This window comes from Alkalibacillus sp. S2W, from assembly GCF_046764385.1.
Lineage (GTDB): Bacteria > Bacillota > Bacilli > Bacillales > Alkalibacillaceae > Alkalibacillus > Alkalibacillus almallahensis.
On the sequence record NZ_CP177234.1, the window covers coordinates 2,479,476 to 2,594,818 of the forward strand.

The 115,343-nt window shown below is 40.4% G+C and carries 108 protein-coding genes and 1 riboswitch (2 of these 109 cut by a window edge); of the genes, 32 read left to right on the forward strand and 76 right to left on the reverse strand.

Annotation, left to right across the window (positions count from 1 at the left end; genetic code table 11):
- The 10 genes from ACKXGF_RS12855 to ACKXGF_RS12900 form a co-directional block, all read right to left on the reverse strand.
- On the reverse strand, positions 1 to 150 hold the 5' portion of the coding sequence (locus tag ACKXGF_RS12855) for an acyl-CoA dehydrogenase (protein WP_411954097.1). 990 nt of this gene lie to the left of the window's left edge; only the first 150 of its 1,140 coding nucleotides appear in the window; it begins with the start codon at positions 148 to 150; the stop codon falls past the left edge of the window.
- A gap of 21 nt (positions 151 to 171) precedes the next feature.
- Entirely contained in the window at positions 172 to 1,023 is an 852-nt protein-coding gene (locus ACKXGF_RS12860; protein WP_411954098.1) for a 3-hydroxybutyryl-CoA dehydrogenase, read from the reverse strand.
- A gap of 17 nt (positions 1,024 to 1,040) precedes the next feature.
- Positions 1,041 to 2,228 (reverse strand): acetyl-CoA C-acetyltransferase, encoded by a 1,188-nt coding sequence (locus ACKXGF_RS12865; RefSeq protein ID WP_411954099.1) that lies wholly within the window; start codon positions 2,226 to 2,228, stop codon positions 1,041 to 1,043.
- 421 nt (positions 2,229 to 2,649) lie between these two features.
- Positions 2,650 to 4,542 carry an oligopeptide ABC transporter substrate-binding protein gene (gene opp4A / locus ACKXGF_RS12870; protein WP_411954100.1) on the reverse strand — a complete coding sequence of 631 codons (1,893 nt, stop codon included), beginning with the start codon at positions 4,540 to 4,542 and terminating at the stop codon, positions 2,650 to 2,652.
- Positions 4,543 to 4,644: 102 nt separating this feature from the next.
- Positions 4,645 to 5,553, reverse strand: coding sequence for an ABC transporter permease (locus tag ACKXGF_RS12875; RefSeq protein WP_411954101.1), 909 nt, complete (start codon positions 5,551 to 5,553; stop codon positions 4,645 to 4,647).
- Between the two features lie 23 nt (positions 5,554 to 5,576).
- A complete protein-coding gene (opp4B, locus tag ACKXGF_RS12880; protein WP_411954102.1) occupies positions 5,577 to 6,539 on the reverse strand; it encodes an oligopeptide ABC transporter permease in 963 nt (320 codons plus the stop codon).
- Positions 6,540 to 6,545: 6 nt separating this feature from the next.
- Positions 6,546 to 7,478: an ABC transporter ATP-binding protein gene (locus ACKXGF_RS12885; protein WP_411954103.1), complete on the reverse strand. Its 933-nt coding sequence runs from the start codon at positions 7,476 to 7,478 to the stop codon at positions 6,546 to 6,548.
- On the reverse strand, positions 7,459 to 8,481 hold the full coding sequence (locus ACKXGF_RS12890) for an ABC transporter ATP-binding protein (RefSeq protein WP_411954104.1): 1,023 nt from the start codon (positions 8,479 to 8,481) through the stop codon (positions 7,459 to 7,461). Before ACKXGF_RS12890 ends, ACKXGF_RS12885 begins: the two co-directional genes overlap by 20 nt.
- A 383-nt stretch (positions 8,482 to 8,864) precedes the next feature.
- Complete coding sequence (locus ACKXGF_RS12895) at positions 8,865 to 9,935, reverse strand: IS30 family transposase (protein WP_411953264.1); 1,071 nt, start codon at positions 9,933 to 9,935, stop codon at positions 8,865 to 8,867.
- Between the two features lie 587 nt (positions 9,936 to 10,522).
- The gene (locus ACKXGF_RS12900) at positions 10,523 to 12,640 is read right to left on the reverse strand and encodes a 4Fe-4S dicluster domain-containing protein (protein ID WP_411954105.1); all 2,118 of its coding nucleotides are present in this window, start codon (positions 12,638 to 12,640) and stop codon (positions 10,523 to 10,525) included.
- Positions 12,641 to 12,821: 181 nt separating this feature from the next.
- Between ACKXGF_RS12900 and ACKXGF_RS12905 the strand changes: the two genes are divergently transcribed.
- On the forward strand, positions 12,822 to 13,991 hold the full coding sequence (locus ACKXGF_RS12905; protein ID WP_411954106.1) for a phospholipase D-like domain-containing protein: 1,170 nt from the start codon (positions 12,822 to 12,824) through the stop codon (positions 13,989 to 13,991).
- Positions 13,992 to 14,300: 309 nt separating this feature from the next.
- Here the strand turns inward: ACKXGF_RS12905 and argS are convergent, their stop codons facing one another.
- On the reverse strand, positions 14,301 to 15,968 hold the full coding sequence (gene argS, locus ACKXGF_RS12910; protein ID WP_411954107.1) for an arginine--tRNA ligase: 1,668 nt from the start codon (positions 15,966 to 15,968) through the stop codon (positions 14,301 to 14,303).
- A gap of 1 nt (position 15,969) precedes the next feature.
- Complete coding sequence (locus ACKXGF_RS12915) at positions 15,970 to 16,410, reverse strand: DUF1934 domain-containing protein (RefSeq protein WP_411954108.1); 441 nt, start codon at positions 16,408 to 16,410, stop codon at positions 15,970 to 15,972.
- 146 nt (positions 16,411 to 16,556) lie between these two features.
- Here ACKXGF_RS12915 and ACKXGF_RS12920 point away from each other — a divergent pair, with 146 nt between their 5' ends.
- Positions 16,557 to 18,506 (forward strand): transglycosylase domain-containing protein, encoded by a 1,950-nt coding sequence (locus tag ACKXGF_RS12920; protein WP_411954109.1) that lies wholly within the window; start codon positions 16,557 to 16,559, stop codon positions 18,504 to 18,506.
- Between the two features lie 187 nt (positions 18,507 to 18,693).
- On the opposite strand, the gene ACKXGF_RS12925 is transcribed toward ACKXGF_RS12920, so the two are convergent.
- From ACKXGF_RS12925 to ACKXGF_RS12950, 6 genes are all read right to left on the reverse strand, one after another.
- Positions 18,694 to 19,215, reverse strand: coding sequence for a YwhD family protein (locus ACKXGF_RS12925; protein WP_411954110.1), 522 nt, complete (start codon positions 19,213 to 19,215; stop codon positions 18,694 to 18,696).
- Positions 19,216 to 19,281: 66 nt separating this feature from the next.
- Positions 19,282 to 19,701, reverse strand: coding sequence for a hypothetical protein (locus tag ACKXGF_RS12930; RefSeq protein WP_411954111.1), 420 nt, complete (start codon positions 19,699 to 19,701; stop codon positions 19,282 to 19,284).
- A gap of 425 nt (positions 19,702 to 20,126) precedes the next feature.
- On the reverse strand, positions 20,127 to 20,498 hold the full coding sequence (locus ACKXGF_RS12935; protein ID WP_167262004.1) for a DUF423 domain-containing protein: 372 nt from the start codon (positions 20,496 to 20,498) through the stop codon (positions 20,127 to 20,129).
- Positions 20,499 to 20,512: 14 nt separating this feature from the next.
- A complete protein-coding gene (locus tag ACKXGF_RS12940; RefSeq protein WP_411954112.1) occupies positions 20,513 to 20,827 on the reverse strand; it encodes a YwdI family protein in 315 nt (104 codons plus the stop codon).
- Between the two features lie 32 nt (positions 20,828 to 20,859).
- On the reverse strand, positions 20,860 to 22,212 hold the full coding sequence (locus ACKXGF_RS12945; RefSeq protein WP_411954113.1) for a sodium-dependent transporter: 1,353 nt from the start codon (positions 22,210 to 22,212) through the stop codon (positions 20,860 to 20,862).
- A 179-nt stretch (positions 22,213 to 22,391) separates the two neighbouring features.
- A complete protein-coding gene (locus tag ACKXGF_RS12950; RefSeq protein ID WP_279588348.1) occupies positions 22,392 to 22,520 on the reverse strand; it encodes a hypothetical protein in 129 nt (42 codons plus the stop codon).
- A 239-nt stretch (positions 22,521 to 22,759) separates the two neighbouring features.
- On the opposite strand from ACKXGF_RS12950, the gene ACKXGF_RS12955 reads away from it, so the two are divergent.
- Entirely contained in the window at positions 22,760 to 24,115 is a 1,356-nt protein-coding gene (locus ACKXGF_RS12955) for a YjiH family protein (RefSeq protein ID WP_411954114.1), read from the forward strand.
- A 276-nt stretch (positions 24,116 to 24,391) separates the two neighbouring features.
- On the opposite strand, the gene ACKXGF_RS12960 is transcribed toward ACKXGF_RS12955, so the two are convergent.
- The 8 genes from ACKXGF_RS12960 to ACKXGF_RS12995 form a co-directional block, all read right to left on the reverse strand.
- The gene (locus tag ACKXGF_RS12960) at positions 24,392 to 25,627 is read right to left on the reverse strand and encodes a helix-turn-helix domain-containing protein (RefSeq protein ID WP_411954115.1); all 1,236 of its coding nucleotides are present in this window, start codon (positions 25,625 to 25,627) and stop codon (positions 24,392 to 24,394) included.
- A 9-nt stretch (positions 25,628 to 25,636) separates the two neighbouring features.
- Entirely contained in the window at positions 25,637 to 26,878 is a 1,242-nt protein-coding gene (locus tag ACKXGF_RS12965) for an aminopeptidase (RefSeq protein WP_411954116.1), read from the reverse strand.
- A gap of 86 nt (positions 26,879 to 26,964) precedes the next feature.
- The gene (locus ACKXGF_RS12970; RefSeq protein ID WP_411954117.1) at positions 26,965 to 28,059 is read right to left on the reverse strand and encodes a hypothetical protein; all 1,095 of its coding nucleotides are present in this window, start codon (positions 28,057 to 28,059) and stop codon (positions 26,965 to 26,967) included.
- 59 nt (positions 28,060 to 28,118) lie between these two features.
- Positions 28,119 to 28,925 carry a TerC family protein gene (locus ACKXGF_RS12975; RefSeq protein WP_411954118.1) on the reverse strand — a complete coding sequence of 269 codons (807 nt, stop codon included), beginning with the start codon at positions 28,923 to 28,925 and terminating at the stop codon, positions 28,119 to 28,121.
- A gap of 129 nt (positions 28,926 to 29,054) precedes the next feature.
- A complete protein-coding gene (locus tag ACKXGF_RS12980) occupies positions 29,055 to 30,197 on the reverse strand; it encodes a DctP family TRAP transporter solute-binding subunit (RefSeq protein WP_411954119.1) in 1,143 nt (380 codons plus the stop codon).
- 41 nt (positions 30,198 to 30,238) lie between these two features.
- Entirely contained in the window at positions 30,239 to 31,510 is a 1,272-nt protein-coding gene (locus ACKXGF_RS12985; RefSeq protein ID WP_411954120.1) for a TRAP transporter large permease, read from the reverse strand.
- 22 nt (positions 31,511 to 31,532) lie between these two features.
- The gene (locus tag ACKXGF_RS12990; RefSeq protein WP_411954121.1) at positions 31,533 to 32,138 is read right to left on the reverse strand and encodes a TRAP transporter small permease; all 606 of its coding nucleotides are present in this window, start codon (positions 32,136 to 32,138) and stop codon (positions 31,533 to 31,535) included.
- Positions 32,139 to 32,931: 793 nt separating this feature from the next.
- Complete coding sequence (locus ACKXGF_RS12995; RefSeq protein WP_411954122.1) at positions 32,932 to 34,731, reverse strand: cation:proton antiporter; 1,800 nt, start codon at positions 34,729 to 34,731, stop codon at positions 32,932 to 32,934.
- 396 nt (positions 34,732 to 35,127) lie between these two features.
- Here ACKXGF_RS12995 and ACKXGF_RS13000 point away from each other — a divergent pair, with 396 nt between their 5' ends.
- A complete protein-coding gene (locus ACKXGF_RS13000; protein ID WP_411954123.1) occupies positions 35,128 to 35,442 on the forward strand; it encodes a helix-turn-helix domain-containing protein in 315 nt (104 codons plus the stop codon).
- Between the two features lie 43 nt (positions 35,443 to 35,485).
- On the opposite strand, the gene ACKXGF_RS13005 is transcribed toward ACKXGF_RS13000, so the two are convergent.
- The 22 genes from ACKXGF_RS13005 to ACKXGF_RS13110 all read right to left on the reverse strand — a co-directional run bounded on the left by ACKXGF_RS13005 (position 35,486) and on the right by ACKXGF_RS13110 (position 58,196).
- Positions 35,486 to 36,064 (reverse strand): class D sortase, encoded by a 579-nt coding sequence (locus tag ACKXGF_RS13005; protein WP_411954124.1) that lies wholly within the window; start codon positions 36,062 to 36,064, stop codon positions 35,486 to 35,488.
- A complete protein-coding gene (locus ACKXGF_RS13010) occupies positions 36,061 to 36,702 on the reverse strand; it encodes an LPXTG cell wall anchor domain-containing protein (protein WP_411954125.1) in 642 nt (213 codons plus the stop codon). Before ACKXGF_RS13010 ends, ACKXGF_RS13005 begins: the two co-directional genes overlap by 4 nt.
- Positions 36,703 to 36,768: 66 nt before the next feature.
- The gene (locus tag ACKXGF_RS13015; RefSeq protein WP_411954126.1) at positions 36,769 to 37,614 is read right to left on the reverse strand and encodes a TasA family protein; all 846 of its coding nucleotides are present in this window, start codon (positions 37,612 to 37,614) and stop codon (positions 36,769 to 36,771) included.
- Positions 37,615 to 37,643: 29 nt separating this feature from the next.
- Entirely contained in the window at positions 37,644 to 38,291 is a 648-nt protein-coding gene (locus tag ACKXGF_RS13020; RefSeq protein WP_411954127.1) for a TasA family protein, read from the reverse strand.
- Between the two features lie 84 nt (positions 38,292 to 38,375).
- Positions 38,376 to 38,981: a signal peptidase I SipW gene (gene sipW / locus ACKXGF_RS13025; RefSeq protein WP_411954128.1), complete on the reverse strand. Its 606-nt coding sequence runs from the start codon at positions 38,979 to 38,981 to the stop codon at positions 38,376 to 38,378.
- Positions 38,968 to 40,026, reverse strand: a complete 1,059-nt coding sequence (gene tapA, locus ACKXGF_RS13030; RefSeq protein WP_411954129.1) for an amyloid fiber anchoring/assembly protein TapA — start codon at positions 40,024 to 40,026, stop codon at positions 38,968 to 38,970. The genes sipW and tapA overlap by 14 nt, the downstream gene beginning before the upstream one ends.
- Positions 40,027 to 40,334: 308 nt before the next feature.
- Positions 40,335 to 40,514: an SE1832 family protein gene (locus ACKXGF_RS13035; protein ID WP_411954130.1), complete on the reverse strand. Its 180-nt coding sequence runs from the start codon at positions 40,512 to 40,514 to the stop codon at positions 40,335 to 40,337.
- A gap of 147 nt (positions 40,515 to 40,661) precedes the next feature.
- Complete coding sequence (locus tag ACKXGF_RS13040; RefSeq protein WP_411954131.1) at positions 40,662 to 41,186, reverse strand: hypothetical protein; 525 nt, start codon at positions 41,184 to 41,186, stop codon at positions 40,662 to 40,664.
- 76 nt (positions 41,187 to 41,262) lie between these two features.
- On the reverse strand, positions 41,263 to 42,207 hold the full coding sequence (gene hutG / locus ACKXGF_RS13045) for a formimidoylglutamase (RefSeq protein WP_411954132.1): 945 nt from the start codon (positions 42,205 to 42,207) through the stop codon (positions 41,263 to 41,265).
- Complete coding sequence (gene hutI, locus ACKXGF_RS13050) at positions 42,200 to 43,453, reverse strand: imidazolonepropionase (RefSeq protein WP_411954133.1); 1,254 nt, start codon at positions 43,451 to 43,453, stop codon at positions 42,200 to 42,202. The genes hutG and hutI overlap by 8 nt, the downstream gene beginning before the upstream one ends.
- Positions 43,454 to 43,466: 13 nt before the next feature.
- On the reverse strand, positions 43,467 to 45,122 hold the full coding sequence (hutU, locus tag ACKXGF_RS13055; protein WP_411954134.1) for a urocanate hydratase: 1,656 nt from the start codon (positions 45,120 to 45,122) through the stop codon (positions 43,467 to 43,469).
- Positions 45,122 to 46,621: a histidine ammonia-lyase gene (gene hutH / locus ACKXGF_RS13060; protein WP_411954135.1), complete on the reverse strand. Its 1,500-nt coding sequence runs from the start codon at positions 46,619 to 46,621 to the stop codon at positions 45,122 to 45,124. Before hutH ends, hutU begins: the two co-directional genes overlap by 1 nt.
- A gap of 89 nt (positions 46,622 to 46,710) precedes the next feature.
- Positions 46,711 to 47,160 carry a hut operon transcriptional regulator HutP gene (hutP, locus tag ACKXGF_RS13065; protein WP_411954136.1) on the reverse strand — a complete coding sequence of 150 codons (450 nt, stop codon included), beginning with the start codon at positions 47,158 to 47,160 and terminating at the stop codon, positions 46,711 to 46,713.
- A gap of 126 nt (positions 47,161 to 47,286) precedes the next feature.
- A complete protein-coding gene (locus ACKXGF_RS13070) occupies positions 47,287 to 47,820 on the reverse strand; it encodes an acyl-CoA thioesterase (RefSeq protein WP_411954137.1) in 534 nt (177 codons plus the stop codon).
- A 386-nt stretch (positions 47,821 to 48,206) separates the two neighbouring features.
- The gene (locus ACKXGF_RS13075) at positions 48,207 to 49,769 is read right to left on the reverse strand and encodes a BCCT family transporter (protein WP_411954138.1); all 1,563 of its coding nucleotides are present in this window, start codon (positions 49,767 to 49,769) and stop codon (positions 48,207 to 48,209) included.
- Between the two features lie 298 nt (positions 49,770 to 50,067).
- Positions 50,068 to 51,021 (reverse strand): L-threonine 3-dehydrogenase, encoded by a 954-nt coding sequence (locus ACKXGF_RS13080; protein ID WP_411954139.1) that lies wholly within the window; start codon positions 51,019 to 51,021, stop codon positions 50,068 to 50,070.
- Between the two features lie 35 nt (positions 51,022 to 51,056).
- Positions 51,057 to 52,247 (reverse strand): glycine C-acetyltransferase, encoded by a 1,191-nt coding sequence (locus ACKXGF_RS13085; protein WP_411954140.1) that lies wholly within the window; start codon positions 52,245 to 52,247, stop codon positions 51,057 to 51,059.
- A gap of 233 nt (positions 52,248 to 52,480) precedes the next feature.
- Positions 52,481 to 53,842, reverse strand: a complete 1,362-nt coding sequence (gene ltrA / locus ACKXGF_RS13090; protein ID WP_411954141.1) for a group II intron reverse transcriptase/maturase — start codon at positions 53,840 to 53,842, stop codon at positions 52,481 to 52,483.
- A 453-nt stretch (positions 53,843 to 54,295) separates the two neighbouring features.
- Complete coding sequence (locus ACKXGF_RS13095) at positions 54,296 to 55,333, reverse strand: ABC transporter ATP-binding protein (protein ID WP_411954142.1); 1,038 nt, start codon at positions 55,331 to 55,333, stop codon at positions 54,296 to 54,298.
- The gene (locus ACKXGF_RS13100; protein ID WP_411954143.1) at positions 55,299 to 56,333 is read right to left on the reverse strand and encodes an ABC transporter ATP-binding protein; all 1,035 of its coding nucleotides are present in this window, start codon (positions 56,331 to 56,333) and stop codon (positions 55,299 to 55,301) included. The genes ACKXGF_RS13095 and ACKXGF_RS13100 overlap by 35 nt, the downstream gene beginning before the upstream one ends.
- Positions 56,334 to 56,357: 24 nt before the next feature.
- Complete coding sequence (locus tag ACKXGF_RS13105) at positions 56,358 to 57,281, reverse strand: ABC transporter permease (protein WP_411954144.1); 924 nt, start codon at positions 57,279 to 57,281, stop codon at positions 56,358 to 56,360.
- An 18-nt stretch (positions 57,282 to 57,299) separates the two neighbouring features.
- Positions 57,300 to 58,196: an ABC transporter permease gene (locus tag ACKXGF_RS13110; RefSeq protein WP_411954145.1), complete on the reverse strand. Its 897-nt coding sequence runs from the start codon at positions 58,194 to 58,196 to the stop codon at positions 57,300 to 57,302.
- A gap of 486 nt (positions 58,197 to 58,682) precedes the next feature.
- On the opposite strand from ACKXGF_RS13110, the gene ACKXGF_RS13115 reads away from it, so the two are divergent.
- Positions 58,683 to 60,428 (forward strand): glutathione ABC transporter substrate-binding protein, encoded by a 1,746-nt coding sequence (locus ACKXGF_RS13115; RefSeq protein WP_411954146.1) that lies wholly within the window; start codon positions 58,683 to 58,685, stop codon positions 60,426 to 60,428.
- 679 nt (positions 60,429 to 61,107) lie between these two features.
- Here ACKXGF_RS13115 and typA read toward each other — a convergent pair.
- From typA to ACKXGF_RS13130, 3 genes are all read right to left on the reverse strand, one after another.
- Positions 61,108 to 62,937, reverse strand: coding sequence for a translational GTPase TypA (gene typA / locus ACKXGF_RS13120; RefSeq protein ID WP_411954147.1), 1,830 nt, complete (start codon positions 62,935 to 62,937; stop codon positions 61,108 to 61,110).
- Between the two features lie 354 nt (positions 62,938 to 63,291).
- Positions 63,292 to 63,747, reverse strand: coding sequence for a hypothetical protein (locus ACKXGF_RS13125; protein ID WP_411954148.1), 456 nt, complete (start codon positions 63,745 to 63,747; stop codon positions 63,292 to 63,294).
- A gap of 15 nt (positions 63,748 to 63,762) precedes the next feature.
- Positions 63,763 to 64,053, reverse strand: a complete 291-nt coding sequence (locus ACKXGF_RS13130; protein WP_167261138.1) for a HesB/YadR/YfhF family protein — start codon at positions 64,051 to 64,053, stop codon at positions 63,763 to 63,765.
- A 151-nt stretch (positions 64,054 to 64,204) separates the two neighbouring features.
- Here ACKXGF_RS13130 and rarD point away from each other — a divergent pair, with 151 nt between their 5' ends.
- Positions 64,205 to 65,095, forward strand: coding sequence for an EamA family transporter RarD (gene rarD / locus ACKXGF_RS13135; protein WP_411954149.1), 891 nt, complete (start codon positions 64,205 to 64,207; stop codon positions 65,093 to 65,095).
- Positions 65,096 to 65,183: 88 nt separating this feature from the next.
- On the opposite strand, the gene ACKXGF_RS13140 is transcribed toward rarD, so the two are convergent.
- Positions 65,184 to 65,528 (reverse strand): four-helix bundle copper-binding protein, encoded by a 345-nt coding sequence (locus ACKXGF_RS13140; protein WP_411954150.1) that lies wholly within the window; start codon positions 65,526 to 65,528, stop codon positions 65,184 to 65,186.
- A 248-nt stretch (positions 65,529 to 65,776) separates the two neighbouring features.
- Here ACKXGF_RS13140 and megL point away from each other — a divergent pair, with 248 nt between their 5' ends.
- Complete coding sequence (megL, locus tag ACKXGF_RS13145; protein WP_411954151.1) at positions 65,777 to 66,952, forward strand: methionine gamma-lyase; 1,176 nt, start codon at positions 65,777 to 65,779, stop codon at positions 66,950 to 66,952.
- 297 nt (positions 66,953 to 67,249) lie between these two features.
- Here megL and ACKXGF_RS13150 read toward each other — a convergent pair whose 3' ends face one another.
- The 6 genes from ACKXGF_RS13150 to ACKXGF_RS13175 all read right to left on the reverse strand — a co-directional run bounded on the left by ACKXGF_RS13150 (position 67,250) and on the right by ACKXGF_RS13175 (position 72,402).
- Positions 67,250 to 67,483 (reverse strand): DUF3953 domain-containing protein, encoded by a 234-nt coding sequence (locus tag ACKXGF_RS13150; protein ID WP_411954152.1) that lies wholly within the window; start codon positions 67,481 to 67,483, stop codon positions 67,250 to 67,252.
- A 131-nt stretch (positions 67,484 to 67,614) separates the two neighbouring features.
- Entirely contained in the window at positions 67,615 to 67,965 is a 351-nt protein-coding gene (locus ACKXGF_RS13155; protein WP_411954153.1) for a hypothetical protein, read from the reverse strand.
- Between the two features lie 131 nt (positions 67,966 to 68,096).
- Positions 68,097 to 68,891, reverse strand: a complete 795-nt coding sequence (locus ACKXGF_RS13160; RefSeq protein WP_411954154.1) for a lytic transglycosylase domain-containing protein — start codon at positions 68,889 to 68,891, stop codon at positions 68,097 to 68,099.
- Positions 68,892 to 68,933: 42 nt separating this feature from the next.
- Positions 68,934 to 69,959, reverse strand: a complete 1,026-nt coding sequence (gene ltaE, locus ACKXGF_RS13165) for a low-specificity L-threonine aldolase (protein WP_167261147.1) — start codon at positions 69,957 to 69,959, stop codon at positions 68,934 to 68,936.
- A 12-nt stretch (positions 69,960 to 69,971) separates the two neighbouring features.
- Positions 69,972 to 71,711, reverse strand: coding sequence for an aminodeoxychorismate synthase component I (gene pabB / locus ACKXGF_RS13170; protein WP_411954155.1), 1,740 nt, complete (start codon positions 71,709 to 71,711; stop codon positions 69,972 to 69,974).
- Between the two features lie 124 nt (positions 71,712 to 71,835).
- Positions 71,836 to 72,402: a flavin reductase family protein gene (locus tag ACKXGF_RS13175; protein ID WP_411954156.1), complete on the reverse strand. Its 567-nt coding sequence runs from the start codon at positions 72,400 to 72,402 to the stop codon at positions 71,836 to 71,838.
- 95 nt (positions 72,403 to 72,497) lie between these two features.
- Here ACKXGF_RS13175 and kynU point away from each other — a divergent pair, with 95 nt between their 5' ends.
- Both kynU and kynB read left to right on the forward strand, forming a co-directional pair.
- On the forward strand, positions 72,498 to 73,772 hold the full coding sequence (kynU, locus tag ACKXGF_RS13180; RefSeq protein WP_411954157.1) for a kynureninase: 1,275 nt from the start codon (positions 72,498 to 72,500) through the stop codon (positions 73,770 to 73,772).
- Positions 73,773 to 73,787: 15 nt separating this feature from the next.
- Positions 73,788 to 74,402: an arylformamidase gene (gene kynB / locus ACKXGF_RS13185; RefSeq protein WP_411954158.1), complete on the forward strand. Its 615-nt coding sequence runs from the start codon at positions 73,788 to 73,790 to the stop codon at positions 74,400 to 74,402.
- Between the two features lie 215 nt (positions 74,403 to 74,617).
- Here the strand turns inward: kynB and ACKXGF_RS13190 are convergent, their stop codons facing one another.
- From ACKXGF_RS13190 to ACKXGF_RS13205, 4 genes are read right to left on the reverse strand one after another with little or no spacing between them, the layout of a single operon-like run.
- Positions 74,618 to 75,625 (reverse strand): FecCD family ABC transporter permease, encoded by a 1,008-nt coding sequence (locus tag ACKXGF_RS13190; RefSeq protein ID WP_411954159.1) that lies wholly within the window; start codon positions 75,623 to 75,625, stop codon positions 74,618 to 74,620.
- Complete coding sequence (locus tag ACKXGF_RS13195) at positions 75,622 to 76,614, reverse strand: FecCD family ABC transporter permease (protein ID WP_411954160.1); 993 nt, start codon at positions 76,612 to 76,614, stop codon at positions 75,622 to 75,624. Before ACKXGF_RS13195 ends, ACKXGF_RS13190 begins: the two co-directional genes overlap by 4 nt.
- A gap of 54 nt (positions 76,615 to 76,668) precedes the next feature.
- Complete coding sequence (locus ACKXGF_RS13200; protein WP_411955595.1) at positions 76,669 to 77,655, reverse strand: iron-hydroxamate ABC transporter substrate-binding protein; 987 nt, start codon at positions 77,653 to 77,655, stop codon at positions 76,669 to 76,671.
- Positions 77,606 to 78,454 carry an ABC transporter ATP-binding protein gene (locus ACKXGF_RS13205; protein WP_411954161.1) on the reverse strand — a complete coding sequence of 283 codons (849 nt, stop codon included), beginning with the start codon at positions 78,452 to 78,454 and terminating at the stop codon, positions 77,606 to 77,608. Before ACKXGF_RS13205 ends, ACKXGF_RS13200 begins: the two co-directional genes overlap by 50 nt.
- 233 nt (positions 78,455 to 78,687) lie before the next feature.
- Here ACKXGF_RS13205 and ACKXGF_RS13210 point away from each other — a divergent pair, with 233 nt between their 5' ends.
- Entirely contained in the window at positions 78,688 to 79,737 is a 1,050-nt protein-coding gene (locus ACKXGF_RS13210; RefSeq protein ID WP_411954162.1) for an NAD(P)/FAD-dependent oxidoreductase, read from the forward strand.
- Between the two features lie 237 nt (positions 79,738 to 79,974).
- On the opposite strand, the gene kynA is transcribed toward ACKXGF_RS13210, so the two are convergent.
- Positions 79,975 to 80,802, reverse strand: coding sequence for a tryptophan 2,3-dioxygenase (gene kynA / locus ACKXGF_RS13215; RefSeq protein WP_411954163.1), 828 nt, complete (start codon positions 80,800 to 80,802; stop codon positions 79,975 to 79,977).
- Between the two features lie 137 nt (positions 80,803 to 80,939).
- Here kynA and ACKXGF_RS13220 point away from each other — a divergent pair, with 137 nt between their 5' ends.
- The 10 genes from ACKXGF_RS13220 to ACKXGF_RS13265 all read left to right on the forward strand — a co-directional run bounded on the left by ACKXGF_RS13220 (position 80,940) and on the right by ACKXGF_RS13265 (position 91,949).
- Positions 80,940 to 82,928: a PAS domain S-box protein gene (locus ACKXGF_RS13220; RefSeq protein ID WP_411954164.1), complete on the forward strand. Its 1,989-nt coding sequence runs from the start codon at positions 80,940 to 80,942 to the stop codon at positions 82,926 to 82,928.
- Positions 82,929 to 83,010: 82 nt separating this feature from the next.
- Positions 83,011 to 83,952 carry a cysteine synthase A gene (cysK, locus tag ACKXGF_RS13225; protein WP_411954165.1) on the forward strand — a complete coding sequence of 314 codons (942 nt, stop codon included), beginning with the start codon at positions 83,011 to 83,013 and terminating at the stop codon, positions 83,950 to 83,952.
- Positions 83,953 to 84,139: 187 nt separating this feature from the next.
- A complete protein-coding gene (locus tag ACKXGF_RS13230; protein WP_411954166.1) occupies positions 84,140 to 85,270 on the forward strand; it encodes a Fe(3+) ABC transporter substrate-binding protein in 1,131 nt (376 codons plus the stop codon).
- Between the two features lie 124 nt (positions 85,271 to 85,394).
- Complete coding sequence (locus ACKXGF_RS13235) at positions 85,395 to 87,032, forward strand: ABC transporter permease (protein ID WP_411954167.1); 1,638 nt, start codon at positions 85,395 to 85,397, stop codon at positions 87,030 to 87,032.
- Between the two features lie 3 nt (positions 87,033 to 87,035).
- Positions 87,036 to 87,773: an ABC transporter ATP-binding protein gene (locus tag ACKXGF_RS13240; RefSeq protein ID WP_411954168.1), complete on the forward strand. Its 738-nt coding sequence runs from the start codon at positions 87,036 to 87,038 to the stop codon at positions 87,771 to 87,773.
- A gap of 204 nt (positions 87,774 to 87,977) precedes the next feature.
- The gene (locus ACKXGF_RS13245) at positions 87,978 to 89,186 is read left to right on the forward strand and encodes an MFS transporter (protein WP_411955596.1); all 1,209 of its coding nucleotides are present in this window, start codon (positions 87,978 to 87,980) and stop codon (positions 89,184 to 89,186) included.
- 70 nt (positions 89,187 to 89,256) lie between these two features.
- Positions 89,257 to 90,066: a bifunctional hydroxymethylpyrimidine kinase/phosphomethylpyrimidine kinase gene (gene thiD, locus ACKXGF_RS13250; protein ID WP_411954169.1), complete on the forward strand. Its 810-nt coding sequence runs from the start codon at positions 89,257 to 89,259 to the stop codon at positions 90,064 to 90,066.
- A 120-nt stretch (positions 90,067 to 90,186) separates the two neighbouring features.
- Positions 90,187 to 90,648, forward strand: a complete 462-nt coding sequence (locus tag ACKXGF_RS13255; RefSeq protein WP_411954170.1) for an S-ribosylhomocysteine lyase — start codon at positions 90,187 to 90,189, stop codon at positions 90,646 to 90,648.
- Positions 90,649 to 90,764: 116 nt separating this feature from the next.
- Complete coding sequence (locus ACKXGF_RS13260) at positions 90,765 to 91,247, forward strand: GNAT family N-acetyltransferase (protein WP_411954171.1); 483 nt, start codon at positions 90,765 to 90,767, stop codon at positions 91,245 to 91,247.
- 81 nt (positions 91,248 to 91,328) lie between these two features.
- Complete coding sequence (locus tag ACKXGF_RS13265) at positions 91,329 to 91,949, forward strand: spore coat protein (protein ID WP_411954172.1); 621 nt, start codon at positions 91,329 to 91,331, stop codon at positions 91,947 to 91,949.
- Between the two features lie 171 nt (positions 91,950 to 92,120).
- On the opposite strand, the gene ACKXGF_RS13270 is transcribed toward ACKXGF_RS13265, so the two are convergent.
- Complete coding sequence (locus ACKXGF_RS13270) at positions 92,121 to 92,924, reverse strand: ion transporter (RefSeq protein WP_411954173.1); 804 nt, start codon at positions 92,922 to 92,924, stop codon at positions 92,121 to 92,123.
- A 252-nt stretch (positions 92,925 to 93,176) separates the two neighbouring features.
- On the opposite strand from ACKXGF_RS13270, the gene ACKXGF_RS13275 reads away from it, so the two are divergent.
- From ACKXGF_RS13275 to ACKXGF_RS13285, 3 genes are all read left to right on the forward strand, one after another.
- Positions 93,177 to 94,504 (forward strand): IS3 family transposase gene (locus ACKXGF_RS13275; RefSeq protein ID WP_411954174.1). Its coding sequence is split into 2 segments (ribosomal slippage): positions 93,177 to 93,555 and positions 93,555 to 94,504, totalling 1,329 coding nucleotides; the frame shifts between segments, so codons are not numbered across the junction.
- Between the two features lie 106 nt (positions 94,505 to 94,610).
- Positions 94,611 to 94,717: riboswitch (guanidine-I (ykkC/yxkD leader) on the forward strand.
- Between the two features lie 68 nt (positions 94,718 to 94,785).
- Positions 94,786 to 95,115, forward strand: a complete 330-nt coding sequence (locus ACKXGF_RS13280; RefSeq protein ID WP_411954175.1) for a DMT family transporter — start codon at positions 94,786 to 94,788, stop codon at positions 95,113 to 95,115.
- Positions 95,115 to 95,429 (forward strand): DMT family transporter, encoded by a 315-nt coding sequence (locus ACKXGF_RS13285; protein ID WP_167261176.1) that lies wholly within the window; start codon positions 95,115 to 95,117, stop codon positions 95,427 to 95,429. Before ACKXGF_RS13280 ends, ACKXGF_RS13285 begins: the two co-directional genes overlap by 1 nt.
- A 473-nt stretch (positions 95,430 to 95,902) precedes the next feature.
- On the opposite strand, the gene ACKXGF_RS13290 is transcribed toward ACKXGF_RS13285, so the two are convergent.
- The 5 genes from ACKXGF_RS13290 to ACKXGF_RS13310 form a co-directional block, all read right to left on the reverse strand.
- Positions 95,903 to 96,550: a queuosine precursor transporter gene (locus ACKXGF_RS13290; RefSeq protein ID WP_411955597.1), complete on the reverse strand. Its 648-nt coding sequence runs from the start codon at positions 96,548 to 96,550 to the stop codon at positions 95,903 to 95,905.
- A complete protein-coding gene (gene queF, locus ACKXGF_RS13295) occupies positions 96,543 to 96,950 on the reverse strand; it encodes a preQ(1) synthase (protein WP_167261178.1) in 408 nt (135 codons plus the stop codon). Before queF ends, ACKXGF_RS13290 begins: the two co-directional genes overlap by 8 nt.
- A 402-nt stretch (positions 96,951 to 97,352) precedes the next feature.
- Positions 97,353 to 98,537, reverse strand: a complete 1,185-nt coding sequence (locus ACKXGF_RS13300; protein WP_411953968.1) for an IS256 family transposase — start codon at positions 98,535 to 98,537, stop codon at positions 97,353 to 97,355.
- Between the two features lie 131 nt (positions 98,538 to 98,668).
- A complete protein-coding gene (locus ACKXGF_RS13305) occupies positions 98,669 to 99,982 on the reverse strand; it encodes a M20 family metallo-hydrolase (RefSeq protein ID WP_411954176.1) in 1,314 nt (437 codons plus the stop codon).
- A 15-nt stretch (positions 99,983 to 99,997) separates the two neighbouring features.
- The gene (locus tag ACKXGF_RS13310) at positions 99,998 to 100,252 is read right to left on the reverse strand and encodes a hypothetical protein (RefSeq protein ID WP_411954177.1); all 255 of its coding nucleotides are present in this window, start codon (positions 100,250 to 100,252) and stop codon (positions 99,998 to 100,000) included.
- 149 nt (positions 100,253 to 100,401) lie between these two features.
- Between ACKXGF_RS13310 and ACKXGF_RS13315 the strand changes: the two genes are divergently transcribed.
- Complete coding sequence (locus ACKXGF_RS13315; protein ID WP_411954178.1) at positions 100,402 to 101,256, forward strand: putative RNA methyltransferase; 855 nt, start codon at positions 100,402 to 100,404, stop codon at positions 101,254 to 101,256.
- Between the two features lie 21 nt (positions 101,257 to 101,277).
- Here the strand turns inward: ACKXGF_RS13315 and ACKXGF_RS13320 are convergent, their stop codons facing one another.
- Complete coding sequence (locus ACKXGF_RS13320; protein WP_411954179.1) at positions 101,278 to 101,661, reverse strand: hypothetical protein; 384 nt, start codon at positions 101,659 to 101,661, stop codon at positions 101,278 to 101,280.
- A 98-nt stretch (positions 101,662 to 101,759) separates the two neighbouring features.
- Between ACKXGF_RS13320 and ACKXGF_RS13325 the strand changes: the two genes are divergently transcribed.
- The gene (locus ACKXGF_RS13325; protein ID WP_411954180.1) at positions 101,760 to 102,227 is read left to right on the forward strand and encodes an ASCH domain-containing protein; all 468 of its coding nucleotides are present in this window, start codon (positions 101,760 to 101,762) and stop codon (positions 102,225 to 102,227) included.
- 47 nt (positions 102,228 to 102,274) lie between these two features.
- Positions 102,275 to 103,627: a hypothetical protein gene (locus ACKXGF_RS13330; protein ID WP_411954181.1), complete on the forward strand. Its 1,353-nt coding sequence runs from the start codon at positions 102,275 to 102,277 to the stop codon at positions 103,625 to 103,627.
- Positions 103,628 to 103,992: 365 nt separating this feature from the next.
- Here ACKXGF_RS13330 and ACKXGF_RS13335 read toward each other — a convergent pair whose 3' ends face one another.
- The 4 genes from ACKXGF_RS13335 to ACKXGF_RS13350 form a co-directional block, all read right to left on the reverse strand.
- Positions 103,993 to 104,280: a 4a-hydroxytetrahydrobiopterin dehydratase gene (locus tag ACKXGF_RS13335; RefSeq protein ID WP_411954182.1), complete on the reverse strand. Its 288-nt coding sequence runs from the start codon at positions 104,278 to 104,280 to the stop codon at positions 103,993 to 103,995.
- 13 nt (positions 104,281 to 104,293) lie between these two features.
- On the reverse strand, positions 104,294 to 104,728 hold the full coding sequence (locus tag ACKXGF_RS13340) for an SRPBCC family protein (protein WP_411954183.1): 435 nt from the start codon (positions 104,726 to 104,728) through the stop codon (positions 104,294 to 104,296).
- Between the two features lie 25 nt (positions 104,729 to 104,753).
- Positions 104,754 to 106,148, reverse strand: a complete 1,395-nt coding sequence (locus tag ACKXGF_RS13345) for an EAL domain-containing protein (RefSeq protein ID WP_411954184.1) — start codon at positions 106,146 to 106,148, stop codon at positions 104,754 to 104,756.
- Positions 106,149 to 106,238: 90 nt separating this feature from the next.
- Positions 106,239 to 107,945, reverse strand: coding sequence for a PrpR N-terminal domain-containing protein (locus ACKXGF_RS13350; protein WP_411954185.1), 1,707 nt, complete (start codon positions 107,943 to 107,945; stop codon positions 106,239 to 106,241).
- Between the two features lie 245 nt (positions 107,946 to 108,190).
- Here ACKXGF_RS13350 and ACKXGF_RS13355 point away from each other — a divergent pair, with 245 nt between their 5' ends.
- The 3 genes from ACKXGF_RS13355 (at position 108,191) to ACKXGF_RS13365 (ending at position 110,456) form a co-directional block, all read left to right on the forward strand.
- The gene (locus ACKXGF_RS13355; RefSeq protein WP_411954186.1) at positions 108,191 to 108,751 is read left to right on the forward strand and encodes a GbsR/MarR family transcriptional regulator; all 561 of its coding nucleotides are present in this window, start codon (positions 108,191 to 108,193) and stop codon (positions 108,749 to 108,751) included.
- Positions 108,738 to 109,400: a cysteine hydrolase family protein gene (locus ACKXGF_RS13360; protein WP_411954187.1), complete on the forward strand. Its 663-nt coding sequence runs from the start codon at positions 108,738 to 108,740 to the stop codon at positions 109,398 to 109,400. Before ACKXGF_RS13355 ends, ACKXGF_RS13360 begins: the two co-directional genes overlap by 14 nt.
- A gap of 108 nt (positions 109,401 to 109,508) precedes the next feature.
- A complete protein-coding gene (locus tag ACKXGF_RS13365; RefSeq protein WP_411954188.1) occupies positions 109,509 to 110,456 on the forward strand; it encodes a glycine betaine ABC transporter substrate-binding protein in 948 nt (315 codons plus the stop codon).
- A 211-nt stretch (positions 110,457 to 110,667) separates the two neighbouring features.
- On the opposite strand, the gene ACKXGF_RS13370 is transcribed toward ACKXGF_RS13365, so the two are convergent.
- Both ACKXGF_RS13370 and ACKXGF_RS13375 read right to left on the reverse strand, forming a co-directional pair.
- Positions 110,668 to 111,525 (reverse strand): MurR/RpiR family transcriptional regulator, encoded by an 858-nt coding sequence (locus ACKXGF_RS13370; RefSeq protein WP_411954189.1) that lies wholly within the window; start codon positions 111,523 to 111,525, stop codon positions 110,668 to 110,670.
- A gap of 16 nt (positions 111,526 to 111,541) precedes the next feature.
- Positions 111,542 to 112,927: an aspartate aminotransferase family protein gene (locus tag ACKXGF_RS13375; protein ID WP_411954190.1), complete on the reverse strand. Its 1,386-nt coding sequence runs from the start codon at positions 112,925 to 112,927 to the stop codon at positions 111,542 to 111,544.
- Between the two features lie 341 nt (positions 112,928 to 113,268).
- On the opposite strand from ACKXGF_RS13375, the gene ACKXGF_RS13380 reads away from it, so the two are divergent.
- From ACKXGF_RS13380 to ACKXGF_RS13390, 3 genes are all read left to right on the forward strand, one after another.
- The gene (locus ACKXGF_RS13380) at positions 113,269 to 113,958 is read left to right on the forward strand and encodes a response regulator (protein WP_411954191.1); all 690 of its coding nucleotides are present in this window, start codon (positions 113,269 to 113,271) and stop codon (positions 113,956 to 113,958) included.
- A complete protein-coding gene (locus tag ACKXGF_RS13385) occupies positions 113,955 to 114,959 on the forward strand; it encodes a sensor histidine kinase (protein WP_411954192.1) in 1,005 nt (334 codons plus the stop codon). The genes ACKXGF_RS13380 and ACKXGF_RS13385 overlap by 4 nt, the downstream gene beginning before the upstream one ends.
- A 233-nt stretch (positions 114,960 to 115,192) precedes the next feature.
- Positions 115,193 to 115,343: the 5' portion of an ABC transporter ATP-binding protein gene (locus tag ACKXGF_RS13390; RefSeq protein ID WP_411954193.1), read on the forward strand. Its footprint extends 611 nt past the window's final position; only the first 151 of its 762 coding nucleotides appear in the window; its start codon is at positions 115,193 to 115,195; its stop codon lies off the right edge, out of view.

Here is a 115,343-nt window from a genome sequence, read left to right on the forward strand (position 1 = left end):
TAGACCAAGTTCGCTCATTTTTGCGATTAATTCTTCAGGAAAACGGTCTTCTTTTTCCATCTGTTCAACAGCTGGCACGACTTCTTGCTGAGCGAAATCCCGTACCATCTTACGCATCATCATTTGTTCTTCTGTAAATTGCAAATTCATGAGGGTTTCCTCCTGCTCACCTTAATCATAGACGTAAAAACCACGACCTGACTTCTTACCTAGCCAGCCAGCGCTCACATATTTCCGCAAGAGTGGGCACGGACGATACTTACTGTCACCAAAGCCTTCGTGTAAAATTTCCATAATGTAGAGACATGTATCTAAGCCAATGAAATCAGCAAGTTGAAGCGGTCCCATCGGATGATTCATACCAAGCTTCATCACACTATCAACATCTTCGGGTTTCGCAACGCCTTCAAAAACCGTATAAATCGCTTCATTAATCATGGGCATCAAGACACGATTAGAAATAAAGCCAGGATAGTCATTCACTTCAACTGGTGTTTTTCCGAGCTTTTCAGTCGCTTCTTGAATCGTTTGATAAGAGGCGTCACTAGTTTGAATCGCACGAATCACTTCAACGAGCTTCATGACTGGCACTGGATTCATAAAATGCATGCCGATCACTTGTTCAGGACGATTTGTTACCGCTGCGATATCCGTAATAGGTAGAGAGGACGTATTCGTCGCTAAAATCGCATGTTTCGGCGCGACTTCATCAAGTTTTTGGAAGACCTTCGTTTTAACGTCCATCGTCTCGACGACAGCTTCAATAATTAAATCCCGATCATCCGCAGCATTGATATCTGACGTTGTCTGGATTTGATTCAGCGTGTTCTTCTTATCATCAGCTGTAATGCGCTCTTTTTCGATTTGTCGATCAAGGCGTTTTTCGATGCCTTGATAGCCTTTTGTTAGTGATTCTTCTGAGATATCATTTAATTTCACGTCGAAGCCAGCTTGAGCAAAAACTTGAGCAATCCCTGCCCCCATTTGGCCAGCTCCAACGACCATAACGTTTTGTACAGCCATGCCGTTTCCTCCTCCGATTATTGCTTCGGTACTTCGATTAATAAGGCGTCACCTTGCCCGCCACCTGAGCAGATGGACGCAATACCTAAACCACCACCGCGACGTTTTAATTCATAGGCTAAAGTTAAAATAATACGCGCGCCACTTGCGCCGATCGGGTGACCTAAGGCAACTGCCCCACCGTTGACGTTAACTTTCTCTGGATCGAGTCCTGCGATCTCACGACTCGCAAGTGATACAGCTGCAAAGGCTTCGTTCACTTCAAATAAGTCGATATCGTCTTTAGAATAACCTGTTTTCTCAAGTAAGTTGTTGATGACGATGCCTGGCGTTTCAGGAAAACGATCAGCTTCAACTGCCACTTCTTCGTGACCTAAAATCGTTGCGAGTGGCGTTTGGCCGATTTGATTGGCTTTGTCTTCGGACATTAAGACCATTGAAGCGGCTCCATCGTTAACACCAGGTGCATTTCCTGCTGTGATCGTGCCATCTTTATCGAAAGCAGGTTTTAGTTTAGCTAAGCTCTCGGCTGTGGTATCTTCACGTGGTGCTTCATCTTCTGTCACTTGAATCGGGTCTTTTTTCCGTTGTGGAACTTCGACAGTTGCGATTTCATCAGCTAATTTACCGTCTTTTATTGCTTGAACTGCGCGCTCATGACTGCGCGCTGCCCATTCATCTTGTTGTTCACGTGAGAGATTGAATTTATTAGCTGTTCGATTACCGTAGCTTCCCATATGAACATTTTCAAAAGAACATGTCAGACCATCATGGACCATCATGTCTTTCACTTTCTGATCCCCCATTCGGAAGCCCCAGCGAGCATTCGGCATAAAATATGGTGCTTGGCTCATGCTTTCCATACCACCTGCGACAATGACATCTTCTTCACCGAGACGAATAAGCATGTCACCTAAAGCGACACTGCGCATGCCTGATGCACAAACTTTGTTAATCGTTTCCGTTTTCGTGCCCCACGGCAGACCAGCTTCACGTAGCGCTTGCCTTGATGGCAATTGTCCTTGACCCCCTTGTAGTACTGATCCCATGATGACTTCTTGAACATCCTCTGCTTCAACATTCGCTCGTTTCAACGACTCTTTAATCGCTATACCTCCGAGTTGAACTGCTGTTAAGGGTGCTAAGGCGCCACCGAATTTTCCGAACGGCGTACGTGCACCTGCAACAATGACTGTTTTTGTCATATTAAACCTCCTCATTCGTTATGTAACCGCTATCATGTATTATAACATATATTGATTGAGCGTTCGTTCAATTTTGCAGATTTTTTATAATTTTTGTTCAATATAGAGCGAAGCTGTATTTAAATTGAGCCAACTATTTAATAAATAAGCTTTGTTAAAGTCCGTTGTTGACATTGTGATACGCTTTCGGTGGACGCTTTCCGCGGGCACGGTTCGAGCCTCCTCGGCCGAAAAGCATGGCCTGTGGGGTCTCGAAACTCGTGCTATTCCCGCAGGAGTCGCCACCTTCGCTTCTCACAATTCAACAACTCTCTGCTACATCATTAAAAAATCAACACTAAACTTTAACAGAGCCATAAATAAAAATCTCCAACAAGAAAAACGCCGAGAGACTGAGTCTCTCGGCGTTTAATCAACTTAATTATTCAGCTGTAACAGGTTCTTCTTGTGTTACGCCTACATCTTGCCATTCAAGCTGATATCTTGTGATATCATAATTTGTTACACGCTCGTTAGCTGGATAAACTTCAGAACGATATAGTGTAGGGAATACTGGAATTTCCTCTACCATAAGTTCTTGCCAGTCACTGTAAACTTCTTTACGATACTCTTGATCAAATGCTTCTTCAGAAATACCCTCTTGTAGAAGTTCAGTATTTTCTTCGCTCTCATAACGAGGGAAGTTAAAGATTTGTGTAGGTCCATATAGACCAGTAGGGTCAACGTCTGAACCAACACTCCATGCACCTGCATAGATATCGATCGCAGGATCATCTTCACCAGTTTGACCAACGCGGTCATAGAATTGGTTGAATTCAAGTAAGCGGCCATCAACTAGTTGTACGTCTAGACCAACTTTTTCCCATTGTTGCATGTAGTAGTTTGCGATCGGTTCAGCTGATTCGCCACCTGACATAGAAGCGAAGTTAATAGTTAACTCATCGCCATTTGGCTTCTCACGTAAACCGTCACCATTCGTGTCTTCATAACCAGCTTCATCTAGAATAGCGTTAGCTTCTTCAGGATCATACGTTGGTGTTTCAATTGATTCATCATGGAAGTTTTCATGCCAAGGCGTAATTAGAGTTGTTGCATTCCAACGTAAGCCGTTGTAGAAGTTCTCACCAACACCTTGATTATCAACTGCGTACCACATTGCACGGCGCAGTTCAACGTCTCCCATCTTCATTTCGTCTGGCTTATAATTGACTCTATTTTCCTCAGCATTCCAGTCACCTAGTTTAAAGCCAATGTAACTGTAAGAACCAGCAACATCGCCTAACCATTCAACATTTTCCATGTTTGAATTTTCTGGATACTGGTCTGCAGGGAATGCGTCAACAACATCTACCCCACCAGTTTCAAGTTCTTGTGCAACAACGTTCGGGTTAACAACTTTAACAGTAACACCGTCTAAGTTCGGTTCACCGTCCCAATAATCTTCGTTCGCAGTTAGCTCAACTGATTCACCTGGTACGATTGAATCAACTTTAAATGGTCCCATGCCGATTGGGTTTTCGCGAACTGGATCACTTTCAGCCATATCAGCTACAGGAATATCTTCAAATACGTGTTTTGGCATTGCATACGTCCAAATACCACCTGATGTTAATGATGGTGTTAGACGCTCATAATTAATTGTAAATGATTTTTCATCATGAATCTCAATACCTGAAATCTCATCAGCTTCACCATTGTGATACTCTTCCATACCTTCAATCATAGTGAAACCAACTGTACCGTAACGAACACCTGTGTAATCAGGGTGTCCAATTACTTCATAAGAATAAACCCAGTCTTCAGCTGTAACCGGCTCACCATCGTGCCAGTTAACGCCGTCTTTGATTTCAAATGTAATTGAACCTTCTTCTTCATTTGCCTCAAATGTCGCTGGACCTTCATTGTTATACGTATGATCTGTGTCCATACCTAACATTGCTTCATCAATGAATTGCAGGATCTGAGAGTCAGGGTCACCTGAATAGAAGTTATATTGTAGTGTACCTTCAAACACTGTATCGGAAACAAGTCCGAAGTTTAAATGGCCACCATCAATCGGATCTTCTTCATTAGAAGTTTTGTTTGGAAAATTCTCGATGTCATAGATTTTATCTTCCGGATCTTCACTACTTTCTTCAGACCCTTCTTCTGAACCTTCGTCTCCACCTTCACTACCTTCTGATTCTTCTGAACCTTCTTCAGAGCCACCACCGGCTTCTTCATTTCCTTCGTCATCGCCGCCACATGCAGCCAGAACAAGGAACAGAGCGAGCATTAGGACAAAAAACAATTTGCCCGTCACAGATTTGCTCATGTAAATACCTCCCCTTTTTTCTTAAAGTAGTTTGTCAGATTAACTGACATAAAATATATACTAATCGCCATCTCAGTTATGAGACGAACGACTGTATCAAAATTAGGATGCACGGCGTTGTCTTGCATCTGCCGCACGTTTTAATGCTTCACCGACGTTACGAACGGATAACATTAAGACTAAGATTAAAATCGCAGCTGGTACCCAAATCCACCAGCGTTGCTCTAAAGTGGTTGGATTCGTCGCATAACTCAGTAGCGTTCCTAAACTCGGAGTATCTTGTGGGAACCCGAAACCTAAGAATGAGAGGCCCGATTCAATTCCGATATTTGCTGCTAAGTTAAGCGTCATCGTCACCACAATCAGTGACATAATATTCGGTAATACTTGTGTGAAAATGATTTTTGTATGCGAGGAACCTAATGTCCTGGATGCTTGGACATAATCAAGTTCTTTCTCCTGTAAAGCTCTCGACCTGATCAACCTCGCTATTCCCATCCATAAGAATGCTGACATCACAAGCGAGAAGGTCATAACACTATATTTCGGAACAATCGTAACAAATACGATAATAATCATAATGTTTGGTAGTACCATGAAAAAGTCAACAATACGCATCATCACGTTATCCACATGGCCACCGAAATAGCCGGAGACAACTCCAAAAACAATTCCAACAAAACCTGACATAATCGTAACTAAGATCCCGACTGATAACGAGTTACGAGTACCGATAATTAACTGACCAAAAATATCACGTCCACCTTGATCTGAACCTAAAATAAATTCTTCTGAAGGCGGTTCGTAAATCGCAAATGGATCAACTCGAACGATTTCATCCTGATTTAATAATATCGAGACTCCATAAACGACAAGTGAAATTAACACCAAAAAAACCAAGGACACTAATGCTAATTTATCTCTCATAACTTCCTTCCAGAATATCGATAAACCAGAAGGACTTTTTTCTACTTTTTGTTCAACGACTTTCTCTGTTTGTTGATTACTCACTCGTTTCACCCCCTGCAACTCTGTTATTTAATACGGATACGTGGATCAACAATACTTAAAATAATGTCGGATAATAATGCACCGAGTATGGCCGCGAGCCCAAACAGCAGAACGACTGCTGTTACAACTGGAAAGTCACGAATTAAGATTGACTCGATAAACAAGTTACCCATCCCTGGATAGCTGAAAATTTGCTCCACAAACACTGATCCAGTAATAAGCATCGTAATCTCATAACCGAAAAACGCTGCAATCGGTAAAACAGAGTTACGGAAGATATGACGGTTGTATACACGAGACTCTGGTGCACCCTTTGCTCTGGCTGTAACAATGAAATCTTTTTGCTTCGTGTCTATAATTTCACTACGGAGGTATTGCACTGTACCAACCACACCGATTAACGCAATCGATAAAGCTGGCAATAATAAGTGATGCAACTTACTAATAATGTATTCGAACGAACCTGGTTCTAGTCCTGAGGCGACAGATCCACCTGTCGGGAACCATCCTAATGTAAATCCGAAGAAAAACAGGACAACTAGCGCGAAAATAAAGATTGGTGTCGCAAACCCTAAGTATGTATAGCCTGTTATGATTTGATCGACTAAACGATCATTCCAACGTCCACTGATAATACCTAAAGGAATACCAATCGCATAAATGAAAATAACAGATAATAAGGATAACCAAATCGTATTGATCATTCGCTCCCAAATCAAATCAGTTACTGGTCGGTAATGCGCTGTTGATGTTCCGAAATCACCTTCAGCTACATTAGAAATCCATCTGCCATATTGCTGATACCATGGGTCATTTAGACCTAAACGCTCACGTTGTTCTTCAATCGCTTCTTGTGAAAGACTTGGATCAACTTGGCTAGTAAAGGCATCCCCTGGCATAAGCGAAGCCATGAAGAACACGAGTAAACTCATCAATAATAACTGTGGTAGTGTAATGATTAATCTTCGTACGATAAATTTCCACATAATCGATCAACCTCTTTCTGGTAAAGCTACTTTGTGTGTGTCTGTAATTTGCTTGAGGTTAAACGCCAAGCCTTCTTCATTAAAGTAGTCATAAAATGATTGCTGATATTCTTCTTTAATCTGCGCACGAAATTCTCGATGTTTTTCTCGATTTCGAGGGTCAACATCTGGAATAGCTGCGACTAAACGTTTCGTATAAATGTGTTGTGGGTTGTTGAAAATTTCTTCCGTCAATCCCTCTTCAACTAAACGACCTTGATACATAATGCCAATGCGGTCACACATATGTTTAATAACGCCTAAGTCGTGAGCAATGAAGAATAACGTTAGATCCATTTCTTTTTGGATATCTTGCAAAAAGTTCAGCACTTGAGCTTGAACAGACACGTCCAAGGCTGATACAGGCTCATCTGCAATAATAAGTTTCGGATTTAATGCAATTGCACGGGCAACACCTATACGTTGCCGTTGACCACCTGAGAATTCGTGTGGATACTTCATAATACTGTCTGAACTAATTCCAACGCGTTCAAGTAACTCTTGTACCCGCTTTTTCTCTTCATCCTTCGATAGTTTCTCATAATTTCGAATCGGTTCAGCAACGATATCAATCACACGTTTTCTTGGGTTCAAACTCGAATACGGGTCTTGGAAGATCATTTGAATATCATTACGGACATCAATTTTCTTACCTTTCTTAGCATTCAAATGACTATCTTCAAAGTAAATATCGCCATCCGTAATATTATTCAAGCCCATAACCGCTTTTCCTGTTGTCGTTTTTCCTGAACCTGATTCACCAACAAGCCCGTATGTTTCACCTTCTCGCACTTCAAATGAAACGCCATCGACGGCTTTAACTTCATCAATTTTTCTGTTTAATATTCCCCCATGAATAGGAAAGTGTATTTTAAGATCATCAACCTTCAGTAACGCCATTTGCTTGGTCCTCCTTGTTCTCATCTGGGAAGTAAAAATGCTGATAACACGTGCAACGCACAAAGTGGTCTTCACTCACTTCATGTAGGACTGGATGATCTTCATGGGCATCATCATCAATCCAAGGTATTCGTTCTTTAAACCTGCAACCAGTACGTGGTAAATGCTTAAGTGATGGCACAATGCCTTGAATCACATGTAAACGATCTTGTGCGTAATCTGTTGCTGGAATGGAACTGAGTAGTGAACGCGTATAAGGATGCTGTGGATTAACGAAAATCGACTCCACATCCGACTCTTCAACAATTTGGCCCGCGTACATAACAGCCACACGGTCAGCCATTTCAGCAACAACCCCTAAATCGTGAGTGATTAGAATAACCCCGGAATTTAAGTCATCTTTTAACTCTTGCATCAAGTCAAGAATCTGAGCTTGGATTGTCACATCTAATGCCGTTGTCGGCTCGTCTGCTATTAATAATTTAGGCTGATTAGCAATCGCAATCGCGATAATCACACGTTGTCTCATACCACCAGATAATTCATGTGGAAATTGGTCAATCACCCGTTCAGGTCTTGGGATTCCTACTCGACTCAGTAGTTCGATCGCATAATTTCGTCGTTCTGACTTAGACATGTTCTTATTATGTAATAATAAAACTTCTCCGATTTGTACACCGATTTCCATCAGTGGATTAAGAGCTGTCAAAGGATCTTGGAAAATCATAGACATATCTTTACCACGAATCTTATTCATCTCTGATGTTGATAACTTAGCAAGGTCTTGACCTTGGAGTAAGATTTCACCCTCGATTTTACCTCGATTATGTAAACCCATGATCGAGAAGGCTGTAGCACTTTTACCTGATCCTGATTCTCCTACAATCGCTAGCACTTCATTTTCTCGAACCGTTAATGAAACGTCATCAACAGCTGCGTAATATTCTTCGTCAATCTGAAACGACGTTGATAAATTGTTAATCTTTAATAGTTCCTGACTCAACACCATCACCCTTGATCATTATTTTCTTGCTGATTGTTATTGATTGTAAATTCTGAAAATTAAACTTAAAAAAACTTTAATATTGTCATTGTTCTGTTAATTAAATTTACAACTGTTATTGTAATGAATGAAATTTAGAAAAGCAAGATGTTTTTTAATTTTCTAAAAATATAGTTTATTGTCATTTGGCTTTATTTTCTGAATTCTTATTCGTTTATTTTATCATGGTTTATTAATTAATCAAGCCATTTTTTGTAGAAGATTTATTCCTAAATTTCAAGTACAAGTTAGCCACTGGGCCAGCCCCTGCTATGGGGAGATTGTGAATAGATGAAGAGAGTTGACGCTCTCCCCCCTAGGGGGGAGCGAAATGTCACAACTATCTAAGCTATTGCCTTGACCTCTGTCATGAGTGCTTCCTGTGGCGTGCGATAATTGAGCTGTTTCCGCGGATAGGTATTCATCCACGTTTGTACGCGTAAGGTTTGTTGCTGACTCACTTGACTGATGGGGTGACTTTTCGGTATAAACCGTCGAATCAATTTGTGCTGATTTTCGCTGGTGCCGCGTTCATAAGATGCATAGGGATGACTAAAATAGACTTGGGTCGTTTCTTTTAAATCCGTTTCTAACGTGCTGAACTCCGACCCGTTATCTGACGTGATGGTTTTAAACATGGCGCGCATGTCTGTGCCGGTTCGCTCGGCCAGTGACTGAACGGCTTTTGAAATCGATGATGCATCCTTTCGGTCGACTTTAATAACGCATTCAAACCGTGTTTTACGCTCGGCCAAGGTGAGTAATACCTCATCATCTTCACCTTTAACGCCCAGTACCGTATCAATTTCCCAGTGTCCGAACTCTGCTCTGTCTTCAATATGTTTCGGCCGCTCTTCAATGGAAGTACCTAACTTGCGCTTATTTTCTTTACCGTGCCGCCCGGTCTTTCTAGGTGCGCGACTGACTTTCTCAAGCAGGTCAATATTCTTCGTCCGCATAATGCCGATGTTGATCCAATGATAGAGTGTGGTAGTGCACGGTAGTAAGGCTTGGGCATACGGAAAATGGACTTTCAAATAACCGACGACAGCGTCTGGAGACCATCCGTCCTGAAGCATCTTGGTATCCGCCCATTCTATGAATGTAGGGATACCAACCCATTTCGGTATACGCCCGCAGTTTAACCGATTTTCTTCGTACTGACGTTGGCCGACATCTGGGAAATAAACGGGATGCGTATAGCGGTATGTTTTGCCATTTTGTTTCTGTTCTCTTGCTTGCGTCACCGAACCCCGTTTAATCTCATTATTGATTGTTTGCGGCGCACAGCCTAATACTTTGGCGATTTGACGGTGAGAATAGCCTTCCTGCTTTAACACTTGGATTTTTGACCGTTCATCCGCGCTTAAGTGTTTGCCCTTAGTGCGGGGCATGTTATCATTAAATGGCGTCATGTGATTTCATTCCTTTATTGAGTGTTGTGGTTAACTTCAATATAACATGAAATTCACATGGCGTTTTTTATGACTTAAGTGGCTAAGTTCATTATAAAATCCACCTAGAAGATTTATTAAATTAGTATAATAATTTACCGACAATTAATGACAAATGAATAATCATTCACACCAATGCATGAAAAACCCTATATGGCTATAACAAACCATATAGGGACTATTGAATTCACTATGTTTAAGTCCGTTGTTGATATTGTGATCCGCTACCGGTGGACGCTTTCCGCGGGCACGGCTCGAGCCAGGCGACAACATCGAATAAGCTACTTTGCAACTTGCACCGAGGAAGCCCGCTTCGAAGCATTACTAGAAGACGCAGGTGCATCCCTCGGCCCAATGGCGTGGCCTGCGGGGTCTCGAGGCTCGTGCTATTCCCGTGACGGCCCGGACGGCCTAATGTCGACGTTGGTCACAGTACGTGACCGCTTTTAGTCGACCAGGAGTCGCCACCTTCGCTTCTCACAATTCAACAACTATAATTTAAAACAATAATCGTTAAATCATCACTGACATTTAACATAGTGATTTAATTATGCTGGTTGTTCTACTTTTGCTTCTTCACCAAAGATTGAGCGTTCTAATACTTCTGCTACGTCTTGTGTGGTGACTTCTTCCTCGACTTCTTTGGCCTTTGTTCCGTCTGTTAACATCGTTAAGCAGAACGGGCAACCACTGGAAATCGTATTTGGATTAACTTCTAACGCTTGTTCTGTACGGGCCTCATTAATTCGGTTACCTGATGTTTCTTCCATCCACATCATACCGCCACCAGCACCACAACACATACCATTCTCTTTGTTTCGTTTCATTTCGACATATTCCACTCCTGGAATGGACTGTAGAATATCACGTGGTGGGTTATAAACTTCATTATAACGCCCTAAGTAACAAGAGTCGTGGAAGGTGATCTTCTCATTGACCGCTTCTTTCGGTTCAAGCCGACCTTCATTAATGAGCTCCGCTAACAGTTCTGTGTGGTGATAAACTTCAGCTTCAAACCCGAAATCTGGGTACTCATTTTTGAAAATATTATAAGCGTGCGGATCGATGGTTACGATCTTCTTAATATCATTCTTCTCGAATTCTTTGATATTCTTTTCAGCTAATTCTTGGAATAAGAATTCGTTACCCATACGACGTGGCGTATCACCAGAGTTACGTTCTTTGTTACCTAAAATCGCAAATTTAATGCCTGCTTTGTTCATCAAGCGAGCAAAGGCCATTGCAATTTTTTGGCTACGATTATCGTAAGAGCCCATTGAACTAACCCAGAATAGATATTCGAATTCTTCGCCTTCTTTTTCTAGTTCTTTAACTGTTGGAACGTTTAACGTTTCATCTTCTTCGCGCCAATTTTCACGGTCTTTCTTCGATAGGCCCCATGGATTACCTTGGCGTTCAATGTTTGTCATCGCTCGCTGCGCCTCAGGATCCATTTTACCTTCTGTCATCACCAAGTAACGGCGAAGGTCAATAATCGTGTCAACATGTTGATTCATAACTGGACAAGCGTCTTCACAGTTACGGCATGTCGTACAAGCCCAAAGCTCTTCTTCTGTCACAACATCACCAATTAATTCTTTACTTGTCACTTGACTAGATATTTCACTGTTTGGATCAACAACTTGGTTTCCTGTCGCATCAGAGAATGCATATGAAGGTACCCATGGTGTTTGACCTGTTACAGCAGCACCTTTCTCAGTTAAATGATCGCGAATTTTTACTAATACATCCATTGGCGATAACATTTTACCTGAAACAGATGATGGGCAAACATCCGTACAACGACCACATTCGACACAAGCGTATAAGTCGAGTAATTGTAAATCGCTTAAATCTTCAACTTTTCCTACACCAAATGAAGGTTCCTCATCTGATTCTTCCATTTCATCCATGTCAAAATTAATCGGCTCAAGCTTACCGTGGTTTTTATCGCGATTGAAGTAAACATTCGCTGGACCTGCGAGTAAATGAGCGTGTTTTGACTGTGGAACATAAACTAAAAAGGCAAGCAACGCCACTAAGTGAATCCACCACATAATATAGAATAAAACAGTCGCTACAGTTGGACTCACCCATGAAAAGGACATTGCTATAACGGATGCAACCGGCTCAGTCCATGCCGCTTCATGACCGTGCCAAATCATACCAAAACCATTACCAGCTAACACTGTAACCATCAGTGTACCGATAAAAATCAAGACTAATCCAGCTTTAAAACCGCGCTTTAAGCGAACGAGCTTTTCGATGTAACGACGGTAGAACGCCCATACAACAGCCACTAAAATCGTTAATGTGACAAGCTCTTGGAAAAAGACGAACCCTGGATAAAATATCCCGAACGGTAAATGTGATCCTGGGTTTAACCCTTTCCATATGTAATCAATCGCTCCAAATTGCACGAGTAGAAAACCGTAAAACATCATCACGTGAATCGCGCCTGACTTGGCGTCTTTTAACAGTTTCTTCTGCCCAAATACATAAACACCAATATCTTTTAACCGTTGTTTTACGTCATGGTCAAATTCTGTTTTTCGACCCAATTTAATGTAAGCAATTCGCGTACGCACCACTTTGACGAACAAGAATAATGCGTATACTGTAATCGCTAGAAATGCAACCCAATTCACCCATAACAACATTTCCATCTGTCTCCCCCCTAGTAGTATAACCTGTGACCGCTTTCATACTAAACATTCTAACATGAGAGCGTCAGAATTGAACAAGTTTTCTTATAATTTATTATACACTGAATGAGCATTCAGTCAATGCCTTTTTGCATAAATCACGAGCCTTTTCGAAAACTAGTCAAGAAGGAGGAAGCTGTTTATGTGGGTGTTAATCACGATTGCTATCATTATATTAGTCACACTTTGGCTTCAAACCAGCCAATCATCTAACTCTGAACCCACCTACCCCGTTCGACAAGGCAATATGACTTTTTTCGTCAATGGGCATCGCTTGTTCCAACATTATATAGAAGATATTCGCAACGCCAAGACTTGGATTTGTGTGCAATTCTTTATTATTAAAAACGATTTATTCGGCCATCACGTCTTAACAATTTTGCAGGAAAAAGCTGCTTCGGGTGTTACTGTATATTTACTCATTGATCAAATGGGTTCGCGAACATTAGCCAAAGATAAAATCGAAATGTTAAAACAAGCTGGTGTCCAAGTCGTTTATAGCAATCGGTTTTCGATTAAGCATCCTATTCAATCCATCAACCAGCGCAATCACCGAAAAATCACCGTCGTTGATGGACATATAGGCTATTTAGGAGGATTTAATGTAGGGAATCAATATATTAACCAAGGCGACCAATTTTCACGATGGCGCGATTATCATATGAAATTAACGGAAGAAATTGTTGAGGACTTATCAGAGCAATTCATATTTGATTGGCGAAATAACGCTTCAGAACCGATTTCCATACCAAGAAGTGAGCTAGAACGTGGAGATACTCGAATGCAACTCATTGGATCAAGTAGTGGAACGTTAGAATCTACATTTCTACAACTCATTAATTCCGCTCAGAAAACCATCCAAATCGGTAGCCCATATTTTATTCCAAGCAAACAGCTCAAAGCTTTATTAATTGAAAAGTTGAAAGAGGGTGTTCACATCGACATCCTCTACCCACACGATTCTGATCACCCCTTTGTCAAAGAAGCATCCGCTCCCTATCTTCATGAAATGGCCAAGTACGGAGCTAGTGTTTATTTATTTTATCGGGGATTTTATCATGCAAAGTCTTTAATTATTGACGGCAAAGTAGCCGATGTTGGTACAGCTAATTTCGACTTACGTAGCCTTTATTTAAATGAAGAAGTTAATATGTTGATTAAAGACGAAACCGCTGTTAAAACGATCCAAGGTTATTTTAACCGTGATCTTCGAGCTGCTATGCCTTTGTACGATGCTTGGTTGAAAACGCCTAATGCTTTTGTTTTCCGTATCAAAAAGTGTCTGGCTTGGGTATTGCGTCCATATTTATAAGCGCTGGTTCGGAGCGCGTTTTGCAGGTTGAATATGATTAATGAAGGAAGGAAATGCTCGCATTCCCATCATGTTGTGAGGTTTTATCAGCGAGCTCAAGGTGTTTCCATCGAGTCGAGGGGATTTTCCATCGCGATTTCGAATTTATCATCGAGTTGTGGAGGCTTTCCATCGAGTCGGGCTCACTTTCCATCGAGTCGGGCTCACTTTCCATCGAGTCGGGCTCGCTTTCCATCGAGTCGGGCTCGCTTTCCATCGAGTCGGGCTCATAGTAAAACCCGATGAGCGCCAAAGGCTCACCGGGTTTTATTACATTTTTTCAGGTGCGTGCACACCGATTAAGTTAAGGGCGTCTTCAATGACAATACGCGTTGCTTGCATGAGAGCAATCCGCGCTTGGGTTAACGCCATTTGATCTGTGTCGATCACTTTTTCTGCATTATAGAAACTGTGTAATTCAGACGCTAAATCAAAGACATATTGCGGAATACGGTGCGGCATCTTTCTTGTAGCCGCTTCTGAAACCACTTGCGGATAGTCACCTAGTCGCTTGAGTAAGTCAACTTCTTTCTCGGCTGTTAACAGCGCTAGATCAGGTATCGCATCAATATCTACGCCTTTTTCTTCAGCCTGACGTAACATACTACAAATACGAGCATGAGCGTATTGGACATAGTAGACTGGGTTATCGTTCGACTCTGAACGCGCTAAATCCATATCAAAGTCGAGATGAGCATCGTTAGAACGCATGATGAAGAAATAACGCACCGCATCAATGCCTACTTCATCAATCAATTCTTTCATTGTCACGGCTTTCCCAGTCCGCTTACTCATCTTCACTTTCTCACCATTTTCGAATAAGTTCACCATTTGCGTGATTTTAATATCGAGTAAATCGTCGTAACCTAGTGCTTGGATCGCCGATTTCATTCGAGTGACATAACCATGATGATCAGCGCCCCAAACATTGATCAGCTGGTCAAAGCCTCGACTGATTTTATCTTGATGGTAAGCAATGTCAGGTGTAAGATACGTATAATTTCCGTCGTTCTTAACTAATACACGATCTTTATCATCACCAAAGTAAGTTGAACGGAACCAAACAGCACCTTCAGATTCATAGACGTAACCACGCTCACGAAGCGCATCAACGGCGCCTACGACACGATTTTCATCATATAATGACTGCTCCGAGAACCAAGTATCAAACGGAACACGAAACGCTGCTAAGTCTTGTTTGATTTGCTCAAGTAAATGATTCAGCCCGTGTTCACGGAAAGCTGCTAGACGTTCAGATTCTTGCATATCTAAAAATTGACGACCATATTCTTCTGCTAATTGATTCGCTAAATCAATGATATCTTGACCGCGATAACCATTCTCGGGCATTTCCTTATCTTCTCCAAAGGCCTGAGCATAACGAACATCGATCGATAACGCCAATTGATCAATCTGATTACCCGCATCGTTAATATAGTACTCGCGTTCAACATCGTAACCAGCTTTCGTCATGACGTTAGCTAGAGTATCACCGTACGCAGCACCACGCGCATGACCTAGGTGAAGCGTGCCAGTCGGATTGGCTGATACAAACTCAATCTGTACCTGTTCTCCACCACCATCATTCGTTTCTCCGTAATGCTTGCCTTGTTCAAAGATTGTCCTTACTACATCTGTTAAATAAGACGTATCCATAAAAAAGTTAATAAATCCAGGGCCAGCAATTTCGATTGACTTAATGGACGCGCCCTCTTTATTAATTTGTTCGACGATCTCTTCGGCAATAGCACGTGGGGGTTTCTTTGCGATCCGCGCTAATTGCATCGCCATATTCGTCGCGTAATCACCGTGAGTTTTTTCCTTAGGTGTTTCTAAAATCACTTCTGGCATCTCGTCTTGATTAGCTAAATTAGCAGCTAATACGGCTTGTTCGATCGCTTGTTTTAACTGTTGTTCAACCTGTTCTACTACATTCAACTCAAGCATCCTCCTCTGCGAAGTTCAATTCGAATATGTGTTCACGTGGCTCGTCATCGTTTAAAGCAACATGATAATTCAAATAAATTTTCCCGCATCGATTTTCTGTTCCTTTTATATATTCCATTCGATTCGTCGTCGTTTCCATTCGAAAATGACCGTAGGGATGACGGTACACCGTTTCTGTACTTGTTCCGATTCGAAACACTTGATGCATTTTAATAGCACCTTCGCGTTTTAATGTAATTTTATCATCAGTAATAATCATCGACGTTTTAACTGTTCCAGCGCCATCCATGTTCTCATTATATTTTAGTAAATGGACACCACCGCGCTGAATATATGACCCTTTTTCTTCACGTTGAATCCATTCATCGGCTCCATTTGGGTCTTTAATTTCTGTATCGACCGTAATGTCTACGGTTAAAGCTTGATTTGTCACGCTATTTCGACCTTCTTTCACTTACAATCATAACACTTCCAAACATATATTATAACGAATTTTAACATAAAAGAGAAGTAAAGATTCATCACACGTTTAAGCACGCTTTTAAACGCCCATACTAAACGTTGAAGGGGTGTGGTGTGATGATTAAATGGATCAAACGTTTAATGCTCTTTTTTATTATAAGTGGTTCTTTTGCTATTGGTTGTATGAGCACGGTTCTGGTCTGGCTTTGGCTTCAAGGGGCACCGGCGATTCAATTAGATGAAAATACCGTCATTTACAGTGACGATCAGGCTATTTTAGCTGAGCAACACGGACTTAAAAGCCGTTATGCCGTCGATTTAGAAGCTATTTCACCCCATGTAACAGAAGCCGTCATAGCTGCAGAAGACCAACAATTTTATAATCATCTAGGATTTAATCCTAAACGTATTGCAGGCGCTGCTTATCAAAATATATTATCAGGTGACCTGAGCCAAGGGGCGAGCACCATCACCCAACAATTAGCACGAAACTTATTTCTAACGCATGATAAAACATGGCACCGGAAAATTGAGGAGTTATTAATTGCGATTCGCTTAGAAATGTTTTGGGACAAAGACGAGATTTTAACGAGTTACTTAAATACGATTTATTTCGGTCACGGGCAGTATGGCATTGAAGCGGCCAGTCAGTATTATTTTGATAAATCAGCAAGTGACTTATCCGTGACTGAAGGAGCGTTATTAGCAGCTATTCCAAAAGGTCCTTCGGTTTATTCCCCTATTGATCATAAGGAACGAGCAATGGAACGACAAGAATGGATTTTAAAACAAATGAATGATAGTGAGTTTATCGATGACGAGCAATTTGCCCAGGCGATAGATGAACCTGTTCGCTTAACACAGCCTGTAACGAGTAAATCGGAGCAAGGGCAATATGCAGTGGATTACGCCATTCAACAAGCGGCTGCTACATTAGATATCACACCCGAACAACTCACGACCTCAGGTTATAAAGTTTATACGACAGTAAAGGAACGAGCTCAAACTAAATTAGAAGAAACGTCTGATCAACACTTACCAGATGATAAGGAGTTTCAAATCGGAGCGATGACACTTGATCATGAAACAGGCGCGATTATCGCCATGCAAGGTGGACGCGATTTCGATCAATCGACTTATAACCGATCAGTCCAATCTAAAAGAATGACAGGATCAACGTTTAAAGCATTTCTGTATTATGCTGCTTTAGTTTATGGCTTTACACCCTCGACGACTCTCGAAAGTACTGAAACTAGTTTTGCTTTAAATAATGAAGAACCTTATCAACCCTCAAATGTGAGTGATGTTTATGCTGACAGACCTGTTACGTTAGCCCAAGCTTTAGCGGTTTCAGATAATATTTATGCCGTCAAAACAAATCAATTTATTAAACCTGAGAATTTAGTAGAAGCAGCTTCATTATTTGGTATCGAATCAGATGAAGAGCCTGGTCTGGCAATGGCGTTAGGTACTGAATCAGCATCAGTATATGAGATGGCGCGTGCTTATAGTTTATTAGCTAACCAAGGTAAAAGCGTGGAACCTTATATGATTGAGAAAATTGAAGATCGTCACGGAGAGGTCGTTTATGAACACGAAGCACCTGAAGAAGAAGCCGTGTTAGATGAGCGTTACGCTTTTGTATTAACCCATTTGTTAACGGGGATGTTTGATAATCGCTTAAGTGGTTATTTATCCGTAACTGGATCGCCGATTAGCCATCAACTTAATCAAGCTTATGCTGGGAAATCAGGTACGACGGACTATGACGCATGGATGATCGGGTACAGTCCCCATTATACGACTGCGATCTGGACAGGCTATGACGAAAGTCAACCACTTGAAAGACGTTCGGAAACACAAGCAGCGAAACAGATTTGGGGCCAATACATGAACCAGCTTCATGCGGAATTACCTGCTGATCCATTTTCCGTGCCAAGTGGCGTTGTCGGTGTTGAAGTCGACCCCGTAACAGGCAAACTGGCAACCGATGCATGTGCAGAACAAGCTAGATTGACCTACTATATCGAAGGAACCGAACCCACCACTTATTGCGAAGCGCATTAAGTTTTAAAATAAATTCAAGGGATTATTTCAAAACTTAAAATTGAATATAAAAAATAGGTTAGCCGGAAAATCCGACTAACCTATTTTTTGTCCTAATAAACATGTCTTTGCCCATGTTTAATTCTATTTTACAAGGAAATGATGTTTTGCACAATCATGAGATTGATTGTTCATAAATCATTCAAAATTAAGCAAGGACTTCTTTCAGTTCATCTGAAGCTAGTTCCCAATACTGTTCATTGAAGTCTTTAAGGAAATCACGTAACAATGCTTTTGAATGATCATCCATGTGTTCTAAAACGATTCGACCTTTAAGCGATTTATCCATACGATTGACGTGTTCTGCCAAGATCTTATAGCCACGGCGTGCTTCACGGTCTACTTCTAAAAAGCAAGCCGCTACCCCATGATAATACGGACCTACTTCACTTTGTTCAACAGTTACCCATACAATCCAATAAGGTTTACCATTCGGGACTTCTTCCTTATCAGCAACAAATTTAATCCGCTTCTCGACTTCACTACGAGCATGCATGGCACCCATATCAACAAACACGCGATCTTCGTTTGGATCCACAACAACGGGCGACATGTTTTCTAAGCTGAATGCGCCAGCACCGCCACTATAACCTGGGTGACCATCTATTGGATCATCTTTCATAATGGTAAATTGGTTCGTTTTCTTCTGATTATTTTGTTCATCAGTCATGCGTCGCACCTCCTCACATGTTTCACTTCCATTTTGCCACATTCACGCTTTTATTAAAAGGAAGGGCTATGCGAATAGGTTCCCAATCCAACTAAACAAGCTGCCAAACCAGCTCCAAAATCCGCCGTCGTCCTGATCAACCTCGAAATTCGATTCTAAATAATCGAGCACTTCATCCGTATAAGGCAGTTCCTTGACGGCATCTCGGTTAAAAAAGTGCCATAACTCATCGGCCGCTTCCTGATCAATTTGATTTGTTAGCATCTCTCGTTCATCTTCGTCATCTGTAAAAACAGCATCAAATGTGTATGACAAATAAGGCATTTCGATTTTCTCGTATTCGTCCTGTACTGGATACCATTCAGCTCCCACCGCGATGCGATATTGTTCCACTTTATCTGCTTCACCGTCTGCTTGTACGATCAGCGGAGCGAAAAAGGTCATCACCAGCGCAACTATTAAAGTGATTTTCAGTTTATTCATCACTATTCCCCTTCACTTATTAATCTTCTTATATCATATAGCACAATCATTCCATATGAAAAGTAATTAAATTTAACACTTTGTTGAAGTCCGTTGTTGATATTGCGATCCGCTTTCGGTGGACGCTTTTACCCATAGGGCACAAGTGCAACATCTGTTCAATCTCACTACGTTCGTTTTTCACAGTGTTTTCTATGCAGGGGCACGGCTCGAGCCTCCTCGGAAGAAAAGCGCTTCCTGCGGGGTCTCGAGACACGTGCTATTCCCGCAGGAGTCGCCACCTTCGCTTCTCACAATTCAACAACTAAGCACTAAATCATTCAAGAATATACTAAATACTAACAAAACCTAATTTAATTACAACACCACCACCAAACACCCTCAAACCGTAGAAAAAAAGCTCCCACCTTCTCGTGAGAGCTAATTGTTTAAACGACGATTTTAGTGACAGCATAAGCCACAATTGCCCAGCCAACTAAAAAGGCTAAGCCTCCAATAGGTGTGATCATGCCGAATACTTTAGCGCCTGATAGTGAATAAATATATAAACTACCAGAAAAGATTAAAATACCGACAATGAAAAACCACCCAGCGGTTTGGAACATAGTCACGTCAGATTTTAGTGCCAAAATAGCTGCGATAAAGATCGCTGTAGTATGGAACATCTGATACTGAACAGCTTTTTCCCACGTATCCATCATTTTCGCACTTAAACGACTTTCAAGACCATGCGCCCCAAACGCTCCTAAAGCAACGGTAATAAAACCACTAATGGCGCCGATTATTAATAATAATTTCATCTGTTAACGCTCCTTTAGAAATCAAAAATTGACTCACCGTTCGCATCACTTTCATGCCATGTCGGTTTCGACGACTTTGACGGTTGTTCAATTCCCATCATTTTAGCTTCTATTGGCGAAATGTCAGATGTTTCGCTAGATGATTGTTTAGACTCAGGTTGAACAGAAGATTTTGTCGGTTCATCCTTCGCCTCATCAGCTAACACCACATCTGCTAACGACCGAATTGCATACATTTTAGCACGTAGATCCGCCTCATTAGAAGAAGCATCAACAGATTGTAATTCAATTTTCATTTTTTCAATTATTTGTTGATAAGACACTGACATATCGATCACCACAAACTATTATAGCATAAACTTTACATGCCCAATAGAGACGTGATCATAATAATTAATAACACAATTGGAGCAATAAAACGAATAATCGCTAACCAAATGACTTGTAAAATCGGTGTCTCAATTTCACTGAATTGAACAGCCTTCTCGCGCGTTAAATACCAACCGACAAAAATGGCCATCAGTAAGCCCCCGAGAGGTAAAATAACATTAGCCGTAATATTATCCATTATATCGAGAATATTATTGCCATTCACTTGAATATGACTCCAAATACCAAAGCCTAGTGAAGCCGCAATACCTAACACGAAAATAATCGAACCTGCAATGACTGTTGCTGCTTTTCGAGTGAAACCAAGCGTTCGGTGAATGTAAGCAACGGGTAATTCGAGTAATGACAAGGCAGATGAAAGAGCCGCCATCGTCAATAACACGAAGAAGATTATACCGATGACACCACCTGCTGGCATACTTTCAAAAATGCTCGGTAAGATAATAAACACTAACGGAGGCCCTGATTGTGGTTCAACACCAAAACTAAATACGGCCGTGAACACCATAATACCTGCAATCACAGCAAACAATGTATCCAATAAGCCGACACCAACTGTTGCAGCTGGTAATTTATCTTTATCTTTCAAGTAACTGCTGTATGTCAACATGCCACAAATTCCGATACTTAATGAGAAAAAGGCTTGCCCTAATGCCATTAAATAAACATTGGGATCGCCAAACTTAGACCAATCAGGTGAAAATAGAAAAGCTAATCCTTCACTTGCACCATCTAACGTAAGGCCATAACCAGCCATAAAAATCATGAGTAATGCTAACGCAGGCATTAACACATTGTTAGCCTTTTCAATCCCTGCCCCAATACCACGCCTAACAATGACAATTGTCACAATTAAAAATAATGCTTGCCAAAATAAAGGGGCAATAGGGTTAGTAATCCAAGCATCAAAAGCTGCACCAAAACCGCCATCCGGCTCAGTCCAAAAACTTCCTGTTATATATTGATATAAATAAAATAAAGACCAACCTGATACAACACTATAGAAACTTAAAATTAAAATACCGCCAATAACACCCATAATGCCAGTTAAATGCCATTTAGTGTTAGGGGCTAATTTTTTAAATGAACCGACGGCATCCATTTTACCAGCTTTACCAATACTGAATTCTGTAAGTAATAGTGGGATTCCGATTAACAATACAAAAGCAAGATATATAAGTAAAAACGTCGCACCGCCACTTTCACCTGCAACATAAGAAAAGCGCCAAATATTACCTAAACCTACCGCTGATCCCATAGCTGCAAGCATGAAACCAAATCTTGATTTCCACTGATCATGGCCAATGCCACTTTGTTGACTCATCATGTTCACTCCTAACTCATCATTATCATTAGTTTATCATACTGACAAGGAAATATGATTGTTCATTTTACCACTCCAACCCTTTTATGTGTCAATACTTTAAACCGATAAAATTATGTCGTATAAAAATACACTGCTTAATGGCCACAGGCGCAGTGTATCAGGGAGTTGTTTTATGACTAACTAATATTACTCTTCTTTTCTTGATCACACATCCAATAGACTAAATGCTTCTCTTTATCTTTTAAATCTCTACCTAATTCTAACTCAAATTGACTCACCCAACGCTCGTATTCCTTATTAATCAATCCCAAGAACCCCCTATATAACTTTCTCGTTATACTATGAAGAACACTAATCACATTATACTACAGTCCTATTCACTGGTAAACAGTTTTTTGAAAATTAGAAATGCTATGTTCATATAATAAACTTTATGGTATCATCCAAATTAACAGGCAATTATTAATATTCACTTTATCTTTTTGCATGTTGTTGCATAATCATGAATGTGTCATAATGTAAGCGACTAAGGAGGTAGGCTTCTATGAGCGATAATACTATTCATATGAAGTATCAATTGAAATTTATTATCTTGTCTTTGATTGGAATTTTCTTATTCATGACCCCCATTCAATACAAGGGACAAACGAATATACCTGTTGCTGTTTTAGCTGAAGAACTTCAAGTTTTCTTAGGACATGGTGCAACCTTACTTGTCTTATTATTAATTAGTATATCAGCTATTGGATCATTGGTTATAACAATCACTAAGAAAAATCAAATTCCTGAAGATACATTATTAGGCCGTTTATTTAACGTTGGTCCCGTTTGGCTTACCATTCGCTTAATCGGGATGATTATCGCGATCATAACCTATTTCGAATTAGGTTGGGGAGCGATTTATAATGGAGAAAACGGCGGCATGCTTTTAAGCGACGATGGCTTGCTCAGTTTCTTATTAACCGTATTTCTATTTGCAGGTTTACTATTACCATTACTCTTGAACTTCGGTCTAATGGAGTTAATTGGTTCATTATTCACGAAAATTATGCGCCCGTTATTTAAGTTGCCAGGTCGATCAACAGTCGATAACTTAACGTCTTGGTTCGGTGATGGCACAGTTGGTGTCCTATTAACCAATCAACAATATGAACAAGGCTATTACACGAAACGGGAAGCAGCTGTGATCGGAACGACTTTCTCTGTTGTCTCGATTACATTTACGATTTCGATCATTCAACAAGTTGATTTAATGAATATGTTCTTACCTTTATACGGAACAATTTTTGTAGCTGGGTTAGTGGCCGCTTTGATCATGCCACGCATTCCACCATTATCACGGATTCCAGATGAATTGTATCAAGAGCAATCAGAACAACTTGACGAATCGATTCCTAAAGGCTATAACGTCTTTTCTTGGGGCTATAAACAAGCAGTTGAACGCGCCAAGGAGTCACCTGGTGTGATGGGGTATCTGAAGTTGGCTACTAAAAATGTGCTCGACATGTGGATTGGTGTATTACCAATCGTTATGGCAGTCGGAACCATTGGCTTGGTCGTAGCCAATACGACACCTGTATTCAGTTGGCTTGGCGTGCCTTTTGTTCCACTATTAGAACTGATGCAAATCCCTGAAGCTAAAGCCGCTTCAGAAACGATATTTATCGGCTTTACGGATATGTTTTTACCGGCATTATTAATTGAGTCCGTAGCCAGTGACATGACACGTTTTGTAATTGCCGCATTGAGTGTAGTGCAGTTGATTTATTTATCAGAAGTCGGGGGCGTTTTACTCGCTTCAAACGTTCCTATTAATTTCAAACGACTGATTATCATTTTCTTATTACGTACATTGATTACACTACCAGTCATTGTAGCCATGGCTCATATTATTTTTTAAACAAAATCCGTTGTTAAAGTCCACTGTTGATATTGTGATCCGCTTTCGGCGGACGCTTTCCGTGGGCACGGCTCGAGCCTCCTCGGCTGAAAAGCGTGGCCTGCGGGGTCTCGAGACACGTGCTGTTCCCACAGGAGTCGCCACCTTCGCTCCTCACAATTCAACAACTCAGTGCTAATTCAAAAATATGTTTAATAACCATAAACAAAGCCTTAAACACAAAAGCCGGGTGATTTTAATTAAAATCACCCGGCTTTTTGTATTTCAAACATTATTTTACAATAGAAAATCATCCGATGCATATTTAAAACATTCAGCAGCGCGTTTATATCTTTTCCGTTCAAATAATAATGTGCCACATAAATAATGATAATGTTTTAATTCAACGGCTTCTCCATTTTTTTCAAAAAACGGTATAACATCTTGCTCTAAATACGCCATTAATTCATCTTCTCGCCCATCCAGGCGATAATCTAACACGCGAAATTTCATATCGTAATGTGGATGCTCATATCGATCAGCCAATAACAATCCGTTCTGGATATGTTCTTTAGCTTTCTGATTATCACCTTCATTCATGGCAATATAGGCAAGCCAATACCTTGAATTCAAAAAATCCATTTCAATTGTATCGAAGCTCAGTGCCGTATTAAAAGACTTTTTCGCTTGTTCATACTCCTGTTTGCGAAAATGAATATACCCGATGTGATGATGGATATTTGCCCGCGTCTTATCTAACAAATGCTCTCCGTCTACTTCTAATAACTGACTGAAATATGTTTCAGCTGAATAGAAGTCTCCCACTAAACTGTAATTCAAACCCAAGACAATTTGACAATCAATCATACGAACATAAAACAGTTTTTCTTGAAAGATCGTAAAAGCCATTTGGGCATACTTATTCGAAACAACAATATTACTCATCTGGCTGTAAACGGTCGCCATCGCTAAATATAATTCAGCATCCGGCTGATCTTGAGCGAGTGAGTTAGCTTCCTCAAACTGTTTAATGGCATGACTGTACATGCCTTTTCGCTGGTAATATAGCCCTGTGAATTTGTAATAACTAAAAGCTTCACATGCTAGATATAGCGATTCTCTTTTTTGTAGATAAGCAAATTGATCGGTTGCATCTAGTAATCGATCTTTCAACAAATAGTAACCTAGTAAAGCCAAATCGTATAAACATTGCTCAGACAAAGCTTCAATCTGATCAATGTCCCTAAAAATAGCAGGGGATTGTTTGTCTACTTCTATAATATGAAAAATATGTATTTCATAAAGCCACTGAGATATGGCTTTATGAAATGCAGAGTCTGATTCTGCAATAAATGGTGTTGAATCCACACTTAATCGACGACAGATTAATTCGATTGTCTGTCGGTGAGGTTCAGCTTTTCCATTTTCTAATTTGCTTAAATAAGCCACCGAACAAATCTCTTCGGCTAACTGATCCTGTGTTAGCCCCTGATTCGTTCGGTGGACTTTAAGCGCTTGTCCTAATACGCTCATTGCTTTCACCTAGCGGGGAATTGCCCACTCACCATTTTCAATAATCGGTTCTTTTTCTCCCTCAGCCGTTACACCATAAACCGTTAAATCAGCTGAGCCTACCATGAAATCTTCATGAACGATACTTGAATTCACACCAATTTCGCTTAACTCAGCATCACTCATCTTCTCACCGTTCTGTACATTAGTTGGATAAGCTGAGCCTAATGCTAAGTGGCATGAAGCATTTTCATCATAAAGTGTGTTGAAAAACACTAGGTCTGATTGTGAAATTGGAGATGAATGTGGTACTAAGGCAACTTCACCTAAATATTTAGCTCCTTCATCTGAATCTAGAAGATGTCTAAAGGTTTCTTCACCAGTACCAGCTTTCATATCAACCACTTGCCCGTCTTTGAACGTTAATTCAAAATCATCGATTAAGTTCCCGTTATAATTAAGTGGTTTCGTATTCTTCACCGTTCCGTTAACGCCACGGTAATCTGGAGCTGTAAAGACTTCTTCTGTTGGCATATTTGGATTAAATGAAGCACCTGTTTCTGCAACAGCTCCACCACCAGCCCAGACGTGATTTTCTGGTAATTTAACAGTTAGATCAACATAATCTGATTGATACTCTAAATGGTCGTATTGCTTTTCATTTAAGAAATCGCGAATCTCAAATAACGTTTCGTTGTGTTTCTTCCAAGCTGCAATCGGGTCTTCTTGATCTACTCGAACAATACTAAAGATTTGCTCCCATAGATCATTCACCGCTTGCTCCCCATTATCTGTGTTAAATACTTTCTTCGCCCATTTTTCAGTTGGGACTGACACAATGGACCACTGGATTTTATCGTTAATAATATACTTCTTATAATCTTTCATCGCTTCACTACGCGCTTTATTTGCTTTAGCTACACGTTCAGCATCAATGCCTTCTAGTAAATCTGGATTAGGCGCTAAGATATTCAATACAGCGCCACCATCCTGTGCATGGCTTAATACGCGCTCGATTTGCCATTTCGGAACATTTTCTAAAACGCTAAGTGGTTCATTCTCATAACGTTTACGTGTTAGCACCTCATCTGCCCAGTTGACTTGCACATTCTCAGCACCAGCTGCATAGGCTTCGTCAACCACATGGTGTACATATTCCCGCGCTTCAAGTGGTGCGTTAATTAAAAGCGCTTGCCCTTCTTGAATATTAACACCCATTTGAACTGCTAATTTTGCATACTTCGTTAATTGTTCTGACGTTGGAAAAGCCATTACTTCCACTCCTTCTTCAATGTTCGACAAATCTATTATTTCATATTTTCAAACAATTAAAAAGTTATCTGCCAAAATTTTCACTCTTATAATGGCGCATAGGGCTTCGCTTCTTCTACCCAATGACGCACACGGTGATAACTCTCTTCAAAAAATGTTTCACTTAACGCCTCACGGTAGATGGTTTCAAACTCATGTTGCTTCTCTTGTAATTTATTTAACTGCGCTCTCGCTTCAGCCATCTCATCTTGGTACATTTGTTTATATTTAATTAATTTTTCACGGTGCAAGGCATCGGGATGACCATCTATAAATCGTTCATAGACATCAAATATCAAATCACCTTGGCGAACGGGTTTATGCTGATGAGGAGGTGTTGCATCAAAAATCGCAAAATTAAGTTCTCTTACAATCACCATATCCAAACTGCCCGGGTCAAATCCACAGTGATACACTTCAACATCAAAGCCACGATCGTGAGCTTCATGAGCAATCTTTCTTAACATCGTTGATTTTCCTGTTCCTGACCGACCTTTAATAAAATAACGATTAGTTATTTTATCGGTCAAATCTAGGACATAATCTACAGGTCCATCTGGTGTCGCAGCTCCTAAATATCGATGCTTAACCGAAGCGACGCGGTCTTGTTGTTTATCTTTTAATAAGGCATCCATTAATTCAGTCGTATGTTCATTGGCTCGTCGAATATTTAAGTAGTCACTATAAACTGATTCAACTTTTTCATGATGATCAAGCGCCCGTTCAAAATGCTGAATCGCTGTATAGTGAATATCATGAATCGTTTTTTTCAAGTCCAACAACTGCTGGTGATGCTTATTCAATCGATTCAGTTCATACCCATCACCAAAATAGATGAGATGTTCTTTTAATCCCGGAAGTGACAAACGCTTTTGTTGCATCTTCGTCCGGTCAAAAATACCAATTCGGTAATCTGGTAAAATGACCGCTTCAAAACATGTCGGCATCAAATGACTGCGAACAGTCTCGACATCCGTCAAACTTGAATAATCATTTGCCAGTCGTTCGAGCAGTGGGCTAATAATTGTTGTAAAACCACCATCTAGATAAATAACATGATCTAACTGCTCAACTGCATTGTCATAAAACTGCACATACCCTTTTGCTGTTGTTCCACCCATGAAATAATCAAATTGTGCCATGACACCCCTCCTTCACTACTATCAACACTATATGTGAAAAAGGCTTGGCACAGAACTGATTATGATTTCATTACACTCATCATTTCATCTGTATCAGAATCATCGGGATCTTTTTTGTCACTTGCAAACCAACCTGTTACGGCAATTCCTACTAATACTGCATAAAAGATAACCTTCCAAAGTGTTGAATGAGCAAAATCATACGGTATAATGGCTAAATCTTCATGTGCTAAGGTGATGACAAGTAATTTTACACCCACCCAGCCAACAATCATGAAAGCTGCTGTCTCTAACCCTGGGCGTCGTTTAATCAACTTCACGAAATATGTGGCAGCAAACCTCATAATAATAACACCAATCAGTCCACCAAATAAAATCACGAGAAATTGGCCACCATCCATCCCGCCAATCGCTGGAATAGGCGTTGGCGGTAGTGCCATGGCGATTGCTACAGCAGCTAATATTGAATCAACGGCAAAAGCAATATCCGCGAATTCCACTTTGACGACTGTCATCCAGAAGCCTGCGCCATCTGTTTTTTCAGCTTTTTGCTTTTTGTCTTCTTGACTATCACGCCTTAAAATAAATTTCTTCACTAAATGATTACCCGCTATGAAAAATAAATACAAAGCCCCTAAACCTTGAATAAACCAAAAATCAACTAGTAATGAAATAATAAATAAAGACCCAACTCGAAAGATGAAAGCACCTAGTAACCCATAAAATAATGCTTTTTTCCGTTGTTTTTCAGGTAAATGTTTAACCATGATCGCTAAGACCATGGCGTTATCAGCTGCTAATACCCCTTCTAATACAACTAATATAACCAATACCCAACTATATTCTAATATTAATGACCATTCCATATTTGTCGCTCCTTAGTCTTAGGATCACAACGATTAGCTTATCCAGAATGGTCATTTTCAATTCTTACATACACGAAAACAGGCGATACCTATTAGGGCATCGCCTGCATCGTCCACAGATTCACTCTGTTATTCGGTATATTCTGCGATTTCTTCTTCAAGCTTATCTAAAATCGCACCATCAACTGTTGATACTTCGTTTCGGTAGAATTCTCGAACTTCCTTCGCTTGTTCACGGAAAGTTTCAACTTCTTCATCTGTTAATTCTACAACATCCGTTGGGTTTTCTTCGTCATTTTTAATTACTTCTAGATACTCTTCGTTTTGAGCTTTTTGCTCTTCGAATACCCAATCTTGCATTTCTGTTACTGTTTCTTCAACAATTGTTTGAAGTTCTTCATCCAAACCATTAAACCATTCAGTATTAACGGTTGTCATTGCCACGTAGTTATTATGGTTCGACATTGTTAAATAATCTTGAACTTCGTGGAATGAAGCATCACCAATGAAGAAAATCGGGTTTTCCTGACCTTCAACGGTACCACGGTCAAGTGCGGTATATAGTTCACCCCAACTCATTTCTTGAGGATCCGCACCATATTTTTTATAAGATTCCATAATTAATGGTGACGTTTGAACACGCATTTGGAAGTTTTCAAAGTCTTCTGGTGTTTTTAGTGGGTGATCGTTAGACGTCCACTGCATAGCACCTTCTGACCAGTAAGCTAGTGGCGTAATACTATGCTCCTCATACTGTTCACGTAAATCTGTATTTAACGCTTCACTATTGTTTAAAATTTCTTGTGTAGTAGCTTGATCTGTTGGGAACAAGAACTGTAAAGCAAATAATTGGCCTTCATCGACCATGTTTCCTGTGAAACCTGGTGACATAACAGCCATTTCTACTGTACCTTGCATCAATTGGTCGACTTGGTCTGTTTCACTACCTAGTCCACCAAATTCATATGTTTCAACTGTGATCGCGCCATTTGTCTTTTCAGAAATACGTTTACCAAACTCTTCTGCATATACATACTGAACTTGGCCTTCAACTTCTTCTGTTACAAAGCGCCACGTATCTTCTTCAAATTCAGCGTCACCACTGTCACTACCGCTATCGCTACTTTCTTCACTGTCAGAAGATTCTTCTGTATCACCTGAACCTTCCCCTTCACTACTTGTGTCGTCACCGCCGCCACAAGCAGCTAATAAACCTAATGTTAAAAAGATCATTAAAGCTAAGATAAAACTTTTCTTGTTAAAAATGATCATTACCCCCTAAATTGTAATTATATAGTGTTTTAAAGATTCTCTTACTCTGGTACAAGTGCAAGAGAAATCTGTGGAAACAAGATCAATAAGACTGAAATAGCAATCATCATCAGTATATATGGTGGCGTTCCTTTAATAACTTCCATATACGGCTTATTAAACACAGCACTTGCCGTAAATATATCGACCCCGAATGGCGGTGTCGCTGAACCTAATGCCGCCTGGAATGTGATAATGATACCTAAATGAACTAAATCGATATTCGCCGCTTCTGCCGCAGGTAAAAAGATGGGTGTTAAGACTAAAATCACCACAATTGGGTCCACAAACATACAACCTACGAAGAAGAAAACACTGACGATTACTAAAACATATATTGCTGATGGATCAGACCCTAACACTGCATCTGTTAACATTTGTGGGATATTTTCCAAGTTAATTAAAAAGGTGAAAACTTGCCCACCAGCAACTAGTATGAACACAACCGAAGTAACTAACCCGGTTGATAAAGCTATACTAGGAATTCGTTTAATATGAATCGAACGATAAATAATCACTTCTAATAATAAAGCATATAATACCGATACTCCTGCTGCTTCAGTCGCAGTAAAGTAACCTGAGTAAATACCACCAATAACTAGAATCGGAAAGCCTAATGGTAAAAGAGCCTTACGAAATGTTTGAAAGCGTTCTTTCCAATCTGCTTTAGACGCTAAAGGTATATCTTTAACTTTGGCATAAATGATGCTGTATGTAGCAAAAGCTAAAAAGACCAATATACCCGGTAAAATACCAGCTAGAAATAGATCACCAATCGATTCTTTTGACGCTAAACCATAAATAATCAGACCAATACTCGGTGGCACGAGTAATGCCACGTCACTAGCATTAATAATTAAGGCCATAGCGCTCGAATCTTTATAGCCAGCCTTTAACATACGTTCGCGCATCGGACGACCAATGGCAACAACTGTCGCCTGTGTCGAACCAGAAATGGAACCAAACATCGTACAAGCAGCAGCTGTTGTAACCGCATACCCACCGCGAATATGGCGAACGAATGAACCAACAAAATCTAGCAATCTCTCAGATGTTCTACCTGATGTCATAATATCGGCCGCAAAAATAAACAACGGCACACATAAAAGCTCGTAAGTCTCAATTCCAGTAATTAATTGCGGCACCATCATCGATGTATCCAGAAGTGGTGAATAGAAAATCGCCACAATGAAAGGTGCAATAATTAACGGAATCATCATTGGAAAATTAAGCATCAAGAGAACAAACATTATTCCAAGTAGCGCTGTTAACATAGCTTGTTCCTCACTTTATATTTTATAGTTGTGTGCTTTCATCTTCGTCACGCTGTTCAGGATCCGTATCATTATAATCCTTTGCATCAGTCCCGATATAGACTTCCTTATTAATTAAATTCACAATTAGATTACGTAAGAACTGAATCGCTCCAGTTAAGAAACCCAGCGGAATGAATAAATATAACCACCACTGCGGAACTTGTAACGAAGTAGTCGTTCTACCAGACTCAATCACTGTGAGCATGTATCCATAAGATACGTAAGACAAATAAAATAAAATTCCTGAAGTGACAGCTGGAATAAAAATCGCCATCGCCTTTCGAACTTTCCATGGCACTGTATCGTAAATGGCTGACATACTAATATGTCGACCTTTACGAGCAGCATAGCTAATTCCCATAAATGTAGCGATGACAACCGCAAATAAAGAAACTTCTGCATGGAACCATATGCTTGGACCAAAGAATTCTCGACTGATCACATTACCGCCGATCATGACAGCAATAACAATAATTGCAGCGCTTAAGATAAATTCTTCAAGCTTTAGAAAAGCATAATCTATTGCACGCAGACCTTTACCAATTGCTTTAAACACTGGATTTTGCCAAAACGATTGCTCTTTCACGTTGTTCCTCCTCAATTGGTCGGCATCAAGGCGAGTTTTACCCACCCTAAAAAATTCATTGGTAAACAACTTATTGAAAAATCTAGTTACATATTGTAATTAAAAAGTCATACTAAAATATTATCGAAGAAAAATGGTTTGCTACAAACGCTGAATTTTCAGAAATAGTCGAATAATTTATGGTGAAGTCTTATTCTACATAGCTTATCCTTAAAATTCTTTTTAATAATGTCTATTTCGTTTAATTAATCCTTATAACTAAAAATTTGCTGTTTGACTTCTAGGTTGCAGGTAAAAAAAGAGGGAATCTGTAGGTCATTCTGTGGAGATTTAATTGTGCTAATATTCTAACATGTTTTCATATAAAGAACAAGCTATTACTGTCTAAACACATAGCTCAATTAAAGTCCGTTGTTGAAATTGTGATCCGCTCTCGGTGGACGCTTTCCGCGGGCACGGCTCGAGCCAGGCAACTACATCGAATAAGCATCTCTGCTACTTGCACCGAGGAAGCCTACTTCGAAGCACCACTAGAAGACGCAGGTGCATCCCTCGGCCGAAAAGCGTGGCCTGCGGGGTCTCGAGACTCGTGCTATTCCCGTGACGGCCCGGACGGCCTAATGTCGACGTTGGTCACAGGACGTGACCGCTCTTAGTCGACCAGGAGTCGCCACCTTCGCTTCTCACAATTCAACAACTCAGTGCTACACCATTTTAAAATCAACACAAAGTTTTAACAGGGTCAAACACAAAAAACCGCTCTTTGCAGCAAAAGCTACAAAGAGCGGTTTATTTAATCAACATTAGGTTTCGCTAAACTAATGACTAAGTCGCCAGGTTCGCCAATTAATGTTTGTTTCTCTGGTGAATAGAAATCTAACATACCTGATTGTCTTAACATGACAAGTAATACGTCTTCAGCATCACAATCATCTAAGAAATCATTGTAAGTGTATTCTTTCGTAATTAGTTTCTTCTTGAATATGAACCCTCGATTGATCTTCTCGTTTAACGTCGTCCATGTAATATCATCACTAAATAATACCGTACCACTAATGTGATGGCTTACATCATTCAATGTATCACCAGCATCTGATTGAAGTGGTAGTTGATAAAGTTTTTCCTTACCATATTCAGGCTTAAATGTTGAACTGACAAGCGTATTATAAGAATCATATTCCGTGACACTTAACATGAAATCATATGGTGTCATATCAAGCTGGTATTCCATTTGTTCTGACAAAATTTCTTCATGCTCATGTGGTACGCCTGCTTGCTTCGCATGGGTCAATCGACTGCTCGAAGCATCCGTCACGATCACAGGAATATCTAAATTCTGCAATGTTTTAGCAAAACTCGTTGAGAATTTATTTGATCCCACAAAGATAACGCCTGGTTTATCATCCATTGATAGTCCTAATTTACGTGATAGCCAACCAATGGAAAAACCGTGTGCAACAACTGTGAAAAATACCAGCCCAAACGTTAATGATGTTAAAATACCTGCATCATCATAGCCAGCATCCAATAAGATACTTGCGAAATAGGCTGAAACGGTTAGCGCCACAATACCCCTTGGTGCGATCCAACCAACGAGTAGTTTTTCACGGAATTCTAAATTAGTTCCAATCGTTGATAAGAAAATGGTGGCTGGACGAATCACAAACAACATCATCGCTATAAATAATAAAATATTCGGATCAAAAATCGATAATAAAGTATCACGACCTAGTGATGCTGTTAACATGATGAAAATCGCTGATATGAGTAAAACAGATATATTTTCCTTAAAGTGACGCATGTCATTAATCGAAGCAATATGCATGTTAGCAATCACAATACCCATGACAGTAACAGCTAACAATCCAGTCTCATGCATAATCATGTCGGGAATTACAAAAGCCATAATCACGGTCACAAGGACGACAGGTGATTTTAAGAACTCAGGCACTGCGCCTCGTTCAAAAGACCAGCCAATCATATAACCGAATAAACCGCCAATAATTGCTGCAACTATTGAAGCAAGTAGGAACATTAAGACAGCGCTAAATTCAACTGATTCTGTTGTTATGAATTGAATAAACTCAAATGAGAAGACAGCAATTAACGCACCGAACGGGTCAACAATCACGCCTTCCCACTTCAATACTGCCGCTGCTCGCGGCTTTAATTTCGCTTGGCGTAATAAAGGTAGGATGACAGTAGGACCTGTCACGATAAAAATACCACCAATAACGAAAGCCACAGCCCAGGATAAGCCTGCGATATAGTGAGCAGCTAGGGAACCTAATATCCAGGCTAACATGGCTCCTATTGTTACAATGCGAAACACAGGTTTTCGCATGCCACGAATTTCTCGGTAATCGAGATTAAGACTTCCTTCAAATAAGATAATCCCGACGGCAATCGAAATTAATGGTCGAAACAATTCCCCCAAGTCCTCTTGCGGGTTCATAATTCCTAATATTGGCCCAGCAACCAGGCCGACAATCGACATGACCACAATAGCAGGCATACGCGTGCGCCAAGCTAACCATTGTGAGAAAACACCGAAGCCACCGATTAACATGAGCACCATTAAGATATGATCCATTCTGATTCCCCCTAACGCCTGTTATATTAAATAAGAAGGATGATGTACGTGTCATGACACATCCTTTAGTATTTTTGGCACAAGATACCCTGCCATTATAAATACGTGTTATGCCACCGTCAATCGAAAACTTCTCCCCCTTGCCATGACAGTTTTCAGGCGTCAGTTTCACTTGATAAAAGTAGTCTTATCATAACGATAAAATTAAGGGAAATCAATTCATAAGGTATTAGGGCACAATGACTAAATGATGATCAACTAAAGTCAGGACTATTAACTCAAAATCACACTAAATTAATAATTCATCGACAATTTACAAGGCATTCCATACTGAAATATGCTATATTAAAATTAGACGTATTTATCATCCAAGCAATCGATGAAGGAGTATGTATAATGATTGGTTCAAGAGTTAAAAAATACCGCAAAGAGGCTGGTATGACCCTGTCTCAACTTGCAGAAGAGGCCGGAGTCGCTAAATCATATATTAGTGCAATTGAACGAGACTTACAGCACAATCCATCCATTCAGTTTCTTGAAAAAGTAGCGGCTGTGTTAAACATTGACGTCGACCAACTCATTAAAGATGAATCACTTGATGATGATTGGGAGGAATTAGTAAAACAGGCCATGGATTCTGGTGTTTCAAAAGATGAATTCCGTGAATTTATCGAGTTTAATAAATGGAAGAACAGTAATCACAATGAATAATCAACACCATATAAAAAACACCCGTTTATAACTGATCAAGTCGTTATAAACGGGTGTTTTTTGCTTGCACGATCAATCGGTTTTCTCCGTCAATTGTACACGTAATCAATGTAACAATTGATTGATTGCCTTTATTATGAAGAATATCAATGTCTTCAGGCGACACAACAGTGGTCTCAAACACTTCATATTCAATCATCTTATTTCTTGTTTCAATTGTAATGTCATCGCCACGTTCTACTTGATCTAGGGTTGAAAATAGCCGTCCTTCCGTTCGTGAACGATGAGCTGCTACTCCAATATTTCCAGGCTCTCCAAACCTATTGCCTTGTCGGATCAACCCCGCTCCAATGTCTAATGATTGAGCCGAAACATCGTCTAATAAGGGTAAGGTTAGACCTAGCTTTTCAATATGGATGAGCCCATAAACATCTTCGTCTTGAAACGTTTGATTGTTAGGATTACGCGTCGTTTGCGCCTCCACTTTTAAGTGATCATTAATAGCCTGGAAACCTTCCACTAGATCCTGCTCTTTTTGCATATGCTGTGCTTGTTGTAAATCAGGCCACGCTATCACCACAAGTCCAATCACAATCAAACCTACAGCAATCAACCTGGTCATCCATCATTCACCCACATCTGTTTCAATCGTTTATGCCACAACATTAAACATATACCAACTGAGACCAACAAGGTTCCGATGACATAATATAGGTAAGGGATCGTTTCACCCGTTTGCGGAAGTAATCCACTAGATAGTGAACCACCCGTAAAAGGTAAGAGACGGTCTTCTTCACCTGCGACAGATTCATTATCCTCTACCAGTTGAGTCGAAAATGATAACTGGACGCCAATATTTAGCCCTTGAAACGAATTATCAGATTCCATTGGAAATTCCACGTGAAACAGCAGCTCTTCCTCATCTTCTACATCTAATGTAACCATTTCCGATTCTATAAAATTGGCTAACGAACCTTGATAAACTTCTGTTTGCTGATCATTCTTCACCGTTAACTGCAACTGTTCATATATATAATTAGAACCATGTAAGTATTCAGCATCTCCAATTACCTTCAATGGAGAATCGTGATTATTTTCAACACGAACAGATTCTGTCATATAATCACCAGGCTTTAGTTGATCCACCTCAAATATGACGTCGTCTGGACTAACTCTAAACAAATGATCATCAGCTTGTGACACGATTGGTTGAATGCTCAACATCAATAATATGCTAAAGGTGACGAATAACGAACGCATGACGTCACTCCTTTCTAACTTGCGAAAAAAAGATAAGGAGGCCATCCCCCCTTATCTTTTATGGATTTAATTTACTGTGCCGTCTCGGTTTGAATCCGTTCTTTCGTTCTCGTCAATGTAACCGTCACCATCATATTCTTGACCGTCCCATTGGCGAGCTTCGAATGAAAGTTTAATGTTAGCTGAATCTCCTTGGAATTTATTTTGCTTATAAGTGCCATCTTCGTAAGTTTCGCCATTTTCAACGAACTTCACTTTGACACCCATTTGGTCTTCATCAGAAGGATCTAAAGGAATCCCTTCCCAACCTTTATTAGCTGTTGTAGAAACTTTCAAACGATTGTCAACTAAACGACTGGTATCTTCTACTGCATTTGCAACTGTTTGACGTGCATCGCTTATGTCACCTGACGCTTCTACTTTATCACCAAGCGAATCTGATGCTAAATATAGATCCTTCAAAGATACATTTAGGAAAACATCTTTAGGATAGTTATTATTGTCACCTTCACGACCTACTTGTAAAAATTCAACCTCAAATTGGTCTAGATAATCTAGCACACTATAATCAGTATACTCAGTCCACGTATCACCGTAACCTGCTTCTCCCTCTTCGGGTACATAATCCGTGAAATCGACATCTTCAATTGTCATCAATACATCTTTGATGGCAAGACTACCGTTATTATCAAACTGAATATAGCGTGTCATTTCATCGCCAGGCTTCAGGTCTGTAACGTCGAACGTATACGGACCATCAACCTCAGACAAATCCATTTTTAACGTTCCTGCTTCTACACTGCCTGTTGTTGCTTCTACATCATTGAATGCTGCCCAAGTACCACCGGCAATTAAGCTAAGGCCCATTGCTCCAGCGATACCACTAACAGCTAGCTTTTTTTTTATAGTCATTGACTAATACCTCCATATAATTGAACTTATTACTCTGAATCTACTTCACCGTTACTTCTGTTTTCACCGTCCATTTGTGTTGCTTCGAAATCAAAGTCTAAAGTTGCACCTTCACCTTGGAATTTGTTTTGTTTGTGATAACGAGAACCTTCAAATGTCGTGTCATCTTCAACGAATTTAATTTCCACATCATAACTCATGCTTTCACCTGCTTCTAAACCAACTCCGTCATTAGAACCTGTAATATCTTCCGGATTGTTATGATTAACAGCTACATTTAGCGGGATACCATTTGAACCATTAATTGACATTTCGAACTGACTCAAAAATTCATTCATTGAATTATTTCCGGCTCCCTCTCCAACCTCGTTATTCAAATCTAATACATCAATGTCCTCATGACCACTTGCCGAAACAGACGTTAGAATCTTATTAATATCAAGCGATCCTTTATTTTCTAATACAATCGTTTTTTCAAAATAGTCTCCTGGTTTTAAGTTTTTGATATCAAATTGAAAACTAGCATCTTCATCAACTCCTAAATCCAACGTCCCTGCTGCAAATGTGTTACTCACTTCCTCAACATCATTAAATGCTGCGTACGTTCCTCCTCCGATTAAAGATAGGCCAAGAACTCCTGTCATGACACCTACACCTAATTTTGATTTAAAACCCATACTAAAATTCCTCCTTAAATTGTTTCTCTTAATAGAGATTTTGATATTTATTTCATCGAAACTCATCAAGCTTCGATAAAAGCATTAGGAAACATCTTCATTCAGCTTTGGTCGATCTATGCGTTTCTGTTTCTTCTCTTCTTTATAAGCTGTGACAATCATTTTGATCGACCAACCAATTAACCATAAGCCTGGGATCACAAGAAGTAACATGAGTCCCATACTCGAATTCGCAAAATCCATAACATAACCTATATACGGAACATTAATGCCACCGAACTTGCCGTAGATATTTTCTGGTAACACAGCATTTGCATCAGCTGCATCATTGTTGTCTCCCTTAGTTCGGAACATCAGTTGACCATCATTATTTAAAACATCGATGATTCGATGTGTGACAAACGTTTGGTTATCTTCTTGAAACATAATGATGTCGCCTTCTGCTAGATTACGAACATCATAGTTTTGATTAATACCAATCACAGACCCCGTTTGAATCTCAGGTTCCATCGATCCGGAATAGACCACTTTTAACTCTTGCCCCAAAATAGTCGGCTCTCCATTTGACGTGACGTTCGTGATGACCATTGTGAATACGATTAATAGCATACTCACTAAAACTATGTTCATCGTTCGACCTAGCCATTTAAGCGTTTTTGTTTTCATACCATCATCCCTATTCCTTCTCATTTTGAGCCTCCTTTGATGATTCACCTTCTTTCACTTGAGTGTCATCATCTTTTGAATCTTGAGATTTTGTAGTCTGATCGTCTTGTTGCCTGTCATCAGTTGAATTAGTTTCAGCTGTTTCTTTTTCTTGTTTAGAGTCTTGCTGTTGGTCATTTTTGGTACTAGGTTGCTTTTTCTTTTGCTCTTTTTTGTCATCTGGATTGTCTTCAGCAGAATCCTCGGATTTCTCTTTTGTTGCTTCATCTTTACTTTCTTGATCTTTTGAATTTTGTTCAGACTTTTGTTCGTTTTCTTGGTTGTTGCCATTATCTTGTTTACTTTCTTTATCTTCTTCTAACTCTTCATTGTTTTCTTGATTAGATGATTTTTTGTTTTGATTTTGTTTGCTATTGTTATCTTTATCTTTTTGGCCATTGCCTTTATTGTTTTCTTTTTTATCTTTATGTCGTTCATCTTGGTTATTTTTCTTGCCATTATGATCTTCGCTATTTGCTGATTGCTTTTCTTCACAATCTTTTAGTTTAATTGCTTCACTTTTACCACCGTTATCTCCACCTGGATGTCCGTCTGGTCGAACAAACTTAAAGTGATAACGACCATTTTTATCAGGTGTAAAAGTCAATTGATCTTCCTCTTCACTAGCAAGTAACTCTGTCTCGCTTTCAAAATCTGATACCCGCTGCCATTCCGGTTTTCCTTTAAGATTAGCCGCACGATACACATGATATTTCCAAGGGGATGTCATGTCTTCACCCGCGTTCTTAACCGTGGCTACTATTTGCTCACAGCTTCCATGAACTCCTCCAGTGAAAGTCAGTGAACTTTTATCCCAACCCTCTTTATCTTCATCCTCATCCTCGTCGTCATCCGGTATATCCGGCGTCCACTCCCCTACTTGAAATGCACCCTCGACTGATGTGATGTCATTAAATTTCGCTGCTGTTCCATCAACCGTCAAGGCTAATAGCAAAAATGCAATGTAAACCGTAACTAGCGGTTTTATATACAAATTTCGTTTCATTTGCCGTCGTCGTTTTTTTGTCAAACGTCTTTGCCTCAAGGCTTTCACCACCATATTAAATTACTCCAACGTTTTATTATATGCGTTCGTTCTTTATTAAGAACAATTCAAAGTATATATGCTTGTAATCTATTTGAAAAATCCAATATAACCTCTTTTGTTCTTAATAATGAACAAATTTGCGTTATTCACTTTGAATTTCTGGTTTTTTCTTAAAATTCCGCTCATTTATTCGTTATAAAGAACAATAACATTAAAAAAAGAGCCTACGTTAAACCATTAAATGATTTAACGTAGGCTCTTAGAACCTGTTTTTATCCGATTCTATAGGATTATTGTGCGCGTTCAAGTTGTTGGCGTAATTCTGCTAGTTCATCCTCAATTCGATTAAGTGATTTCTCTAGCATTGCGACGTTACCTCCGTTTGCTTCCATCTTATCTAAATCACCTTGAATTCGAATATAATCCATTTTTAATTGATCAATTTGAGCTTGAATTTCATCTTTAGTCATTCTATTCACTCCAATCACAAAATCAATTCTATTGTAACGGATATGTGATTTTTCATGCAATTCATACGTCTTTAAGCAAAGAAAACCCGCGCTTCATCTCAATAATCAAGATAAGCGCGGAACACGATTAGTTTTGATCATAAACTTTTAATGGTGAAAAACAAAACTTTTAAGTGGGACCGTTTGTTGTTTGGATTCGTCGTTGATTTGATACTGAATCTTTAAGTCACTTAAATCAAATTGATAGTTTTGTTCATGCATCGTTACTTTAAATACGACTGTCATTTCATTTTCTGTCATGTTGAAATCATCTGGTTGTTCATACTCGCCAACAACTTCTCGCATATCAGGGCTGAATCCGTAATATAAATCTGTCTGATTATTCGGATCGATGAATGTTTCAATATAAATACTTGGATCAGTTTCTTTTAAGACAGATCCATCATCCTTAATAATTTCTAACCCTTCAATGGTTGGTAGCGTTTCTCCTGTCCATTTGTATGTGTGACCGATATAGACATCGAGATATTCATTAAACACCTTGGCGTGAGCACCTGTATGACTAACGTTGACAAACTCACCCTTATCACTGTTCGCATCTACAACAAAATAACCCATAAAAGCGACAATGACCAAAAGGGGACTTATTAACAGCCACCTGACTTTATTCATTTTGACACCTCTACCCAATATTCTACTATCATTATATGCCTACAGATATTATTCTATACTTTTTGTCAAAATCCTGCTAGGGGTTAATTTTACCTTTCCAATATGAAAACATAACATGAGCTGCTACACGGCTGGTCATGTTGCGGAAATCAATGGTTGGATCTATTTCAACAATATCCATAGCTTTAACGGCGTCAGAATTTGAAGCTCGCTCTACACCTGTCAGTAAATCATGACTCGTCATACCACCTGGACCAATCGCTGGGCAGCCTGGTGCGTATGCTTGGTCGAGGACGTCCATGTCAACTGATAAATAAATTAGATCGACTTGATCAATAAGATGCTGAATAGCTTGGTCAACTAATGCCTCAACGCCTTGCTCTTTCACATCATCCATCGTAAAAACGGTCACACCTTGGTCTTTTGCAAATTGATCATAAGCAGCAGCGTTCGTAAAATCACGGATTCCAATTTGTACAAGATGATCGCCTCTTAAGACTTGATCCTCTACGGCACGGCGGAAAGGAGTCCCGTTCGTTGGCCCACCATCTTGTAAATTTCGAAGGTCATGATGGGCATCAAATTGAATCACACCAACCGTCCCGACTTGTTGCTGATACGCTTTTAGTGAAGGGTATGTCACTGAATGGTCGCCACCTAATAGAAAGAGTTCATCGACTTCTTGACGATTTAATATTGTTTTAATCGATTCAGTGATTCGATCTTGTGAACCTGGGATATCAGTTGGATGCATATTGATATCTCCAAAATCAGTCACTTGTTCGTGATTAAAATCAATCCCTAACCCATTAGAATAAGTCGAGTAACTAGCCATTGCCTGACGAATCGCCCCTGGTGCGAAGGCTGCCCCAGAATGACTAATCGATGGCTTGGATAGAGGTGCCCCAACCAGCCCGTATCGACGGTGCTCACCGTCCGCTTCAATAAGCAATTCATCAAATTTCGTGACGTGTTGGTCTTTAAATTTAGCCTGACCAGCAGGTTTTAAATGATCAGCCAATTAAACCACCTCTCTGGTACAAGATTCGTCCTGCTTTCATAACTGTATTCACGTGGTTAACCCCGTAATGATAAGGAATATATTGATAATTAGGCGCGTCCCAAATCACGATATCAGCTTGGTGACCTTCTAAGATCTTACCAGCAGTATCCCCGCGATTAATCGCATGCGCCGCATTCGTTGTAACGGCATACCAAATTTCTTCTGGTGTCATCTTCATCTTTAAGGCAGCTAGAGACATAATCAGCTGAATATTCTCTGTGACCGAACTTCCAGGATTGAAATCGGTCGATAAAGCAATGGCAGTGCCCGCTTCAATCATCTTACGTGCTCGAGCGTAGTCACCCTTACCTAGATAAAAGATCGTCCCAGGTAAGAGCACTCCGATTGTCTTTGAGTTTCCAAGTTGGCGAATGCCTTCATCGGTTGCTACGGCTAAGTGATCTCCTGACTTAGCGTTTAATTCAACAGCTAGTTCCGTTCCACCTAATGGATCAATTTCATCCGCGTGCAATTTTACATCGAAGCCATATTTTTTCGCTTCGTTTAAATAACGTCTAGATTGCTCAACGGTAAACACGCCCGTTTCGGTAAAAATATCAACGAATTCAGCTAAATTCTCCTCTTTGATTTGCGGAAACATCTTAGCCATTTCATCTAAGAGAGCATCTGGATTATCACGATAATCTTCAGTAATCGCATGTGCCCCTAAGAATGTCGACACTATATCTAGTGGATGATTCTGATTAGCTTTCTGAGCGACACGTAATTGCTTAAGTTCTGTCTCGCGGTCCATCCCGTAGCCACTTTTAGCCTCAACCGTTGTAATCCCGAATTGTGCCATGCGATCTAAGTGAAACATCGCTTTATCATAGAGAACATCTTCTGAAGCTTCTCGAGTCGAACGAACCGTCGATAAAATGCCGCCACCTCGTTTTAAAATATCTAAATAAGGGACGCCCTGCTGTTTTAAAGCCATTTCATGTTCTCGTGATCCTCCAAACACTAAATGAGTATGTGGTTCAACGATACCTGGTGTCACAAGCTTACCGTGACAATCTATCTTTTCATCTGCTGTCACTTGCTCCAACTCAACACTAGGTGCGATTCGTACCACTTTTCCATCCTCTATTAAGATAGCATATCGTTCATACGTGGATAATTGCTGCATGGCCTTTCCACGAACAGGTCCATCGTGGTCATCCATCGTTAATAATTGTCCGATTTGATACAGTAGTATTCTCATAGAGACCCCTCCCTTAATTATGATCGATCATTGGTATGTGAACACCTTTTTGTCGTGCCGTTTCTTCAGCCTTTTCATAGCTAGCATCAACATGGCGCGCGACTCCCATACCTGGATCAGAGGTTAAAACTCGATTAAGTCTAGCTTCTGCTTCTTTTGTTCCATCAGCTACAATCACCATGCCAGCATGAAGCGAATAACCCATTCCGACACCACCACCGTGATGCACAGATACCCAACTAGCGCCATTCACACTATTAATCAGGGCATTCAAAATCGGCCAGTCTGCCACGGCATCACTGCCATCTAGCATCGATTCCGTTTCTCGATTGGGCGACGCAACAGAACCAGCATCTAAATGATCGCGTCCAATGACAATGGGAGCTGATACCTCACCTGATGCAACTAAATCATTAATCACTTGACCAAAGCGGGCTCGCTCACCATAACCTAACCAACAAATCCGGGCCGGCAAGCCTTGGAATTGCACACGCTCTTGAGCCATATCAATCCAACGATTTAAATGATCATTGCCTGGGAACGTCTCTTTTAAAGCTCGATCGATTCGGTAAATGTCGTTTGGATCACCTGATAGTGCTGCCCAACGAAAAGGCCCTTTCCCCTCACAAAACTGTGGGCGAATAAAGGCTGGAACAAATCCAGGAAAATCGAAGGCTTGATTTAAGCCGACATTATAAGCCTCTTGACGAATATTGTTTCCATAATCAAATGCGATCGCGCCCCGTTCTTGTAATGTGAGCATCGCCTCTACATGTTGTTTCATACTTTGTCTTGAATCGGTTAGATACTGCATTTCATCTTCTTGACGTCTAACCGCTGCTTGATCCAATGAATAGCCAATCGGAACATAACCATTAAGGGGATCGTGCGCTGACGTCTGATCAGTGACTAAATCAGGTGTCACACCAAGTTCCACCATATTCTGAAACACTTCAGCCGCATTACCAACAAGCCCAATTGATAGTGCATCACCGTTTAATTGGGCTTGATTAGCTATTTTCAAGGCTTCATCTAAAGAATGAGCGATCTGATCTAAATAACGATGCTCGATTCGCCGTTTAATCCGAGCTTCATCGACTTCAACCACAATCACAACGCCATCGTTCATTGTCACAGCTAAAGGTTGTGCGCCACCCATTCCTCCTAATCCAGCCGTTAACGTCAATGTCCCACGTAAAGAGCCATTAAAATGTTGTCTAGCAGCCTCTGCAAATGTTTCATAAGTCCCTTGCAGAATGCCTTGTGTCCCAATATAAATCCAACTTCCCGCTGTCATTTGGCCATACATCATGAGACCAGCTTGATCTAACTCACGAAAATGATCCCAATTCGCCCAAGCTGGCACTAAATTAGAATTGGCGAGTAACACGCGCGGTGCATCAGCATGTGATTGAAAAACGGCAACAGGTTTTCCCGACTGAATCATCAAGGTTTGATCGTTCTCAAGTTGTTCTAATTCACGCACAATCGCATGATAGCTCTCCCAATTTCGCGCTGCTTTACCTATTCCACCATAAACAACGAGTTCATCTGGATTTTCGGCGACATCTGGATCTAAATTGTTCATTAGCATGCGGATCGCTGCTTCTTGCACCCACCCTTTTGTCTTTAATTCCTTTCCGTGTGGTGCTTTAATTGACTTTACCATTAAATGACCTCCTTACGTTTTGAATCATCCATTAACCATGTTGTTAGAGCTTCAATGTCGTATGAAAATGGTCGGTCTTCGGTAATCGAAGGAATGATTTCTCTCGCTTCATCCAATAATTGGCGCGTCTTCTGAGCCATTCGGTTAACTCCTTTTACCTCGACAGCTTCCATCGCACAAATTAACTCAATCGCTAAAACACGCTGGACGTTATGAGTAATCTGTTGTGCGTGTCGAGCAGCAATGGTCCCCATACTCACATGATCTTCTTGATTAGCAGATGACGGAATCGAATCCACACTCGCCGGATGCGCTAATGTCTTGTTTTCAGATACGAGTGACGCTGCTGTATATTGCATGATCATAGCCCCTGACTGTAAACCTGGCTCAGGGCTTAAAAATGGCGGTAAATCATTGAGTTGTGGATTAACTAAACGTTCAATCCGCCTTTCTGAAATATTAGCGATTTCAGATACGCCAATTTTTAATAAGTCCATCGCAATCGCTATCGGCTGCCCGTGGAAATTACCACCTGAGACGACATCGCCATTTTCAAAAATAAGTGGGTTGTCTGTCGCTGCATTGATTTCTATGTCTAACTTATCCCGAACATAATCAAGCGTTTGCCAAGAAGCTCCGTGAACTTGTGGCAGACAACGGATCGTATAAGCATCTTGAACACGTTTTTCGCCTTGTGATGTCGTTAATTGACTGTCTTGTAATAAATCTCGCATTCTTCTAGCGACAGCAGTTTGTTCATCATAACCACGCGCTAAATGAACGCGCTCATCAAAGGCGTCAATGATTGCTTCAAGTCCTTCTATTGTCATCGCGGCTATTTGTTCAGATTGTTTTAGCAATCGTTCTGCTTGTAAATACGTTTGGACGCCTACTGCTGTCATGGCTTGCGTACCATTAATTAAAGCTAACCCTTCTTTGGCTTGTAAGTTAATAGGTTGAATGTCATGTTCTTTTAAAACCCCTTTAGTTGGTTGACGTCCCTCTTTTGTAAATACCTCACCATCATCAAGTAACACTAGTGCCAAATGAGCAAGTGGTGCTAAGTCACCGCTCGCGCCTAACGAACCTTGTGACGGGATAACAGGGCTAATCTGCTTATTGAGTAATTGACAAAGTGTTTCAACGACAACTGGACGCACACCTGAGTAACCCTTTAATAAGGCATTCGCGCGTAATAAGACCATCGTACGACTTACCGATTCTGAAAATGGTTCACCTACACCGCAAGCATGGGAGTAGATCAAGTGTTTTTGTAGATCATCTAAATCGGTTTCATCAATTTCCACATCACTAAACTTACCGAACCCTGTATTAATACCATACAACTTTTGATGACCGGCTAGCGCCCCTTCGACATGTGCGCGACTCTTCATTAGACGGGCATAGGCATCACTTGAAATGGCTACGGGTTCAGCATTTCGCACGATTTTCTCAATATCATCTAATGTCAATTCATATCCATTTAACTCAACGGTCATATCATCACCTCCAACACATAATAAAAGGGGCTTATTCTTAGACACACTAAGAATAAGCCCCCTTTTCGCTAATAACTTATGGGCTTCATTTATATATGATTAATTCCTAAACCAGCTGTTTCGTGTTCTAACCCCCGCACTGGCGCACCAATCGTCCCGTATAAAGCAACGGCAATCCATTCACCTTCAGCTTGGTTTTCATAAGCTATTCCACGGACTATGACAAATTTGAGTCCAACTGTCCGCATGACATCACCAAGCTGTGCTTGACCACGTGTCACACCTTGTACGGCTTCTAAAATCGCATGATACAGCGCGTGCATTTCGCGGTATAAGGATTCATCAATTAATCCCTGGCGCTTAGCTGCGGTTTCGATGGCTGAAACAACCTTTTGTAATTCCATTGATCCTGTCTTACCTAAACACGTCTGATAACCAGCGGCTTCGATTGTTTCGACTAACGCTTCTTGCTCTTCACTAGTGGCTAATACTAATTGAAGCGCTGACTTGCCAATCGGCCGTTGTGGTTGGTCAACCATTCACAACACCATCATTTCATTCAATTTTCATCTAAAATTGTAAAACAATTTCGAAAAAAAGTCAATGTAAAATAAAACGCTATTCGATGAGGCCATCAAATAGCGTTTCTACTTAATACCTATTCATTAATCTTTGTGGTTATGCGTTGGATCCCAAGGGAAGTCGGCACCAAAACGTTCAGCCAACATTTTCGATTCTTTACGGCGTTTTTTACGGTAATCCGCACGTTCAGCCGCTCCTGCATTTAACCATTTCTCTTCACTGGATTCAGGATAAACAGGCGGTACTTCAAGCGGTGTACCATCTTCACCTACTGCAACCATTGTTAAAAACGCTGTGGTACAAACAGTACGCTCACCTGTTAGTAAATTTTCTGTGATGGCTTTAACAAACACTTCCATTGAAGATGTTGAAGTCCACGTCACGAAAGCTTCTAAACAAATGGTGCTTCCTTCATGCACTGGGGCTAAAAAGTCGACAGAATCAGTCGAAGCTGTCACAACTGGTGTACGTGCATGACGAGTTGCGGCGATTGCTGCTACATCATCCATGTAGCGCATTAATTGACCACCAAACAATGTCCCGTGACCGTTTGTATCTGGTGGGAGGACGAACGAATTTTTGACCGTTAATGATTGAATACACGGTTTCGCTTCCATGATCATCATCCTTTATCTATAAATTTAGTTGAATATCACTTTATATTCTGTCGCCTAATGTGGCGAAAACCGTTCATATTATATCACGCGTAAGCTTCTTTGACACGCATAATACTCAGGTAAATAAAAAGGTTTGCGGAGTATCCCCCACAAACCTTTTTTCAGTAACTCTGATAAAGTCCGTTGTTGATATTGTGATCCGCTTTCGGTGGACGCTTTCCGCAGGCACGGCTCGAGCCTCCTCGGCCCAAAAACGCGGCCTGCGGGGTCTCGAGACGCGTGCTGTTCCTGCTGGAGTCGCCACCTTCGCTTCTTACAATTCAACAACTTTGTAATTATAACCAATATAATTCATCAATACTCAGTTATAACAATCCTTTTTTAAGTTAATCTTTCTTTTTGATTCCTTGTTCTTCTGCTAATCGTTTGGCGACTTTCACGGAGTCCCAAACAGGCGGTAATATTAAGAGCGAGACTGGAACGGCTGACACAACGATAAAGTTCTGTAACATACCGATACTGTCACCACTACCATCACCAATTGCAATCAGTGTAGCTGCGACTGCACCAAATGTTAGAGCCCAGAAGACTCGAACATATTTGCTCGGTTCATCATTACCTGTTATAGCAACAGCTGATGCATATGACATGGAGTCAGTTGTTGTTGCAACGAACACGACCGTAATAATTAAGAAACATAACGCCAAGAAGGTACTAAATGGCAATTGTTCTAATATAGCTGCAACAGCGGCTTCTTGACCAACATTATTAAGCGGATCGGAAATAACACCTGGATTGTCCATTTCAAATGATAGTCCAGAGCCACCTAATGTTGCGAACCAGAAGTTACTGACTAATGGTGCCATAATCGCAACTGCGACAACAAGTTCACGAATTGTACGACCACGGGAAATACGAGCGATAAAGATTGCCATCATAGGCCCGAAACCAATGAACCAACCCCAGAAGAAGACAGTCCACCAGCTTAACCATGCACCATCACCACGAGTTAAACTCATCATTAAGAAGTTTTGCATTTGGAATGCCTCAGCTGTGATGAATGCGTCTAATATAAACATTGTCGGACCAATAATTAAAATGATAATCATTAAGACAATCGCAAAACCAACATTAAATCGGCTTAATAACTGAATCCCTCGATCAACACCCGAAATAGCTGAAATACTCGCAATGGTTACAAGAATAATAATAAACGAAATTTGTGTAAACAATGTACTTGGAACACCGAAAACATCTTCAAAAGCATATGCGGCTTGAATACCTAAGAAGCCAATTGCACCAATAGTACCTGCTGCAACAGCAATAATTGATGTGACATCGGCTAAGACACCCCATACGTTAAACCGGCGAAAAATTTTATCACCAAATACCGGATATAACATCGTTCTTGGCTTAAGGGGCATACCTTTATGGTAGTGTGCATACATAATGACGATTGTTGCAACAGTACCTAATATCGCCCATGCTGAGAAGCCCCAGTGGAAAAAGGCTTGTGCTAAACCTGGTACAACACGATTCCACTCACTCAATCCTTCTTCAGCAAATAATGGCGGTGTAGTCACATAGTGAGAAATCGGTTCACTTGAAGCCCAAAATACGCCACCTGCTGCCAATAACGTTGTTGTAATCATTGCAATCCAACGAAAATTACTATATTGGGCCTCTTCTTTATTACCTAAACGAACACGACCGTAGCGTGAAAACATTAAAATTAAACTAACAATTAACGTGGCAAGCATTAGTAGTTGCCAGAATAAACCGAAATACTTAGCGGAAAAATCAAAGGATTTATTAACCGCTGTTGACGCGAAATCGGGAGTGAAAAACGCTAAAATAAGAAATAATAACAAGAATCCTCCACTGATCGCAAATGGACCCCATTGCGTCCCTGTTCCTAAGTATTCTTCGGAATAGTATTTTTTCTTCATCCTTGTCCTCCTGTAATTTTGGTGAATTGTGTGCTGTGTCTTTTTTGTGACATGTTTTTTTACACAATTATTCTTAAATTTTAGTCTAATCTAGTTTATTCGTCAAAAATTTTATAGCAAAGTGATTTAGGCAAAACGTGCGAATTTTAAAGCTGTCGATAGCTGACCTATAGTATGTCGCTCTATTTATCCTCTTGTCTTGTTATTTGCTACTTTTTAGAAGTTATGAGGATTATGGCTAATTTTTTTGAGCAATAAATAATCCCCACGAGCTAATTACACTCGTGGGGAGAATAAATTAGTCTAACACTAGCTTTTGTTTGAGCTGGGTTAGCATATCTTCTGTCATTTTGTTGAGATCATAGTCAATGGTGAAATCCCATTCGTCTTTTGCGGCTTTAGAGTCAATTGAGTTTGGCCAACTATCTGCGATTGCTTGGCGTACTGGATCGACATCATAATCCAATTCAAACTCTGGGATATGTTGTTGAATTGCCCGTGCAAAATCTTCTGGTGCAGCACTCATGGCTGTCACGTTATAGGCATTTCGATTTTTGAGACGAGCGGGATCCGCTTCCATCAAATCAATAATGGCCTTAACAGCATCTGGCATATACATCATATCCATGTAAGTACCTGCTGCTATATAAGATGTATATCGACCTTGTTTTAACGCTTCATAATACATTTCGACCGCATAATCTGTTGTCCCGCCGCCTGGTTCTGTATCATATGAAATCAATCCAGGGAAACGAACGCTTCTCGTATCAACGCCAAATCGTTCAAAATAATAGTCACACAGTAACTCACCAGCGACTTTATTCACCCCATACATTGTTGTTGGACGTTGCACTGTTAATTGTGGTGTTTGATCTTTTGGTGTGGTTGGACCAAATGCACCAATCGAGCTTGGTGTGAAAAATTTCGCTTCTCGTTTTCGAGCAACTTCAAGCGCATTCATTAACCCATTCATATTTAAATTCCATGCTAGTTGCGGATTGTTTTCAGCTTTGGCTGATAATAATGCCGCTAAATGAATAATCGTATCTACTTGGTAACGGTCTGCTATCTCCTGCATCGCATCACCATCTGTTACATCAAGTGTTTCGAATGGACCACTTGTCACAACAGGATGGTCAGCTTCGCGAATATCTGTTGCAATCACCTGCTGATGACCATAACGTTCTCGTAAAGCCATCGTTAATTCCGAACCAATTTGACCTAACGATCCGGTAATTAATATTTTATTCATCTCCGGTTCTCCTCCCGTTATGTTCTACTTCTCGATTAGATTACCCCTAATTCTTTACCAACTTTTTCATAGGTCTTAATCGCTTGATCTAACATTTCTTTTGTATGAGCTGCTGTCGGCATATTACGGACACGACCTGTTCCGCGTGGTACTGTTGGAAAGACGATTGCTTTCGCATAAACGCCTTCTTCGTTTAGCCGTTTACTAAATTGTTGCGTCGTTTTTTCATCCCCAATAATACATGGCGTGATCGGTGTTTCACTTTGGCCGATATCGAAGCCTAATTCTTTAAGGCCTGCTTTTAAGTAATTACCGTTTTCCCACATTTGATCGTAAAGATCTGTCGATTCCATTAATAAATCAATCGCTTTACGTGATGCTGCAACGTCTGCTGGCGATAATGATGTTGAGAATAAGAACGGACGAGAGCGGACTTTAAGCCAGTCAATTAGTTCTTGTTTACCCGCAACATAACCGCCGACAACGCCGATCGCTTTCGATAATGTGCCCATTTGGAAGTCAATTTTATCTTGTAAGCCGAAATGCTTCACTGTTCCTGCACCTTTACCAAGAACACCTGAACCGTGCGCATCGTCAACATAAGTAATAAGGTCAAATTCTTCAGCGACTTCAACGATTTCAGGTAACTTCGCAATATCACCATCCATTGAGAAGACTCCATCTGTAATGACCATGATTTTGTTATATTGACCAGATTCTGTTGCTTCTTTTGCCTTCTGACGTAAATCTTCCATATTACTGTGTTCAAAAGGAATAATCTTTGCCTTTGATAGGCGACAACCATCAATGATCGAAGCATGGTTTAATGAATCGGATAATATCGCATCATTTTTATCCATTACAGCTGAAATCGCTGCCATGTTGCAATTAAACCCTGATTGATACGCAATCGCTGCTTCTGTTCCTTTAAATTCTGCAATTTTCTCTTCTAATTTCACGTGCAAGTCTAACGTACCATTGATTGTACGAACTGCACCAGCACCAACACCGTGTGAATCAACGGCATCTTTAGCAACTTCTTTCAAACGTTCATCCGTCGCTAAACCTAAGTAGTTATTCGATGATAAGTTAATCAGTTTTTGACCGTCAATTGTTATTTCAGGACCGTTCGCACCATCGACAGGGTCGATTTCATTGTAAAGCCCTTGATCTTTTAAATCTTGTAAGTTTTGTTGTAAAAATTGATCTAATGTTTCACTTGGCATAATGTCCCTCCTAAGCTAGTTTCACTCCATACATATGATAACATGTTTTGTTTTTTTGTGGGTTATAAATTGAGTTACCACTTTAATCGGTTTATAGCGCCATAAGCATTAGCTTTAGCTATTCCGTAAATGAGATACGAAGTAATTTGTACAATCGAGTAGGAGGAGGTGATTAACCTCCGACCTCTCACACCACCGTACGTACGGTTCCGTATACGGCGGTTCAATTTTATTTAAACACGTACTTTCTTATAATGTTGTGCAGAGGAGACTAGCCCGAATTGGGCTAGTCTCTTGTTGGTTATTGTGGTTGTAAGAATCCAGGAGTAAGCGGTGCGAACCGCACCTTTACTTGTATAGCTGTTTCTGTAAGCATTGTATTTACTCATGCCTAATTTAATTAGATTCTTTCTCCTGTTCTTAGGTGTTTTCCACTTTGTCCATATGCACGCTCTTAGGCGAATCCTCGTATGGGAGTCAACACGGTCCAAAAGGCTTTTCATATAACCTATCCTAAAGTAATTAACCCAACCTCTTATGAGTTGGTTAATCCGTTCCACTTGATACTTCGTATCAACACTCCAATTTCTTTTGGTTAACTGTTTCAGTTTATATTTGAACGTTTCGATGGATGTCTGATGTGGCTTTGCTTTATACTCATGACTTTGGTAATCTATAAAGAAGCCAAAACCAAGAAACTTCAAATCAGGGTTATTGGGTTTGGTTACTTTTGATTTCGTTGTGTTGACGGTCAGGCCAAGCTTCTCTTCGATAAATGTTGATACCGAGCGCATAACGCGATTCGCGGACATCTCGCTTTTGACCATAATGATACAATCATCAGCGTATCTAACGAAGCGAAGGCCTCGATTGTCGAGTTCTTGGTCTAACTCGTTCAACATAATGTTACTTAACAACGGGGATAGATTGCCACCTTGTGGTGTTCCTATGATGGTCTCCTTATACCCTTCATCTAATTGCACCCCACTTACTAGAAATTTTCTAATGAGTGAGATCACATCGCCATCTTTCACCGTTCTCGAAATAAGGTTCATAAGACGGTCATGATTGACCGTATCAAAGAAACGTTCAAGGTCTATATCCACCACCCATTCGTAACCTTCATTCATAAATTCAAGTGACTGACGTATCGCCATTTCAGCGTTTCGTCCTGGTCTAAACCCATAACTATGTTCATGAAATTGTGGGTTAAACTTGGAAGTTAGAACTTGTGTTATTGCTTGTTGAATAACCCGATCAACCACAGTTGGAATGCCTAGTAGGCGAACTCCCCCATTATCTTTAGGAATCTCAACCCTTTTGACTGGTGCTGGTTGATACTCTCTTCGTTTGATTTGGCGGATGATATTCTTTTGATTTTCCACCATATATGATGGCAACTCTTGAATCGTCATGCCATCCACACCAGCAGCACCTTTGTTTTTAATGACGCGTTTTTGTGCCTCGTCAAGATTATCTTTCCTAAGAATCAAGTCCAACAGTTTTTCATCGTACATGCTTGTTACTTCCTTTCTTTCTCGTAAAGATGGTATCCACTTTAACGCGGTATGCCAGTGGTCTTTTTCCTCTTCCAATCGAGATTTCCGTAACCATAAAATTGTTCAGCCCTTCGCTCTTTCTAACTTTCGTTAGATGTCTTCACTACTACGGCTTCAGCTGACTTCTCATCATCCAAACTTATATCACTACAAGTCTTTGATGTAGATAATGAGACCTCCCTGGTTAAGGTGCGAGCTCTTTCTCTCCATCTATCTGCTATATTTACACCGCATGATATGAGTAGTTATAGGACTTCAACTTCTTTAGCAGTCTTATCCTCATACGTTGCCTCTTATATAGTTTCTATTCGTCAGACCAGAGATTTGTCTAGGGCTTCCTTCAGATTCCATGTCACCATGGACACCCTTGCCTTCGACTATGTGCTTACCACTACCAGGTCGCACTCAGGACTTTCACCCGTTAGAGCTCACCCATGCCAGGCAAACTAAAAAAAGCAGGAAGTTTTTAACTCCCTGCTTCTATAACCATTAGCCACGTACTGCTGATGTGTCTTTGGTTGGTTGGTGCACGCCTGCTTCAATGTCTTTCATGTAGTGACATGCAGCTACGTGACCTTCTTGCATATAATCTTCATTTCTTAATTCCGGTGTCTCTTCTGCACATTTTTCTGTCGCAAATGGACAACGTGTGTGGAAGCGGCAACCTTTTGGCGGATCCATTGGTGACGGTACATCACCTTGTAAGAAAATACGATCTGTTTTCTTCTCTGGATCTGGTACTGGAATCGCTGATAATAATGCTTTTGTATAAGGATGTTGTGGGTTTTCGAAAATGGATTTCGTATCGCCCATTTCAACAATCTTACCAAGATACATGACAATAATACGATCAGAAATGTGACGAACGACACCTAAGTCATGGGCAATGAATAAGTAAGTCAAGTTCATCTCATTCTGGAATTTCTTAAGCAAGTTTAACACTTGTGCTTGAATCGATACGTCTAATGCTGATACAGCTTCGTCACAGACGATTAGTTTCGGGTTTACTGAAAGAGCACGTGCAATACCGATACGTTGACGTTGACCACCTGAGAATTCGTGAGGGAAACGATCAACTTGGTGTGGTTGTAGACCAACTGTTTCCATTAATTCTGCAATCTTTTCATTACGCTCATCTTGCGGTATAACTTTTTGAATTTCCATTGCTTCGTTTAATGTTTGGCGTACTGTCATACGCGGATTTAATGAAGCATATGGGTCTTGGAATATGATCTGTAAGTCTTTACGCATATCGCGCATTTCTTTTTTACTCATCGAAAGTAAATCTTGTCCGTCAAACTCAACTGTTCCGTCAGTTGGGTCATCAAGTCTTAAAATTGCACGACCAGTTGTTGACTTACCACAACCTGACTCCCCTACTAAACTGACTGTTTCACCTTCATAGATATTGAAGGAAATATCGTCAACCGCTTTAACATGGTTCACAGTTCTTCCTAAAATGCCTCCCTTAATCGGGAAGTATTGTTTTAAATTATTGATCTTTAGTAGTTCTTGCTTCTGGCTCATATACTCTCACCTCCGGATCGCCGTCCCATTCATCAGTGTAAATCCAGCAACGAACTTGTTCTTCATCACCAATATCCTCAAGATCTGGTAATTTCTCATGACATAAGTCCGTCGCAAATGGGCAACGCGGCGCAAATCGACACCCTACTGGCATCTCATGTGGCGCTGGTACTGTACCATGAATTGGCTCTAATTCTTCTTGGTCAACATCACTACGCGGTAGAGAGTTTAGAAGTCCAACCGTGTATGGATGACGTGGATTTTTGAACAGTGTGTTAACATCTGCATACTCTACGACTTTACCACAGTACATAACCGCAACATAATCACATGTTTCAGCAACGACACCTAGATCGTGGGTAATCATAATAATAGACATATCAAATTCATCTTGTAATTCTTTTAATAACTCTAAAATTTGGGCTTGAATCGTTACATCAAGTGCTGTTGTTGGTTCGTCAGCAACTAATAATTCAGGATCACAAGCAAGAGCCATCGCGATCATCACACGTTGACGCATCCCACCTGACAATTCAAATGGATATTGTGTAACACGACTACGTGGAGAAGGAATTCCGACAAGTTCAAGTAATTCAACAGCTTTTTCTGTCCCTGCTTCTTTACCTAAACCACGGTGAATTTTTAACGCTTCACGTAATTGTTGTCCCACTGTATAAACCGGGTTCAACGATGTCATCGGCTCTTGGAAAATCATCGAAATTTGGTTACCACGGATTTTACGCATTTGATTATCATTATATTTTAATAAGTTATCGCCTTTAAAATTAATCTCGCCACCCACAATTTTACCTGGAGAATCAATTAATTGAAGGATCGATAACGCACTAATACTTTTACCTGATCCGGACTCACCTACGATTCCCAATGTTTTACCTTTAGGAACGTCGAAAGTGACGCCATCAACAGCTTTTACTTCATTACCTTCTACGAAGAAAGACGTTCGTAGATCATTAACTTCTAAAATTGTTTCTTGGCTCATCTTGTTACACCTCGCTTTCTATCATTAATCGTTAAGATCAATTCGCTTATTAAGGAATTTATACGAAATATCGACAATTAAGTTTACGACAACGAAGACAACGGCAATAATAAGAATACATGCCTGAACAACCGGGAAGTCACGTTGTATAATTGAATCGACTAGTAAACGTCCCATACCGTTAATCGCAAAGACTGATTCTGTTAACACAGCACCTGCTAATAAAGCACCGAATTGTAAACCAGCTACGGTAACAACTGGGATTAAAGCATTTTTTAGTGCGTGTTTATAGATAATAACACGTTTTTTAACACCTTTGGCACGAGCTGTTCGAATGTAATCCTGTGAGATGACATCAAGCATACTCGAACGCGTCATACGAGCGATAATAGCCGCACCTGCTGTACCGAGTGAAATAACTGGTAAGACAATGCTAGAAGGACCTTCCCATCCTGTAGGTGGGAACCAACCAAGATTAACAGCAAACCATTGGATCAACATTAAACCTAACCAGAAGTTCGGCATCGAAAGTCCAAATAACGCTATAATCATAATGGTAATATCTGAGATTGAATACTGGCGTACTGCTGAAATAATACCTGCTAATAAGCCCATAAAGATACTTAAAATCGTTGAGTAGATTGATAGTTCTAGGGTCACTATAAACTTCGGCCAAACTTCATCTGCTACCGGTGTATTATAGCGCATTGAAGTTCCTAAATCACCTTGAACAACACCGGAAATATAATCCCAATACTGTACTGGGAGTGGGTCATTTAAACCTAAACTTTCTTCAATTTGTTCGATTGTATCAGGTGGTGCACTTTCACCAGCCATCAACTGAGCCGGGTTACCCGGAGTTAGGTGCATTAAAGAGAACACTAGAATTGATACACCGAGTAATACCGGAATCAGCTGCAACACTCGACGAATTATATATACAGTCATCTTGTTTGCACCTCTTTCCTATTTTTTCATTTTCGGGTCTAACGCATCACGTAAACCGTCACCGAAAATATTAAATGCCAACACGACAATGACGATTGCCATACCAGGGAAGAACGCAATATGTCCTGCGTCACGCATATAGCTTCGACCATCGTTTAACATGGCACCCCACTCTGGTTGAGGTGGCTGTGCACCCATACCTAAGAATGATAGACCCGCTGCTGTTAGAATCGCTGTTGCAATATAAAGTGTCGCATTAACAATCACTGGTGATAGAACGTTTGGTAGGATGTGTTTGAAAATAATGCGTCCATCTCCAGCTCCCAATGCTTTAATCGCATCGACATATTCAAGATTTTTCGCAGCTAATGTAGAACCACGAATAATTCTGGCAAATCCAGGGATAGCATAAATCGCAACAGCAATTGTTACGTTAACTAAACTACCACCTAGAATACTAACGATAGCTAAAGCTAATAGAATACCAGGGAATGCAAGTAGAATATCAATGAAACGCATAATAACGGCGTCAATTTTACCACCGTAATACCCCGCAATAATACCAATTGGAATCCCCATTGCTGCTCCCATAAAGACAGAAGCAAAACCAATTCCTAACGTTAGTTTCATACCATGAACAATTCTAGTAAAGATATCACGACCTAAGTGGTCTGTCCCAAACCAGTGTTCTGCTGATGGTCCAGCGAACTTGTTAATAACATCTGTATCAGATGGATCTGTCGATAACATCCACGGTCCAATAATTGAAAAGATAACTAATATTAAGATCGTGTAAAATCCGATTAAGGCAGGAACGTTCTTTTTCAAACGTCGATAAAAGTCTTTCGCCGCTTTAACACGAGGATTTTCTACTTTTGGTTGAGTAGGCGCTGCCTCTACTTGTTGATTCGACATAGTATATACCCCCTTTTAACTTCATAACCTATTATTTTCTTTGATGATCTAACCGATTAACTTAAGCAGAATCTTCCATTATATTGTTCAGAGCGTAAATATTACAAATTTCATAAATAGTGCAAAAATTTCGGTTGGACAATCATCATTTTAACACAATTGTAAGCGCTTCAGTAACAACAGTTTTTGGAAAGCTTGTTCGGCGAGTCTACTTTCTTCTTAACTATCATAAACGTATCTTCAAATCCTGACAAGAATTTACCTTGAATTAAATATATTCTGAATAATGCTACAATAATAAATTTATTCATTAAATCTGATATTTATCCATATTGTTATACTGAAACTGCATGCTAAATAATATTTTAGATTAAATATAACCTTGCTAATAGTTTGAAAATAGTTTATAGTATCTTTGAGAGCTTACCTAAAATTTAATTTAGGTTCGACTCATTAAAAACAATTTTTCAAGGGGGTAACACAAGCATGAAGTCAAACAAAACACTTTGGCTCGTAGCTGCAATGCTAGTTCTTTCACTATTTCTAGCAGCTTGCGCTGGTGGCGGTTCCGACGATGAAGGCGGTTCAGGCGACGAAGGCTCAAGCGAAGATTCGAGCAGTGATGAAGGAAGTAGTGAAGAAGGAAGCAGTGATGAAGAAGCTTCCAGTTCAGAAGGTAACGATCTAGAAATTGCAATGGCAGCAGACATTGTATCTTTAGATCCGCACGGTAACAATGATACGCCATCAAGTAATGTTCGTAGTAATATTTACGAAACACTTGTAACACAGAATGATGATATGGAGGTTCAGGAAGGTCTTGCAACTGATTGGGAACAAGTTGATGACACAACTTGGTCATTCACACTACGTGAAGGCGTTATGTTCCATGACGGTACTGAATTTACAGCATCTGCTGTAAAAGCAAACCTTGAGCGTGTACTTGACCCAGCACAGGCGTCTCCACGTACTTTCCTTTATGAAATGATTACAGATGTTTCAGTTGAAGGAGACTATGAAGTTCAAATCACAACTGAATATCCATTCGCTCCACTACTTGCACACCTAGCTCACGATGCTGGTGGTATGATTAGTGAAGAAGTTATCGATGCTGACTACGAAAATGCTTTATCAGAAGCTGAAGACGTAGATATGTCAGTCGAAGAGTATTATGAATTACGCGCTGAAGGCGGTAGCGAATTTGAAGAGGTTTCAGGCGAAATCACTGAATTCGTCGGTACTCACGTACAAGAGAACCCTTATGGTACAGGTTACTACCAATTCGATTCTCGTACATCAGGTGAATCAACGACTTTAACACGCTATGAAGATTACTGGGGTGAACCTGCAACGCTTGATAGTGTAACATTCAAAGTTGTTCCAGAACCTGGTGCACGTCTAGCAGAACTAGAAACAGGCGAATCACACATTGCGGATATTACACCAACGCAGAAATCTAACGTTGAAGAAGGCGAAGGCATGCGCGTAGAGCAAGTACCATCTGTCAGCCTTTCTTATATCGGCTTTAACATGCAAAAAGAACCATTCGATAACAAGAAAGTTCGCCAAGCAATTAACTTAGCAATTAACCAACAAGAAATTATCGATGGTATTTACCAAGGAAATGGTACAGTTGCAACTGGCCCATTAGCTCCTGGCGTATTCGGTTACGATGATAGTGTTGAAGGTCTAGGACATGAACCAGATCGTGCACAAGAATTATTAAACGAAGCTGGTTATGAAGATGGTTTCGAAACAACACTATGGACGAACGACAACGAATCCCGTGTTGAAACAGCTGTTTACGTACAAGACAAATTAAGCGAGTATAACATTGATGTAGAAGTTCAAGAACTAGAATGGGGTACTTACTTAGAGCGTACAGCTAACGGTGAACATGACATGTTCGTTCTAGGTTGGTCAACTGTTACTGGTGATGCTGACTATGGTCTATACGCACTATTCCATTCAAGCGCAGTAGGTTCAACAGGTAACCGTTCTTTCTTAGAAAATGAAGAGTTAGATAAGTTACTTGATGAAGGTCGTCGCGAAACAGACGAAGAAAAACGTAAAGAAATTTACTCAGAAGCACAAGAGCTTCTAACTGATATTGCTCCAATGGTTTACATTCACCATAAAGATAACCTTAAAGGTGTAAGAGAGAATGTTGAAAACTACTCTGTAGACCCATTAGGTATCCATCAGATTAAGAACGTTGAAATTACTAACTAAGTAATCAACGACCTAAAAAAGGCCGGCCATTGCGCCAGCCTTTTTTTATGGCTCTAAAATATTTGTTGGGGTACAGACACAATTCAGAGTGAGATTTTGATGGCTGCCGTTGGCCTCATTGTGATCCGCTTACGGTGGATGCTTGCACCCACAGGGCACAAGTGCAACATCTGTTCAATTTCACTACGTTCTTTTTTCGCAGTATTTTCTATGCAGGGGCACGGCTCGAGTCAGGCAACTACATCGAATAAGCTTCTCTGCTACTTGCACCGAGGAAGCCTGCTTCGAAGCGTTACGAGAAGACGCAGGTGCATCCCTCGGCCGAAAGACGTGGCCTGTGGGGTCTCGAGACGCGTGCTATTCCCGTGACGGCCCGGACGGCCTAATGTCGACGTTGGTCACAAAAGCTGATTTCATATGCTTCTTCGATTATTCTGCGCCGAGTACTCACAGGCGCAGGACGTGACCGAACTTAGTCGACCAGGCGTCACCACCCACGCTTCTCACCTGATGCCAACTTAGCGGTTTGGTGAAACAAAAAAGCACGCAAACTCCCTGTTTGTTATCCTTGTTTTATACCACCAAAACAAAGAATCTTCGTGCATATCCACCACAATAAATAAGCACCGCTGAAAACTCATTTATTATGAGTTCTCAGCGGTGCTTTTATACTTAGCTTTTATTTACCTGTTTTACGTTTTTCTTCACGTTCACGTTCGCCTTTATTTAGGATTTTCTTACGTAGGCGAATTGATTCAGGTGTTACTTCGCAGTATTCATCATCATCTAAATACTCAATCGCTTCTTCTAACGTTAATTTACGAGTACCTTTTAGTGTGACGGTATTATCCTTCGTTGCAGAACGAACGTTAGTCAGTTCTTTTGCTTTCGTAATATTGACCGTTAAGTCATTATCACGGTTATGCTCACCGACAATCATGCCTTCATAGACTTCCGTATTCGGTTCAACAAAAATAGTACCACGATCTTCTAAATTCATAATACTATATGGTGTTGCCTTACCTTTTTCTTGCGAGACAAGCACACCTTGACGGCGGCCACCAACTGATCCTTGAACAAGAGGCTCATAAGAATCGAAAGAGTGGTTTAGAATACCATAGCCACGTGTTTGTGACATGAATTCAGTTGAGTAACCGATTAAACCACGAGATGGTACTTTAAATTCTATTCGAACTTGACCATTACCTTGGTTAATCATATCGACCATTTCACCTTTACGAGCACCAAGTGATTCCATAACAGGTCCTGTATAATCTTCAGGTACATCGACTTGTACATGCTCATATGGCTCGCATTTCACACCATCAATTTCTTGGATGATGACTTGTGGTTTTGATATTTGTAATTCATAACCTTCACGGCGCATATTCTCGATTAAAATCGATAAGTGAAGTTCACCGCGTCCTGATACAATCCAAGCATCTGGTGATTCTGTCTCTTCAACACGTAAACTCACGTCTGTTTCAAGTTGAGTTAATAGACGTTCTTCGATTTTACGGGAGGTAATATGCTTACCTTCCTTACCTGCAAACGGACTATTGTTAGTGACAAACTTCATTTGTAGCGTTGGCTCATCAATACGTAGAATAGGTAATTGATCGTGATGGTTCATATCACAGACTGTTTCACCGACGTTGATATCTTCTAAGCCAGCGATTGCGACAATGTCACCCGCTACCGCTTCTTCAATTTCAATTCGTTTTAAGCCAATAAAGCCGAATAATTTGTTAATGCGCTGATTTTTCACAGAACCGTCTTTCTTCATGACTGCGACATGATCGCCTACTTTCATACGACCACGGTAAACACGACCGACACCAATACGACCGACGAAATCGTTATAATCAAGTAATGTTACTTGGAATTGTAACGGTTCATCTGCAAGTGGTTTTGGTGCTGGAATATAATCTAAGATCGTTTCGAAAACCGGCTCCATCGTCTCTTGCTGATCATCAGCTTCATAACCAGAAGTTCCTTGTAATGCTGATGCATAAGCAACAGGGAATTCTAATTGCTCATCATCAGCACCAAGCTCGATAAATAAGTCTAATACTTCATCAATCACTTCTTGTGGGCGTGCACTCGGACGGTCAATTTTATTGAGTACGACCATTGGCTTCAAGTTTTGCTCTAATGCTTTTTTGAGTACGAAACGCGTCTGCGGCATGCACCCTTCGTAAGCATCAACAACGAGCATAACCCCGTCTACCATTGTCATAATACGCTCAACTTCACCGCCGAAGTCAGCGTGACCTGGTGTATCTAAAATATTAACCCGCGTATCACCATAATTAATCGCGGTATTTTTAGCGAGAATCGTAATTCCACGCTCTTTTTCTAAATCATCCGTATCCATCGCACGCTCATCAATGTTCTCATTATCACGAAACGTACCTGAATAGTGCAACATCTGGTCTACTAATGTTGTCTTCCCGTGGTCGACGTGCGCGATAATCGCGATGTTACGAATATCTTTTTGCTCTTGCATAAAAACGCTCCATTTCTTTTCGATAAATTTCCTGCCTCTGTCATTATATATCAGTTCCCGTGATCTGTATAGCTTTAAACTTGAACGATTGATTAGTGGACTGTCTGTAGTGGCGTGACACATAGGTCATCGCCATTCCAATCAATTTGTAGTTTCCGATTAAATTTAAATAGTCTATACATAAGAACCTTTTAATGAAACCATTTGCAACCTTAACAATATAATCCCCATTCGTTCAACTAAATTATACAGGAGATAACAGAACGAACGGTATACAACGGTTGATAACAGTTTTTAGTCAATAAATTTTACCCATTAACCATTCCCTCATAATACAAAAAACACTCCTTAACATTAAGGAGTGCTTGCTTCATTAATATCATCTAATAGTGGATAAACCGCCTCTACACCTTCTTCAGCAATGTGGCATGCGATCCCAATTGGAGTTTCCCAAAAATGATCGGGAATCACAGGATTTTTAAGGCCTGCTGGTTGATAAAGTGATTTATAAATCCGATCAAGATGTTCTCGAGTTGTTTGTCGGTCTAGTTCCTTTTCACCTCTTGCGATTAAGAACATATAACGCATCGATTGAAAAATATTGTCCCCAGGCATAAAGGTAAAATTTTTGAATAAATATAACTGTTTTTCTGCTTGTTCTGAAATAGCTTGGTTAATGGCCAAATCATCCAAACGTTCATACAATTGATTGTACAATAATTTAAAGACACGTCGTTTCTCTTGCTGCATGACATCATCGGTGTACACGGTTTTCAATAAATCATACGCTTGTTCGCGTGTCCAAGTCATGTAACTCTCCCTTTCTTAGTTCAATGGTTCGTCGGAATAAGCGACCTCGCCATCTTTCAAACCGACATGCAAATCTTTATCGTTAAAAAACCAGACATCCTTTTGATCAATTTGAAAAGAAATGCCTTGTTTCTCTGTCGTGACCTGTGGTTCGTTAGCACTGCCAATGGCCATCCCGATCGAAAGACCTGACTGAAACGCACTGTCGCCTCCGTATTTTGGATAAAATTGAATCGCATCGCCATCTTCTAAATCCATCTCATCTTTAAACCAGTTAACCGCTTCATCTGTTATGTTAATATTCATGCTAAAACCCCCTTCTAGTCTCTTACTGTTAGTGTACCGAAAACACGCTTAAACAACAAATTATTCCACTTTAACCATTGCAAATTTGTTTCGGGTATCGTAAAATTTCATGAACGCCTTAACGCGCTAAAACATTGAATGAGGTGACAACATGACCGAGGAACGGATCGGAATTCTATATGCAACGTTCGCTTATTTATTGTGGGGACTACTCCCTCTTTACTGGAAATTAATCGAGCATGTACCAGCTTGGGAGATTCTAGCGCACCGAATTTTCTGGTCGCTCGCTTTTATGATTGTATTTATTTTAGTGATCCGACGTTGGCACTTACTCGTAGCTGAAGTTAAATCATTATTTACTAACGCTAAAACTGCGCTTGGTATTAGCGCCGCAGGTATCGTGATCAGTTTAAACTGGGTAATTTACATATGGGCTGTCAACTCTGATCACGTCCTCGATGCAAGCCTTGGTTACTATATTAACCCATTAATTAGTATTTTATTTGGCCTTATCTTCCTTAAAGAACGCTTTAGTTCGATTCAATGGGTAGCCATTGCCTTGGCATTTATTGGCGTTAGTTACATGACGATTAATTTAGGATCGTTTCCATGGGCTGCTTTAGCACTCGCTATGACATTCGGTATATATGGATTATTGAAAAAGGTCGTTCAGTTGAATGCCATTTTCGGCTTGGCAATCGAAACAATGGTTGTGGCACCTATTGCGTTTATTTATATTGCAGGATTAGAGTTTTCCGGTGGGGGTGCTTTAGGTTCGTCATGGGGAACAACATTGATTTTGATTGGAGCAGGTGTCGCAACAGCAATTCCACTGCTATTATTCGCACAAGGGGCTAAACGAATTCCATTGTCGTTGATTGGGTTTTTACAATATCTCGCACCAACACTTATGCTTTTGATTGGGGTCTTTTTATACAACGAACCATTCACATCCGTTCATGCCGTGACGTTTATATTGATTTGGCTCGGGCTTATTTTATACACATACGAACGCGTTAAACATTTACGGCAAGTTGGTTGATGGTTATAGTAGAGTCAAAATTAATATTAAAAAGGCGAAGATGCGTCAGGGCACGACCTTTAACGCTCTTCGCCTTTTTACATTCAGACTAACCTGCCATTTGCCGGCATGCTTGGGCACATTCACGACAGATTTGCGCACATTCTTGACAATGATCATCTTGCATCTTCTCACACTCAACAGCACATTGTTCACACACTTGCGCACATACACCGCAAAGTGTAACTGAAAATGAACTGTTTCGTGCCATATACTCTGTTGCTTGAGCACAAATATCCGCACAATCATGCAACGTCTGAATACAATTGATCCGCGCTTGAACGTCTGGCTCTTGCAAGCAAGCCGTCATACACTCCTCACAAGCTCTCAAACATTTTTGACACGCTTCAATACACGCATCCATATTCGTTGGTGATGTTGATAATACACCCATAAACAACACTCCTATCTAAATGATCTTCCTTTATCATGCCCGTTTATATTTGTTTTATAAAATAGAGTTACAAACTACTTTTAAATTAATCATCCTCAAAAATTCATAAATTTATTTAATGACTCGGTATACTTATTGCAAAAGTTCATGCTGACTCATATTTTCAAAATTTTTTATCCAAAATATAGAAAGCGCTTTCACATTTTATGTTATACTTTTATCAAAAGGGATCAAAGGGGAGTTACACAATGTCCAATCGATTTGAAACAGATGTGATTCATCATGCCTATGACTCAAAAGATCATTACGACAGTTTAGCAACACCAATTTATCAAACGTCTACTTATACGTTCGCGAATGCTGAACAGGGAGAAGCGCGATTTGCAGGAGAAGATCAAGGCTTTATTTATTCGCGTCTCGGCAATCCGACTGTCAGGCACCTAGAAGAACGAATTGCCAAGTTAGAAAATGCTGAATCTGGGCTTGCCTTCGCATCAGGTATGGCAGCTGTATCAGCAACACTGATCGCCTTAACGAAAGCAAACGACCATATTTTATGCTCGCGAGGGATCTATGGTTGTACATTCGGATTGCTCGATATCATGCGTGACAAATATAATATTCAATCCGATTTCAGCTTTATGGAATCAGAGAACGTTGTCCGCCAAATGATTCAAGACAATACAGCAGTGATTTATATCGAAACACCGATTAACCCGACGATGAAAATGATTGATCTTGAGATGATTGCGCGTGTTGCTAAAGAATACGACATTCCAGTTGTCGTCGATAACACATTCTCATCGCCGTATTTACAGCGTCCCATCGATTCAGGATGCGATATTGTCCTGCACAGTGCGACGAAATATATCGGTGGACACGGCGATGTCGTGGGTGGTCTACTAGTCGGTAAAGAAGAGTTTATTTCAGAAGTTGCCATGACCACTCAAAAAGATATCGGCGGCATTATGGCACCATTTGATGCGTGGTTACTACTGCGAGGTTTAAAAACTTTACCATTACGGATGGATCGTCATTCCGATAATGCTGAAAAAATCGTCGACAAACTAAAAGCGCATCCAAAAATTAAAAGTGTCTATTATCCATTTGACCCTGATCACGAGCACTATCACATCGCCCAAAAACAAATGAAGCTAGGCGCTGGCGTCATTTCATTTGAATTAGAAGGCGGCAAAGCAGAAGCACAAGCATTCTTAAACAAACTATCGTTTATTAAACTAGCCGTAAGTTTAGGTGATGCGGAATCACTTATTCAACACCCTGGAACGATGACTCATTCAGTTGTCCCTGAAGAAAGTCGAGAACACATGGGCATCACGGATTCACTAATTCGAATGTCATGCGGCTTAGAAGCATGGGAAGATATTTGGGAAGACTTGAATCAGGCGTTAGAACAAGTGTGAATCAGAAAATGAACAAAGTAGAATGATAACATTATAGCTACAATTTAGGCATAAAAAATAACCCCTCATATGGCGTTTACCTGGTGCTGAGGGATTATTTTTGCCTTAAGCTGCCTTGCCCCTCTTGTTGGGGTCCGATCTATTAAGGCCGCTCCATGTAACAGCATGGATGGTCTTTTAAATTGTATGCATTTATAATGTTCATATATAAATCCTACAGGAATCAACATTTGTACACTTTTTCTCTATTCCTTCAATATTTACATAGATATCCATTATATTTTATCAGCTTCCCTGTTAGTCAATTAAAACATAAATACTCACGAACAAGATAAATCCAGATCCAAGAAAGATCAAAATGGCCATCGTCTTTTGATTCTGTTGAAATACTTTTAGTCCTAAAGCAAAAAACATAACCCCTGAAATTAGCTGGATGTAAGGTTGAAGCCCATGATCACCCGTTGATAATCCGTATATTGATCCAGAAATGACAGTAATAGCCAATACAGTTATTATGATATTTAAAATCACCAAATACCTCCTGTCTTGTTGAGTTATAAGCAATACTACACGCTTATATATAGCCCATGAAACCATGATTAGGCATAAGGATATTATTTGGAAATAATTACATTTATCTTAACACAAATATTTAGAAAAATTCAGATGATGATTATAGCTATTCCAAAAAACACTGCACTTACTGTTATAAAAAATGTTTGTATGTAGATAAGCGCTTTTACCATGTTATATCGCATTGTGTTTGCCATGTTTCTGGCAACGTTTAAATGAAAAGGCAAGAAGTATAAGGAAAACAGAAATCCTCCTGAAAGCGACACACTGAGATAAACTAGCCACGTACTAGTCGTCATACTTTCCACTACTCCCCCCATGATAAAGAAAGGAATGCCAGCCCAGATAAAAAAAGTTGGAATTGATAAAATTAATGCTATAACTACTAACATAAAGTTTTTTCTGAGAGATTTGAAATACATGAGAAAATTATCTTTCATCACTGAAACTCCTTAATATTTAATGACTCTTATTCCAACATAGATGATTACCTACTTTCTTTTGAAGCAAGGTTACAACTATAAAAAAAGCGCGCTAAATGTTATGTAATTTAGCACGCTGCTTATAAAATTCATCCTAAAATCTTTGAAACATAGTTTTGTGTCTCAGCAAATGGCGGTACTCCACCGTATTGGTCGACATTGCCTGGGCCAGCATTATAAGCTGCTAAAGCGTTTTCTAGATTCCCGTCATAACGATTGAGCATGTCACGCAAATAACGTGCGCCTCCTTCAATATTTTGCTGGGGATCGAATGGGTTAGTCACCCCTAAGGCTTCAGCCGTTTGTGGCATTAATTGCATGAGTCCTTGAGCACCTGCATCGCTGATAGCCTCCGGATTAAAATTAGATTCTGCATTGATCACAGATTTAAGTAAATCTTGATTTAAATTAAAACGCTCAGCAACGCTTTGAATCATGTCGTCAAACTGTGATGGTTCAACATCACTCGTATCAACTGATAGGTTCTCTTCACCCGCTTGTGCTAAGGCTTGTTTAATTTGATTTGTTTGGGATGAAAACAGGTCAGTCATCATGCCTTGATTACTAGAACTACCTGGCATCATACTAGCCATCAAACCACTGCCAGCCATAGCATTCGGCATCATCGTATTAGCCATAGACCCGAGACCACTAGATGATGAACCAGAACCACCCATTGGCATGAGCGCATCAGCCATTGATCCACTACTCGAACTACTACCACTTGAAAAACTCGGCATCATATTAGCCATTAATAGCTGTTGAAACGAATCACCATTCATCACTTGATTTGATTGATTATTTTGTTGGTTTGTCTGAAACGGGCTATTTTGCATGGCGCGTTGATAGCCTAATACCGCTTCAAACATACGTGAATCGACCATATTGGTCACTCCTCTTACTTTGTCGACAAATCTCTAACGCTATTATAGCATAGATTTGATTTTTTTCAGCACTAGAATCGTTTCATCAATCTCTTCTTCACTTACATCGTAATGGGTCACAAAACGGACGAGTGTCGGCCCGAACTGAACGGCTTGAATACCATCATCAGCAAGTCTTGTCATCATATCAGCACCACTTATCCCGGCTGACGCTACGTCCATAATGACAATGTTTGTTTCGACTGGATAAGCCAGTTCAAACCCCGCTTCTTTAATTCCGTTTGCTAGTTTCGCAGCGTGTTTGTGATCCTCATCTAATCGTTTTGACATTTCCGTTAAAGCAATCATGGCTGGTGCTGCAATCACGCCAACTTGACGCAAGCCACCACCTAAGCGTTTACGCCATTTCCGGGCTTGTTTAATAAATTGATGCGAACCTGCAATAATCGATCCGACTGGTGCACCAAGTCCTTTTGATAAACAAATCTGAACCGTGTCGGCTTGGCTAGCGTATGTTTTGACTGAAATCCCAGTTGCTGCTTGAGCATTAAATAACCGCGCTCCGTCTAAGTGAACTGGAATATTGTTCGCTTGTGCCATCTGATAGGTCGCTTCCATCGTCTCTAACGGCAACACCGCACCACCTGCTCGGTTATGCGTGTTTTCGAGCAAAATAAGTCCAGTTTCAGGCAAATGAACATCTTCTGGGCGAATCGCTGCCGCCACATCAGCCGGGGCCATCACGCCACGTGCTCCCTTAATCGTCCGTGGTTGTACACCCGCAAAAGCAGAAATCGCAGCCCCTTCGTAGTAAAACACATGCGCTTCTTCTTCAAGCAAGATTTCTTGCCCAGGCTGTGTGTGCGTTAAGACCGCAATCTGATTCCCTTGCACGCCACTAGTCACGAATAGCGCCGCTTCTTTGCCTAACATGTCAGCCGCTTTTTCCTCTAGTTTCGTGACAGTCGGATCTTCTTCATAAACATCGTCGCCTACCTCAGCATGAAAACTCGCTTCTCGCATCGCCTGCGTTGGTTTTGTTACTGTATCGCTTCTTAAATCGATCATGTTCATCGCCCCTTATTTTAATATATCAATCGTAATCCATCCCCGTACACTGTTTAAAAATGCCCATTGCTCTACTTTATTGACTTCATCACGTTTTAGTGAACGTTCACATAATTTACCTGCCGTCACAAGCGCCTTTCGATAAGTACCCGACAACAATCCGTCTGATGTTGGCGGTGTGTACCATTTTCCATCGAAATAGAATGCAACATTCCCTGACGTGAATTCCGTAATGTATCCATATTCATTCCACAACAAGGTATCATTGGCATAGCCATCATGCTTTGCTAATGTTGTATAAACCTCTCGATGCGTTGTTTTGTGATACAAAAATGGGTTCTGTGAATCAACAGGATGGTCTGCTAGTACTGCCGTCATCGTAGTAGTTGAATCGTTAATGGGTGTTTTCTCAACATGAATCGAACCATTTTGATTCATTAATAATCGAGTTTTATACAAACCTGATAATCCGTCTTTAGCTTTAGCAAGTTTTTCTATAACTTCGTTTTCATCCATTGCTATTTGAAAATATTCCGCTGATTCTCGTAGACGCTTTAGATGTTCTTCTTCTAACCAAATCACACCATCGTTTAATCGCATTGTCTCTAGCAACTGAAAATCAGGTGCTTCCCGGTACAAGACGCGCGCCTTCGCGACAGTTTCTTCGTATTCACCGTCTGCGGACGAATCCCATGTGACACCGCCACCCACGCCATACACAGCTCGACCTGTGTCACGATTCCACATAACCGTTCGAATCGGAACATTGAATATCGCTTGGCCATCAGGTGTCAATAAGCCAATCGCCCCGCAATAAACGTCCCGCGCGCTCGTTTCTAATTGGTAGATTTGAGCCATCGTGCTTTGTTTCGGGGCTCCAGTAATCGAACCACAAGGAAATAGTGCAGCAAATATATCACTTAACGATATGCCTGGCTTGGTATCGGCTTGTATCGTCGATGTCATTTGATGCACGGTTGGATATGTTTCAATCGCAAACAACTCTGAGACATGGATCGTTCCTGTTTTTGCCACTTGTGTCACATCATTGCGTAACATATCCACAATCATGATATTTTCGGCTTGGTCTTTCTCAGATGAGACTAGCTTTTGTTTCAACGTCTCATCTTGCCCTAAAGTTAACCCACGACCGATTGTCCCTTTCATCGGCCGCGTATCAATTGACTCACCATTCCAAGCAAAAAATAATTCAGGTGATACGGAGATAATTTCATACTGACCGAATTGTAAATGACACGTGACATTTGCTTGTTGGGACCGGCGAAGTTGTTCATACCATTGGGACGTATCTACATGACTCAATTCGGCGATCAAACGCATCGTGTAATTGACTTGGTACGTCACACCACGAGCAATCAAATCGTGAATCGCATTAATCTTTTGTTTATATGTTTGTTTGGACACATCAGGTTGAAAACTTGCACCAACAAAAGCCTTGGCTTGGTTAAACTCAACCGGATCCTTTACCTCTTCAAACACCGCAAATATACAATAGGGAACCTGAGTGTTTTTGTGAAAGGGTAAATTTGGATAAAATGCCTCCGCCGCTTCATAACTCACATAGCCAGCGACATAAAAACCTTGCTTCTGATAAGTTTCTGCTCGTTCCAATACATGAGGGACGTCGTCAATCACATCGGCTTGTAAAACATCAACAGGATCCTCGAATGCATAAGCCGTTCGCTTTAGCCAAGGGTGATTGAAATGATACGTCATGTTAATATCATTCAACTCTTGCACCTCCTTGTGTCATGTATAGGTACCTGTGCCTGACTAATTCGACCACCCAATGTTTCGATGTAATTTATAACATTATATGTAAACGAATTATTATGATCAATTATGACAAGCATGATTATCCCTCACGTTCATCACGGTCTACTCGTTTTTCCACTCGTTCACCCGTTGTCGTGTACATCGAGCGACCTAGATATAATGGAATTTCTAATTGAGAATCATCTGGCAGTCCATTTGCTAAAAATAAATCGTCATCACGATAAAATTGCGTAATATCTCCGACAAACCAGTCGTGATCTCCATATGTATTTACATCAATTACTTGGCACTCGTAAGCCACATAGGCATCGTGTAAAATCGGAGCATTAATTGTTTTGCCTCGATCAAACCCCATGCCATCTACTTCAAATTTATTTACATCACTTCCGCTAAAACTACCTGATTGTTGAATGAATTCTGCCCTTTCCATCGGTAAAAAATGAACCGCAAATTCACCTGACTGTTTAATCAAATCATATGTATACCGTTCACGCCCGATTGCTACCCCATAAATCGGCGGATCGAATGAAATATACGAATGCCACCCAGCAGCCATAACATTGTCTTGGCCGTTGTGCGTCGCGGTAACGATTGCGACCATTCCTGGATAACTGTGCATGACGGTTTTATCTGTTGGTTGTCTCATAAGTTGCCACCTACTTTCGTATTTCACTCTATTTTAACAGAAAATTCACTCACCTGAACGGCATTTATGATATATTGAATAAAGGAGGGATGAACATGTTTAAACCGACTGAAGCATTTGCGCGAGAGCTCGATGCAAACGACCCATTCAATCAATATAAACAAGAATTTTATATAAGTGACGACCATATTTATTTAGATGGTAATTCGCTCGGCCTGATGCCTAAACGAGCAGAAGAGTCATTGCAACAAGTGATGAACACTTGGAAAGAAGAAGCGATTGGCGGATGGATGAGCAATGAACATCCGTGGTTTTACTTATCGGAAAATTTAGGTGAGCGTGTGGCGCCTCTAGTAGGTGGAAAGTCAGAGGAAGTGATTGTCACAGGTTCAACAACGACTAATCTCCACCAACTCGTGAGCACCTTTTATCAGCCCGAGGGTAAACGTACGAAAATTTTAGCCGATGAACTCAATTTCCCTTCTGATATTTATGCCTTGCAAAGCCAACTCAACTTGCACGGCTATGATCCTGATGAACATTTAATTCAAGTTGAAAGCCGTGATGGCCGGACGATTGATGAGGATGATATTATTCAAGCGATGACTGACGAAGTAGCCTTGATTGTCCTCCCGACTGTTTTATACCGTAGCGGGCAATTATTAAATATTCGAAAACTAACAGAAGCCGCCCATGAGAGAGGCATTCTGATTGGATTCGATGGCTGTCATTCAGTTGGCGTCATACCGCATAATTTCCATGAAGACGGTGTCGATTTTGCCTATTGGTGCCATTATAAATACGTTAACAGCGGGCCTGGTGGTGTCGCGGGCTTATTCATTCATGAAAACCATTTCGACCGCACACCTGGATTAACAGGCTGGTTCGGTTCTGATAAGGATAAGCAATTCGATATGGAACATACTTTTACAAAGGCTCAAGACGCTGGCGCATTTCAAATCGGCACGCCCCATGTGTTTAGCGCTGCACCGTTAATCGGGTCTTTATCATTATTTGAAGAAGTCGGAATCGAGGCCGTTCGTGAAAAATCCTTACAGGCTACGGCTTATTTTATGTATTTAGTCGAACACGAATTAAGCGAGTTCGGTTTCACAATCGGAAATCCACGTGAAGACAAACGTCGTGGTGGCCATATTTGCTTAGAACATGATGCTGCCGCGAGTATTTGTAAAGCGCTAAAAGAGCGTGACATCACGCCTGACTTCCGTGCACCTAATGTCATTCGTTTGGCACCTGTTGCTTTTTATGTGTCTTATCATGACATATACCGAACAGTGCAAATTTTAAAAGATATCATGACGAACGAAACATATAAACAATATCAAAATGAACGCGACGTCATTGCTTAAGGAGTGTAACCCATCATGATCGATATTTCCAGAACATTAAATGCAAATACACCTACATGGCCTGAAGATGAGCCCTTTTCATATGATCTAACGGCATCAAAAGCAGAAACAGGGTCGGTTAATATTGGCCAATTCACAACAAGTTGCCACACCGCAACTCATATTGATGCGCCTTTTCATTTTAATGATAGCGGCTTAACTGTCGATCAATTACCAATCGATTTGTACATGGGCCCTGTCTTAGTCATTGATCTCACTACAAAACAACGGATCACACCTGAAGATTTAAACTTTATTAATTTATCCGACGTACGGCGTGTGATTTTAAAGACCGATGCTTGGCCAAATGGCGACCCATTTCCAACTGAAATTCCTGAGCTAGATTCAAGGCTTGGTGCATTTTTCCACGAACATGGCGTTGAGCTTGTCGGCGTTGACTTACCGTCTGTCGACCCATTAGACAGCAAGACGCTCGACACGCATCACGCTTTTGAAGAAAACGACATTCATATTTTAGAAGGGGTCGCACTAGATGACGTTGAGGCTGGTCACTATTATTTATCAGCATTGCCTCTCAAGCTAGAGGGCGCAGATGGTTCGCCCGTTCGCGCTGTCTTGCAACCCCTATAAAAAATCCCCACCGCGGTGGGGATTTCGCTGTATCAAGACGTTTTTTCGCCGTATAATTCAGGAAAATCGCTGTATATTGACACATTTTCGATGTATGAGCTTCCTTTTTCGCCGTATCAGAATGCTTTATCGCTGTATGAGCACCCTTTTTCGCTGTATCACGTACTATTTCCTCCACATTTCAGCTTTAATTTCATTCAAAACTTCATCATAGTTTATTTCCTCATCAATAAATAGATAAAATACGGAGCACCAATTAACGCGACCACAATGCCAGCTGGTAGATTACCGACTGATAGTAAATTCATACCGATTAAGTCTGCAACAAGCAGTAACCAACCGCCAATCAATAGACAAATCGGTAAATATAACTGTGTCCGCGGTCCAATCAATTGTTTCGCAATATGTGGTGCGAGTAAGCCAATAAATGAAATGCCACCTGTGACAGATACCGCAGAGGCAGCTAGGGCAACAGCGATAATCAGTAATACCACTCGGGCTTTTTCAATCCGCAACCCAATTCCGACGGCGGCTTGTTGTTGCAAACTTAGCATATTCATCTGATTAGCCATGGCAAACACAACGGGCACAAGCACTAACAACCACGGTGATAAAATCCAGACGAATGACCAATCTGTTCCCCAAATATCACCAGCCATCCACTGCACAATAAAATCGACCTTTTCTCGCTCAGCTGAACTAATTAATACCACCATCAACCCAGAGAAGGCCATCGAAAAACCGACACCCGTGAGTACCAGTCGGATAGGTTCAATACCAGACTGTTTTCGATAAGAAAACAGATAAATCATCGCTGCGGTCAGAAACGCACCTAAAAACGCAACAAACGGTAACATAAACGCAAATGAACCAGCTGCAATGGGGAAAAACAAGAAGTAGATCGCAACAGCGACGCCTGCGCCAGAATTAATTCCAATAATACCTGGGTCCGCTAAATCATTCTTCGTCATCGCTTGTAAAATCGCACCTGATGACGCTAGAGCCATCCCAGCCAAAAGGGTCACAAGCATTCGTGGTATGCGGATGGACCACAGCACAAATTCTTCTTCAAACGTTCCTTGACCGAAAAGTGTCGCGATCATACGGTCAAATGCTAGTGTCGAATCACCAATTTGCAAACCAATCATCATCGTTAACAGTAATAATAGACTGAACGCTAGAACCAATAATCGTTGTTTTCGTATCACACTTGAATGAATCATGAGAACGCTCGCCCTCCTTTATTCAATACATAAAGGAAGAACGGCAATCCAACAACAGACACAATCGCAGCGAGTGGTGTTTCGTAAGGAGCATTGATCGTGCGCGCAATCGTGTCAGCCGCTAGCATAAAAATACCGCCAACCGTTGCACTCATTGGGAGGATAAAGCGATAATCCGTTCCAACAATCGGACGCACCATATGAGGCACCATCAAGCCAACAAACGCTAAGTTTCCGACTAATGATACGGCGCCACCCGCTAATAAAATAATGACGACAAACAATAACGTTTTCGTTCGCGTTACGTTTTGCCCAAGGCCTACAGACATTTCTTCATTTAAGCTCATGACCGTTAATTGCTTTGATAATGATAGTGCAATGAGAATTCCCACAGCGACAATCGGTGTTAAAACAGCCAATTGCCTCCAGGATGTTCCCATCACAGCACCTGCTGTCCACATCGAGACATCTTTAGAAATTTGAAATAAAATTCCCGTTCCTTCAGCTACTGCATAGAGAAAGGCGGATACCGCTGCACCAGCTAAAATAATACGAAACGTATTAAAGCCACGCGGATTCAATGCGCTGATGCCAAACACGAGCGCCGCCCCTACTGCCGCACCGATAAAACAAGCGATCATAATCCCGAAATAATTCATATTCGGAATAAAGGCAATCGTCACAGCTAAAGCAGCATTGGCTCCTGCTGTTAAACCAAGTAGGCCTGGGTCTGCTAAAGGATTTCGCGTCATCCCCTGCATAATAGCACCCGCAACAGATAAAGCCATGCCTACCAATAAAGCTCCAAGTTCTCGTGGCAAGCGTATTTCACGCAAAATTAACACATCACCAGTTGGATTGGCTTGAGTAATAGCTAGCCAAACATCATGGACCGTCGTATCGATCGCTCCAAAGACCATCGACACACCTAGCATGACGATTAATAGAATGATAGAGCTTATGAATATGTAAGAAAAACGTGTGTTCATAACGATCAACCTTTATCTCATGAATAAAAGGCGGGTGCACCCCGCCTCAATAGATTACTCTGCTTCTCCTAAAAAGTGTTCCTTAAAGAACTGCAATTGATAATCGAGCGAAATAGGATCATTGAAATAGAATTCTTTCGCATCTGCTTCAAAAACACGATCATTCTCTACTGCTGGAATGTTCTGATAGGTTTCTGTCTCTTCAAATGAATTATCTAAATCATTGTTTTTACTATAGACGATATAGTCACCTGCGTATTCTGGTAATGCTTCAAATGATAATGCATAGAAACCATCTTCAAGCGCCATTTCTTTTACTTTTTCGGGCATCTTCAAGCCCATTTCTTGATACAAGATTTCCGTACCACGCGCCCAATTGTCGCCAAATACGTAAAGTTGTTTATCAAAGTTTTCGATCACGGTCACCGTTGCATCTTCGCCAATCTCGGCCTTAATTTCTTCTCCAGCTTCTTGCGCACGTGTTTTAAAATCTTCAATCCATTCATTAGCTTGTTCTTCTTTGTTCAATAGTTTAGCAATTTCACAGTGCTGTTCTAAATAGCCTAAGTTGCCATACGCATACGTAACCGTTGGGGCAATTTCACGTAGACGATCGAGATTTTTCTCACTGTCTAAACCAATAATAAGGTCAGGATCTAATTCGATGATTTTCTCTAAATCCTCAGACGTAACCGTTTCAGCCCCTTCTAAATGCTCTTCATAGCGCGGGTTGCTCATGGAATACGAATCTGCGCCTACGACATTAGTATCGAGTGACAGGACATTACCTGTATAAGTCGATAATACGACAACTCGTTCAGGATTAGCTGGAACTTCAACTGGCCCATTCTCCGATTCGTAAGTTCGCATCTCCCCATCAGCTGATTCTTCTGATTCACTGTTACTTTCATCATTCATTTCTTCTGTACTGCTGGAATCATTGGATCCCTCGGCATTTGTGCTTTCTGATTCATTACCATTACCACAGGCACTAATTAGCATAAGCATGGCGATCAGTAGTAAAGGAATCAACCGCTTTATTGTCATTGTCATTCTCCCCTTTAATTAAATTATAAGTAAGGCAAATCGGTCTTCCTGTCCGCGGATCTTGCCCAATGACGGCATCAATATCAAACACACTGCGAAGTACGTCAGCTTGCATGACATCTTCATAATGGCCCTCTTTTATTATTGAACCTTCACGCATGGAAATAATGTAATCAGCAAAACGAGCTGCATGATTTAAATCATGTAAGACCATAACGATCGTTCGGCCTTCTAATTGGTTAAGATTTTGAAGCAATTCTAATACTTCCAGCTGGTGAGCAAGGTCTAAATAAGTTGTTGGTTCATCAAGGAAAATCATCTCCGTATCTTGAGCTAGAGCCATCGCAATCCACACACGCTGCTGTTGGCCACCCGATAACTCATCAACTGGACGATGTTTATATATCTCTACCCCAGTCGATTCCATCGCTTGGTGAATCACTTCCACATCTTCCTCGCTCAAACGACCGAATCCTTTTTGATACGGAAAACGTCCATAGGAAACGAGTTCACCAACTGTAAGCCCGTTAGCATAATCGTTACTCTGTGGTAAGATCGCCATCTTCTTAGCGACGTCTTTCGTTTTCTGCTTAGCTATATCTTCACCATCTAACAACACTCGGCCTGAATCTGGCGTAAGAATACGGGTTAATCCTTTAAGCAAAGTTGATTTGCCACAACCATTTGGACCGATAATGGCTGTTATTTGCCCTTCTGGAATATCGACGTTTAAATGATCCAACACGGTATGCTCATCATAGCCAACTAATAATTGCTCACCTTTGACCCGCACAGCAAATACCTCCTACCTTTATTGATAATGATTATCACTGTCATTGCATTCCCTATTAAACCACATACATCATGAAAGTCAACACCTATTCTCAATTAAACGTTTCTAATGATTTAACGCTTAATAGTTGAACATCACGATGACCACTGGATTCATAAGGGTTGAAATTAAGTGATAAATCAATTAGAATTTATTGAGAATGATTATCAATTTTTGAGCGAGGTGAGTTTCTTATGACTCATGATCTATATGATGTGACGATTATCGGTGGTGGCCCAGCTGGATTGTATTCGGCTTTTTATAGTGGATTACGTGGCATGAAAACAAAAATTATCGAATACCAGAATGTTTTAGGCGGGAAAGTAAACGTTTATCCTGAAAAAATGATTTGGGATGTGGGCGGACAACCCCCTGTAACAGGCGAGAGATTTATGAACCAGTTGATTGAACAGGGCTTAACATTTGATCCCACCGTTGTTTACGGGGAAAAAGTCGTTAGCATGCAACAAGATGAGGATGAGCTCTTTTACTTAACGGACGATTCTGGCAACAAGCATTGGACGAAGACCGTGATTGTGGCAGTAGGAAGTGGCATTTTGAAGCCTCAAAAATTAAAAATAGATAATGCTGATCGATTTGAAGTATCGAATTTAAATTATACAGTTAAATCCTTAAAACGTTTCCAAGATAAAACCGTGATTATTTCAGGCGGCGGTAATTCAGCCATCGACTGGGCGAATGAACTCGAGCCAATCGCCAAAAAAGTCTTCGTCACCTGTCGAAAAGATCATTTATCAGGTCATGAAGCTCAAGTCGACCAACTGATGAATAGTAATGCGACATGTTTATTTAACTCTTGTATCGCAAACCTCGTCCCTTGCCCTGACCGAGAAATGATTGAGTATGTCGAAGTGTTGAATCAAGAAACCAACGAAGTCGAACAAGTGGCCGTCGATGAGGTAATCGTCAATCATGGCTATGAAATGGATGCTGAACTCCTACAAAAAAGCGAATTAAATTTAAATATGGTGGATGATTATTTCATTGAAGGAAACGCAACTAGCGAGACCTCCGTCCCAGGCGTATTCGCAGCGGGTGACATATTAAAACACGACGGGAAATTAAACTTAATCGCAGGAACTTTCCAAGATGCAGCCAATGCAGTCAATCAAGCGAAACAATTTATTTCACCCGATTCGAGCGGACAAGCTCTGGTTTCATCTCATAATGACGTATTCAAAGAGCGTAACGAACAACTTAAACAACAAATGCTAGACACTTAAAAATAGCGAAATCCCTACCTCAATAGGGATTTCGCTGTATTAAGAGCAGTTTTCGCTGTAAGGAAGCTTAATTTCGCTGTATCGCAGCAATTTTTCGCCGTATCAGAACGCTTTATCGCTGTATGAGCACTCTTTTTCGCTGTATCACAGCCCAATTTCGCTGATAAAATATCTCTGTTCCCAGTTAAATCACCTATTTTAACGGCTAACCGCACAATTATAGATAGTAAACCTTCCTCACAACGCAGTCCGCACATTCCATAATTCTGGGAAGAAGTAATGGTCAAGCACTTGTTTTAAATAACCGACACCAGAAGAACCGCCAGTGCCTGTTTTATGGCCGATAATTCGTTCAACTGTCTTCATATGTCGGAAACGCCATTGTTGCATCCAGTCTTCGAGATCGACTAGTTTCTCAGCTAGTTGATACAAATTCCAGTAGCGATCTGGATCTTGATAAACTTCGATCCAAGCTTGTTCCACACTAGCATTCGCTTGATAGGTTTCTGTTAAATCTCGTTCCAACACAGACTGATCAATTGCGAATCCTGCTTTAGCCAACGCCTCAATAGCTACATCATACAAGCCTGGTGCCTCATAGGCTGCTTTTAAGCGATCATAAATTTCTGGTTCATTCTTATAAATTGCAAGCGCATGGGAAGTTTTATAGCCCAGAGCAAATTCGACCAAACGATACTGATAAGACTGAAAACCTGACGCGTTCCCTAATTGATCGCGGAAGCCTAAATACTCACTCGGCGTCATGGTTGATAATACGTCCCACGCTTTAATAATCTGTGTTTGAATACTCGAAACACGGGCAAGCATTTTAAAGGCTGGCTGATACTCCTCATTTTGTATCGCTTTCACCGCCGCTTCTAACTCGTGCAACGTTAATTTAATCCATAATTCGCTGACTTGATGAATAACAATAAATAACATTTCATCATGATGATCTGACAAGCGATTCTGGCTATTTAAAATCGAATCCAAATCTAAATAATCGCTATACGTCATCCGATCTTTAAAATCAGTATGAATATCCTCTTCATGTTTATTCGTCATGATTCTAACCCCTTTTTCAATCAACTTAAAACAAACATTCCATCCCGTTCTTCTGTTTCTTTAATCTTAACATAAACACCCTTAAACAGATGAATTTATGATAAAATAGAGTAAGAGAATTATTGGGGGAATCATGTGTGAGTGAACATTTCGCAAAATGGAACCAAGAGCTACAATCGCCAAAAATTATTTATTCAGACATCAACCAAGAGATCGAGCGCTTGCGTTCAATCCATCAACTTAATATCGAATTCGGTCAGCAAGAAGGGTCATTTGACAATATTACGGAACTTGCGAAAAGTATCTTCAATGTCGAAATGGCTCTAATTACTATTGTTGATTCAAACTGGCAATGGTTTAAATCATGTATTGGGTTGCCTGAACAACTAGAGCAAGACGGCGGAACACCACGTGACCAGTCCTTTTGCCAGTATTTATTTGTCGAAAACCAACCCTTTCAAGTAGAGGATGCAACCCTAGATGACCGCTTCAAGAATAATCCACTTGTAACAAATGGACTTATTCAGTTCTATGCAGGTGTACCATTAAGGTTAAGTGACGGCCACATCATCGGGTCATTATGCGTCCTGGACTCCAAGCCAAATAAGTTAACTGAAGCAGAGTTCGATCAGCTTGAGAAACTGGCAAATTGGGCCATTACTGAAATTGAAATAAAACAAAAGGTTCAAGACCTTTCGGAACAACAACAAGCCATCAATGAACTGGTTGAACGAAATGCCTATCTAACAGCTGGCGTTGAACACTCTTCTTCTTCCATTGTGATTACAGATGCCAAACAACCTAATAATCCAATCATTTATGTCAACCAAGCTTTCACTGAATTAACAGGGTATGAATCAGATGAAGTCATGGACCATAATTGCAACATCCTTCAAGGCCCAGACACGGATCAAGATACGATTCATTACATAAAAGCCTGTATTAAAAACCGCCAACCAGCTCAAACTGAAATTCTAAACTACCATAAAGATGGTTCTACCTTTTGGAATGAATTGATGATCAACCCCATCACAGATGACCAAGGTGATGTGCCGTACTTCATTGGTATTCAACAAGACATTACCCGGCGTAAAGAAATCGAACAAGGGCTAGTGAAGAATTTATTTGAAAAAGATCGCTTATTTAATGCACTACCAGAATTAATCATTATGCTTGATCAAAACGGTCTTGTACATAATGCAAATAGTCGTTTATTACCTTTTACAGGTTATTCGATTACAGAATTGATGAATCAGCCGATTACAAATTTAATTCAAACTAATGATTTGAACACAATCATTAATGACACCTTTCAAAAAGGGACTTCATCCTTCGAAAGCGCACTCGTGACCAAAGAATTAGAATACTTACCATTTCAATGGAACTTCTTAGCGCTTCGAGGTGCTGATGGCACTCAATCAAGTATTGTCGCAATTGGTGAAGATATTCGTGACCGTCTCCAATTACAGAAAGACGTGGAATATGCAAGGCATTTACAGAAGGAATTACTTCAACCTAATATCGAGGATGAAAAGATTACACTCAAGTTCTTACATGAAGCTAGCAACTATGTAAGCGGTGATAGTTACGGATATGATTATAATGAGAAAGAAAACCGCTTATTCATTTACCTGCTCGATGTTATGGGGCACGGCGTTGCGACAGCTTTACAGACTAGCACAATTAATCTTTTATTTAACCAAATTGCCAGAGAAAATATGAGTGTTAAAGACAAGGTCTCGTGGGTGAATCGCACGTGTACCCGTATCTTTCCTGATGCTTATTTTGCCACCGCCTTTTGTGCTGATATCGATTTAAACACTGGGCATGTTACTTATGTGGCTGCAGGTATTAATTTCTTTGCTTATGAAAAAGACGGTGAAACTCATGGAAGGGCTGTTCCTGGCGCACTAATTGGAATCGAAGAAGACATGGAATTCACTGAACATACGTTAACACTGAGTCAAGGCGATGCCCTCTATTTCATGACAGACGGTATTTACGAACGAATTAACAAAGATGAACTTCCGAATGACTTTAATCAGTTCTATACCTATCTGTACAATATAACCGCTCAGCAAAATGTGCCTGACGATACAACAGCTGTTTGTTTAAAGTTACATTAAGCAATCAAAAAACTTGAATGGCTGTAATCCCTATTGCTAAACTAGGTATTGGACGAAAGACGAATAAAGGATGTGACGAACCATGCGTGTTGTAAATAATATAACGGATTTAATTGGGGATACCCCACTCGTTAAGTTAAATAAATTAAGTCCCGAAGACGGTGCTGATATCTATTTAAAACTAGAATTCTTCAACCCGAGCGGCAGTGTTAAAGACCGTGCTGCTTATAATATGATGATTGAAGCCGAAAACGCTGGTGAACTTAAAGCAGGTTCAACAATTATTGAACCGACAAGCGGTAATACTGGTATTGGCCTGGCGATGACCGCTGCAGCGCGTGGTTATCAAGCCATTCTCGTGATGCCTGATACGATGACGAAAGAACGGATTAATTTACTCCAAGCTTACGGAGCACGTGTTGAATTAACACCTGGTGATGAAAAGATGCCTGGTGCAATCCGCCGTGCGAAAGAATTAATGGACGAAATCCCAAACAGCTTCATGCCGATGCAATTCGAAAATGAAGCAAACTCCGATGCCCACCGCCATACAACAGCAAAAGAAATTGTTGAAGCGATGGAACAAATCGGCAAGCCTCTTTCAGCCTTTGTAGCGACAGCTGGTACAGGCGGTACGATTACAGGAACAGGTGAGGAATTAAAGAAAGTATACGAGGACCTATCCGTTCATGTTGTTGAACCAGCAGGATCTCCTGTCTTATCAGGTGGAAAACCTGGTAAGCACAAGCTTGTCGGCACAAGCCCAGGCTTCGTACCAGACATTTTGAACCAAGACGTCTATGATGAAATCTTCAAAATTGAAGATGATCAAGCCTATAAAGTTGCGCGAGGCCTTGCACGTGAAGAAGGTATTTTAGTCGGCACATCAGCCGGAGCGTCAACCTACGCTGCCATTGAAGTCGCTAAACGCAAGCAACCAGGCGAAGTCGTTGTGGCAATCATCCCTGATTCAGGCGAACGTTATTTATCAGGTGATTTATTCGATTATGATAAAGAGGTTTAAATTCCAATTTCCGGCCTATTCTATAAAAAAAAGAATAGGTCTTTTTTTATGGAATCAATTTCACGACAAAAATCTTAAATAATAATTTTTTTATTAATACTTATTGACTTGAGAATGATTTTCAGTAAAATAGAGTTTGCGGAAATGATAATCATTTTCAATTAAAAGAAGGAAGGGTGTTTACAACATGTTCAACAAAAAAGTTGGATTTATTGCTTTATTATTCGCTTTAGTAACATTATTAGTTGCTTGTGGCGGCGGAGATAATGATGAGAGTCAAAACGACGATTCATCAGGAGAAACGTCAAATGAGGAGTCCTCTAACGGAGAATCTAACAACGAAGAAACAAGTGAATCAAAAGATGCAGGTGTAGTTAATATTTATACAAGTCGTCATTACGATGTTGACGATGAGATTTACAGTGCCTTCACGGAAGACACAGGCATTGAAGTCAACGTGATTAACGGCAGTGCTGACGAATTAATTGAGCGTATGAACCGTGAAGGTGAAGCGTCAGAAGCTGACATCTTCTTCACAGCAGACGCAGGTCGCCTCCACCGTGCTAAAGATCAAGGGTTACTTCAACCAATTGAAAGCAACACAATCAATGAGAACGTGCCAGAAAATTTACGTGACCGCGACAATGAATGGGTTGGACTTACCCAACGTGCAAGAATTATCGCTTATCACAAAGAACGCGTCGATGAGAGTGACTTATCCACATACCAGGCTTTAGCCGAGCCAGAATGGGAAGATCGTGTATTGATCCGTTCTTCTGAAAATATTTACAACCAATCTCTATTAGCGTCATTTATCGAATTAAATGGTCGTGAAGATGCGAAAGCTTGGGCCGAAGGAATCGTTAATAATCTAGCTCGTTCACCACAAGGCGGTGACCGTGACCAAGCTCGTGCCGTTGTCGCTGGTGAAGGTGACGTTGCGATTATGAATACATACTATCTTGGTGGTATGTTAAATTCAGATGACGAAGAAGAAGTCGAAGTTGCTGAACAATTAGGCGTTTTCTTCCCTAACCAAGATTCAACTGGCGCACATGTTAACGTTAGTGGTGCAGGTTTAGCTGCCAATGCACCTAACGAAGAAAACGCGATTGCTCTAATTGAGCATTTATCAAGTGAAGATGTTCAAGGACAATTTGCGAGCGCAAACTATGAATACCCGGTTAACCCAAACGTCGAACCGGCTGAAACATTACAGCAATGGGGAGACTTTGAAACGCAGGATATTAACCTATCTACTTTAGGTGAAAACAATGCCGAAGCCGTACGCATTTTTAACGAAGTAGGCTGGAAGTAAATTGTGACAACTTAACAAACGTTTGAACCGTCTCATCATTTGAGGCGGTTTTCTCGCTTTTGTTTTATAACCATGATCATGTACGATAGAATTTGGTAGTTAGATTATAAAAGGACGTGTCTTTTTGAAATGGCTTCGCACCCTTAAAACTTCAACCAATATATGGACTATTTTAAGCATCGTCTTTGCTTTATTTGTCATTTTGCCTAATATATCTATTATCGTACAATTGTTTAGCGAGCCTAACGATAACTGGGAACATATTCAAGAGTATATGTTGCAAAGTTATATCCAAAATACCTTATTATTAGTTGTATTTGTCGGCGGCTTCACCTTGATAATCGGTACTAGTTTAGCGTGGTTAATTTCAGCCTATGACTTTCCGATGCGCCGGTTTTTCCAATGGGGAATGATTCTTCCACTAGCTATACCTCCTTATATTGGTGCATATACGTATCATGGCATTTTAAACTACACAGGGGTCATTCAAACGACTCTACGTGATCAATTAGACGTAACGGTGAACCAAGATTACTTTAATATTATGAATATGCCTGGCGCGATTTTCATTTTAACGATCTTCTTGTTCCCATACGTTTACACCATTACAAAAGCGTTTTTAGCAAGGCAATCAACGGCTCTTGTTGAAAATGCGAGACTTCTTGGTAGCAATGCATGGCGAACGTTTTTCCGCGTCGTCCTCCCTATCTCACGCACCGCCATGGTTGCAGGTGTGAGTTTAGTGATTTTAGAGGTGTTAAACGATTACGGGGTTGTAAAATATTACGGGATTCAAACGTTTACAACGGCGATCTTTCAAACGTGGTTTGGTATGGGCGATTTAAATTCGGCGATCAAATTAGCTGGTACGTTAATGTTAATCGTCTTAGCGATTTTAGTCATCGAACGGATCATGCGCGGACGTCGTCGTTACAGTTTCACGACAACGAAAGTCAAATTGTTACAACCCATCCGCTTAGAAGGTAAAACAAAATGGCTTGCCTTCTTCTATTGTATGACGATCTTCGCACTCGGTTTTATTATCCCAATCATTCAGCTTATTTACTGGGCGACCATGGCGTACGAGCAATTTTTTGAACAAAACTTTTGGTCTTTAATCGGAAATTCTGTTTTCGTTGCGTTTGTTGCATCGATTTTAATTGTTGTCATGGCAGTTGTGATTAGTAACTTCTCGCGACTTAATCGCGGCTTACTTGCAAAAATCTTTCCTAAAGTAACGATTTTAGGTTATTCTATACCTGGAGCTGTTATTGCTGTTGGTGTCGTCACACTCTTTACAGCCATTGACCGACAGTTGTTCGGATTTTACGAATGGCTCGGGTTTGAACCAACACTTGTTTTAAGTACGAGCTTACTGATGCTTATTTTTGCCTATGTCATACGTTACTTAGCTGTCGGGTACAATTCAATTGACTCTGGCTTTGAACGAATAGGTACAAACTTTACAGAAGCATCACGTATGCTCGGAATGAACGTGACGAAATCCTTTTTTAAGGTAGATATGAAGTTAATTCGCGGGGCAATCTTCGGTGGCTTTATCCTCGCCTTCATCGATATCATGAAAGAATTACCGTTAACATTAATTTTACGGCCATTTAATTTTGATACATTAGCAACCAAAGCATTTCAGTACGCTACGGATGAAATGATTCAACGTGCTGCGATGCCGTCGTTACTCATCATTCTTGTTAGTGGTATTGCGATTTATGTGTTTCATCATGTTTTAGAAAAGGAGTCCTGAGCAATGTTTGTCCACATTCGGAATTTATCTTTTAAATATCGTCAAACTACTGAACAAACGATTAACGATTTTAACCTAACGATTGATCAAGGTGAAATCATTTCGATTTTAGGTGAATCAGGTAGTGGCAAAAGTACAATTTTACGCTTAATTGCCGGCTTAGAAATGCCAACGAACGGAAATATTATGGTGGGTGACCATTGCATGTGTAGCAATTCACAGTTCACCCAGCCAGAAAAACGTGGTATCGGCATGGTGTTTCAAGATTATGCCTTATTCCCGCATATGACTGTTCAAGATAATGTGAAGTTTGGCTTACAAAAATGGTCACGTAAGGATAAAAAACAGCGTGTCCATGAAGTATTAGAACTCGTTGGCTTAGAAGATTATCATAAACGTTATCCATTTGAATTAAGCGGAGGTCAACAACAGCGTGTTGCTCTAGCTCGTGCACTCGCACCAAAACCAAAACTGCTTTTATTCGATGAACCATTCAGTAACCTTGATGCTGATCTGCAAATTCGAATAAGGGAAGAATTGCGTCGCATCATAAAAGCAGCAGGAGTTACATCGATCTTTGTTACCCACGACCAAGATGACTCGCAAGCTTTAGCGGATCGGATCGTCGTATTACGTGAAGGTGAAATCGCAGAAACTGGAACGCCTGAGAATATATTCGGAACTGACTGTAACTTTTCAGATCGTATGCCTGTCAAGCCACGTGTTCTTTCACGTGTTTAACGCCAAGACCTTGTGTTTTGGCGTTTTATTTATGTAATAATAGGTTTGCAGGTTCAAGGACTTTTAATTGAGCGCGTATCTCGACAGAATACTTAAGGTTTGGTATATTTAGTGTATCGAAATAATCGGTCTGCGAAAGAATTAGAAAGAAGGGGTACCTTGACGTCAGATCAAGAGCAATTAGCGAGACGAAACTTGGCAATCATGTGGTTTGCCAACTTTTTTATTGCCGGAAGCATGACTATGGTGATGCCATTTTTATCGCTATATATAGATACATTCGGCAACTTTTCAGAAGAATACGTAACAAACTGGGCTGGGTGGACGTTTGCAGTAACGTTCATGACCGCGATTATCTTCTCACCTATTTGGGGACGTGTTGGCGATCGATTTGGTCGTAAACCAATCCTAGTCGTGATGGCATTTGGTTTGACCGCTTCAGTATTTACAATGGGCTTCGTCGATTCAGTTATCCAATTGTTTATGCTACGTCTTGTCATGGGTATCTTCGCTGGCTTTATCTCAACATCTCAAGCACTGATTTCTACCCAAACACCGAAGCATATTTCTGGTCGTGTGATGGGAACCCTTCAGACAGGTACGGTTACCGGAACTTTAACAGGACCTTTACTCGGTGGTGTTTTGGCTGACTGGATCGGTTTCGCCCAAGCTTTCCAAATTATTTCAGGCGCCTTATTAATCGCAGCTCTTCTCGTCTTCTTTGCCCTAAAAGAAGTACGACTAGAAGCATCACCAGAAGAAAAAGAAAGCTATTCGAAAAAAGAAGTGTTATTGCACATCGTGCGTCACCCAATGTTATTGGCAGTACTCATCATTTCGATGTTCATTCAAATCGCTCACTTCTCTATTCAACCGATTTTAGCGTTGTATGTAGAAGAATTGAATGGCCCTGCTAACTTAGCGTTTATCTCTGGGATCGCCTTTTCGATTACAGGGCTCGGTAACTTGCTAATGACACGTCGTTGGGGGATTATTGCCGATAAAGTCGGCTATGATAAAATCCTTATTTTACTTGTGTTTCTGGCAGGAATTGTTTACTTCCCAGGTGCTCTAGTTACAGAAGTCTGGCAACTCGTGATTGTTCGCTTCATGCTCGGCTTAACGCTTGGTGGGATTATCCCTATTCGTATGGCTTACATTCGCCAAGCAGCGCCGATCGCCATTCAAGGTGAAGTCCTTGGTTATAATACGAGCCTACGCTTTTTAGGAAATGTGATTGGTCCAGTCATGGGTGGTGTCATCGCTGGTTATTACGGCATTGCAAGCGTGTTTTATGTAACCAGTGCCTTACTGGTCGCCAGTGGTATCGCACTACTTCTAACGAAAACGAAACAAAGTGAGCTAGAAGAAAAGGATCCAATCAACGACCAAACGGTTAAGTCAACACAATAAATCAGTTGGCAAAGCCTACAAATAACGATAAAATATCAATGGAAAGAATATGAAAAACGGAGGTTCTCCAATGAAGAAAGTTTTTGTCTTAGCTGGCTCTGACACAAGCGGTGGCGCTGGGATTCAAGCCGATCTGAAAACGTATCAAGAAAATGGCGTTTATGGCATGACAGCGTTAACGACAATTGTCGCTCAAAACCCTCAAAACGAGTGGGCCCATGACGTCTATCCCATTGATTTAGAGACCGTTAAAGCTCAAACATCGACTATATTAGATGGGGTTGGTGTCGACATTATGAAAACAGGCATGCTCCCATCCACCGATATTATTCAGTTTGCTGCAGATACGATAGATCGATACAATCTTGATGCCGTGATTGATCCAGTCTTAGCATGTAAAGGACAAGATGAACCAGTTTATCCGGAAAATGCTAAAGCACTACGGGACATTTTAGTGCCAAAAGCGTTAATTACGACACCGAACTTGTTTGAAGCAGGTCAACTCGCAGATATGAACAATATTACAACGATTGATGAAATGAAAGAAGCTGCTGAACGCATTTATGAACTAGGGGCTAAACATGTTGTCGTGAAAGGCGGTTCCGAAGTCGAAGGAGATCGTGCGGTTGATGTTTATTATGCAGGTGACGAATTTACATTACTTGAACATGATGCCATCGACACACCTTATAATCACGGAGCTGGCTGCACATTTGCCTCAGCGATTACGTCTGCTGTTGTCAACGGACACACGCCAGAGCAGGCAGTTTATTTCGCTAAACAATTTATTACCAATGCGATCGAAGCTTCATGGAAATTAAACCAATACGTTGGTCCAGTTAATCAATACGCTAACCGCAATGCGCATATTGATCTTTAAGATTCATTGATGACGCCGTTCTAATTTAGAGCGGTGTTATTTTTTAAGCTCATAAAATGAAGACTTATTGAGTTTACGTGATCATAGAATAAATAGTGATGACTGAAAGGAGACTAAAACATGGCTGAACAAATGAACGTCGAAAGCTTTAACTTAGACCATACCAAAGTGAAAGCACCTTATGTCCGTCTTGTGAGTGTGACAGAAGGCGGAAACGGTGATACTATCCGCAAATACGATATTCGATTTAAACAACCTAACCAAGACCATATGGCAATGGACGCGCTGCATTCAATCGAACATCTCATGGCTGAAAACATTCGCAATCACCTCGACAATGTAATCGACATTGGGCCAATGGGCTGCCAAACAGGATTTTATTTATCTGTTTTAAATAATGAGGACGAAAAAGCGATCATGGCCGCTTTAGAGAAAACATTTGAAGATGTGCTTGAGGCTGATGAAGTCCCAGCGTGCAATGAAGTACAATGTGGTTGGGCAGCGAATCATAGCTTAGAAGGTGCTCAAGAACTTGCCCGTGAAATGCTGGGTCAAAAAGACGAATGGCATATCGTGTTTTAAATATGGTTGAAATATAACGACTTTTCATGAAAAATATAATCAATCATAATCCACGTACCAGTAAGACTTTCTTATTGGTACGTCTTCTTTCTAAGTAAACGTTAAGAGGTGATTTGATGCAAATTCGCGAAATTGAAGCAAGAGATAACCAAGCGATTGAAACCATTATAAAACGCTCATTGGAATCATTCGAACTTGATATTCCTGGTACGGCTTATGTTGATCCGCATTTACATAATTTAGCTGATTTTTATGCAAAAGAACCTTATGCCAAGTATTGGGTCGCTGAGAATGATGACAGTGAAATTGTTGGTGGCGTTGGCATTGGACCCTTTCATAAAGGGGAAAATATTTGTGAGTTACAAAAGCTTTACGTCGCTCCAAAAGCTCAAGGACGAGGTGTGGCTTATGACTTAATGAATGTTGCATTGACGTTTGCAAGTGAACATTATGACGCTTGCTACCTCGAAACCTCAACCAAACTCGATGTTGCTAATCGATTATATGAAAAACTTGGCTTTGACCGATTAGACAAGCCAATCGAAGGATCCGATCATAATGCTATGGATGCATGGTATTTAAAACGTTTTTCATCTTAAGTTCCTCAGGTAAAAACATGTATAATTCTTGCTATTTGGCTGACCCTAAAACTGTCAATCAGTTTATAAGGAGGATTTTACATGGATCAACAACAAAACCCGAACATGCAAATGAAAGAATCAGAAACATTACCGACTCACATGAGTCAAGGTGGGCACGCGATTTACGATGCTCATGAAGCGATCTCGACCGTCATTGGTGCGATGGAGCATTATAAAATGTATGAACCCAACATTCAATGCCAGCAATTACAAGGCATTTTATCGAATCAGTACGACTACTTAACGCAAACGTATAATACGATGGTTGATGCGTATTCATCTGGTCAGAAACCAGCTCAACCAACTGCTGTTTATAACATGGAAATTTCGAATGATGTCACATACGGCTTGCAACCGAGTCAGCCGAAACAGCCTGAACAAAACCCGCAACAATTGAATGATGAGTGTTATTCAGGATTTATGCTCGGCCAATTAAAAGCTTGCGCAACAGCAGCTAATAATGCAGCGCTAGAGGCGACGAACCCTGTTATGCGTCGTGTGTTACAAGATAGTGTACCGAATTTTTCCGAAATGGCTTACGAAATGTTCTTGTATCAGAATGACAAAGGCTATTATCAAGTTGCCCAATTCGACCAAGACACAACAAATCAGCTGTTGAACAGTTACGCGCCCATGACTAACACAGGGCAAACCCACTAATATTTAAAATGAAGCCGCCCTGGCACGTATGGCCAGAGCGGCTTTTATTATTTAACAAAGCCCCCTGATTGTTAAACATTGTCTAGACAATGTTTAACAATACAGTTCAATTATTAGACAAAGGGGTGAGATTGTTTAACAATCTCGCTTCATTATCAAACAATCTCAAAATTATTCGCGTTCATCGCGGATGATTTGCTTAAGTTCACGGATTTCTTGGCGCATTTGGGTGACTTCTTCCTTTAATTGCTCATCTTCAGGTGTCTCACCATTCTCGAGTTGCTCGACTTTCTCAAAGTTATTTACAATCACACCAACGAATAAGTTCAAGACAATAAATGTTCCCGACAGAATAAAGGCGACAAAGTATGTCCATGCCCACCACACTTCATCCATAATCGGGCGCATAATCGCACTAGCCCATGACTCGAGCGTAATAATCTGGAACAGGGTCAATAATGTGTCTTCAATCGTTCCGAAATATTCAGGCGCTACATCACGAAATAAGAACGTTCCCATGACACTAAAAACATAAAACATGATTCCTAGTAAAAGCATGATCGTTCCAAGCGATGGTAATGTCATAATTAAAGCATTTACAATTTTCCTTAGCGATGGTATAACAGAAATTGTCCGGAAAACACGTAACACACGCAAAATACGTAAGACGGTCACAAATGGTGATCCCATAAAAATAAAGCTTGATGACACAATCACAAAGTCAAACACATTCCATCCATCTTTGAAGAAATTCCCCGTTGGTTTGGCTGCGATCAATTTCAAGATGATTTCCACTGTAAAAATGATTAACACAAACGTATCGATTCGAACGAACCATTCACCGTATGATTCATATAATCCCCGATAACTTTCTAAACCAACAATCACGGCATTAATCAGAATCAGAGTGATGATTGTCGGTTGAAACGCCTTATGATTCACGATCTGTGCACTTTTTTGCTGCAACTGATTCATGTTCGCTCCCCCATTATTGCTTTCATTCTTTTAAATTCTATCACAAAATAAATTGTTGAGAAAAAATCTGAACTATACCCCAGTTAGTGGACTTATTAAAAAAAGTCCCTAGCTGGGGTTTGTTATGTTATGGACATACCCCCTGTTATAATGGAATGAATCAGATTAATAGTAGACCACAGGAACCAGACACGATACTTTTTACAGGAGCCTCTATGTCTGTAACGGATGTCAATGAAAGGGGTATTGAACATGAGTAAAACGATATTCACAGCTAAACAAATGGAACGGCTTGAACAAAACCCATACGTCGATAAAGTCTCAGATCGCTCGATCTCCTACAACTCAGAATTTAAGGTCCAAGCTGTTGAGGAAAATTTGAATGGCAAAGGGCCTCAACAGATATTTGTTGAACATGGTTTTGACCTCGACATCATTGGATATGCCAAGCCCCAACAGTGTCTAAAACGTTGGCGCAAAACGTACGATACTTATGGCAAAGAAGGGTTTCGAACAGAACGACGAGGCAAAGGTGCAACAGGTCGACCGTCTAAACAAGATCTAACACCTGAAGAAGAACTTAAGCAAGCTGAAGCTCGCATCAAATATTTGGAAGCTGAAAATGATTTTCTAAAAAAGCTCGACGAACGCGAAAGGCAGGCGATGAAGAAGCACCGTTAAAGCCATGTGAGACATATGAAATCATTGAACGAACCATAAGAATGTACCAATTAAATGGAGTAACGACGCATTTATGTCAATTAGCAGGGGTTAGTCAAAGCGGCTATTATAAATGGCTCAAAAACGAGCCAGCTAGGCAAGAAGCTGAACGACAAGATGAACAGGCGTTTCAATTGATTGAAGATATATTCTTATCACTCAATGGCAAGGCAGGGGCGCAAACCATTCAAATGATTCTGGAGAATGATGAAGGTATAGTCATGAATCTCAAGAAAATTCGGCGGATCATGAAGAAATATGGCTTAATCACGAAAATGAGACAAGCTAATCCCTATAAGAAAATGGCTCAGGCAACACAAGAACATAAAACATGTGATAATCTCGTGAATCGGGCGTTTGATCAAGATGAACCTGGCAAGGTATTATTAACAGACATCACGTATTTATATGATGGTCATGGAAACGTATCTTACCTTTCAGCTATTAAAGATGCGGCGACACATGAAATTCTAGCACACCACGTGTCCTCGTCTTTAAGAATGGACATCGTTTATCAAACGTTAACGCATTTAGTTGAGAATGGTTTTGAAATGCCACCTGAGAGCTTCTTTCACTCTGACCAAGGCTTTCACTATACGCATCCCATTTTTCAACAACAGCTTAAAGACATGGGATTCACCCAATCGATGTCACGCAAAGGCAACTGTTGGGATAACGCCCCAATGGAATCTTTCTTCGGTCATTTGAAAGATGACATAGACGTCAAAGCTTGTCACACGATGGAGGAGGTTAAAATAATGATTCATGACTATATAGCCTATTACAATTCATCAAGATACCAATGGACACTAAAAAAGATGACCCCGAATCAATATCGAGGTCACCTTTTAGCCGCCTAGTTTTTTATTAAATTGTCCACTTTTAAGGGTACAGTTCAATCTATACATAGCTTTTTTTACTTGTGCGTGTTAAAATGCCAATTGAACAATAATTAATTAAAACCACACACTTGTTTTCTAGGGTTCCGCGAGACAATTTAGTTGTGTCGGCCTGGTCCAAGAGAAAACACACAGCACTCCGCTGTGACACGGAGGGACAAAAGCCCGGGAGATGTTGAATCCGACATCTCTCGGGCTTTTGCTTTTTCTCTGATTGTTGAAATTTTTAGGAGGTTATACACATGGCGATCCATTGGTTAAAAGTTGTCGCTGGTGCCTTTTTTGAAATATTTTGGGTGATTGGATTGAGTCATGCGAACAGTTTAATCACTTGGTCAGGCACTGTCATTGCGATTTTCTTTAGCTTTTTCTTCTTAATATTAGCAGCTAAACACCTTCCTGTTGGGACTGTATATGCCGTATTTGCTGGTCTCGGCACAGCTGGAACCGTCATTGTCGATATGGTCTTTTTTGGCGAGCCTTTTCAACTTCTTAAAATTTTGTTTATCGGCATCCTAGTCGTCGGTATTGTAGGATTAAAATTTGTAACGGAAGAACAGGGTGAAGCATAATGTATTGGACAGCGTTAATTTTTGCAGGCTTATTTGAGATGACAGGCGTATTAGGAATTAACTTGATTAATCGCTATCGTAATTGGCAATCCGTCTTGTTTATGATCGTAGCTTTTTCAATTAGTTTTGCATTATTGTCAGTCGCCATGAACGCCATTACCATGAGTGTTGCCTATGCAATATGGACAGGGATTGGTGCTGCTGGCAGTGCGATTATGGGGATTTTATTATTTGACGAACCAGCCAACCGTCTGCGCTTATTCTTTATTTTTTGTATCATCGCCGCAACGGTCGGTTTAAAACTGGTGACATGATTCACGTGAAGCTTTACAAAAACTTCACATAACCTTTACTTGGGCTTAACAGACATTCGGCCCTTCATGAGCTAAACTTGAACTAGACCTATTACAATGACGGTCACCATTTGAGTGGTTAAATAGTTCATAAGGGGGCTCTCATTTGGTACCGATTGTATAAAATTAGGTGATATTACAAGTTGTAATATTAGTAACATAGTCGTAAACAAAACGTCACTTCTCTTTCACAGACAAATGAATCATCAACTTGTAGTATATAGTTATAAGCCAAATTGCTTGTGTGAACCTTCCCCTTTAATAGATTTTAAAAATAAGTTAACCACCTAGCTTCCCCCTTAGCTAGGTGGTTTTTGTGTTTTGAAGGGGATCTTGCTCAGTTTTGAAGTAAATCACCTCATTTATTTCAAAACTGAATCCACTTATCTAATTAATCCACCTATTTATCTAATAAATTAAAAACAACCTACCGCTCAGGCAGGTTGTTTCGCTTCAACTTTAGTCGATTGTTCATGTTTATTTTGACGTGTAAGCCAATAAAAGATTGGCGTATCGATTGCAGCAATCAATAGCTTAATCACATATTGACTCAAGATCATCATCCACAAATTCGGAACGCTTCCAGCAAAAGCAATCGTAATAAAAATCGTGGTGTCTATAAATTGAGACGATGCTGTACTTAAATTATTACGCATCCATTTAAATCGGTTTGATGTCATCTTCTTTACTGCCGAGAAAATATACACATCAACGAATTGTGATGTTAAGTAGGCCGCACCTGATGCTAAGACGAAGCGAGCGTTTTGGCCAAGCAATGTTTCATAAGCGGCTTGTGACTCTTGTGCAAACGGCGCAACGGGTAATAGTTGCCCGAAGTAAATCATGATACTTGCGAAAATTTGTGCCACAAAGCCGAATATAATTGTTTGTTTTGCTTGTTGCTTGCCGTACTCTTCGTGAATCACATCGGTAATTAAAAACGACACCGCGTAAACGACGACTGCCGCTGGAACAACGAAGGTCTCACTAAATGCGACCAATTTCCCCGCTAATACATTCGCAATCACGAGGGATGTCGCAAAAATAATATTTAATAAAATTAATTTCTGGTCTCTACTCATCACGGTCGCGCACCGCCTTAGTTGACAGTTCAATACCACCGCGTGCTGATTGATGCACCGTCACTTCAACGTGCAACGGATCAATCGCGTAAACGAAATCATCCGCAATTTGCGCGGCTAATGACTCGCAAAATGCCCCTTGATCACGGAAAGACCATAAATAAAACTTAAACGACTTCGATTCAATGCACTTTTCGTTCGGCGTATACGAAATTTCTACACGCCCAAAATCCGGTTGACCCGTTTTTGGACAAACTGCCGTAAATTCTAATGCATTAAATGAAACCGTCTGAACATTCGGAGCCGGGAACGCTTCTTCTTTTAAAATCTCACGTCCATGCTCCACACTCTCAGGCCTTGGCATCGGCCCAGACCGAGGTAAATAATAGTTCTCTGACATGTTTTTCATCTCCTTAGTTTTGATTAAGCAGGATTTCGCGAACTGCTCTAAACGTTTGCACAAATTAATATTGTACCAGAGTTTTAAAACGACAACAATCTATTAAGTTCAAAAGGAAAAATGATCGCGCTGATATATCTAGTTAACTCGATGGTAAATTGCTATCTCACGATGATATTTAGACTTACTCGATGGTAAATACCAACAGGTCGCTGGTAAAGCAGAACGACTCGATGATAAATCTATCTCAGTCGATGGTAACCCCACCTAACTCAGTCAAGTCCATAATTATGTGTAAAATACATGGCAATGAAATTCAACTCTTGTCATTGATTATTTATGTGTTATCGCGATGAGGTGGAGATGGTGAGGGACGAGCCATCTCCACCTCATCGCGTCATTTCATTTGTTTTCCCAGATCCTAAATTTTTTAGGATTATGTTTGATGATTTCTTCATACGCCATTAATGTTGCCCCAACCAGACGGAAGGCTGATTGTGTGTTCGGAAAAATACGAATGATTTTTTCTCGTCTTCGAACTTCTTGGTTTAAACGTTCTAATGAGTTTGTACTTCTAACATGTGTTTTAAAGTTTTCAGGAATGGCATCGCCTAGATATTGAATCGCGTCTTCAAACCCTTCATCTAAAACCTTACAAGCCTTTTGAAATGATGGTTGATCACCATAGTCATCGAGAAACTGATCTCTAAGTTGTCGTGCTTCCTTTTGCGACGAGGCATCAAATATTTGTTTCAATAACTTAATGGCTTCTTTTTTGCCTTCTTTAGGCATTTTGACGATGATATTTCGTTTGAAATGAACGGTGCAACGTTGCCATGACGTCCCTATAAAAGACTTTTGAATCGCATTTACTAAGCCGTTATGAGCATCTGAAACAACCAACTTAGGTGATGATACCCCTCTTCCAATTAGCTGCTGAAAAAATGTTTGCCAAGCCTCCTCATTCTCCGAATGACTAATGTGAAGCCCTAATATATGCCGATAGCCTTCATCATCTAATGCGATGGCTATATAAACTGCCTTGGAGACCACTTTTTGGTTTTCTCTTACTTTGATATAAAGAGCGTCGACAAACACAAAATCTAACGTTAAAGTGTGCAATGGGCGTTGAGCCCATTCATTCACAATGGGGTCTAATTTTTTCGTTAAATTCGATACAAAGGATTTCGAAACGGTTTCACCACATAACGTATTAACGATTTTCGTCACCTTACGTGTTGAAACCCCATTCACAAACATCTCTAACATCGACATCACAAACGCTTGGTCATAGCGAGCGTATCGCTCAAAAATAGAAGGTGAGAAATCACCGAATCGCGTTCGTGGAACAGTCAATTTAATAGATCCCAAACTCATGATCAATTCGCGTTCATAGTAGCCATTTCGATAATCGACACGTTCCGTTGTCCGTTCGTAAGCAGCAGCCTGTAAGTAGTCCTCACGCTCCTGTTCCATACATTCATTCAAAATCAACACAATCGTTGATTTCACCATCGTTTCTAGGTCTGAGCCCATTACTTTTTCTTTCAAATCTTCAATATTTGCGCTAAACTTAAGTTGGGTCATGAGTACTCTCCTCCTGGTAATCGTTTTTGTGGTTGAAAACATTGTACCATGTGGAGAGGAAAATGACCCTTTTTACACAATTATATGGACTCTATCCCTAACTCGCTGATAAATATACATCACATACCATCCTACTCTTCCATTACTTTCTCAACAAACCGCTTCAACACATGAATCGTTTGTACACAGTCACTCAACGACGACCATTCAGCTGGATTGTGACTCACACCATCTAAACTTTGCGTAAATAGCATCGCCATCGGTACATAACGACCTAAGATCATCGCATCATGACCAGCACCACTTGGTAAATAAAATGGTTCGACATCAAGCGCTTCACGCATAGCTTCACCCGCTTGCGCCTGCATGTCATCAGGCACCTCGACTGGCGCCACATTCATCGACTCCTGGATCGAAACGGTTGTCCCATGTGCGTCACTTACTTGTTGAGCATATTCTTTAATCCGCTTCGATAATTCTTCTTTCCATTCTAACTTAATATCACGAATATCAACTGATAAAGTGACCTCACCCGGAATCACGTTCACGCCGTTCGGATCCACAGACAATTTTCCAACTGTCGCAACACCTGAATCACTCACTTGACCAGGAAAGTCCTTCACATTCAACATAAATTCACTTGCTGCGACTAACGCATCCGTCCGGTCATTCATCGGCGTATTTCCAGCGTGACCCGCAACGCCTGAAAATGTCACACTTAACCACGTCGGCCCAGCAATGCCTGTCACGACACCAACGGGTAAATCGCGTTTCTCAAGTTGTTTACCCTGTTCAATATGAACTTCGACAAAGGCCTTTACATCAGCCAAATCACGCTTCGCCTCTCGAAAGCCATCTGACGTCAAGCCGACATCAGCCAAGACATCTGTAAAAGGACGGCCATTAAAGTCGACCCGCTTCACTTCTTCATCCATATCCAGTTCACCGACAACCGATTGACTGCCTAGTAAACCACCATTAAAACGAGCGCCTTCTTCATCCGTAAAGACAACGACTTCATACGGTACAGCCGGTTTCACACCAGCGCCCTTCCAAGCAGATGCGACTTCAAGTGCGCTCAACACCCCTAAAGGCCCGTCAAAATGACCGCCATGCATGACACTATCTAAATGTGAACCTGACACAACAGCTGGTCCATCTGTCTTACCTTCCACGCGGCCAAACACATTGCCCGCACCATCAATATGTACATCCAAACCGTCTTCTTCCATCCATTGTTTCACAAGATTCTTCGCTTGCTTCTCTTCCTGTGAAAACGAAATGCGTCGACATCCGCCTTCTTCCGTCATACCAATCTCCGCTAATGCCGTTAAACGTTCAGCGACGCGATGGCTGTTCACACCTGAATGATCAAGCGATTCATCAGAACCTTCCATTAATCGATTCCGAAACAAGTCTACTTGCTGTTTGATTTTATCTTCCATGTTATACACTCCCTTTTATATCTCTTCAGCACGAAGTATTCGCCACGATCGTACAGTCATCACAATACCTGCTATCAAAAATAATACGAGGACATAATAATTCCACACTGCATCTGAATTTATTAGCGTTTCAATCAATCCAATGATCATCAGAAAGCTAAACACACTATTCACAATCAACTGTTTCTTGTTGTGGTTGTATGATTCATTTATAAACTTACTTAGAAATAAGATTGCAACAAACCATATCCCTGCTACCCATACAAACATAGTGTTTACTTCACCTCGTCTCATGTTATATACCACTCTAATATAAACATTCACCTTGTTAAAGACAAAATCGCCAAAACTTTCGCACAAGTGACTTTTTCCCCTTTTCACGTTATAGTAGGAACATCAGAATTTATGGAGTGTCGGATGTGGGAAAGCTAAGCAAAAAGCAACGTGCAGCTGAGCGCTTACAAGAGAATATCGCAGTGCTTAGGTGTCCGATTTGTCATGAGGATGTAACTTTAAAGGATCAGCAAAACATCATCTGTCCGAATCGTCATGTCTTTGATTTAGCCAAACAAGGTTATCTTAATATGGCCAAGCAATCACAGTCGACGATCTATGACACATCACTATTTAGTGCGCGCCAACGCTTAAACGATGCTGGGTTCTATCAACCTTTAGTTAATCAACTCGATCAGGAGTTAGCCGATTTAGCACCCAAAACTGTCTTAGACGCTGGTTGCGGGGAAGGATCTCATTTACAGCAGCTAAATAAGCGACGACAAATCCCTTTTCCAGTAGGTATTGACTTAGCTAAAGAAGGAATTCGACAGGCGGCTAAACACGATGAAGATGTTCAGTGGATCGTTGCAGACCTCGCCAATATCCCAATGGACAATCAATCGGTTGATGTATTGCTAAATATTTTATCGCCATCGAATTACGCAGAATTTGAGCGGGTATTAGCTGATGATGGTGTTGTCATCAAAGTCGTGCCTAATCAAGGATATTTAAAAGAACTTCGTCAGCAACTAGACCAAACCGACTACTCAAATAATGACGTGGTTGATCGGTTCCGCGAATCTTTTGATATTATCCGCAAACAACGCGTAGTCGCGCAACAACATTTATCTGAAGCTATGTTCCAAGACTTAATTCAAATGACACCACTCACCCAAGATGCGGACCTCAATCAGCTTAGCTACACGCAACACGTGACACTCGATTTAACCGTCTTAGTCGGTCAAAAAAAGCTTAAGATTAAAAAAAGCCTACGCTAATTAAGCGCAGGCAATCAATCATTAATCTTCGACTTTGCGAAATGTCACAAAAACGAATAAAATAAAGCTGATGAGTAATATGGTTCCGCCAACGATGAAGAATACCGTAACAAAGGCTTCAGGTAACCCTAATGGATTCATGTAATAGAACCACATGCCAATCGTTAACCCGAACGCACCGATGATCCCGGACCAGACATGAAGTGTCGTCAATAAAGACGGGATAGGATTGTACACTTTATAAAACATCGACCAAGAAAATAGGCTTAACCAGCCGACGAGTAAAATGTGGGCATGAATCGTACTGAAAGCGAGACTTCCTGCTCCAGCCATGTGCGAACCAAGAAACGCACCGACTGCAGCGAATAATGCGGATAATCGTAATAATAGTTTGTTATAAGACAAAATGGTTGTCCTCCTTTAAAAGGAAAATTCTACTATAACTAATAATCATGCTATGCTAATATATAACGTAACATACATAGCATCACGGAGGTATTATGATGAATGAAGATTTAGTGAAACAATTTTGGCAACAATTTGTAAGTGAACGTCCAGAACTTGCTAATGAAGATACACCTTACAAAGTTGAATATTTTGGTGATGGTGAAGCAATGGCACGCGAACTGCTCGATTTAATTAAAGCAGGCGAAAAAACAGCGACTTGTTCACTTTACCGTATGTATGAATACCATGATGAAAAAGTCGCTGATGAAGGTAGCTTCAGCATCGTCACAGATTATCAAGGGAACCCAGAAGCTATTATCAGAGTGACAGATATCGATATCATCCCGTTCCGTTCGATTCCAGAAGATATCGCGGAAAAAGAAGGTGAAGGCGACAAAAGTTATGACTACTGGTATGAAGCTCACGAAAACTTCTTTTCTCGTGAAATGGACTCGATCGGCGAAACTTTTGAGGATGATTTACCCGTCGTTGTTGAACAATTTGATCTCGTTTACAAACAATAACCGTGCGACTGCATGGTTATTTTCTTTAACAAAGGATGCGATTCACCATGCTTAGAATGCGATTTTATTTGTATACATCATTTGTCTTGTTATATATCATCAATTTATTTGCAACAAGCGAGATGCTTACCTACATACAAGGAGGCATAGGGTTAGTTGCTGTACTCTTTTCCATACATAATGCGAGTAGAACGTATCAATTAATTGGTATCATTTTTGCTAGTATCGGAGCAGGCTTGTTTATCATCTATGATTTACCGACTAACAATCTATTACCTTATATGACTTCGATGGGGCTATTAATCTCACTACTATATTTGATTCCGTTTATTAACCATTTTATGATCGTCGGGAAGTTCGATCAATCAATCTATCAACTTTTGCAGTCGAACACTCACCATCTCGGGTCCTTTTACGCGAAATCCTATTTAACGAGTTACGTCTTAACGCTATTTATCTTCCTATCGATGGTGCCGTTATCCTATCAGTTAGTAAAGGATAAAACTGCTCATTTCAATGACCGTTTAACTCATGAATTCGGGACTCGATCGATTTTGCGTCCGCTTGCAACAGCGAATGCCTGGAGCCCAATCGAAGTTTATATTGCGCTTGTCGTGGGGATTACGGGGGCTTATTATTTAGAGTTGCTTCCCGTCTTACTCGGATTCTCACTAATTATGGCTGCGATTGATATAGGCCTAGGTTATACGCGTTATCGGTCATACCAATTAACGAATGAATCGTCTCATGAGGAGCGGTCACAAAGCCAGTCATGGAAACACATAGGCTTACTCGGATTATTTCTCGTGTTGTTTGTTGCAACTGCTGCCATTACGCACAATCTATTAGCTCTTGAATTTTTCGATGCGATTATTATAACAATCGTTCCATTCACCATAGTCTGGGCGCTTGCGATCAACCGTTTACGCACCTTTATCCATTATAATCGCGAGGTCTGGCACCAACAGTTATGGACGATGCAAAATTTCGTCATGCTCTTAGTGCCGATCGGTTTTTTTAATGAAGTTGTTCAAGACACAGGCGTGTTCGAGCCCTTATTAAGTCAGCTATCGTGGTTAGAAGAGCAACCTATCTGGTTATTTATCTTTATTTTCTTAAGTGCAGTCATTCTAGCCTTTGCAGGGTTCCATCCACTAGTCACACTAAGCTTACAAGGCATTGTCGTCACACCATTTCTTGATACGATCAGCCCACTCAGTGTCTCCGTCGTAATGGTTATCTCTGTTGTTGCGAATGATATGACCGGGACATTTAATATTCCGATCACAATGCTTAATCAATATTTTAAACGCAATCCGTACCAACTGACCCTATGGAACATCGGCTACGCTCTATTATTTGGTGCAGTAGGTGTGGGCATCGCGCTACTCTTTGTATGATTCACTCTCTGAGTTTATTAGATTAACCCTATTATTAATTGGCTCTGTTAAGGTTTAGTATTGATATCAAAGGATGTAGCGCTGAGTTGTTGAATTGTGAGAAGCGAAGGTGGCGACTCCTGCGGGAAAAGCACGAGCCTCGAGACCCCGCAGGCCACGCTTTTCGGCCGAGGAGGCTCGAGCCGTGCCCGCGGAAAGCGTCCACCGATAGCGGATCACAATATCAACAACGGACTTTATCTTAGCCTATTTATTAAATTAATGCGGTAAGAAATGAAATAACTCCGCGAGGTTATTGCCTTCTCACACTAACCTAAAAGAGCCTGTGCATGGAACGAACATGCACAGGCTCTCTTTATCCTCTATTATTTCAAGTTAAATAATTCATCACAGTAAGCAGCCATAGCTGTATCTTTCTCCGTCAATCCACCTTGATCAAAGCTAAACCACTTAATCGTCACCGTGGTATGGTCAATGATGACATATGGATGATGATCCTTTGCTTCCGCTTGGTTTGCGACTTGTCTAACAAAATCGACGCCTTTTAAATACTCATCAAATTGAAAGTCTCGGCGAAGCATACCATCATCTAATTTCCATTCAGGTAATTGCTCTAATGTTTGTTTCACTTCAGTTTCACTCAATAGTGCCAACTTCTGTTCCTCCTTATGAACTCTTTTCAATATAATTTTTAATATATTGTAACTGTTCCCCATCTTCGCCTTCAATAATCTTCTTAATGAACGGTTTCATTAATTTATTACGTAAGCCTTTCGTTTTCATCATGACATCCAAACGAATATGCGTCCCTTCTTCTACTTCAGAGAAGGTATAAATGTATGTTAAATGTAACTGGTGCTGATCGCTGGAAACGACGAAAAGTTGATTCTCCTTCATCTCATCAATCGCCCATGTTGAATCTACTTTACGACTCCGCACTTGTCTCGTCTCAACCAACTGATCTCCCGCTGCTAAATCATCCACTTGGCCAATCGACACATCGACAATGTGGCTCACTTCCGATAGATATTCATATTTCGTCACCACTTGATAGACATCATCAATAGGTGCTTGAATTACTATTTCACGTGAAAAACTCAAACACGGTTCCTCCTTATCCCAACCATCAGGCTAGGCCTTTATGCGTCACCCAATTGACAGTTTGCACATAGTCTTGCAGTTCACTAAAATGGATCGGTTTTTGATAATAATAACCCTGATACCATTCACAACCCATTTGACTTAATACGTTAAGTTGTGACTCATCTTCAATTCCTTCAGCAACTACTTGTAAATTAAGGTTATGCGCTAAATGTACAATTGATTCACAAATGGTACGATCAACCATTTCCTGATGAATCTCACGGACAAATGAGCCGTCTAACTTCACGACATCGACTGGTAACTTTTTTAAATAATTAAGCGATGAATAAACCGTTCCAAAGTCATCAATCCATAACTGAACACCTAATTCACGTAACCGATCCATCACATAAATAGCATCATCCATATCATTTAATAAAGTTGTTTCCGTTAACTCGACTGCTAATAAAGATGGTGGGAATCCGGTCTTTTCCAAGGTTCGTTTTAACTTCTCAATAAAATGTCGCTTCGTAATATGATTCGCGGAAACATTAATTGTTAACATAAAGCGCTGACCTGTTTGATCAATTAATGACTTCATTTCACCACAAGCATACTCTGCCACATACTGATCAATCTCATCAATTAGTCCTTCTTCCTCAGCAAAAGGAATGAATTGATTTGGCGGAATAACGCCTCGCTCTGGATGTGGCCAACGGACGAGTACTTCAAAACCGTACACTTCACCATATTCACTCATAATTGGTTGGTAATGCGGACGAATTTGACCTTCCGCAAGACCACGCCGAATCATAAATAAATATTTTTCCCGTTCTGACAATGATTTCGGCGGCAATTCTGGCTCAGTTTGTATAGTTGCAATCGCACCACTATGACGTTCAAAAAAATCATTCAAGATTAAACTCAATAAAGCTTTGTAGGCCGAAACAACTTCTAGTTCACGCTCTGTTGGTTCTTTAAGATCTGTAGAATAAACGGTCAACACCCCAATCACATCATCACTTTCATGACGCAAAATGGGCAAAGACCAACACGATTTTATATGTAGCTCATCAACTGTATGACGCCATTCATCCCAAGCTGGGTCTTCTGCAACATTAGGTGAAATAGCTAATGTTTTATGGCAAACCGCCTCACCACACACACCCATTTGATCATGAATCTTTACACCATAATACTGATTCAACAATCCTTCAGGCAAACTATAGGTGACGCCATCAATAAAATGCTCACTTGTTTCATTCAACAACATAATCGAAGCCTTGGACGATTCAAACTGTTCCTCAAAGTATTTGACAAGCTTTTTTAAACTATCTTTCAGTGGAGCGCCATCACATATATGCTCCGTTATGTATTCATACCCTTTCACAAACTCATCAGGGACTATCCCAATGGATTGTGTTTCGTATTCCCCCATTTATTAGAGCCTCCTCTAAAGTTGTTCGTATCTAGCCTGTTCCTACTATTGTATCGCTTTTCTAAGCTCATGAAAACGCTATATCCGTGTCTAATTCTGTTTTAATTTACGCCATAATGTCGAACGATTAATTCCTAAACGTTTAGCTGCTTTAGATTGATTATAATTTTCTTCTTCTAACACCGATTGAATAACCTGATATTCGATATCTTCTAATGTACCTTCTAACTGATAAACTGAAGTCGACTGTGTACTATATTTCTCTTGTAAATACTTTTTGACGTGCTCATATTTCAATACATACCCGTTTTCAGCTAGGACGACAGATTTCAAAAATGATTTCAACTCACGGGCATGACCACGCCATTCATACCGTTTCAATTCTTCAATCACATCAGATTGGATTTTCATGACACTTGTTCCGAAATGTTGGTGAAAATAAGCCGCGAACAAGGTCACCAACCCTTTGAAATCCTCAGGTCGATCTTCTAATGGCGGTACAAATATTTCGATACTCTGATCAATCAATTGTGTATCAAACCGATCAACGACCGACTCATTGACGGATATTACAATATGTTTATCGTGGTTGATCGCCTTGCGTAAGAACCGTCCAAGCAAATGGTACCGATCTGCTGGCATTTGTGACAGGTGACGTAAATAAATGGTTCCTACTTCTGGAGAAAGTAGTTCATCTAAATACTCAAATTGACAACGACTTAAATCCACCTCTAATAGTGTCTTTCCTGACCAACTTAAATAATGAATATAATGTGCTAACAAACCACGTCCTGTCCCTGTTTCACCGACTAAAAAGAATAATTGGTGATTCTCCGTCCCATTCTGAATGACTCGCATGACAGCTTGCATCGCATCACTTTCGGCAATGACAGTCGGTTTTTGCTTCATACTAAATTGCTCAACCCAGTCTAGTTGATTCAAGATTTCATCATGATGGGTGAAATGTAATAGGAAATAAAACACACCCTCATGGTTGAAATGTTCGACTTTGACATCAATTTGCTGGTGGCCTTTAATATAATATCGCCAGTTAACTAAATATTTGAAGTCAATATTCGCTGGAATCTGCGCAAGTTCTAAATCACTCAATGGACAATGATCAAAAGAATGCCAAGCTTCAAATAAAACATCCCCATTTTCATCAATAACCATCACATCATGATCTTGATATTGAATAATTTTGGACAACATATCCGCTCGGGAGAAATTCCATTTAAAAAAGATATCACTCGCTCTTGCTTCTTCTAATGCTGAAAAAATGGTTTCACGCCCAGATTGAATTAAAAATGCCTCCATCCCGTGACGTTTAGCCGATTCTACCGTCCCAACATCGCCAATGACAACTTGGTAGCCCAATTCACGGGCTTCATAGACTGTTTGTTCAATTTCATCAATCGAGTCGATCGTAAACAAGTCAACCGATAGATCAAGCAAATCAATGACGGCCTGTGCTCCACTCAACATATTAGGATACCCAATCAGTGCCTTTGTTTCGCTAAATTCATGCGTCATCATTAATACACGCAGGATATCATAGCCGGACATGGTGACATCAATCACTGGAATCCGAGTGACATGTCGAAGTAAATGCGCTGTTCCGCCCCGACTAATAATGATGTCATACTTTTCGCGTTCAGCTTGCTTTGCAATTTGTGCACCCTTATCCATATTTCCAACTTCAATTGACACTTCAATCCCCTCAACCTCTGAAGCACACTCTTCGATCACCGGAATCATAGAAGCATATGGTGCAATAAATTTTATGTATGTGCTCAAAATAACAACACCTCATTATCGATTTAATGAAACATGACCTTATATATTGCAATATACAACATTTGAAGATAAATTTCGATAATTTTTAAATTTTTCAATCACCCAAACCACTAATAATGAATAGGCTTAGAGCTTTTTCTTATTCTTCAACTAAGACACAAGTTATTGACATTTTATATTATATGTTTAAAATGTATTATATAAATTAAATTAATTGATTACCTTTACGAAAGGTGGCGATCAACATGAGCGAAGATTTAAATCGCGTTCATGAGTCAGAAGATGTCATGATTAGTGCCATTGCCCAGTCCATGACGGTATATGGCGTGTCCGCATCGGTCGGACGTATTTACGGCGTTTTATATTTTGCCGACGAACCACTCACATTAGATGATATAAAAGATCAAGTTGCCATGAGCAAAGCCAGTGTCAGTAACGGCATTCGTGAACTAATGGAAACCGAAATGGTGACGAAAGTCTGGAAGAAAGGTGAGCGCAAAGATCATTTTATAGCCGAAAAAGATTTCTTAAGAAACTTCCTCACTTACTTCGTTAAAACATTACGCACTGAACGTAATCTCATCTATAAAGCCATTGAACAAACTGAACCGATTTTTAGCGAAGTGGCGAACGATGCGAATGATGACCGTGCTGAACAAATCGCTAATCGTGATCTAGAACTCATTGATGATGCCAAGAATTATTTAAATTGGCTCATGCGTTTAGCTAATTCACTCGAATCAGGCGATATATTTAACCATCTACCAAAACACGAAAAAGAGGAGAGCACAAATGACGAATCATAAATCAGCTTTAGTTTTAATTGATTTACAAAAAGAATCTAACTTCGGATTAGACGACATGAATGATGTTTTAGAAAACGCGAAAAAGGTGATCCCAGCATTCCGCGAGGCAGATATTCCGATTATCTACACACGCCAAATCAACCGCGAAGATACAGTCGGTCTATCCAAGGGTGAACCATTAAACGAAGACGGGACACCGTACTTTTACAACGCAGCCAGCGATCAAATTGAAATCTTCGATGAGATCAAGCCAACAGACGATGATGTCGTCATTGATAAGTATCGCTGGAGTGCTTTTTTCGATACAAGCCTTGACTTGATGCTGAAAAGTTTAGACGTGGAACACTTATACATTGGTGGAGTCGTCACTGATGGATGCTTGATGACATCTGTATTTGACGCTTATTTCCGTGATTATCAAATTAATTTAATTCACGATTTATGTACAGCCAGTAATGAAGGCGCACATCAAGCAGCAATGCTGACGATGACGAACTGGGTGTATAACTTGAACATATTCAGCACTGATGAACTGATTAAGAAACTAAACGGCGAAGAGTACAACTATTTCAAAGCCGATCAAGTTGATCAGATGCAATTCACAGCAGACACATTGGAAGCTAAATTTAAAGAAATCACAAATCCATAGCGATCAACTACCGGTTAATCACGGTAGATTGATATAAATATTAACATCACTTATTTCAATCACTTTGTAACATCACACAATCTATTAAAGGAAAGGGAGATTTTAAACATGAAGAAGCTTTTAGCAATAAGCGCACTAATTTTAGTGCTAGTGCTAGCCGCTTGCGGTGGTTCTTCAGAAGAGGGAAATAACGGAGGATCAGAAGGTCAAGATAGTAGCGAACAGACAGAAGAAAACAGTAGCTCAGAAGGTAGTAGCGAAGATGCTGAAAAAGGTGAAATTGTGATTGGCCAGACTTCATGGTCAAGTACAGCTCCTCCAACTCAGATTGCGAAAAGCATTCTAGAAGAAGTTGGGTATGAAGTTGAAGTCACTTTACTAGATCAACCAGTTATTTGGGAAAGCATGGCAAACGAAGAAATCCATTTCTTCATGGATGCTTGGTTACCATACACTGAAGAAGCCTTATGGTCCGACTACAAAGACGAACTACAAAAAGTATCAACAAGTTACGAAGAAGTCCCACTTGGTTGGGTTGTTCCAGAGTATGTTGATGCTGAAACAATCGGTGACTTAGAAGGTCGCGGAGAAGAATTCGATGGTGAAATCCTAACAATCGGCGAAGGTGCCGGCATTGTTGAACTTTCTAAAGAAGTTATGAACGATGAGAATTATAACTTAGACGGCTTCGAACTTAAGCCAAGTAGTGAAGCAGCGATGCTAGGTGTTGTCGATCAGAAAATGAAAAATGAAGAACCATTTGTCTTCACTGGTTGGAGACCACACTCAGTATTCGCAAAACATGACCTTAAATTCCTAGAAGACACTGAAGGTCACTTCCAATATGACAACGTGTATGTCTTATCTTATCAAGGCATTCAAGATCAACCACAATACTCAGAAGCATATGATATCCTATCAAACTGGGAAATCAGCGTTGATGAACTTGAAAGCATGATCCAAAAAGCTGAAAACGAAGACGCAAGCTACGAAGATTTAGCGCAGCAATGGATCGAAGACAACCGCGACACAGTTGATGAATGGATCAACAACTAAGCGATTAACAATTCCCCTAAATTGTTGATTATATTGAAGAAAGCCCTCCGTTTTCGCGGAGGGCTTTCTGTTTTGTTAAACAATCTACTTGAATTGTTAAACATTTGACCTAGATTATGAAACATTCTATATGAATTATTAAACAATCTACGCTCATTGTTTAATAATAACCTTTAAGTGTCTAACAATGTGAGGATTTCCCAGGAAATACTCACATTTTGTCGTCACTAAATATATTAAAACGATCCCAGACACTTTCAAGCTCCTCTAAATGTTGCTGAATTTCAGTGCTTTTCTCATGTCCTACTGCCGTAATTAACGCATTAATCAAACTCAACGGTGCAACAAATGAATCAATTAACGACGACATGTCGCTACGCGCAAATAATGTTATATCTGAATATGGCACAAGCGGTGATAATTGATTATCCGTGATCGATACCACTTGAGTTCCACGATCATGCGCAAAAGACAGTGCTTCTACTGTACTCCGTGTATAACGGGAAAAACTCAAACCAATCACCACATCATCTTCATCGATTCGAAACAGTTTCTCTGAAATGCCATGCGGATTCCTGATTAATTCCGCATTTTCTAACATCACATCGAAATAAAACTCTAAAAACGATCCAAGCGCAACAGCACTTCGATTGGCCACAATAAAGATCCGCTTCGCATCAACAATTTTATCCACGACTTTTTGAAAATCATCCATATTCAATTGCTGAGACATTTCACGAATGCGCTCAACCTCTTCTTCAAACATTTCCACCGTCGCTTGGCTTTCCTGGTCATACATATCTTCTGAGATCCGCAATTGCTCTACTGTCGTCAATTGCTTTTTCATTGCTTCTTGCAATGCTTTTTGGAACTCTGGATAACCACTATAACCTAAATAAGTAGCAAAGCGATAGACTGTTGCCTCACCTACTCCAACTTGTTTCGCTAATTCGCCAACCGTTAAAAAAGGGACAGAATTCATATGGCTCATCACGTATCGCGCTATCTCTCGTTGTGATTTACTCATGTCTTGAAGCTTGCTTTGAATCACTTCATATAAATTAGCCATATGATCTCCACCTCTTTTATTGATTTAACACACGTTTAATCGCCACTTCATGGGCATCAATCGTCTTTTGAATATCCTGATCGGTGTGAGCCGTACTCATGGAATAACGATTACCTGGTTTCGTATAAATACCTAAATCAAGCAGTTCATAGTCAATTTGTTTACGCGTTTCTAGATCGCATTCGGATAAATCACGATAATTCCGTACTGTCTCTTGAGTCAATATTATATTAAATATAGTCCCTAAGCCAACCGTTTGCATTGGCAAGCCATAACGATGATAGACTGTTTCAAGGCCATGACGTAATTGCTCCGTTTTACGCAACAATTCACTCATCACACCATCTTCTTCTAGATACTCAATCGTCGCTAAGCCAGCTGCTAGCACAGTCGGGTGACCGTTATAAGTCCCACTATGGAACAAGGCGCGGTCCGTCACCTGCTGGCCACCACCTGAAGTTAAAATGTCACCACCACGTTCAGGAGACATGAGGTTCATTAGGTCAAACTTACCACCTAACGCTCCCACTGGGAAGCCACCACCTAACACTTTACCAAGCGCTGTAAGGTCAGGCTCAATTCCATAAAGATGTTGAGCGCCACCTACTGTTAAGCGAAAACCTGTTTTCACTTCATCAAAAATCAAGACAATATCAAGTTCATCCGTAATTTGACGCAAGCCTTTCATAAATGATTCATCTGCTGGCACAAAACCACTCTGAACGGGCTCCAAAATCACAGCTGAAATCTCATCTTGGCGTTTCCGTAAAATCGCTTCTGTCGCTTCAAGATCATTGAACGGCATAATCACGGTGTCATCCAAATCAGATTCCGACATACCACTCGATTCCGCAACAGAATTTGGTTCCGCCTGCTCACCAGCATTGTCGATATTAGGATTCACACTCACTAGCACCTGATCGTATCCACCATGATAATGCCCTTCAAACTTCGCAATTTTCGGCTTATCATTGTAAGCTTGCGCTAAACGAATCGCTAGTAACGTTGCTTCAAGACCTGAATTCGTAAACCGCACTTGGTCCATACTCGGAAACATATCGACCAATTTTTGCGCCATTTTATATTCCAAATGATGCGGCGTTCCGAATACAAATGAACCACATTGCTCCATCTGTTGGTAAACCGCTTCTTTCACACGCTTATGCCCATGACCTAAAATCATCGCCCCATAACTTAGCAGATAATCAATGTACTGATTACCATCGACATCTGTTAAACGACTACCAGAAGCATGATCCATCACAATCGGATGCGGCGCAAAATGTTTAATATTTGCCGTCACTCCACCTGGAATCACCTGTTTCGCTTGCTCATGCGCTTTCGCTGAACCAGCTATTTTATTTTCAAAACTCATATCTTGAGCAGTATCTCCACGATTCATTTTCGTCACCCTTTATACATTATGAAATATTTATTTCATTTGTTTATCTAATTGATAATTTTATTTCATAAAGCACTTCATTTCAAGGGTGTATGAAAAATTTATTTCATGACGCTCATTATTAATTAACATTTTCCCCCATTTATTAAATAATCCACTTGAATTGTTAAACACTCTACTTAGATTATTAGACAGTCTATCTGAATTATTAAACAATTGGATCCAATTGTTTAATAATTCAAAAACAGCTCCCCACTAGCCCGTCCAGCTCCACCTTGTCTTGCCAATAAACTCCATTTATACTTACGTTAACAAGTATTTCTAGATTGCGAGGGATCACCATGTTCAAGTTATTAGTCATCGAAGACGACGAGTCACTTTTTTCTGAGATTAGAGAGCGTTTAACTCAATGGTCTTACGATGTGTACGGTATATCTAATTTTGAAAAAGTAATGGAAGAATTCAGCGAAGTTAAACCGGATCTTGTGATCATCGATATCCAACTTCCCAAATACGATGGGTTTCACTGGTGCCGGATGATTCGCAATCATTCTAATGTACCCATTATTTTTCTATCATCCAGAGACCACCCAACTGATATGGTGATGTCCATGCAACTAGGTGCTGACGATTACATACAGAAACCTTTTCACTTTGATGTCTTAATTGCGAAGGTTCAAGCGACACTGCGTCGTGTGTACAACTACAATAATGACCATATCCACCTTAAAACATGGTGCGGTGCTACAGTTAATTATGAAAAGAATAGCGTGTCAAACGACAAAGGAACAATTGAGCTCACCAAAAATGAAACTTACATCTTAAAAACTTTAATTGAACATAAAAACAAAATCGTCAGTCGCGACGAATTGATTCACCAATTATGGGAAGATGAACGGTTTATCAGCGATAACACCCTCACCGTGAACGTCAATCGCCTTAGAAAACGTTTAGATGAGATTGGGCTGGGACAAAACATCGAAACGAAAGTAGGACAAGGATATTTAGCAAAAGAGGTGCCTTTATCATGATTGGGAAGTTCTTAATCGAGCGTCGCAGTTGGATTATGTTATTTATACTTTTACAACTCTTACTAGTGTTTATAGCTTATATTGACCCAAATATCTCTATGGGTTCAATTTCTTATTACGTTTTCCTATCGAGCACCATCTTTGTTTTATTCCTTAGTGTTCGCTTCGTTAAAGAAACCAAGTTTTATCAGTCTCTAACTACTTGGATTAATGAATTTGATGAATCAGAGTTACAAGCGCCCGCTTCACCCTTTGAAAAAATAGTCTACCATAACTTATCTGAACAAGCTGAACACCTAAAACAATTAGAGTCTCAGAACCGTACATCGTTAGAACAAGAAAAAAATGAACTTCTTTCATGGATTCACGAAGTTAAAACACCACTTACAGCCATGCAACTCATCATCGACCGAATTGAAGACAATGCGTTAAAAACTGACCTCAATTACGAGTGGCTCCGTGTCCATTTATTACTCGATCAACAATTACATAAAAAACGCATGTCCTTTATCGAAAATGACCTCTATATAGAAAAAACAGAACTTGAACCCATAATCTATCAAGAAATTAGGACATTAAAATCGTGGTGCATCCATAAGAAGATTGGTTTTGACATTAATCTGGAAGTTGAAAATGTGTTGACTGACGGCAAATGGCTAGCTTTTATCATTAGGCAGATTCTATCTAACGCTGTGAAATACAGTGAGAACTCGGATATTGAAATTAGTAGTGAACAAAGCAACAACCAAACGATTTTAATCATTCAAGACCACGGCCGGGGAATTGATGCTAAGGATATGCCAAGAATATTTGAAAAAGGGTTCACATCAACTGCCACCCATCAAGACAACTCAGCAACAGGTATGGGGCTCTATCTGACAAAACAAATCTCAGAATCTTTACAAATTAATATTCAGGTCAAATCCGAACTTGGTGAAGGTACAGCAATCAAGCTAATTTTCCCTAAGAGAAATGATTTCGTAGCTATTACAGAAACATGATAGAACTTCTATTAATGATTCATCATGTTTCATGAAATTGAAGTTAGGCTCCGATCATGTTCAACCTCCACTTGACAGTTAAAATTCTACTAACCCAAAACACGACTACCTTTAAACAACAAATCGAATGACAAAAATGTCACATGCGTCGTTTAATTGTTAGATGAAATGAAGGAAAACAAACCCGTCCCCCATATACAATTAATTCAGATTCATTGAAAGGAGTACTAACCATGAACATTTTAGAGGCTCAAAAAATTCATAAGAGCTACGGAAACAAATTTAACAAACAAGAAGTTCTACAAGGCATTGACCTTAACATTGAAAAAGGTGAATTTGTCAGTATTATGGGGGCATCTGGTTCTGGGAAGACGACGCTACTTA

Excerpts from the sequence above, each read along its gene's own strand:
- ACKXGF_RS12860 (WP_411954098.1), bottom strand. The coding sequence starts at position 1,023 with ATGGCTGTACAAAACGTTATGGTCGTTGGAGCTGGCCAAATGGGGGCA.
- ACKXGF_RS12865 (WP_411954099.1), bottom strand. The coding sequence starts at position 2,228 with ATGACAAAAACAGTCATTGTTGCAGGTGCACGTACGCCGTTCGGAAAA.
- opp4A (WP_411954100.1), bottom strand. The coding sequence starts at position 4,542 with ATGAGCAAATCTGTGACGGGCAAATTGTTTTTTGTCCTAATGCTCGCT.
- opp4B (WP_411954102.1), bottom strand. The coding sequence starts at position 6,539 with ATGTGGAAATTTATCGTACGAAGATTAATCATTACACTACCACAGTTA.
- ACKXGF_RS12885 (WP_411954103.1), bottom strand. The coding sequence starts at position 7,478 with ATGGCGTTACTGAAGGTTGATGATCTTAAAATACACTTTCCTATTCAT.
- ACKXGF_RS12895 (WP_411953264.1), bottom strand. The coding sequence starts at position 9,935 with ATGACGCCATTTAATGATAACATGCCCCGCACTAAGGGCAAACACTTA.
- ACKXGF_RS12900 (WP_411954105.1), bottom strand. The coding sequence starts at position 12,640 with ATGGAAATGTTGTTATGGGTGAATTGGGTTGCATTTCTAGCGATTACA.
- ACKXGF_RS12905 (WP_411954106.1), top strand. The coding sequence starts at position 12,822 with ATGTGGGTGTTAATCACGATTGCTATCATTATATTAGTCACACTTTGG.
- ACKXGF_RS12920 (WP_411954109.1), top strand. The coding sequence starts at position 16,557 with ATGATTAAATGGATCAAACGTTTAATGCTCTTTTTTATTATAAGTGGT.
- ACKXGF_RS12925 (WP_411954110.1), bottom strand. The coding sequence starts at position 19,215 with ATGACTGATGAACAAAATAATCAGAAGAAAACGAACCAATTTACCATT.
- ACKXGF_RS12935 (WP_167262004.1), bottom strand. The coding sequence starts at position 20,498 with ATGAAATTATTATTAATAATCGGCGCCATTAGTGGTTTTATTACCGTT.
- ACKXGF_RS12940 (WP_411954112.1), bottom strand. The coding sequence starts at position 20,827 with ATGTCAGTGTCTTATCAACAAATAATTGAAAAAATGAAAATTGAATTA.
- ACKXGF_RS12945 (WP_411954113.1), bottom strand. The coding sequence starts at position 22,212 with ATGAGTCAACAAAGTGGCATTGGCCATGATCAGTGGAAATCAAGATTT.
- ACKXGF_RS12955 (WP_411954114.1), top strand. The coding sequence starts at position 22,760 with ATGAGCGATAATACTATTCATATGAAGTATCAATTGAAATTTATTATC.
- ACKXGF_RS12960 (WP_411954115.1), bottom strand. The coding sequence starts at position 25,627 with ATGAGCGTATTAGGACAAGCGCTTAAAGTCCACCGAACGAATCAGGGG.
- ACKXGF_RS12965 (WP_411954116.1), bottom strand. The coding sequence starts at position 26,878 with ATGGCTTTTCCAACGTCAGAACAATTAACGAAGTATGCAAAATTAGCA.
- ACKXGF_RS12970 (WP_411954117.1), bottom strand. The coding sequence starts at position 28,059 with ATGGCACAATTTGATTATTTCATGGGTGGAACAACAGCAAAAGGGTAT.
- ACKXGF_RS12975 (WP_411954118.1), bottom strand. The coding sequence starts at position 28,925 with ATGGAATGGTCATTAATATTAGAATATAGTTGGGTATTGGTTATATTA.
- ACKXGF_RS12980 (WP_411954119.1), bottom strand. The coding sequence starts at position 30,197 with ATGATCATTTTTAACAAGAAAAGTTTTATCTTAGCTTTAATGATCTTT.
- ACKXGF_RS12985 (WP_411954120.1), bottom strand. The coding sequence starts at position 31,510 with ATGTTAACAGCGCTACTTGGAATAATGTTTGTTCTCTTGATGCTTAAT.
- ACKXGF_RS12995 (WP_411954122.1), bottom strand. The coding sequence starts at position 34,731 with ATGGATCATATCTTAATGGTGCTCATGTTAATCGGTGGCTTCGGTGTT.
- ACKXGF_RS13000 (WP_411954123.1), top strand. The coding sequence starts at position 35,128 with ATGATTGGTTCAAGAGTTAAAAAATACCGCAAAGAGGCTGGTATGACC.
- ACKXGF_RS13005 (WP_411954124.1), bottom strand. The coding sequence starts at position 36,064 with ATGACCAGGTTGATTGCTGTAGGTTTGATTGTGATTGGACTTGTGGTG.
- ACKXGF_RS13010 (WP_411954125.1), bottom strand. The coding sequence starts at position 36,702 with ATGCGTTCGTTATTCGTCACCTTTAGCATATTATTGATGTTGAGCATT.
- ACKXGF_RS13015 (WP_411954126.1), bottom strand. The coding sequence starts at position 37,614 with ATGACTATAAAAAAAAAGCTAGCTGTTAGTGGTATCGCTGGAGCAATG.
- ACKXGF_RS13020 (WP_411954127.1), bottom strand. The coding sequence starts at position 38,291 with ATGGGTTTTAAATCAAAATTAGGTGTAGGTGTCATGACAGGAGTTCTT.
- sipW (WP_411954128.1), bottom strand. The coding sequence starts at position 38,981 with ATGAGAAGGAATAGGGATGATGGTATGAAAACAAAAACGCTTAAATGG.
- ACKXGF_RS13035 (WP_411954130.1), bottom strand. The coding sequence starts at position 40,514 with ATGACTAAAGATGAAATTCAAGCTCAAATTGATCAATTAAAAATGGAT.
- ACKXGF_RS13040 (WP_411954131.1), bottom strand. The coding sequence starts at position 41,186 with ATGAATAAAGTCAGGTGGCTGTTAATAAGTCCCCTTTTGGTCATTGTC.
- hutI (WP_411954133.1), bottom strand. The coding sequence starts at position 43,453 with ATGAGAATACTACTGTATCAAATCGGACAATTATTAACGATGGATGAC.
- hutU (WP_411954134.1), bottom strand. The coding sequence starts at position 45,122 with ATGGTAAAGTCAATTAAAGCACCACACGGAAAGGAATTAAAGACAAAA.
- hutH (WP_411954135.1), bottom strand. The coding sequence starts at position 46,621 with ATGACCGTTGAGTTAAATGGATATGAATTGACATTAGATGATATTGAG.
- hutP (WP_411954136.1), bottom strand. The coding sequence starts at position 47,160 with ATGGTTGACCAACCACAACGGCCGATTGGCAAGTCAGCGCTTCAATTA.
- ACKXGF_RS13070 (WP_411954137.1), bottom strand. The coding sequence starts at position 47,820 with ATGGAAGCGAAACCGTGTATTCAATCATTAACGGTCAAAAATTCGTTC.
- ACKXGF_RS13075 (WP_411954138.1), bottom strand. The coding sequence starts at position 49,769 with ATGAAGAAAAAATACTATTCCGAAGAATACTTAGGAACAGGGACGCAA.
- ACKXGF_RS13080 (WP_411954139.1), bottom strand. The coding sequence starts at position 51,021 with ATGAATAAAATATTAATTACCGGATCGTTAGGTCAAATTGGTTCGGAA.
- ACKXGF_RS13085 (WP_411954140.1), bottom strand. The coding sequence starts at position 52,247 with ATGCCAAGTGAAACATTAGATCAATTTTTACAACAAAACTTACAAGAT.
- ACKXGF_RS13095 (WP_411954142.1), bottom strand. The coding sequence starts at position 55,333 with ATGAGCCAGAAGCAAGAACTACTAAAGATCAATAATTTAAAACAATAC.
- ACKXGF_RS13100 (WP_411954143.1), bottom strand. The coding sequence starts at position 56,333 with ATGAGCCAAGAAACAATTTTAGAAGTTAATGATCTACGAACGTCTTTC.
- ACKXGF_RS13105 (WP_411954144.1), bottom strand. The coding sequence starts at position 57,281 with ATGACTGTATATATAATTCGTCGAGTGTTGCAGCTGATTCCGGTATTA.
- ACKXGF_RS13110 (WP_411954145.1), bottom strand. The coding sequence starts at position 58,196 with ATGTCGAATCAACAAGTAGAGGCAGCGCCTACTCAACCAAAAGTAGAA.
- ACKXGF_RS13115 (WP_411954146.1), top strand. The coding sequence starts at position 58,683 with ATGAAGTCAAACAAAACACTTTGGCTCGTAGCTGCAATGCTAGTTCTT.
- typA (WP_411954147.1), bottom strand. The coding sequence starts at position 62,937 with ATGCAAGAGCAAAAAGATATTCGTAACATCGCGATTATCGCGCACGTC.
- ACKXGF_RS13125 (WP_411954148.1), bottom strand. The coding sequence starts at position 63,747 with ATGACTTGGACACGCGAACAAGCGTATGATTTATTGAAAACCGTGTAC.
- ACKXGF_RS13130 (WP_167261138.1), bottom strand. The coding sequence starts at position 64,053 with ATGAATATTAACATAACAGATGAAGCGGTTAACTGGTTTAAAGATGAG.
- rarD (WP_411954149.1), top strand. The coding sequence starts at position 64,205 with ATGACCGAGGAACGGATCGGAATTCTATATGCAACGTTCGCTTATTTA.
- ACKXGF_RS13140 (WP_411954150.1), bottom strand. The coding sequence starts at position 65,528 with ATGGGTGTATTATCAACATCACCAACGAATATGGATGCGTGTATTGAA.
- megL (WP_411954151.1), top strand. The coding sequence starts at position 65,777 with ATGTCCAATCGATTTGAAACAGATGTGATTCATCATGCCTATGACTCA.
- ACKXGF_RS13155 (WP_411954153.1), bottom strand. The coding sequence starts at position 67,965 with ATGAAAGATAATTTTCTCATGTATTTCAAATCTCTCAGAAAAAACTTT.
- ACKXGF_RS13160 (WP_411954154.1), bottom strand. The coding sequence starts at position 68,891 with ATGGTCGATTCACGTATGTTTGAAGCGGTATTAGGCTATCAACGCGCC.
- ltaE (WP_167261147.1), bottom strand. The coding sequence starts at position 69,959 with ATGATCGATTTAAGAAGCGATACAGTAACAAAACCAACGCAGGCGATG.
- ACKXGF_RS13175 (WP_411954156.1), bottom strand. The coding sequence starts at position 72,402 with ATGAGACAACCAACAGATAAAACCGTCATGCACAGTTATCCAGGAATG.
- kynU (WP_411954157.1), top strand. The coding sequence starts at position 72,498 with ATGTTTAAACCGACTGAAGCATTTGCGCGAGAGCTCGATGCAAACGAC.
- kynB (WP_411954158.1), top strand. The coding sequence starts at position 73,788 with ATGATCGATATTTCCAGAACATTAAATGCAAATACACCTACATGGCCT.
- ACKXGF_RS13190 (WP_411954159.1), bottom strand. The coding sequence starts at position 75,625 with ATGATTCATTCAAGTGTGATACGAAAACAACGATTATTGGTTCTAGCG.
- ACKXGF_RS13195 (WP_411954160.1), bottom strand. The coding sequence starts at position 76,614 with ATGAACACACGTTTTTCTTACATATTCATAAGCTCTATCATTCTATTA.
- ACKXGF_RS13210 (WP_411954162.1), top strand. The coding sequence starts at position 78,688 with ATGACTCATGATCTATATGATGTGACGATTATCGGTGGTGGCCCAGCT.
- kynA (WP_411954163.1), bottom strand. The coding sequence starts at position 80,802 with ATGACGAATAAACATGAAGAGGATATTCATACTGATTTTAAAGATCGG.
- cysK (WP_411954165.1), top strand. The coding sequence starts at position 83,011 with ATGCGTGTTGTAAATAATATAACGGATTTAATTGGGGATACCCCACTC.
- ACKXGF_RS13230 (WP_411954166.1), top strand. The coding sequence starts at position 84,140 with ATGTTCAACAAAAAAGTTGGATTTATTGCTTTATTATTCGCTTTAGTA.
- ACKXGF_RS13240 (WP_411954168.1), top strand. The coding sequence starts at position 87,036 with ATGTTTGTCCACATTCGGAATTTATCTTTTAAATATCGTCAAACTACT.
- ACKXGF_RS13245 (WP_411955596.1), top strand. The coding sequence starts at position 87,978 with ATGTGGTTTGCCAACTTTTTTATTGCCGGAAGCATGACTATGGTGATG.
- thiD (WP_411954169.1), top strand. The coding sequence starts at position 89,257 with ATGAAGAAAGTTTTTGTCTTAGCTGGCTCTGACACAAGCGGTGGCGCT.
- ACKXGF_RS13255 (WP_411954170.1), top strand. The coding sequence starts at position 90,187 with ATGGCTGAACAAATGAACGTCGAAAGCTTTAACTTAGACCATACCAAA.
- ACKXGF_RS13260 (WP_411954171.1), top strand. The coding sequence starts at position 90,765 with ATGCAAATTCGCGAAATTGAAGCAAGAGATAACCAAGCGATTGAAACC.
- ACKXGF_RS13265 (WP_411954172.1), top strand. The coding sequence starts at position 91,329 with ATGGATCAACAACAAAACCCGAACATGCAAATGAAAGAATCAGAAACA.
- ACKXGF_RS13270 (WP_411954173.1), bottom strand. The coding sequence starts at position 92,924 with ATGAATCAGTTGCAGCAAAAAAGTGCACAGATCGTGAATCATAAGGCG.
- ACKXGF_RS13280 (WP_411954175.1), top strand. The coding sequence starts at position 94,786 with ATGGCGATCCATTGGTTAAAAGTTGTCGCTGGTGCCTTTTTTGAAATA.
- ACKXGF_RS13285 (WP_167261176.1), top strand. The coding sequence starts at position 95,115 with ATGTATTGGACAGCGTTAATTTTTGCAGGCTTATTTGAGATGACAGGC.
- ACKXGF_RS13290 (WP_411955597.1), bottom strand. The coding sequence starts at position 96,550 with ATGAGTAGAGACCAGAAATTAATTTTATTAAATATTATTTTTGCGACA.
- queF (WP_167261178.1), bottom strand. The coding sequence starts at position 96,950 with ATGTCAGAGAACTATTATTTACCTCGGTCTGGGCCGATGCCAAGGCCT.
- ACKXGF_RS13300 (WP_411953968.1), bottom strand. The coding sequence starts at position 98,537 with ATGACCCAACTTAAGTTTAGCGCAAATATTGAAGATTTGAAAGAAAAA.
- ACKXGF_RS13305 (WP_411954176.1), bottom strand. The coding sequence starts at position 99,982 with ATGGAAGATAAAATCAAACAGCAAGTAGACTTGTTTCGGAATCGATTA.
- ACKXGF_RS13310 (WP_411954177.1), bottom strand. The coding sequence starts at position 100,252 with ATGTTTGTATGGGTAGCAGGGATATGGTTTGTTGCAATCTTATTTCTA.
- ACKXGF_RS13325 (WP_411954180.1), top strand. The coding sequence starts at position 101,760 with ATGAATGAAGATTTAGTGAAACAATTTTGGCAACAATTTGTAAGTGAA.
- ACKXGF_RS13330 (WP_411954181.1), top strand. The coding sequence starts at position 102,275 with ATGCTTAGAATGCGATTTTATTTGTATACATCATTTGTCTTGTTATAT.
- ACKXGF_RS13345 (WP_411954184.1), bottom strand. The coding sequence starts at position 106,148 with ATGGGGGAATACGAAACACAATCCATTGGGATAGTCCCTGATGAGTTT.
- ACKXGF_RS13355 (WP_411954186.1), top strand. The coding sequence starts at position 108,191 with ATGAGCGAAGATTTAAATCGCGTTCATGAGTCAGAAGATGTCATGATT.
- ACKXGF_RS13360 (WP_411954187.1), top strand. The coding sequence starts at position 108,738 with ATGACGAATCATAAATCAGCTTTAGTTTTAATTGATTTACAAAAAGAA.
- ACKXGF_RS13365 (WP_411954188.1), top strand. The coding sequence starts at position 109,509 with ATGAAGAAGCTTTTAGCAATAAGCGCACTAATTTTAGTGCTAGTGCTA.
- ACKXGF_RS13370 (WP_411954189.1), bottom strand. The coding sequence starts at position 111,525 with ATGGCTAATTTATATGAAGTGATTCAAAGCAAGCTTCAAGACATGAGT.
- ACKXGF_RS13375 (WP_411954190.1), bottom strand. The coding sequence starts at position 112,927 with ATGAATCGTGGAGATACTGCTCAAGATATGAGTTTTGAAAATAAAATA.
- ACKXGF_RS13380 (WP_411954191.1), top strand. The coding sequence starts at position 113,269 with ATGTTCAAGTTATTAGTCATCGAAGACGACGAGTCACTTTTTTCTGAG.
- ACKXGF_RS13385 (WP_411954192.1), top strand. The coding sequence starts at position 113,955 with ATGATTGGGAAGTTCTTAATCGAGCGTCGCAGTTGGATTATGTTATTT.